Here is a 115,343-nt window from a genome sequence, read left to right on the forward strand (position 1 = left end):
AGCGTAGGTATTGCGGCTTCGATATCGGCCGGGCTCGGACGAGCCGGGATGAGACAAAGGTCGGCGCTGGCAATGGCGCGCGTCGCCAAGGCATTGTTCGTGGCGGCTGTGTCGATGATTGCGAGCCAAACCCCTTCGGCCTTGAGGCGGGATATCACCGGCTCAATTTCGGTGGGATCGGTAACGCGATCGACGCGAGGATAGGGCTTCTCACGGCGCCCCTTCCATCTCGAGATCGTACCTTGCGCGTCCGCCTCGACGAGAGCGACGCGCTCTCCGCGCTGCATCGCTGCCACCGCCAGTCCAACGGACAGCGTACTCTTGCCGCTTCCGCCTTTCTGCGTGACCAGAGCAAGGACGTGCATGTTCCGCGTTCTCCTCAGGACGGCAACAACGTGGAACTCAGACTTCGCTGGAAATAAATTTCTTGCACCGCAAAAATGCTACCCCAAGTCGCGATTCGTCTCAAGCGATCGCGAGCCTCTCCCGGTAATTTACGTAGCAAGATCAGGAATATTGCATCACGCCGTCGTCGATCCGGCCGAAGCGCAGGGAGACGATGTCGAGGGCGTAGTTCTGGTACAGCCGCCACGGCTGCTTCGAGCCCTGCTTGGGCATCTTCGCGACCGAGCGCTGCACGTAACCCGAGGTGAAATCGAGCGAGGGCTGCGCGGTGATTTCAGGATCGTCATTGTGCGGCATGCATTGGCGGAAATTGTGCCGGTCCATGTAGTTGATGAGCCGGCAGACATATTCGCAGGTGAGATCGCATTTCAGCGTCCAGGATGCGTTGGTGTAGCCGAAGGCCGACGCCATGTTCGGCACGTCGGCGTACATCATGCCCTTGTAAGTCAGCGTATTGGCGAAATCGACGGCGCGGCCGTCGACGCTGACCTCGAGCCCACCGACGACCTGAAGCACCAGCCCCGTCGCGGTGACGATGATATCGGCCGCAAGCTCTCGGCCGTCCTTCAGGCGAATGCCGTCGCGCGTGAAATTGTCGATCTCATTGGTGACGACGGAAGCCCGCTGCTCGCGGATCGCCTTGAACAGATCGCCATCAGGCACGAGGCACAGCCGCTGGTCCCAGGGATTGTAGCGCGGCGTGAAATGGGTCGCGACGTCATAGTCGGGCCCGAGCGCCATCTGCACGCCCTTGAGGATGAGGTCCTTCACCTTCGCCGGCCTGCGCCGGCTGAGCTGGAAGAAGAACATCCCCCACATCACGTTGCGCCAGCGGATCAGATGATAGGCAAGCCGCGCCGGCAGGTTGCGCCGCAATTTGCTGGCGAGGGGATCCTGCACCGGGCGCGACACCACATAGGTCGGCGAGCGCTGAAGCATGGTGACCTGCGCGGCCTTCTTGGCCAGCTCCGGCACCAGCGTCACTGCGGTTGCGCCCGAGCCGATCACGACGACGCGCTTTCCGGCGTAGTCGATGTCCTCGGTCCATTTCTGCGGATGCACGATGCGGCCGGCGAAATCCGCCGCACCCTTGAACTCCGGCGTATAGCCCGCCTCGTATTTGTAATAGCCCGAGCACATGAACAGGAAATTGCAGGTGAAGCGTACAAGCCCGGTTGCACCCTCGCCCGTGATGCGCTCGGCCTCGACGGTCCAGCGCGCGTCCGGCGTCGACCACGCCGCACGCTTGACGCGGTGGCGGAAACGGATGTGCGTCTCGATGCCGTTCTCGCTAGCTGCCTCGCGCACATAGTTCAGGATCTGCGGCCCGTCCGCGATCGCCTTCGGATCGGTCCACGGCTTGAACGAATAGCCGAGCGTGAACATGTCGCTGTCGGAGCGGATGCCGGGATAGCGAAACAGATCCCAGGTCCCACCGATGCAGTCGCGCCCCTCCAGGATGACGTAGCTCTTGCCCGGGCACTTCGTCTGAAGATGATAGCCCGCGCCGATGCCGGACAGGCCGGCACCGACGATGAGGACGTCGAAATGTTCTTTGGCTTCGATCATGGCGTTCTCCAGCCGCACAGGATGGGCGGCGCCGCGCCGAATTGCAACCGTCAGGGGATGGTCGCGCCGTAGACACAGGCGGTGTCGAAATACTCGTGGAATTCGACGGCCTTGCCGTCCTTGAAGCGCCAGAAATCCACCTTCGGCGTCTTCGCGACCTTTTTGGTCTTCTTGTTGGTCCACGCGCATTCGCCGCGCGCGACGACGGTATCGCCCTGCGCGACGTACTCATTCATCGTGTAGTACTGCATGCTCCAGTCGGCCAGCAGGCCGTCGAAATAGCCGCGCAGCTCGGTACGGTCGTCATAGCGCTTGGCAAAAGGCACCGGCTCGGCACCCCGCGGAATCGAATCGAACTTGATCTGCGGGCCGATGACCTTGTCGAACCAATAGTCGACGCTGGCTCCCTTGCTGTCGTTCCACTGGCGATAGGCTTCCTTCAACAGCTCAACGTTGGCTTCGCTGGACATCGCATTCCCTCCATATGCATTCTGAAAATGAACTGGGAAAAGCGGCCGCCCGCTTCGAAAGTGGCAGGCTTGTTTTGGCTCTACCTCCGAGCGTACCACAGGGAATGGCGACAAAAAAAGCCCCGGATCGCTCCGGGGCTTTCGTGTCGCAGTTGGATAAAATCTCAGTAGCGGTAGTGGTCGCTCTTGTACGGACCTTCCTGCTTCACGCCGATATAGTCGGCCTGGTCCTTGCGCAGCTCGGTGAGCTTGACGCCGATCTTGGCGAGGTGGAGGCGCGCGACCTTCTCGTCGAGGGTCTTCGGCAGCACGTAGACTTCCTTCTTGTACTTGCCGTCCTTGTTGTTGGCGAAGAGCTCGATCTGCGCCAGCGTCTGGTTGGTGAAGGACGCCGACATCACGAAGGACGGATGGCCCATCGCGTTGCCGAGGTTCACGAGGCGGCCTTCCGACAGCATGATGATGCGGTGCTTGTCGGGGAACTCGATCTCGTCGACCTGCGGCTTGATGTTGGTCCACTTCAGGTTACGCAGCGAGGCGATCTGGATCTCGTTGTCGAAGTGACCGATGTTGCAGACGATGGCGCGATCCTTCATCGCGCGCATGTGCTCGATGGTGATGATGTCCTTGTTGCCGGTCGCGGTGACGAAGATGTCGGCGCGGGGCGCCGCGTCTTCCATCGTCACGACCTCGTAGCCTTCCATCGCGGCCTGGAGCGCGCAGATCGGATCGACTTCCGACACCATCACGCGGCAGCCGGCCTGGCGCAGCGAGGCGGCCGAACCCTTGCCGACGTCGCCGAAGCCGGCGACCATCGCGACCTTGCCCGACAGCATCACGTCGGTGCCGCGACGAATGCCGTCGACCAGCGATTCACGGCAGCCATAGAGGTTGTCGAACTTCGACTTGGTGACGCTGTCGTTGACGTTGATCGCCGGCCACAGCAGCGTGCCCGCCTTCTGCATGTCATAGAGACGATGCACGCCCGTGGTGGTCTCTTCGGAAACGCCCTTGATGCTCTTGGCGATCTCGGCGAAGTAGCCCTTCGGCTTTTCCTTGAGCTGCTTCTTCAGAAGCGCGAAGAAGACTTCTTCTTCCTCGGAGCCGGGCTTGTCGAGGAAGGCGGTGTCGCCGTTCTCGGCGCGCAGACCGAGATGGACGTACATGGTGGCGTCGCCGCCGTCATCGAGGATCATGTTCGGGTGACCGCCGCCGTGCCAGTCGAACAGCTTTGCGGTGTAATCCCAGTACTCTTTCAGAGTCTCGCCCTTGACGGCGAAGACGGGAATGCCGGCGGCCGCGATCGCGGCGGCGGCGTGGTCCTGCGTCGAATAGATGTTGCAGGAGACCCAGCGGATGTCGGCGCCGAGTGCTGCCAGCGTCTCGATCAGCACGCCGGTCTGGATCGTCATGTGCAGCGAGCCGGCGATGCGCGCACCCTTCAGCGGCTGCTTCGGGCCATACTCCTCGCGCGTCGCCATCAGGCCGGGCATCTCGGTCTCGGCGAGCGAGAGTTCCTTGCGGCCGAAATCGGCGAGCGAAATGTCCTTGACGATGTAATCGGTGAAGCCGGGCTTCGCGTTCATAGGGGGTTCCTGTTTGTTTGGCTCGTCATTCCGGGGCGCTCGTGAAACGAGCGAACCCGGAATCCGGAGGTTCGAGATTCCGGGTTCGCCGCTGTTGCGGCGCCCCGGAACGACGCGAGAGAACTAGAGCGCGCGCTTGAGCTGCTCGACGAGATCGGTCTTCTCCCAGGAGAAGCCGCCCTCGTTGTCCGGCGTGCGGCCGAAATGGCCATAGGCCGAGGTGCGCGCGTAGATCGGGCGGTTGAGGTCCAGATGGCTGCGGATGCCGCGCGGCGTGAGATCCATCGCCTGCGCCGCCGCCTTCTCGAGCTGATCCTCCGGCACCTTGCCGGTGCCGTGGGTGTCGATGTAGATCGACAGCGGCCGCGCCACGCCGATGGCGTAGGCGAGCTGCAGCGTGCAGCGGTCGGCAAGACCGGCGGCAACGATGTTCTTGGCGACGTAGCGCGCGGCGTAGGCCGCGGAACGGTCGACCTTGGTCGGATCCTTGCCGGAGAAGGCACCGCCGCCATGCGGGGCCGCGCCGCCGTAGGTGTCGACGATGATCTTGCGGCCGGTCAGGCCGGAGTCGCCGTCGGGACCGCCGATGTAGAACTTGCCGGTCGGGTTGATGTGCCAGATGGTCTTCGACGTGATCCAGTCCTTCGGCAGCGCCTCGCGCACATAGGGCTCGACGATGTCGCGCACCTGGTTCGAGGTGAGGTCCGGCACCAGATGCTGGTGGGAGACCACGATCTCGCGCACGCCGACCGGCTTGCCGTTCTCGTACTGCACGGTGACCTGGCTCTTGGAATCCGGGCCCAGCACCTTCTCGCGGCCGGAGTGGCGCGCCTCGGAGATGAGGCGCAGGATCTTGTGGGCGTAGAAGATCGGCGCCGGCATCAAGTCAGCCGTCTCGTTGGTGGCGTAACCGAACATGATGCCCTGGTCGCCCGCGCCTTCTTCCTTGACCTCGCCCGGCTGAAGCGCATCGACGCCCTGGGCGATGTCGGCCGACTGCGGATGCAGCAGGATCTCGATGTCGCAGGTCTTCCAGTGGAAGCCTTCCTGCTCGTAGCCGATGTCCTTGATCGCGGCGCGCACGACGCCCTCGATCTGCTCGTTGGTGACCGACTTCGGACCGCGGGTCTCGCCGGCGATCACGACCTTGTTGGTGGTCGCGAGCGTTTCGCAGGCGGCGCGAATTTGCCACGGGTCGATGCCGGCTTTCGGCCCCTCGCGGTAGAACAGATCGACGATTTCATCGGAGATCCGGTCGCAGACCTTGTCCGGATGGCCTTCGGACACGGACTCGCTGGTGAAGAGATAGGACGCGCGCATCAAGAAACCCCTTGTTCCGCCACTGGATAGCGGTTCGTTTGCGATGTTTACCTTTGGATTATGTCAATCACGCCGGCGCGAGATGACGTAGGATTCGTCAAGAAACCAGAGCCCGTTGTATTTTCTCAGCACGTCCCTGGCGGCATCCAGAGTGCGGCCGTTTTGAGTCATTTCTGCCAACCGGTCGTCCTCGATCTGTGCGACATACACCGCCGCATTCCACGCTGCAAAGGCCGTCGAGGTTCCGATGGTACCCGTCACCTCGTTGGGCAGCGCTTCCATATCATACCTGAAGATCGAGCGGTTGTCCGCATAAGCATTAAAATTTAGGTCGCGGCCCAACGATCCGAGCTCATACTTGACCGCGCGCAATAGCTCATGACGGCTGACCGCGAAAGGATTTTCTCCGGGCCAGATTGCCTGGATCATTTCCATGCCGGGATCGTGACCATGAGAGTGAATACCGATCAGGCGCCCCCCCGGCCGCAATGCCCGCGCCAGAGGCGCAATGATCCGCTTTGCCCGGAAATTGACCGAGGACAGCGCACGGTATGGCTGGGATGCAATAACGAGGTCGAAATTGGCCTCGGTCTGGCCCGGCCGCGGAATGGTCGAATCCAGCAGGAACCGGTGGTCGTCGCGATAGAGCACCAGGACGACGGGCCGCTCGTAGAGCGGCATGGCCGTGCGTGGGCTGATCGCGGCGCGCCAGTTCTGCTCCAGGAACGGCCGCAGCTCAGCGATCTGCTGCTCGAACTCGCCCGACGAGGCGCCCCGTAGCGGAACCTCGTGCCAAACGGTGGCGGCCGCCGCGGCGGGCGATGCCGGCGTGAGCCAGGGCGCCTCCGAATAGAACATGTTGGTGAAGACGAAGACCGACGCAGGGTGCTCGAAAATGCGATCCGGCACCTTCTCCAGCGTCAGGCGCAAATCCTCGAGACTGAGCTCCTTGCCGGCGACATAGAACGGCATGTGCGGAAAGCGCTGGTGCGTTGCGCGCAGCACCCGCGCGAGCACCGTGCCGTCGCCGACACCGGCGTCGAACACACGCAGCGCCGGCGGACGCGGATGGATGGCGGCCAGCTCCAGCGCAACCCTGTCCGCGATCACCCGCTTTTCGCTACAGGTGTGGACGAACAGCAGATATTTCTGCCGGTTCTCGAAGAAACGGAAATTGCCGCGCGGATCGCGCTTTTCCGGGGGCACCTGAAGTCCCCGCGGCGGCGGCACGCCGCCGGCCATCGACGCCGCCATATAGGCCTGGATCCGCTCCAGCGTGTCGATGGTGATGCGCTTTCCCTCGCGCAGGCGGTGCACCAGCTTCCCATCGTTCACCGCGCGCCGGCCAAACGTCGATTCCGCCATGTCCGCCTTGCGGCAGAACTCGGTGATCTGGCTCAGGATTTCGTCGTTTTTCATAAGTGGGAAGCTGGTGGGCAGCGATGTTGGGTCCTGCCTATTAGCAAAGTCTGCCCACCGAGGGAATACCCTCGCCTGCTTTACCCCAGGTCCGATGACGGGAGCGTGAACCCCGGCGCACCGCCGGGCAACAAACAAGCGCCTCTCCTCTTACGGGACGACCGCCATGCGCCGCCTGCTCGTCGCGCTCTGCCTGCTCACCGCCGTGCTGTGGTCGACGTCCGCCCTGGCGCAGCCACGCAATCAGCTCGGGCCGCTCTGCACCACAGACACCACGCCGGCGGACCGGATGGTCGACGCCTGCACCAAGATCATCGCGCTGAAGGTCTTCAAGGGCGAGCAGCTTGCGACCGTCTATTTCTGGCGCGCGGTGGCCTGGAACAAGAAGGGCGACTACGCCAAGGTCATCACTGACACCACGGAGGCGATCCGGCTCCAGCCGAGTCAGGCGGTCTATAACCTCAGGGGATCGGCCTATTACGACAAGGGCGACTACGACATCGCGATCACCGATTTCGACGACGCGCTGAAGCTCGGCCCGCCCAGCGGCATCATCTTCCACAACCGCGGCAATGCCTGGCGGGGCAAGCACGACTATGCCAGGGCGATCGCCGACTACGACATGTCGATCAAATCAGATCCGAGATCGGCGTTCTCGTTCCAGAACCGCGGCATCTCGAAAGAAGCGCTCGGCGATCTCGACGGCGCGCTCGCCGACATCAACCAGGCAATCCGGCTCGACCCGACGCTGCCGCAGCCGCTGATCAACCGCACCTCGATCTGGCGCGCCAAGGGCGATCTCGATCGCGCCATCGCCGATGGCAGCGAAGCGATCCGGCTCGCCAGGGAAAAACCGCCGGCCAACATCATGACGCCGCCGAACAGCGTGCTGATCTCGGGCTACACCCATCGCGCGCTGGCCTATGAAGCGAAAGGCGACTACGCCCGCGCGCGCGACGACTACAAGGCGACGCTGGCGATCGTGGCCTCGGATGCCGGCAGCAAGGCCAATCAGGCGACTGCAAAAGTGCGGCTGTCGCTGGTAACGGATGCAGCCGTGCCGATCCCGCGCGATGCGCCCTCGCCCACGACGCAGCCGACAGCAGCCCCTGCCCCGCAGCAGACCGGCGCGGCACCCGCGCCCTCACCTGTGCCGGCCGTGCGCGGCACGCGCATGGCGCTGATCATCGGCAACGGCGCCTATGCGCATGTGAAGGCGCTGCCCAATCCACCCAACGACGCCCGCGCGGTCGCCAAGAGCCTGCGCGACATCGGCTTCACGGTGTCGGAGGGCGTCGACCTCGACCGCGCCGCGATGCAGAAGATGACGCGCGACTTCCTGCGCGATGCGGCGCGGGCGCAAGTTGCCGTGGTCTACTATGCCGGCCATGGCGTGCAGGTGGACGGCCGCAACTATCTCATTCCCGTCGACGTCGAGCTCAAGCCGGGCACGGGCATGACGGAGGCGATGATCGACATGGATACGATCATGGCCGGCCTCGACGACCAGGTCCGCACCAACATCTTGATCTTCGATGCCTGCCGCAACAATCCGATGGCGCAGCAGGTGGCTTCCGCAAGCAGCAGTCGCGGGATCGAGGGCGCCTCGGGCCTCGCAGCTCCAACTAGCCTCGGCGCCGGCGCGACGCTGGGCGCCGGCACGCTGATCGCCTTCGCCACCGCACCGGGCCAGGTCGCACTCGACGGCGAAGGCGCCAACTCGCCGTTTTCCGCCGCCCTCTCCCGCCACATCGGCACGCCCGGGCTGGAGGTGCAGCAGATGCTGACGCGGGTGCGGGCGGAAGTGGTGTCGACCACGAAGAGCAAGCAGGTGCCGTGGTCGAACTCGTCGCTGCTGGGTGAGGTTTACCTGGCGGAGAAATGACGATGCGCTTGCGCGTCGTCATCCCGGGATGGTGCGCAAGCACCAGACCCGGGATCTCGAGATCCCGGGTTCGCGCTACGCGCGCCCCGGGATGACGCTGCGCGTCAGTTGCCCCACACTTCCTTCGCGATCTCGACCGCGAGGCTCAGCTTGGCCCACTGCTCCTCTTCGGAGAGGATGTTGCCCTCTTCCGTCGAAGCAAACCCGCATTGCGGGGACAGCGCGAGCTGCTCCAGCGGCGCGAATTTGGCGGCTTCTTCCAGGCGGCGCTTGATGTCGTCCTTCTTCTCGAGCTCGCCGAACTTCGAGGTGATGACGCCGACCACGACGACCTTGTTGCCCTTGGGCAGGAAGCGCAGCGGCTCGAAGCCGCCGGCGCGGTCGCTGTCGTATTCGAGGAAGTAGCCGTCGTAATTGGTGCCGGCGAGCATGGTCTCGGCCACCGGCTCGTAGCCGCCCGAAGAGATCCAGGTCGAGCGGAAATTGCCGCGGCAGACATGCGTCGTCACCACCATGTCGGCGGGCTTCTCGGCCAGCGCGTAGTTGATGATGCGCGCATAGATCTGCTGGAGACCGTCCGGATTGTCGCCGCGCTCGCGCGCCTTCTGCAATTCGTCCTGCGAGCAGAGATAGGCCCACACGGTGTCGTCGAACTGGAGATAGCGGCAGCCGGCGTCGTAAAACGCCTTCACGGCCTTGCGATAGGTCTTGCCGAGGTCCTCGTAGAAGGCCTCGAGATCGGGATAGACGTCCTTGGAGATCGCCTTGCGGCCGCCGCGGAAGTGCAGCACCGCCGGCGAGGGGATCGTCATCTTGGCGGTGACGTGGGCCTGGTCGGCGCACTTCTTCAGGAAGCGGAAGTGATCCAGCATCGGATGGTTGTCGGGGAAGTCGAGCTTGTCGATCACCCTTATCGCGTCGTGCCGGGTCTCGACGCCCGCGAACTGGATGCCGGTGTCGGGGTGGAACAGCTCGCAGCCGGTGAGCTTGGCCAGGAAGTCGAAATGCCACCAGGAGCGGCGGAATTCGCCGTCGGTCGCGAGCTTCAGGCCGACCGAGGCCTGCTTGTGCACGACCTTCTCGATCTCCATGTCCTCGATCTTGCGCAGATCGTCGGCCGAGATCTCGCCCTTCTCGAGCCTGGCGCGGGCTTCCTTGATCTTGGCGGGACGCAGGAGGCTGCCGACCTCGTCGGCGCGGAAGGGGGCTTTGGTTCGCTGCATTTCTTGTCTCTCCCGAAATTTCAGTCGGCGCTCGTTGTACTCCCTCTCCCCGCCTGCGGGGAGAGGCGAAGATCAGTGGGCCACCGCCCCTGCGACGCCGAGGTGGCGCTCCAGGACCGAGGGGTCGGCCTTCAGCGCGGCGCTCGGGGCGTCGTGGACGATCGTTCCGCGTTCCAATATCACAACGCGGTCGGCGAGCCCCAGAATCTTTTGCGCATTCTGCTCGACGATGATCGAGCAGATGCCGCCGGCCCGGGTGATGGTGCCGATCGCCTTCAACAGCTCCTCGACGATGATGGGGGCAAGGCCCTCGGTCGGCTCGTCCAGCAGCAGGACCTTCGGGTTGAGGGTCAGCGCGCGACCGATAGCCAGCATCTGCTGCTCGCCGCCGGAGAGCTGGTTGCCAAAATTGCTCCGCCGCTCCTTCAGCCGCGGAAACATCTCGTAGACCCTCTCGACCGTCCAGGCACCGGGCTGGGCCACCGCGGTCATGTTCTCCTCGACCGTGAGCGAGCGGAAGATGTTGCGCTCCTGCGGCACCCAGCCGATGCCGGCGCGCGCCCGCTGGTCGGGTCGGAGCGTGGTGACATCCACGCCGGCGAGCGCGACTGTGCCGGAGAAGCGGCGGGTGACACCGACGATGGAGTTGATCAGCGTGGTCTTGCCGGTGCCGTTGCGCCCGAGCAGCGCCAGCACCTGCCCTTCGGCGAGGCGCAGGGACATCTTCGGCAGCACCACCGCCTCGCCATAGCCGGCGCGCAAGGCGTCGATCGCGAGCAGGTCAGACATTGACCGCCTCCTCGCCGAGATAGACCGCCTTCACCTGCGGATCGCGCGCGACCTGCTCGGGCGGCCCTTCGGTGAGCAGCGCGCCGGAGACCAGAACCGAAATCCGATCGGCAAAGGAGAAGACGAGATCCATGTCGTGCTCGATCAGCAGCACCGTGACGTCGCGCGGCAGCGCGCCGACGACGCCGAGAATGTCGTGGCGTTCACTCTCGGGCACGCCGGCGGCGGGCTCGTCGAGCAGCAGCACGCGCGGCTTGGCCGCGATCGCGACCGCGATCTCGAGCAGGCGCTGCTTGCCGTAGGGCAACGTCACGGTCTGTTCGTTCATGACGTCGAGCAGATGGAAGCGCGCGAGCAGATCGGCGATCTCGCCGTTGACGTCGCTGCGCGTGCCCATCCGCCGCCACCAGTCGCCGCCATGGCCGAGGCGCTCGGAGACGGCAAGGCCGATGGTTTCGAGCGGGGTCAGGTCGGGATAGAGCTGGTTGATCTGGAACGTGCGCGACAGGCCGCGCAGCACGCGCTTGTGCACGGGCAGGTCCGTGATGTCCTGGCCTTCCAGCAGGATGCGCCCGGAGTTCGGCTTCAGCACGCCGGTGAGCTGGTTGATGACAGTGGTCTTGCCGGCGCCGTTCGGGCCGATCAGCGCATGGCGGGCGCCCTGCTCGATCTTCAGGGACAGATCGCGGGTGACGCGCAGGCCGCCGAACTGCTTTTCGAGGTTCTGGGTTTCGAGCGCGATGGTCATGCGTCGCTCTCCGGCACGGCGACGACCGCCTTGCGACCGGCAATCTGCTTGATGATCAGGTTCGGCACGTACAGCACCCAGCGATGCAGGCGCTGGCGGCCGACCAGCACGATCACGACCAGCACGAGGCCGATCCAGAACTGCCAGTATTGCGGGGTGATGGTGGAGAAGAATTCCTGGAGCATGCGGAACACCACCGCGCCGATCAGCCCGCCATAGAGATATCCGGTGCCGCCGATGACGAGCACCAGCATCAGGTCGGCGGAGCGCTCGAAGGCGAACACGTCGAGCGAGGCGATCGCGGTGGTCTGGGTGAACAGCGCGCCGGCGATGCCGGCATAGAACGCCGATAGCGTATAGATCGCGATCAGGCGGCGGTTGACGGGGATGCCGATCGCGGCCGCCCGCAGCGGATTGTTCTTGATCGCACGCAGCGACAGGCCGAACGGCGAATGCACGACGCGGCGGGCGAACAGGAACAACACGAACAGCACGGCCAGCGAGTAGAAGAAGCCGGCCTTGCCGAACATGTCGAACGGGATCTCGCCGAAGATCGGCTGCATCTCGATGCCCTGCAGGCCGTCGGTGCCGCCGGTGATGTTGGAGAAGCGCTCGGCGAGCGCTTCCAGCAGCAGCGCGATTCCGAGCGTCACCATCAACCGGGTCAGGTCGACGCCGCGGATCACCAGGAAGCTGGTGGCGAAGCCGAGTACCATCGCGGCCAGGCCGGCCACGATCAGCGCGAGCACCGGCTCGTTGATGATGCCGTGAAGCGCAAGCAGTCCCGCGGCATAGGCCCCGACGCCGAAGAAGGCGGCGTGGCCGAGCGAGACTATGCCGGCATAGCCGAGGATGAGATCGAGCGACATCGCAAACAGCGCCAGCCGCAGGATGTCGGTCATGATCAGATAGCGCGTGGGAAATGCAAAGCCGCAGGCCAGCACGATCAGCCAGAAGGCGACTTCGCCATAATGCCAGCGCGCCTGGCGCTGGGCGTGATAACCGACGTCGGAAGAAGCGCTCATCGGCGAACTCAACGCGCGGCCGTGCGGCCGAACAGGCCGTTCGGGCGCCAGATCAGGATCACGATCATCATGGTGTAGATCACGAAGGGGCCCATCTTCGGCACGTAATACTTGCCGGCGACGTCGCCGATGCCGAGCAGGAGCGAGGCCAGGAACGGGCCGGTGATCGAGGACGAGCCGCCGACGGTGACCACGATCAGGAAGTAGATCATGAACTTCAGCGGGAAATACGGGTCGAGGCCGAGGATCTCGGCGCTGAGCGCGCCACCGAGGCCGGCAAGCCCGCAACCGAATGCGAACGTGAAAGCGAACACCTGCGGCACGTTGATGCCGAGGCCGCTGGCGGCGCGCGGATCGTCAACGGCGGCGCGCAGCCGGCTGCCGAAACGGGTCTTGGCCAGCACCATCTGGAGCGCGATGGTGAGCAGGCCGCAGATCACGATGATCATCAGCCGGTAGCGGCCGATGCCGACGCCGAACAGGTCGAACTGGCCCTGGAGCGCGGCCGGCAGGTTGATGAAGACCCGCGACGAGCCCTGGATGTAGTCGACGGCCGCAACCGACATGAAGGTCAGGCCGATCGTGAACAGCACCTGGTCGAGATGGCTGCGCGTATAGAGATGGCGGTACAGCGTACGCTCGAGCACAATGCCGATCGCCGCCGACGAGACGAAAGCGAGCGGCAGCGCGGCGAAGAACGGCCAGCCCATCCGGTTGACCAGCACCATGCAGACATAGCCGCCGGTCATGGCGAAAGCGCCGTGGGCGAGGTTGACGAAGTTCATCAGGCCAAGCGTGACCGCGAGCCCGCAAGCGAGCACGAACAGCAGCATGCCGTAGGCAACGCCATCGAACAGGTTGGTGAGGATAGAGGTCATCGTCTCAGCTTGGTGTTATCGTCATGGCCGGGCTTGTCCCGGCCATCCACGTTCTTGTTTCGGCTCTCGCGTGGATGCCCGGGTCAAGCCCGGGCATGACGAGAGCGGGGCGCGGGGATCCCGGGTTAGCGCTAATGCGCGCCCCGGGATGACGCGCTTTCGCGCGTCACTTCTTCGTCTTGCCGAGGTCCTTGACGGCTTCGAAGGTCGCGAACTCGACGTTGTAGAGCTCGCCGTCGACCTTCTCGACCTTGCGGATGTAGATGTTCTGCACGATGTCGCGGGTCTCGGGGTCGATCGAGATCGGGCCGCGCGGGCTCTCCCACTTCTGGCCCTTCATCGCCTCGACCAGCTTGGTGCCATCGGTGTCGCCGTTGGTCTTCTTCAGCGCCTCGTAGATGAGGTGGATGCCGTCATAGCCGCTCACCGCCATGAAGCCCGGACGATTGCCGAAGGCCTTCTTGTAGGCCGCGACGAAATCCTTGTTCATCGCGGACGGATGCGCCGCGGAATAGAGGTGCGCGGTGACCGTGCCGAGCACGGCATCACCCATGTTGTTGAGGAGGTCGTCGTCGGTGACGTCGCCCGGTCCGATCACCTTGATGCCGGACTTATCGAGGCCACGCTCGGCATACTGCTTCATGAAGTTGCCGCCCTGGCCGGCCGGCACGAACACGAAGATCGCGTCGGGCTTGGCGTCCTTCATGCGCTGGAGGAACGGCGCGAAATCGGGATTGGCGAGCGGCGTCTTGACTTCTTCGACCACCTCGCCGCCGCCAGCGGTGAAATTCTGCTTGAAGAAGTTCAGCGCGTCGTTGCCCGGCGCGTAGTCCGAGGTCAGCGTCGCCACCTTCTTGATGCCGTTCTTCACCGCCCAGTCGGCGATGATGGTCGAGGACTGCGCCAGCGTGAAGCTAGTGCGCACGATATAGGGCGAGCGCTCGGTGATGATGGAGGTGCCGGCCGCCATCACGACTTCCGGAATCTTGGCCTGCGTTGCCAGCGGCGCGGCGGCGAGGGCTGCCGGCGTCACGCCGAAGCCGGCGATGAAATTGACCTTGTCGTTGACGATCAGCTCCTGCGCGGCCGTCTTGGTCTTGTCCGGAATCGCGGCGTCGTCCTTGAGGATGATCTCGATCTTCTTGCCGGCGACGGTGTCGCCCTTCTGCTGCATGTAGAGCTTGATCGCGTTCTCGATCTGCTTGCCGGTCGAAGCCTGGCCGCCGGTCATCGGCAGGATCAGGCCGACCTTGACGCTCTCCTCGGCGCTGGCCGGTGCGACGGCCACCAGGCCTGCAACGGCTGCCACTGCGGCTGCCCAAGAAAGTTGTTTGCGTTCGAACATCAGAGTGTCCCTCCCCTTGATTCCTGACCTCTTGTGCGGCGAACCGAGTGCCCGGTCCTTGCCTCACCCTAGCTCACGCGCGAGCCTTATCGCGCGCCACATGGCGTCCTTGGCGCCCCCCTTGTCAATCGGACGTTTGGCGACCATTCGGCGCAAGCCGAGCGTCCCGATTTCCGACGGCGGGGAGTGATGTCGCGGTTACGCCGGGGTGACCCGAACGCCCCGACCTTGGCCGCCTTTATTTGTACGATTGTACAAATAAAATGGACCTGTCAACGAAAAAGCCCTCTGGTCGGCCAAGCCACTTTGTCGCGAGCCCCGCGCCACAGTCTAGAAACGCGACGGCCGCGTGGATGGAAGATTTCGTCTTCCTTTTGCAGAATTGGTACATCCGGGGCCTCGGGCCGACTCCAACTCGGTAACTTATTACCTACCTCGAATAAGTCTCTTTTACCTTGTTGAAGGCTACTCTCTCGGCGCCAGCCTGACCCGGCGTCCAACCAGACCGAACCCGCGCGCCCCCACAATGCCGAAGCCTTTCCGCTCTCTCCTGCCCCTCCTCGCTCTTGCCGCGGGACTGTCCGGCTGCGGCACGGTCAATGAGAAGCTGTCAGCCGGCATGGGCGATTACGTCCCGCAATGGGCCGGCGGCCTGCCGGCCGACGCCCCGCCGCGGGCAGGCACGCCGCAATACGACGCCTACATGAAGGAGCGCGAGCGCAAGCGGCTGCTGCCGGCGGCCGATCGCGAGAAGGAAGAGCAGGCGCAGAAGGGCGCGACGTCAGGCAACGCGGTGCGCTGAGGGATAGCCGTCATTCCGGGGCGATGCGTCAGCATCGAACTATGGTGCGCAATTGCGCACCTGAGAATCTCGAGATTCCGGGTTCGCCTCTTCGAGGCGCCCCGGAATGACCTCCGGATCAATCCATGAACACCACGGTCTTGCGGCCGTTGAGGATGACGCGGTCGTCGAGGTGATAGCGGATCGCGCGCGCCAGCACGCGGCGCTCGATATCGCGGCCCTTGCGGACGAGATCTTCCGGCGTGTCGCGATGGCTGATGCGCTCGACGTCCTGGTCGACGATCGGGCCCTCGTCGAGGTCGCGCGTGACGTAATGCGCGGTGGCGCCGATCAGCTTCACGCCGCGCTCATGGGCCTGGTGATAGGGTTTTGCGCCCTTGAAGCCCGGCAGGAACGAGTGGTGGATGTTGATGCAGCGGCCGGAGAGTTCGGCCGACAGATCATCCGACAGGATCTGCATGTAGCGCGCAAGCACGACGAGATCGGTCCCGGTCCTGGCGACGAGATCGAGGATCTGCGCCTCCTGCTCGCGCTTGGTTTCCTTGGTCACAGGCAGATGGTGGAACGGGATGCCGCCGAAATCGAGCCCGGCATAGACCTCGCGCGGGTGGTTGGAGACGATCGCAGTCGGGACCATCGGCAATTCGCCGGTGCGCCAGCGATAGAGGATGTCGACCAGGCAATGGTCGGACTTCGACACCAGCAGCATCACCTTGCGATGCGCGGCGCGGTCGCGCATCTGCCACTCCATGCCGAAGCGCTCCGCGATCGCGGCAAAGCCGGTCTGGAGCGCGGACAGCTCCACGGCGAGGTCGGCCGCGGTGAACACCACCCGCATGAAGAACTTCTTGGTCTCGACGTCGTCGAACTGCTGGGCGTCGAGAATGTTCTGTCCGTTGTGGGCCAGGAAGGTCGACACCGCCGAGACGATGCCGGGGCGATCCGGACAGGACAGGGTCAGGACATATTGATGATCGGGCATGGCTCTTGATGAAGGTTTGGGCAAATGATGCGGAACAACCCGCGATTTGCGCCCTGCTCTATCACCGACACCGCCCTTGCGCCAATCCCAAGACTTGCTTCCACATGAAGCGCAGAGTCAGGATGAACGGACAATTGCGATTTATACCGGAGCACGCCCATGGCCGACCGCTTGAACGGCTACCGCATCCTGATCCTGGAAACGCGCGAGGAGGCGCAGTTCTCAAAGCTCCTCGCCGAGCAAGGCGCCGACGTCGTGCAGTGCCCGATGTTCACCATCCACGATGCGCCGGACCCGGCCCCGATCGAGGCCTGGATCCGCCGCGCCATCGACAGGCCCTTTGACGATCTCGTGCTGATGACCGGCGAAGGCCTGCGGCGGATCATGAAGCTCGCGCGGACCCGTGGTCTCGACCAGGCTCTGGTCGCAGCCCTCGCCAAATCGCGAAAATTCACCCGCGGGCCGAAGCCCGGCAAGGCGCTGCGCGAGATCTCGCTCGAGGCGCAGCAGACCACGGAGAAGCCGACCACCGAGGGCGTGATCGAGATGCTGGGCAAGCTCGACCTGAAGGGGCATCGCCTCGGCCTCCAGCTTTATCCGGACAAGGACCACAGCGCACTGACCGGCGCACTCTCGGCGCAGGGCGCTAAGGTCGATACCGTGCTGCCCTATGTCTACGATCCCAAGGCGGCGGATGCCAACATCGTCGCCGCCATCGACGACATGGCGGAGGGACGGATCGATTCCATCGCGCTGACCAATCTCGGCCAGGTCCGCCGCCTTATCGAAGCCGCCAAGGCGCATGGCAGCGAGGCGAAGTTGCACGCAGGGTTGGAGCGGACGCTGATTGCGTCGGTCGGCCCTGCGGTGTCGGGGGAGCTCGCCGCGCATGGCCTGCGCACCGACATCTCGCCGGCCGATGAGGCCTATTTCATGCGCCCGCTGATCTCGGCGATGGCGGCAGCGCTCGCCGAGAAACGGCCGCAGGTGGCGGATTAATCACCAGGCGACGATGCCTAGCTTGCCACCTGCGAGGCGGCCGACATCAACTCCTGAGGGCTCGGAGCCCCGAACATGCGCTGGCCGCCTTCAGAGACCTCGGTAAAGGTCCAGCGCACGATCCCCTCACGATCGAGCAGGAACTGGCCGAACAGCTGGCCCTGGCCGGTTGCCGCCATGCGCTGATCGGCCTCCATCATCTCGTAGCCGTCCTTGTTGTTGAGGTACTCGGCAGCCGCCAACCGGTTCATCGGCCCCGACGTTTCGCCGGGCATATCAACCTGCATGCTCATGATGACGTCCATACCCACCTTGCGCGGCCACTCGGTCTCGTGGTCCGTAAACTCGAGAGTGGGCAGGCCGAACGCGCGGTGCGAGACCCGCTCGGGGTCGGACGCGGCGAGCAGATTGGGCAAGGGATGGTAGCGGAAGTAGAGCCGCGCGCGTTCGATGGGCGTATTCACGACCGTGAGACTTTCGACGCCCTTGTCGCGCAGGGCTGCGTCAAGTTGCGCCTGTGCCGCGATATGGCGCCGACAGAACGGGCAATGCAGCCCTCGATACAAGCCGATCAATATCGGACTATGCCCGCGAAAATCCTGGAGCGCGATCGTTCCATCGCGTGTGATGGCGTCCAGCACGATGTTCGGTGCGCGATCGCCCGGTTGAAGCGGTCCGTCGACATGAAGTTCTGACATGGTTGAACTCCTTCATATGACCTAGTCAAGAAATGGCAGTACGATCAGCCCGGCGGGATCAAGCCCGTGGCGGGCGCAGACATCTTGGGCCAGCGCGAAATACCGGTCGGCCTCGGGCATGTCGCCTCGATCAAGGCTCAGCGTGGCAAGACCATCATAGCATGGAAAAAGCTGCTGCGGTTCGCCGGTTTCGTTCGCCACCTCGATTGCCTCGTTGTAGCAGCGGGCGGCCAGATCGGGGCGGAAATGGCATTGGTGGATTTGCCCGAGCACGATCAAGGGCACGGAGAGATGCTCGCGCTGATCGAGCGCACGGTCGATTTCGATCGCCTTTTCGGCAGCCGGCACCCCTTCCTCGGTACATCTGTCCGTGAAGGTGCAACAGGCAACGGCAAAATTGGCAAGAAGACGCGCCTGGAAGCCGAGATCCCCGATCCGACGCGCGACATCGAGTCCACGCCGGCAGACCTCCACGGCTTTCGCCGGGTCGACAATCGTGTAGAGCACACCGAGGTTGGTGTAGCCGCGGCAGGCTACGTTAAGCAGGCCGGCTGTTTCGGCGGCTGCAACACTTTGCTCCACCTCGCGCACCGCCTCCTCGTGTCGTCCAAGCCGCGCCAGCGCAACTCCCTTGGTGTTGAGGGCCTCCGCAATGGCACGTGCCGCATCGAGCCCGCCCTGCTCGTCCGCGTCCGCCGGTACGGACCGTGCATAGCCGAGCGCCTCGTCTGCCCATCTTGCGGCGGCCACGTGATCGCCCGTCCGAAACGCGAGACGGCCGCGCTCCTGCAAGAGATGCGCCCACTCGATGGGCGCGTCGGTCCCTCCAAGCAGCTTGGCCGCCTCGGCGTAATGCGTCTCTGCCTTGATCCGCTTGCCGGCGTCCCACAGCAATCGGCCAAGCTTGCGAACAATTCGCGCTTCGCCGATCCGGTCCTGTATGGCGCGGTGCCCCTCCAACGCGCTCTGATAGTGCTCCTCGGCCGTGTTCCGGCGGCCAGCCGCGCCACAGAGGTCCGCAATCCGCTCGTACAGGACCAGCCGTTCCGGCTCCCGTTCGCCGCCGGTCAACAGCACCGCGAGGGCCTGTTGGTAGAGACGGATGGCATCGTCATTGGCATAGCTGGCGCGTGCGCGATCGCCGGCCACGCGCAGATAGTGCGCGCCTTTCGGCTTGCTCGCGCTCAGACTGAAGTGATGTCCGAGCAGTATGAGATCTTCGAGGCGCTCGGGCTCATGGCCATAGAGCCTCTCGAGCGCCCCACCGATCCGTCCATGAAGCTCGATCCGGCGCTGCAGAAGCAGGTTTTGATAGATCACGTCCTGAAGCATGGTTTGCGTGAAGCGGTAGGTCCGCAGCGAAATCGAGTTCGAGCCCGCGATCTCCTCGACGATTTCCGCGTCGCAAAGAAGTTCGAGCCCTCCTTCAACCCTTGCCGGCTCGGTTGCCGCCGCACCGAGAGCAGCCGCATCAAAACGCGGGCCGATCACCGCGGCCTCCTGTGCCAGGCGGCGCACCTGATGCGGCAACCGGTCGAGACGCGCCAGCAACAACGCCTGAATGCTTGCCGGAATATCGGCGGCGGCTTCATCCGACGTCATCCGCCACTGCGCGCCGTCGCGCTGCAGGGTGCCGGCTTCGATCAGGCCGCGTATGATCTCCTCGAGGAAAAGCGGATTGCCGCCGGCACGATCGAGGATTCGACTGAACAGACGTCCCGGTGGTTCACGCCAACCGTGACTGAAATAGGCCGCGAGCAGCTTTTGTCCGTCGGCATCGCCAAGCGGGGGCAGCCGGAGGGTTGCCTGACTGATCCTGCTCGAACCGAACTGGTCCAGTTCCAGCATCGGCCGATGCGTAAACAGCAGCATCAGCCGCGTCCGCTCCAGTCGGTCCATCAGGAAGCGCAACGCTTCAAGAGACACCGCATCGGCCCAATGCAGGTCCTCGACGATGATCAACAGTGGCGACAGTGCCAGGCGGCGTTCGAAGACGGTGCGAATCGCGAAGAATATCTGCCGGCGGAGCTGTTCGGGCTCGACATGCCTGAGCACGGCGTTGGGGTCGCCGAGGCCGAGTACGTGCAGATAGAGGGGCATCAGGCGGTCGGCCTCGTCGGTCGCGAGGCCAAGCTCCGACAGCGCTTCGGCGACCTTCGCCTCCGCCTCCGTGGCGCTCGCCTTCTGCGCGATGCCATAGGCGCTGCGCAGCACGGCGGCGAGTGTGCCGTAGGATTGTTCGCCGAGCGGCGAGCACGCCGCCTGCCGGATCGCCACGCCTGCGAATCGATCCTGATCGCGGATGTGGGCGACGAACTCCCTGACCAGGCGCGTCTTCCCGATGCCGGCTTCACCGACCAGCCGCACCAGTTGAGCCGCGCCGCCGCACGCGAGATCAAGGCTGCCAATCATGCGCGCAAGCTCGGCGTCGCGCCCGATCAACGGCGCATTGAGGCCCAGCGTGTCGAGACCTCGTGCCGCGCGGGGCGTGTCGAGCGGCTCCTTCAGACGGTGGACCAGTACGCTGCCCATCTTGCCCTTGAGCGAGACCTCGCCAAGCGAGTCATAGGAGAACGCATGCCGCGTCAGACGGTGGGTCAACGGCCCGACCAGCACCTCGCCCGGAGCCGCCATCGATTGGAGTCGCTGGGCGGTATTCACCGTGTCGCCGGTCACCGAATAGGATTTGGTAACGCCCGCACCGAGCCCGCCCGCGACGACGTGCCCGGTGTTGATGCCGACATGGAGCAGCAGCGGTGAACCTGCATACGCCTTCGCGCGCTCGCTGAGGCGCGCCGTCCGGTCGATCATGTCGAGGGCAGCACGCACCGCCCGCTCCGGGTCGTCCTCGTGCGCCGCCGGCGCGCCAAACAGGGCAAGCAGCGCATCGCCGATGAATTTGTCCACGAAGCCGCCAAAGCTTTGCACCGCGGCCGTCAACTCCTCGAACAACTCGTTTTGAAGCGTCTGCATGACCTCCGGGTCGAGCCGCTCGCTCATCGCAGTGAAGCCGCTGAGGTCGGCAAACAGCACGGTGATAGTGCGGCGGTTCGCCTCGCTGTCGATCTTGTCCGACTGAGGTCGAAATGCGGCTTGAGCTTCCTCCGTCGGCGCGAGCGGCGGAGAGGAGGACCGGATCGGGAGCGTCGTCGGGCTCGTCCGCGCCGATGCCTGCCCGCCGCCTGTGGGGACCTCAGAGACGAGGGCGCCGCATTTCGGGCAATAGGCGAAATCCGGCGCGCATGGAAAGCCGCAGCCAGGGCACGCGTTCGGCTGCTTCGTGCCGCACTTCGGGCAGAAGGCAAAGCCGCTCTGGACCTCTAAACCACAGCAAGAGCAGTTCATGGGTCAAGACCCGCAATCCACTGAACCCGCCGGATGGGCCCAGGAACCAGACAAGCATGGGCTCGTCGCACGGGAAGAGCAAGTGGTGGCCGGTCAACGGCCGCGCGCGCGGCTTCACTCCTCCCAGCAACCGGGCGGTCTGTCGGTGTTGAGGATAGACCCCGGCGATTGTCGCACGCGCTTTTCTCGGCCTCGCCGACGAGCTTTCGCGCAAGCCACACCGCCTCGCCATAGCGGGTCTCCTTCGCGAGCGACGTGATGCGCTGCATCAAGGCGAGCACGTTCTGCGGACCCGCCCGGGAGGGCGACACGACGACGCTCACGAGAAACAGCGGAGACGGCGCATTGGTCGTGGCGTTCAAGCATGTTGGTATGCGGCAGCGCTGATTGACACGAGCAGTGTCAGCGCTACGCTGTCCGACTAGAAAGAACAAGAACAAGGGCAGGGAATCGCCGTGACACCCGTCATCGCATCTTGAGCACATCCGCATTCGCACCATTCCGCATCCGCAACTATCGCTTCCAGTGGCCATCGGACCTGCTCACCTCCTGGGCGTTCGAGATCGAAACGCTGGTGCTCGGCTGGTACATCCTGGTCGAGACCGGATCGGTGCTGCTGCTGACCATTCTCGCGTCGCTGCAATATGTCGGAACGCTGATTGCACCGGCGCTCGGGATGATCGGCGACCGCATGGGTCATCGCGATCTCCTCGTCGTGCTGCGCCTTACCTATACGGCGCTCGCCTGCACCATCATGGTCCTGGCGCTCACCGGACACCTGGCGCCGCTCAACGTCATGACCATCGTGGCGATCATGGGCCTGATCCGCTCCTCGGATCTCGGCATTCGCAGCGCGCTGCTCGCCGACATCATGCCGGCCAAGCAGCTTGTCGGCGCGATCGGCTTGTCACGCACGACCCAGGATAGCGCGCGCATTGCCGGAGCGCTGACGGGAGCCGGACTGTTTGCGGTGCTTGGCATTGGGCTCGTCTACGCGGCGGTCGCCAGCCTCTACCTCGTGGCCGCGCTTCTCATGCTCTGCCTGACCCGGCCGGAAAGGACCGTTGCCACAACTCATCTCCGGGCGAATAGCCGCGCCGTTTCAAGATTGCTGGACGACCTGAAGGAAGGGATGGTCTACGCCTGGAACGGCCCGGGAATGCGCGCGGCGCTGTGCGTCGCCTTCCTGGCCAATCTCACCGCTTTTCCCCTCACCGGCGGATTGCTGCCCTATATCGCGCGGGAGATCTTTCATACCGACCAGACCGGCCTCGGTTATCTGTCGGCGAGCTTCGCCGTCGGCTCGCTGATCGGCTCTATCACGCTCAGCCTCGTCGGCGGACTGCGCATTGCCCGGCTGCTGATAGGCGCGACGCTAGCCTGGTACGCCATGCTGCTAATGTTCGTCGAGATCAGGACCATGCCGGTGGCCATGGCCTGCCTTGCCCTCGCCGGCATCGCCCAGAGCATGTCGATGATCTCGGCCGCCGTGATCCTGATGCGCACGGCGAGCGCGCATCTGCGCGGCCGCGTGATGGGCGTGCGCATGATGGTGATCTACGGCCTGCCGATCGGATTGCTCGCAGCCGGCAGCCTGATCGACGTCATCGGCTATTCCGCGACGGGTTCGCTCTATGCCGCATCGGGCTTCATCGCGATGACGGCGATCGCCGTGCGCTGGCGCGCCGACCTCTGGCCCGTGCACGCCCCCGCCAATACGCGCTAGTCCCCGTACCCGCGCAGCCGCTCGACATCGAGGATGGTAACGCCGCCATATTCGAGCCGCAGCAGGCCCTCCTTCTCCAGCCGGTTCAGCGCGCGATTGGCGTTCTGGCGGGACATGCCGGAGAGCGCCCCGATCTCCTCCTGGGTGATCTCCAGATGCGCGGTCGATTCCGGATAGAGGATCGGGTTGAACAGCGAGGCGATGCCGCGGGCGAGGCGCGCGGTGGCGTCCAACGTGCGGTTGACCTCGAGCATGCCGATGAACTGGCCGAGCCGCTCGTTGAGCTGGCGCACCAGGAAGCGGTTGAAGCCGACGCTGTTCTCGAACAGCCACATGAAGGCGCTGCGCTCCATCAGCGCGACACGGCTGTTGCGCAGCGCGACCACGTCGTAACGGCGCGGCTCGTTCTTGAGTACGCTGCCCTCGCCGAACCAGGCTCCCGCGGTCAGCCCGGCAAGGCTCGTCTCCTTGCCGTCGCGCGACACCCCGCCCATCCGGGCAAGGCCAAAGACCATGCCGGCCCAATAGTCGAACGTGTCGCCGCGCATGAACACGGCCTCGCCGGTGCCGTAGGACCGCTCCGTGATTCCCGCGCGCGCGACCTCGATCTCCGCTTGCGTGAGCTCGCGCGACCAGGCGGCGATGCGCTTCAGTTGATCCTCTGAAATCATGATCCCGAAGCCAGCCGCACCGTTTCGTCACTCCGCTCTTCTGTTGCACTGCAACACGACCGCTTCGGCCACCATCCGACGAAAGATGAAGACCGCCTCCGCCTGAAAAACTTTGTCGCAGAATTGTCAGGCCGGAGACATTTCAAAATAGCGCTTTCCCCTATTGAGAACCACCTCGGGCGATGCGGCTTTTGATCCCCTGGCGGGAACGAGAGCCTCACGGGTCCGGTCGAGACCAATAGCTGCATGGTCTGGCCGACACGACCGTACTAGGATCGCCCGACAGGAACCGACGAAGAGCGCCAATCAAGCGCCATCACCGGGAGGGATTTGTTTGGTGGCTACCAGTCTTGAAGTGCGCGGCGTGTCCCTGCGGTTCGGCGGCGTCCGTGCGCTGACCGACGTCGGTTTCGCCATCAGGGACGGCGAGCTGTTCTCGATCATCGGCCCCAACGGGGCCGGCAAGACCTCGATCGTGAACTGTATTTCCGGCCGCTACAAGCCGACCGAGGGCCAGCTGTTCTATCAGGGCCGCGACATCACCGGCCTGACGCCGAACGCCCGCGCCTCGCTCGGCATCGGCCGTACCTTCCAGAACCTCGCCCTGTTCCACCACATGAGCGTGCTCGACAACATCATGGTCGGCCGCCATCACCTGTTGAAGAACAATTTCCTCACGGGCTCGTTCTACTGGCTCACCGGCGCGCGCAAGGAAGAGCTCGCGCATCGCCGCAAGGTCGAGGAGATCATCGACTTCCTGGACCTCCAGTCGGTGCGAAAAGCACAAGCCGGCACGCTCTCCTATGGCCTGCGCAAGCGCGTCGAGCTTGCCCGCGCCATGGCGCTGGAGCCGCGCCTCATCCTCCTCGACGAGCCGATGGCCGGAATGAACTTCGAGGAGAAGGAGGACATGGCCCGCTACATCGTCGATCTCAACGAGGAATTCGGGATGACGGTGGTGATGATCGAGCACGACATGGGCGTGGTGATGGACATCTCTCACCGCGTCATGGTGCTGGATTTCGGCCGCAAGATCGCCGAGGGCGATCCGGGTGCGGTGCTCGCCGATCCCCACGTCAGGCGCGCCTATCTCGGCGAGGAGGACGAGGTGCTGGTCGATCCCGACGATGCGCCGCCGGCGCAGGAGAGCGCGGCATGATGGATTATGCAGGCCGCGTCGCACAGGCCGATACCTATCCCAAAATGCTCCGGCTCAACGCCAGGGAGCATGGCAACGAGATCGCGCTGCGCGAAAAGGATCTCGGGCTGTGGCGTGTCTTCACCTGGAACGATTACCAGACGCGCGTGCGCGATTTCGCGCTCGGCCTCGTCGAGCTCGGCCTTGGGCGCAACGACGTCGTCGGCATCATCGGCGACAACCGGCCGGACTGGGTCGCCGCGGAAATCGCCACCCACGCGATCGGCGGCCTGAGCCTCGGGCTCTACCGCGACGTGCTGGACGAAGAAGCCTCCTATCTCCTCAATTATGGCGAGGCGCAGCTCGTCTTCGCCGAGGATGAGGAGCAGGTCGACAAGCTGCTCACCCTCGCCGACCGCGTGCCAAGGCTGAAGCACATCATCTATTCCGACCCGCGCGGGATGCGGAAATACGACGATCCCAGGCTGCTGTCGGCGGAGAAATTCGCCGAGCTCGGCCGCGCCCGCGCTGCGCGCGAGCCGGGGCTTTACGACAAGCTCGTCGATGCGACCAAGGGCGAGGACGTCGCAATCCTCTGCACCACGTCAGGCACCACCTCGCATCCAAAACTCGCAATGCTCGCCGCCGGCCGCGTGCTCGGCCATTGCGCGACCTATCTTGCCTTCGACCCCAAGGGCCCGGACGACGAATACGTTTCGGTGCTGCCGCTGCCGTGGATCATGGAGCAAGTCTATGTGCTCGGCAAAGGCCTCCTGTGCCGGATGAAGATCAACTTCGTCGAAGAGCCGGATACGATGATGAACGATCTGCGCGAGATCGCGCCGACGTTCGTGCTGTTTGCCCCGCGCGTCTGGGAATCGATCGCCGCCGACGTGCGCGCCAAGGTGATGGACGCCACGCCCTTCAAGCAGCGCCTGTTCGATATCGGGATGAAAAGCGGCCTTGCCGCGCTCGAACAGGGCCAGCGCTCGGGTCTTGCCGACGCCATCCTGTTCCGCGCGCTGCGCGACCGGCTCGGCTTCACCCGCCTGCGCTCGGCCGCAACCGGCGGCGCGGCGCTCGGGCCTGACACCTTCAAGTTCTTCCAGGCGATGGGCGTGCCGCTGCGCACGCTTTACGGCCAGACCGAGCTTTTGGGCGCCTACACGCTGCATCCCGAGGGCAAGGTCGATCCCGACACCACGGGCGTGCCGATGGCCGACAGCATCGAGATCCGCATCGACAATGCCGACGTCCACGGCGTCGGCGAGATCGTGGTGCGGCATCCCAACATGTTCCTCGGCTATTACAAGAATCCCGAGGCCAGCGTTGCCGACATCAAGGATGGCTGGATGCTGTCGGGGGATGCCGGCTATTTCAACGCCAACCGCCAGCTCGTCGTCATCGACCGCATCAAGGATCTCGCCGAGACCTCGCGCGGCGAGCGCTTCTCGCCGCAGTTCATCGAGAACAAGCTGAAATTCTCGCCCTATATCGCCGAAGCCGTAGTGCTCGGCTCGGGGCGCGACGCGCTCGCGGCGATGATCTGCATCCGCTACTCCATCATCTCGAAATGGGCGGAGAAGAACCGCCTCTCCTTCACGACCTACAGCGACCTCGCCTCGCGGCCCGAGGTTTACACGCTGCTCCAGAAGGAGGTCGAGACCGTCAACGCCACGCTGCCGCCCGCGCAGCGCATCTCGCGCTTCCTGCTGCTCTACAAGGAGCTCGACGCCGACGACGGCGAGCTCACCCGCACGCGAAAGGTGCGCCGCAGCGTCATCAACGAGAAATACGCCGGCATCATCGACGCCATCTACCGCGGCGATGCCGACATCCCCGTCGACACCGTGATCCGCTTCCAGGACGGCACCACGCAGCGGGTGCGCACCACGCTGCGGGTGGTGGATCTGGGCGGGCCCGGGCATCTGGCGGAGGCGGCGGAGTGAACTTGAGCGCAGGCACTGCTGCCCTTCGCCTCTCCCCGCTTGCGGGGAGAGGCCGGAGCGCGTCAGCGATCCGGGTGAGGGGGAGCCTCCGCGAGGGCGGTGACAATCGTCTCGAGGACGCCGGACAAATTGCGGGACACGTCGTTGTTCCAGAAGCGCAGGACCCGATAGTTGCGGTCGGCAAACCATTTGTCACGAATGACGTCGCGCGGACTGTCCGCATGCTGCCCGCCGTCCACCTCGATGATCAAGCGAGCTTCGCGACAGATGAAGTCCACGGTGTATGGCCCGATGGGCTCCTGCCGAACGAATTTGTAGCCGTTCAGCCGGCGGGCGCGCAGGCGATACCAGAGCGCCCCTTCAGCATCCGTCAACGCAGCTCGCAGGCTTCTTGCGCGCCCGGTCTTGGACTCATCAGCACCGCGCATGCGGAGGCTCCCCCTCACCCGCCGCGCGTTCCGCGCGTCGGCCTCTCCCCGCAAGCGGGGAGAGGCGAAGGACAGCATATCACATGAACACCGCCTTCCTCATCCAGCTCCTGGTCAACGGCCTCGTGGTCGGCACGCTCTATGGCGTGGTCGCGATGTCGTTCGTGCTGATCTACAAGGCAACGCAGGTCGTCAACTTCGCGCAAGGCGAGCTGCTGCTGGTCGGCGCCTGGGTGTGCTGGGCGCTGCTGGCGAAATACCAGGTGCCGTTCTGGATCGGCATGCCGATGACGCTGGTGTTCATGTTCGTGTTCGGCATCGCCATCCAGGTCCTGATCCTGCGGCCGATGATCGGCGAGCCGATCATTTCGGTGATCATGGTGACGATCGGCCTCTCGACCGTGCTCCAGGCCACGCTGAAATGGATGTTCGGCGTCAACCCGCAGCCGTTCCCGCGCGTGTTCGAGAGCCAGTCGGTCAGCTTGTTCGGGCTTCAGATCCAGACCGTCTATGTCATGAGCCTGGTGGTCTCGGTCGCCATGATGATCGGCATGGCATGGTTCTTCCGCGCTTCCAAATACGGCCTTGCGATGCGCGCCACCGCGTTCAACCAGCAGGTCGCGCAGTCGCTCGGCATTTCCGTCAAGAGCGTCTTCGCGATGGCCTGGGCGATCTCGGCCACCGTCTCGGCGGTCGCGGGCGTCGTCGTCGCCGTCGTCAACGGCGTATCGTCAGGCCTCGCCGCCTACGGCATCAAGGTGTTTCCGGCGGCGATCCTCGGCGGGCTCGATTCCGTCGGCGGCGCCGTGCTCGGCGGCATCATCATCGGCTTGCTTGAGAACATCGCGCAATATGTCGACAGCGAGTATCTGCACTGGGGCAATCTCTACGAGATCGCACCGTTCTACGTCCTCATCATCGTGCTGATGATCAAGCCCTACGGCTTGTTCGGCACCCACGACATCGAGCGGATCTGACCCATGGCCGGCCCTGCCCTCATCCCCGCTGGTGATTTCCGCACCTCCTATGCGGCCGACACCACGATCTTCCCGACGGCGACCAGCCGCAACTTTGCGATCGTAGGCGTGCTGCTGCTCTGCCTCGTGCCGCAATTCCTCGGCGGCTACTGGCTCAGCATCCTGATCCAGATCGGCATCTTCTCGATCGCGGCGCTCGGGTTGAACATCCTGGTCGGCTTCACCGGCCAGATATCGATCGGGCATGCCGCCTTCTTCCTGCTCGGCGCCTTCACCTCGGCCTACATCTCCAACAATGCGCCGATCCCGGTGTTCTTCGCGATCCCGCTCGCGGGAGTCGTCACCGCGCTGGTCGGGCTGATCTTCGGCATTCCGGCGGCGCGGCTGAAGGGGCTCTACCTCGTCATCGCGACGCTCGCCGCGCAATACATCCTGCTCGACTTCTTCTCCCGCGCCGAATGGTTCACCGGCGGCTCGGTGCCGGCCAGCGCCAATCCGTTCTCGATCTTCGGCTTCACCTTGCGCGGCGACAAGCAGTATTTCTACGTCGTGCTGGCCTATGTGCTGGCGAGCTACATCCTGGTCACCAATCTGATGCGCACGCGCGACGGCCGCGCGCTGGTGGCGATCCGCGACCATTATCTCTCCGCGGAGATCATGGGCATCAACCTGACCAAATACCGCACGCTGTCGTTCGGCCTTGCCGCCTTCTTCGCCGGCATCGCCGGCGCGCTCTATGCCCACTACCAGCTCGTGGTCTCCCAGGAAGGTTTCGGCATCGAGCGCTCGATCCTGTTCCTCGCCATGATCATCATCGGCGGCACCGGCTCGATCATGGGCACGCTGATGGGCACCGCCTTCGTGGTGCTGCTGCCGGAATCGATGGAATTCATCAGCCTGTATCTGAAGGGCGGCGCGATCGACAAGGCGCTGTCGCTCAACACCAACATCACCTTCCTGCGCGAGATCGCGATCGGGGTGATCATCATCGCGTTCCTGATGTTTGAGCCGGACGGGCTCGCGCATCGCTGGCGGCAGATCAAGGCGTACTGGAAACTCTACCCGTTCTCGCATTGAAGGCGGGCAACTTCACTTGAACGATAACAGGAGGAACCAACCCATGAAGACAAAAGCCCTTTTGAGCTCCGCTTCGCTCGCGCTTGCGGTCGCGGCCTTCTCGGCGCCCGCGCAGGCGCAGATCGCGCTCGGCCATCTCGCCGACTATTCCGGCGCGACCTCGGATGTCGGAACGCCCTATGGCCAGGCCGTAGCCGACACGTTTGCCTGGATCAACAAGAACGGCGGCATCGGCGGCAAGCAGGTCAATCTCGACAGCAACGACTACGGTTATCAGGTGCCGCGCGCAATTGCGCTGTACAAGAAGTGGTCCGGCGGCGACAAGGTCGCGGCGATCATGGGCTGGGGCACCGCGGACACCGAGGCGCTGACCGGCTTCGTCGCGCAGGACAAGATCCCCTATGTTTCCGCCTCCTATGCGGCGGCGTTGACCGATCCGGAAGGCGTCAGCGGAAAGGCCAAGCCGGCGCCGTATAACTTCTTTTATGGCCCGAGCTACTCGGACGCGATGCGGGCGCTCGTGACCTGGGCCGCCGAAGACTGGAAGGCCAAGGGCAAGCCGGGCAAGCCCAAATTCGTCCACATGGGCGGCAATCATCCCTACCCGAACGCACCGAAGGCGGCCGGCGAGGCGATCGCCAACGAGCTCGGCTTCGAAGTGCTGCCGCCGATCGTGTTCGCGCTGACGCCGGGCGACTACTCGGCGCAGTGCCTGAGCCTGAAGAGCTCCGGCGCCAACTACGCCTATCTCGGCAACACCGCAGCCTCCAACATCTCCGTGCTGAAGGCCTGCAAGGCCGCCGGTGTCGACGTGCAATTCCTCGGCAACGTCTGGGGCATGGACGAGAACGCCGCCAAGACCGCGGCCGAAGCGGCCGAAGGTGTCGTGTTCCCGTTGCGCACGGCGGTGACCTGGGGCGGTAACGCGCCGGGCATGAAGACGGTGATGGAAATCTCCAAGATGTCTGATGCCGGCGGCAAGGCGTATCGCCCCGTGCACTATATCGCTGGCGTCTGCAGCGCGCTCTACACGAAGGAAGCGCTCGATTGGGCCGTCAAGAACGGCGGCGCCACCGGCGAGAACGTCGCCAAGGGCTTCTACCAGAAGAAGGACTGGGTGCCGGCCGGCATGGAGGGCGTCTGCAATCCCTCGACCTGGACCGACAAGGACCACCGCGGCACGCTGAAAGTCGACCTCTATCGCACCAAGATCGCGGGCGCGACCGACGGCGACCTCAACGACCTCATGACCAAGGGCACGATCAAGCTCGAAAAGGTCAAGACCGTGGAGCTGCCGCGCAAGCCGGAATGGCTGGGGTGGTGAGCTTAGCACTCACCTCACGCACAACGGTCATCCCCCGCGAAGGCGGGGGATCCAGTACGCCGCGGCTTCTCAATGGGTCTCGGGCGTCTCTGGAATACTGGGTCGCCCGGTCAAGCCGGGCGACGACAGCGGAGTTATAAAGAATGACCGAGACAGCCGAAGCCACTCGCCCCTCGCCCAGCATCGTGCCCGCACCGCCCCTTCTCGGCGTGCGCAACATCGAGGTCGTCTATGACGACGTCATCCTGGTGCTCCGCGGCCTCAGCCTCGACGTGCCCAAGGGCGCGATCGTGGCGCTGCTCGGGGCCAACGGCGCCGGCAAGTCGACGACGCTGAAGGCGATCTCGGGGCTGCTCAAGACCGAGGACGGCGAGGTCACGCGCGGCGAGATCCTGTTCGAGGGCGAACGGATCAACGGCATCGATCCCGACAAGATCGTCCGCCGCGGCATCTTCCAGGTGATGGAGGGCCGCCGCATCGTCGCCGACATGACGTCGCTGGAGAACCTCAAACTCGGCGCCTTCACCCGCAGGGACCGCGAGGTCGATGCCGACATCGACATGGTCTTCAACTATTTCCCGCGCCTGAAGGAGCGCACCGGCCTTGCCGGCTATCTCTCCGGCGGCGAGCAGCAGATGCTCGCGATCGGCCGTGCGCTGATGGCGCGCCCGAAGATGATCCTGATGGACGAGCCGTCGATGGGCCTGTCGCCGCTACTGGTGAAAGAGGTGTTTTCCATCATCCAGAAGATCAACCGCGATCTCGGCGTCACCATCCTGCTGGTCGAGCAGAACGCGCGCGCCGCGCTGTCGGTGGCGAGCCACGGCTACATCATGGAGCAGGGCAAGGTCGTGCTCGACGGGACCGCCGACGAATTGCGCGACAACGAGGACGTCAAGGAATTCTACCTCGGCGGCGCCGGCGACCAGCGCAAGAGCTTCAAGAACCTCAAGAGCTTCAAGCGGCGCAAGCGCTGGCTCTAACATCGCGTTTTCAAGCGAAGCGGGAACCGGTTCGCGTGAAGAAAACGCGTCAAGACAAGAGACTCTTACTCCAGCACCTGCTCCGCTTCCGTGACTGCGCAGAGAACATGATAGAACGACGACGCAGGAATGGTGTCGACCAGCGACTTGCCGTCGCGATCGAACTGGTCGTACCAGCCGCCCCGCACGGGATGGCTGAGATAATGCCGTTCGAGCCGCACCAGCGCCGCGCGCGCCTCATCCGCCGCGCCCGCCTCGCCGGACTCGGCTTGCGCAGTCCACGCCTTCGCGATCTCGGTCTGCGGCCACAGCCGGCGCGTGCTGCGGCGGATGTTGCCGGTGGCATCACCCTCGTCGGTCAGGCAGCCCGTCGCCTCGTCGCGATAGCGCAGCGCGCTCGCCAGCAACTCCGCACGCCGCTGCCCGGTCGGGCAGCCCGTGATGCGCTCGAATCCCTTCAGCAGCCAGACCCACTCCGCCTGATGGCCAGGCTCGACACTGACCGGCTCAATCTTCGACCAGTCCTCCTCGAAATACTCGGTGAGGATGTGCTTCTGCTTGTCGTAGAGATTGGCGAGGAACAGCGCGAAGAATTCGCCGGCGCGGTTCTGGAACGACAGATCGTGGGTCGCGTCGAAGCACGCGATCATCGCCTCGAACAGGTGCATGTGCGGGTTCTGCCGCCGCGGCAGCGAGACCGGCAGCCCCTCGTGGACGCCGCCATGCGGCGAGCGCAGATGGCCGTCGAGGAAGGCGAGCAGCGCGTCGATCTCGGCGCGAACCTGCGCGTCCTTGTCGAGCGCGTAGACGGTCGCAAGCGCAAACAGGATGAAGGCGTGGTCATAGGCGTCGCGCCGGCCGTCCAGCACCGCACCCTCCGGCGTCAGCCGGTGCACATAGCCCGGCCGGCCGTCGGGCGCCTTCGCGCGTGCCAGCAGGTGCTCCAGCCCCTTCAGCGCGATGGCGCGCCCCTCGGGATACCAGCCCATCTGCGCCGCCTTGGCGTAGCAGTAGATCTGGCGGGCCTGCACGAACACGCGCCGCGGCGCGGCGGCATCCGCCGTGCCGTCGCGATGCAGCCGGTCGATGAAGCCGCCCGCGACATGGTCCCAGCCGACGGTCGACCACAGCGGCATCGCATCGTCGATCATGCGGCGTTTCAGGCGCGCGACGACGCCGGCCGTCTCCTCCGCCGCCATGATCCGTTCGTCCGCCATCTCGCTCTCTCCACGTCCCGACAATGGCCGTCTGATACCCATGCCAGCGGCGGCGTGCAACGGATGCCAACCCGGAAAGATCAGCCATGACCGCCCATTACGACCCCCTCGAGACGCGCGAGCAAGCCGCGCGCGAGGCCGAGCTGCTTTCGCGCCTGCCGGGCGTGCTGCGCAGCGCGATGACGGCGCCCGCCTATGCCGACCGGCTCAAGGGTCTGGATCCGGCCACGGTGACCACCCGCGCCGCGCTGGCGCGCCTGCCGGTGCTGCGCAAGTCGGAACTGCCGGCCCTGCACAAGGCCTCCGCGCCCTTCGGCGGCTTCGTGGCGGCGGCACCGGGCTCGTTCGCACGGCTCTTCACCTCCCCGGGTCCGATCTTCGAGCCGGAGGGCCGGCAGGCCGATCCCTGGCGCGGCGCACGGGCGCTGTTCGCGGCCGGGTTCCGGCCCAACGACATCGTGCTCAACACCTTCAGCTACCACCTCACCCCCGGCGGCTTCATCTTCGACTCGTCCGCGCGCGCGCTCGGCTGTGCGGTGATCCCGGCCGGGCCCGGCAATACCGAGCAGCAATTCGAGCTGATCGAGGCCTACCGGCCGGTCGGCTATAGCGGCACGCCGGACTTCCTGAAGATCCTGCTCGATGCAGCGGCGACCGCGGGCCGCGACGTCTCCTCGATCAAGCGTGCGCTGGTCTCGGGTGCGGCCTTCCCGCCCTCGCTCCAGGCCGAGATCAAGGCGCGCGGCATCGACGCCTACCAGGCCTTCGGCACCGCCGATCTCGGTCTCATCGCCTTCGAGACGGAGGCGCGCGAGGGCATGGTCGTGAACGAGGGCCTGATCATGGAGATCGTCAAGCCCGGCACCGGCGATCCCGTTGCGGAAGGCGACGTTGGCGAGATCGTCGTCACCTCGCTCGACCCGCACCATCCCTGGATTCGCCTCGCCCTCGGCGACCTCACCGCGGCACTGCCGGGCCCGAGCAAATGCGGTCGCACCAACATGCGGATCAAGGGCTGGATGGGCCGCGCCGACCAGACCACCAAGGTCAAGGGCATGTTCGTCCGGCCCGAGCAGGTCGCCGAGATCGGCAAGCGGCATTCCGCACTCGGCCGCCTGCGTCTCGTCGTCACGCGCCAGGGCGAGACCGATGCGATGACGCTGAAAGCGGAAACGGCGGCGGCCAATGAGGCTCTGCGCGAGGAGATCGCGGGCACACTGCGGATGGTGACAAAGCTCGGCGGCGCGGTCGAGCTGGTCGGCCCCGGCACGCTGCCGAACGACGGCAAGGTGATCGCGGACGAGCGGTAGCCCTAGCCCGCCTTCGACAGCCGGTAATTGCCGAGATACAGCACGTCCAGCCCCGAGCAGAAGTAGGTGTGCAGCGCCTCCAGCGGGGCGTTCACCGTCGGCTGCTCGTTGATGTTGAGGCTGGTGTTGATCAGGACCGGCAGCGAGGTCGCCTTTGCGAACTCGCCGAGCAGGCGGCTATAGAGCGGATTGCTGTCCGCATGGACGCTCTGGATGCGCGCGGTGTTGTCGACATGGACCACCGCCGGCATGGTCTCGGCGACTTTCTCGTTGACCGGAAACGTCACCACCATGAACGGAGCGTCGAACGTGTCCTCGAAATACTCGGCCTGGCGCTCGTAGAGCACGGACGGACAGAACGGGCGGAATTCCTCGCGATATTTGATGGTGAGGTTAATGCGGTCCTTCATGCTGGCATGCCTGGGATCGGCGAGGATCGAGCGGTTGCCGAGCGCGCGCGGGCCGTACTCCATCCGCCCCTGGAACCAGCCCACCGTCTTCTGATCCGTCAGGTCAGTGACGCAGCGCGCCACCGGATCGTCGAGCAGCTCGAACCGCGCGCCGATCTTGTCCAGCGTCTCCCTGATGGTGTCGTTGGAATATTCCGGTCCCCAGTAGGCGTGGGTCAACGGCGCGATCGCATGGCCAGCCTCCGCGCATTTCATCATCGCAGCGCCCAGCGCCACGCCCGCATCGTGCGGCACCGGCGGAACGTAGAGACGCTTGACTGACGGCTCGGCGGCGATCTCCATGTTCATCTTGCAGTTCAGCCCGACGCCGCCGGCGATGCAGACGTCGCCGCAGCCGGTCTCCTTGATCGCGGAACGGATCACCTCGGTGGTGACGATCTCGAGCTGCTTCTGGCCGCTTGCCGCGATGTTGGTCAGCCGCTGGTCGAGCGGCTGGCCGCGCAGCCGCCGCGGTCCCAAGATCTCCTCCATCTTCTCGGTGAAGATGCGTTCCTGCCGCGTCGAGAAATCGCTGGTGAAGATGTCGGCGTCGCGCCTGCGTTTGTCGAGCTCGGGATCGAGCTCGTAGCTGATGCCGTTCGGACGGAGCAGCCTGGCGAACTTGTCGAGATAGTCCGGGCTGCCATAGGAGGACAGGCCCATGACCTTGTACTCGTCGTTGGTCATCTGATAGCCGAGATACTGGGTCAGCATCCCGTAGTAGAGACCGAGACTGTTGTGGCGGGCGAACCGCGTCAGCACGCGGAAGTCGTTGCCGCGCGCATGCGCGACGAGGCCGGCGCTGGAATCGCCCGAGAAGTCGAAGCAGGCAACCGTCGCTTCGGAAAAACCGGAGCCGTAGAACGAGCTCGCGGCGTGACAGAGATGATGGTCGTAGAGCTCGATCTTCGGGCTGTGGCCGAACTGGTACTTGAAGTATTCGGTGAGGCGCTGCGCATAGTTCGTGTAGGTCTTCAACGGCGAACAGATCCAGTCGACGTCGCGCATGGTGATGCCGGCCTGCTTGAGACAGAAGCCGATCGCGCCGCGCGGCAGCTCGCCGCGCGCGTGCTTGGCCAGCGTGAAACGCTCCTCCTCAGCCGCCGCAATCAACTCGCCGTCGCGCAACAGGACGGCCGCGCCATCGTGGTGGCCGTGCTTGATGCCGGAGCTGATCCCAATCACATACATTCGTACGTACCTCCGGGGTGGCCTTCTATAGGAACTGAGGGCAATGTAAATCGCACATCATTGGCGATTTTCCCCCGCAGGTGGGCATTCCGGGCCGGTCTGGATCGCCTTGGGGCGCGCCAGCGGAACCTTGCATCACCCCACCGGCTCCCGTATTACCGGACGGTGAGAAACCGGGCATGCGCCTTCATTGCGGCCGGGAGAATTCGGCCTTCCCTGGACCTAAAACGTGCTTGAGCGAACCCTCGTCACCATCGCCGAGACAGAGACGATTGAGGAAGCCTTCCGGCGCCTCAACGCCAACAGGCTCGGCATCCTCTTCGCGCAGGATCCGGGCGGACGCATCGTCGGCGCGGTGACCGATGGCGACATCCGCCGGCGGATGCTGGCGGGCATCACGATCCACGACCAGGTGGCAGCCTGCATCAACCACAACTTCGTCTGGGCGCAAGCCGGGGGGCCGCGGGAGCAGATTCTCAAGCTGCTCGACCAGCGCGTGCACGTCGTACCCATCCTCGATACCGAGGGCCGGCTGGTCGACGTGTTCAGCCGCGAGCTGTTCAACCTGTCGGAGGAGAGCGAGGTGTTCGCGCGCGCCCGCTCGCCGGTCCGCATCTCCTTCTCCGGCGGCGGCACCGATCTCACGCACTACTTCGTGGAAAATGACGGCGGCGCGGTGATCAACGCCACGATCAAGATGTATGCGCACGCGACGTTGCGGCGCCGGAGCGATCCCCAGATCCGGATCTATTCGCACGATTTCCGCCGCACCGTCGAGGCCGGCAGTCTCGCCGAGCTCGGCACGGGCGGCGATCTCGCCCTGATCAAATCGGTGGTGCGCCTGATCAAGCCGACTTACGGGTTCGAGCTCGAAGTCTCCGCCGACTTCCCGGTCGGCTCCGGCCTCGGCGGCTCGGCGGTGGTCTCCTCCGCCATCATCGGCTGCTTCAACGAATTCCGCGGCGACCAGTGGGATCGCCACGAGATCGCTGAAATGGCGTTCCAGGCCGAGCGGCTGATGCTCAACATTCCCGGCGGCTGGCAGGATCAATATGCCACCGTGTTCGGCGGCTTCAACCACATGGAGTTCTCTTCCGACCAGAACACCATCGTACCGCTGCGTCTCGACCCCAACATCATTGCCGAGCTCGAGGAGAGCCTGGTGCTCTGCTACAGCGGCGCAGGTCATGACTCAGGCGCGATCCATCGCGACCAGAAAGCGCAGCACGAGACGGCCGACGCGGTGACCGCCGCTGCCAAGCAGAAGGAGGTGACGCGCGAGATCCGCAAGCATCTGCTTCGCGGCCGGCTGCTGGATTGCGGACGCCTCATCGACGAAGCCTGGCACGCCAAGCGCAAGCTCAGCTCCAAGATCTCTTCAAGCGAGCTCGACGCCATCTACGATTTCGCCAAGTCGAACGGCGCCGTCGGCGGCAAGCTGCTGGGCGCCGGCGGCGGCGGCTACTTCATGTTCTTCGTGCGCCCGTTCGAGCGCTACCAGCTCATCGCGGCGCTGGAGCAGCAGGGACATAGCTGCTCGCGCGTCATGTTCGAGGAGAACGGGCTGCGGACGTGGAAATCGCGCTTTCCCGCGCGATCCATTTGACGCATGTGAAACGAGAATGTTGATGATACCGCCCAAACAGCCAGCTCCTGTGCGCATCGGCGACCGCCTTCTGGGAGACGGCAAGCCTTGCTACGTCATCGCCGAGGTCGGCAACAACCACAATGGCGACTTCGATCGTGCCATCGCGCTGGTCGATGCGGCGGTCGCCGCCGGCGCGGATTGCGCCAAATTCCAGATGCGCAAGCTCGACGAGGTCTATCGCGCCTCCTCGCTCTCCGGAAAGGACGACGACCTTGCGGTCGAATACACGCTCGATCTGCTCCGCCGTTTCGAGCTGACGACGGAGCAGCAGAAGAAGATCGCCGACTACTGCGCCTCGAAGGGCATTCAGTATCTCTGCACGCCCTGGGATGCGAAGAGCGTCGCGATGCTCGAAGGCTTCGGCGTGCGAGCCTACAAGGTCGCCTCCGCCGATCTGACCAACCTTCCCCTGCTCGCCAAACTCGTCGCGACCGGCAAGACATTGATCGTCTCGACCGGCATGAGCACGACCGAGGAGATCAAGACCGCCGCAAGATTCCTCGACGAGCGCAACGCAAGTTACGTGCTGCTACATTGCCAGAGCACCTATCCGGCTGCGCTTCACAACATCCATCTGCGCTTCATGGAAACGCTGCGCGAGATTCATCCGATGGTCGGCTATTCCGGACACGAGCGCGGCGTTGCCGTGTCAATGGCCGCGGTGGCGCTCGGCGCCGTCGTCATCGAACGCCACATCACCCTCGACCGCGAGATGGAAGGTCCCGACCACGCCGCGAGCCTGGAGCCGGAGGAATTCAAGACGCTGGTCTCGGGCATCCGCGAGATCGAGGCCGCGCGTGGCGAGAAACTGGCCGAACGCGTGTTGAGCCAGGGCGAGCTGATCAACCGCGAGAACCTCGCGAAAAGCCTGGTGGCTGCGCGCGACCTTGCGCCGGGCACCGTGATCTCCGAAAGCGATATCGCGGTGAAGAGCCCGGGACAGGGCCTGTCGCCGCTGAAGATGCCGGCCCTGATCGGCCGCAAGCTGACGCGGACGATGGCAGCCGACGACTATTTCTTCCAGAGCGACCTCGACGAGGGCGTCGCAAAGGCGCGGCGCTACCGCTTCGACCGTCCCTGGGGCGTGCCGGTGCGCTACTACGACATCGAGCGCTTCCTGGAGATCTGCAAGCCCGACATCATCGAATTCCATCTCAGCTACAGCGACATGGAGCGCGATCCGGCGGCATATCTTTCCGGTACCTACGATCTTGGCTTCGTCGTGCATGCGCCGGAGCTGTTTGCCGGCTCCAAGCTGATGGACCTCGCGACCCCCGACGAGGCGCTGCGGCGCTACTCGCTCGAGCAGACGCAGGCGGTGATCAACATCACCCGCAGGCTGAAGAAATTCTTCCCCAAAACCAAGCGGCCGCCGATCGTCGCCAATATCGGCGGCTTCACCATGGACGCGCCATTGTCGCCGGAGGAAAAGGCCGAGCGTTACCAGATCTTTGCGCAGAGCCTGAAGGAACTCGACATGGACGGCGTCGAGCTGACGCCGCAGACCATGGCGCCGTTCCCCTGGCATTTCGGCGGCCAGCGCCACCAGAACATCTTCATCCTCCCGGAGGAGTCGGCGGCGTTCTGCGCCAAGCATGGTTTGCGCATGTGCGTCGACATCTCGCACACAAAGCTCGCCGCCAATCATTTCGGCTTCGACTTCGCGCAAGGCCTCGCCCAGCTCGGCCCCCACACCGCGCACCTGCATTTCGGCGACGCCAAGGGGCTCGACGGCGAAGGCGTCCAGATCGGCGAAGGCGAGATCGATTTCGACGAGATCGGACAGGTGCTGCGCAAGCATGCGCCAACAGCATCGTTCATTCCGGAGATATGGCAGGGCCACAAGAACATGGGCGAAGGCTTCTGGACCGCGCTCGAGCGTCTCGAGGGACATATCTGATGGCGCGCAAGACGCTGGCCGTAATCGCCGCACGCGGGGGCTCGAAAGGCATCCCCCACAAGAACCTGCTCGATCTCTGCGGCAAGCCACTGATCGCCTGGACGGTCGAGCAGGCGCGCGCGGCGCGCGGCGTCGACGTAGTGGCGGTCTCTTCCGACAGCGACAAGATTCTGCAAGCGGCAGAAGCCGCCGGCGCGGTGGGCGTGCGGCGTCCCGACGACATTTCGGGCGACCTCGCCTCCTCGGAATCCGCCTGGCTGCATGCGCTCGACGCCATCGACGAGCGGATGGGCCGGTTCGAGCGCATCGTCGCGCTCCAGGCGACCTCACCGATCCGCGAGCCCGCGGACATCGAAAACGCGCTCGCGACCTTCGACCGCGAGCATCTCGACAGCCTGCTCTCGGTCTGCGAGGTCGAGGATTATTTCAACTGGCGGATCGGCGCGAGCGGACCGGAGCCGATCAACTACGACTTCCGCAATCGCCGCATGCGGCAGCAGATCGAGAAGCGCTACCTGGAGAACGGCTCGTTCTACGTGTTGATTCCTTCACTCCTGCGCGAACAGAACAATCGTCTCGGCGGCAAGATCGGCTTTCACGTGATGGAGCGCCACAAGATGTTCCAGATCGACCGCCCGGAAGACGTCAAGCTCTGTGGCGCCATCATGCGCAGTTACGGCTATGCCTGATCTCAGCGCCTTCTCTCTCGCAGGCAAGATCGCCGTCGTAACGGGCGCCTCGCGCGGCATCGGCGCTGCGATTGCGAGCGGCCTGAAGGATGCCGGTGCCACGGTATTCGGTCTCAGCCGTTCCGGGACTGCGCCGCAGGGCGTGATCGCGATTGCCTGCGATCTCTCCGATGATGCCGCGATCGGGCATGCTTTCAACGCCATCGCGGCGCAAGGCGGACGTATCGACGCGTTGGTCAACGCCGCCGGAATCAGCCTTTCCCCGCAGAGCGCCGAAAGCGAGCTGGCGCGCTTCCGCGCCACGGTCGCGACCGACCTCACCGGCGTCTACGCGACGATCCTTGCCGCCTATCCGCTTCTGAAGACGACGGGCTCGGCCGCGATCATCAACGTCACCAGCATCAACTCGATCCGCGGTTTCCCCGGCAATCCCGGCTATGTGGCGGCGAAAGCCGGACTCGCCGGGCTGACGCGCGCACTGGCCGCCGACTATGCGCCCGACGGCATCCGCGTCAACGCACTGGCGCCGGGCTATGTCGCAACCGAGATGACCGCGAAGAGTTACGCCGATCCCGCCATGCACGAAGATCGGCGCCGCCACACCATGCTCGGCCGCTGGGGACAGCCCGCCGACATGGTGGGCGCCGCGATCTTCCTGGCGTCGGACGCGTCGGCCTATGTGACGGGCCAGGAGATCTTCGTCGACGGCGGCTGGACCGCCAAGGGCCTCGCCATCAGCTCGGATAGCAAATCGTGACCGCAACGCTGCAACGCATCGGCTTCATGCAGGGACGCCTGTCGGCCCTGGTCGACGGCAAGATCCAGGCGTTCCCGTGGAACGAATGGCGCGAGGAATTTCCCCGCGCGAAGGCGCTCGGCCTGACGCGGATGGAATGGACCATCGATCAGGAACGGCTGCGGGAAAATCCGCTCACGACCGCAGCCGGCCAGGCGGAGATCGCCGCGCTGTCGCGCGAGAATGGCCTGCGCATTCCGAGCCTGACCGGCGATTGCTTCATGCAGGCGCCGTTCTGGAAGGTCGACGCCGTCGTGCGCGACGCGCTCGTCAACGATCTCGATCTGCTGATCGCCGCCTGCAGCCGGATCGGCATCGAATTCGTCGTGATCCCGCTGGTCGACAACGGCAAGATCGAACGCGAAAGCGAGAGCGATACGCTCAAGCGGGTGCTGATCGCCCGCCGCGAACAGCTTGCAAGACAGAACGTCAAGATCGTGTTCGAATCCGATCTGCCGCCGGGCGATCTCGCCCGCTTCATGGAAGCCTTTCCGGCCGACGTCTTCGGCATCAACTACGACAGCGGCAACAGCGCCTCGCTCGGCTATGACAGCACCGAGGAGATCGAAGCCTATGCACCGCGCATCCTCAATGTGCATGTGAAGGACCGCATGCGCGGCGGCACGACCGTGCCGCTCGGCACCGGCAACGCCGATCTTGCCAAGACGATCCGGCTGATCGAGCGCTCCGGCTACAGGGGGCAGTATATCCTGCAAACCGCACGCGCCGGGGACGGCGACCACGCGGGCGCGCTCGCCAGGTATCGCGACATGACGGTCGGCTGGATCGAGGACGCGATGCGATGAAGCTCGAACTCGACGATCGTGTCGCCCTCGTCACCGGCGCCAGCCGCGGCATCGGCCTTGCCATTGCCGCTGCGCTTGCCGCCGAGGGAGCGAAGGTCGCGCTGGCTGCACGCGGCACCGACGCGCTGAACGCAGCGCGCGCGACCGTCGGCGGAGACAGCTCGATCCATATTGCTGATGTCACCGATCCGGCCGCCGCCGCGGCGCTGGTGCAGGACGTCGACAAGCGGTGGGGCCGCCTCGACATCCTCGTCTGCAACGTCGGCAGCGGCGCGTCCGTGCCGCCGGGCAAGGAAACGGCGGCGGAATGGTCGCGGGTGATGGACCTCAACCTCTTCGCCACCACCAACACGATCGAAGCCGCACGCCCGCTGATGGCGCGCGGCGGCGGCGACCGGTCCATCATCTGCATCTCCTCGATCGCCGGCATGGCGGCGCTCGGCGCGCCCGTGACCTACTACGCGGCGAAAGCAGCACTGAACGCGACCGTGCGCGGACTGGCGCGGCCGCTGGCGCTCGACGGCATCCGCATCAATGCGGTCGCGCCGGGCAATGTCCTGGCCGCCGACGGGACCTGGGCGCGCAAGCTCGTCGAGAACAGGGCCGCGGTCGAGGACATGCTTGTGCGCGAGGTGGCGCTGCGCCGGCTCGGCAAGCCGGAAGAGATCGCCGACCTCGTCGCGTTCCTTGCCTCGCCTCGCGCGGCCTTCATCACCGGCAGCGTCGTGGTCGCCGACGGCGGCCAGTTGCGCAGCTGAACAGGAGCCTTCCAATGGCAAGCCCGTCCTCCCGCTACGACCTGACCGGACGCACCGCGCTCGTGACCGGCGCCGGCGGCCTGCTCGGGCGGCAGCACGTCGCCGCGCTTTCCGAGGCGGGGGCGCGCGTCGTCGTCACCGAAATCGGCCTCGCGCAGGCCGAGGCGGCCGTCACCGCGCTGAAGCAGAGCACGCCCTCCGCCGATCTGATCGCGCTGGCGCTCGATGTCACCTCGCAGGACTCGGTGCGCGCCGCGAACGAGCAGCTCGCAGGCCGCGGCGTCACCGTCGACATCCTCGTCAACAACGCCGCCATCGATCCGAAAGTGACCTCGAGCCCGGGCGTCATGCACTCATCGCGCTTCGAAGCGTTCCCGGTGCCGCAATGGCAGACCGAGATCGCAGTGGGCCTAACCGGGGCGATGCTGTGCGCGCAGGAATTCGGCGGCCAGATGGCCAGACACGGCCGCGGCGTGATCCTCAACATCGCCTCCGACCTCGGCGTGATCGCGCCGGACCAGCGGCTCTACCGCCAGCCGCATGTGACGCGCGAGGAGGAACAGCCGGTGAAGCCCGTGACCTACTCGGTGATCAAGCACGGACTGATCGGTTTGACGAAATATCTAGCGACCTACTGGGCCGACCATGGCGTGCGCGTCAACGCGATCTCGCCGGGCGGCGTCTTCAACAATCAGGATCCCGCCTTCGTGGAACGCCTCACCCGCCTGATCCCGATGGGGCGCATGGCAGATGTCGAGGAATACCGCGCCGCGGTTCAGTTCCTCTGCTCGGACGCGTCGAGCTACATGACCGGGCAGAACCTCGTCATGGATGGCGGCCGGAGCGTGTGGTAGCAGCCGCGCAGTGTTGACCAACTCCCGGTTGCCGAGCCAATATCGTGACCGTCCGGCCTCACACGGCGCCGGCCAATCTCCGTTACCGGATTCATCGACCGACGCCGGCCGGGCACGGCCCGACTGCGCAACATGGAACGACCGACGAAATGAGTGACGAGTCGATGACGGCCGAAGCGCAACTGCGCCGCCCGCAAACGCTTGGGGCAGCAGGCGTCGCCAATGCAATCCTGGCCGTGATGGCGATCGGAACCGTGGTCTGGCTCGGCCTGCTGCTCGCCACCATGCTGCGGCAACCGTTCGAGGCGACTGACGATCTGATCTGGCTCGCCAAGCTGCGCAGCGACAGCTTCCTCGACCTGCCGCTGTCGCCCGCCTGGATGGTCCAAAGCTCGTTCTACCGACCGGTCGCCGAGTTCCTGCTGAAGTGCCTGTATGCGCTGTTCGGCCTCAACCCGACGCCGTACCGCTACGTGCAGTTTGCGGTCTTCCTGCTGCTGATGGGATTGAGCCTTCAGGTGGTGCGGCGGTTGGGCTTGCGCGTGGAAAGCGTGTTGCTGATCACGGTGTTCGCGATCGGCTCGCCGTTCATTTCCGGATCGGTGGTATGGATCAGCGAATTGCCGCACGTCCTCGTGCTCGTCTGTTTCGCCGCCGCGCTACTCGTCGTTCTCTCCGACAGGACGGTCACGGCAAAGCTTGCGCTGTGCGGGCTGGCGTATGCGATCGCGCTGCTCTCGAAGGAGAACGGGATCGTTCTGATCGCGTTCTCCATCTACTTCCTGCGCACAGCGCCGTTCAGGGCGGCGATCGTGTTCGGCGGCATCACGCTGGCCTATTTCGCCATGCGCGCCGTCGTCCTCGGCCCTGCGATGGGAACCGCCGGGGTCGATGAGTCCGTTGGCTACTTCTTCCAGATGCTGTCGAACGAGGAACGCCGGAGGTTGTTCTCGGGCTATGCCGTCTACAAGCTCTATGCCTACAATGTGGTGGCCCAGCTGGGCGCACTCGCGTTCCGCATCACCCAATGGGGCATCATCTTCGATCGCCCGCACTACCAGACCATCGTGGAGACCCTCTCGACCGCACTCATCGTGGGGGGCTTCGTCGTGTTCAGGAATCGGCCACGGCCCCACTCGATGGTCCTCGTCGTCGTCACCGTCGTCGCGATCGGGGCTCCGCTCCTCTCCTATTCCTATGCGCGCGACCGGCATCTTGCCCTGCCCGCCTTCGCCTACGCCTTCCTGCTCGCGGTCGCGGTCAACGAGCTTGCGAGCCTCTTGCGCAGCCGGACACAGGCGACCGCACTGATCGCCTGCGTCTGGATCGCCTGGTCGCTGCAGGCTGGCCTGATGCTGCGCCAGATCAACTGGTCCTCGGCGGACGTCATCGAGCGCCTCTACCGGGCGAACGAGACGCCGCTCAATCCCAACTTGCCGCCGGACGTCTGGGCTACGGCCCGGGCGCACGCGCTGTCGCTGGCACCGCCCTCACGGCAATGACGCGGGGATCCGCCGTGACGCCTGCTCGATCCGCATCCACAGCGCGATGATGTCGCGCTGACGCTGCGCGTGGCCTGCGTCGGGCTCGCTGAGCGAGCGGCACAACTGCGCCAGCACGTCGACCCTGGGATCGCGAGCGACCCTGGGATCACTGGCGACCCTGGGATCGCGAACGTTGTCCGAGGCCGGCTTGGCCGACACGAAGGGATCGAGCTGATCCACGATCGCGCCGCGCGGGGCCGCGGTGATCTTGAAGCAGGTCTGCGGCGCGCGGCTATCAACGCGCAGCGCAAACGGCGGCAAGTCCTTTCCGGTCAGGGTCGCTTCCCAGCACGCGGTTTCGGACTCCGACGGACCACTGATCACGGATGATGCCACGTCATCGTAACCGAGCTCCGCGAGCAGCGCGACGAGGTGAATGCCGTAGAAGCGGAGCGCGCCGCCGCCACTGGCATCGAACCGTTTCCAGTTCGCGAGATCGGCGCGGTAGTGATGCGCCATGAAGCTCCAGTCCAGCGAGAGGCCATCGGTCCGCTCGCCGAGCACCGCGCGGAGCCGCTCCGTCCACGACATGAAGCGAAACGTGTAACCGACACGATAGCGCTTGCCGGTTTGCGCGAACGACTCGATAAGCTGCGCCGCAAGCTGGGGCGTCGGCGCGACGGGCTTCTCCAGGATGAAATCGGAAATCTCAGGCGTTGCTGCCAACCGCTTCATCCAGTCGGCCTGATCGGTGGGGCGAAGCGCAACCACCGCGCCGCTCGCCCGCGCCAGCGCCTCCTCGGTGCCGGCGCACCAGGTCACCTCCGGCACATACTGGACGAGTTCGCCCCGGCCGGCGACCACCGCTCGATAGCGCTCCGGCAGCGCCACCTTGATCCCGCACTCGATCAGCGCGGGCAGATATCCGTACATCCCGAAACCCGATCCGAGGATCGTGAAGACGGGCGCCTCAGGCATGGAAATCGTCGGCGCCGAGCACGTCGATCACCGGACCATTGTAACCGTTGTCGGACAGATACTGGCGGATCTCACGCGAGATGTGCCAGGCGAGATTGAGGAGCGGCTTGCCCTGGTCACCATGCGCGAACAGTTCATCGTCGGACACGATCGGAATCCGGGTGCCCGGCACGTAATGCCCGATCTTGATCGAACCGGGTTTCTCGTGAACGGCGGTGATCTCCTTCTCCGTCAGGCCGAGCAGCTTGACCAGAATGGCCGCACGGCCCGGAAACGCCTTGGCGCGAATCGGCCCGTACGCGGCGATGATTTTCTTCAGCTCTCCGCCCTTATGCGCCTTCCAGAGCTCGACGTCGCGCGCGAGCTGGGCGAACTCGGTCTGGAAATTGTTCTCGCGCGCCATGACGTCAGCCGCCACGATATCGCTCTTCGCCGCGCGTCCGAGGATGACGCGGATGTTGCCGCCATAGCGCGCGGGGAACTCGACATTGACGATGTCGAGGCCGAGCGATTTCGCGATGAAGCTGAACGATTTGTACGAATAGGTCCGCGGATGCTCGTGATAGAAGGTGTCGAACTGATGCCGGTCCAGCACCGCACCGAGATAGTGGTTCTCGATCACGATGACGGTGTCCGGCCCGAGCAATGCCTTCAGCGCCGCGAGCACGCCGTTCAGGTCCTCGATATGTGCGAACACGTTGGTGAACGTGATGATGTCGGGCGTGCCGACGCCGCGAAGAATCTCGGCGGCGGTCTCGGCGCTGAGATAGTTCTGCACCACGAAATGGCCCTTCGCCGCGGCGTCCTGGGCCGCGCCGGTCGGCTCGATGCCGGCTGTTTTCGCGCCGGCTTCGCGGAAGAAATCGAGCAGGCTGCCGTCGTTGCAGCCGATGTCGAGAACCACCTTGCCTGTCAGCGCCCCCATCCGCTCCGTGCAGGTCGCCACCAGGCTCTTCATCCCGGAGAGCACGTCAGCGGTGAAGCGCGAGCGGTAGTGATAATCCTTGGGGAACAGGTCCTCCTTCGGAACCTGGACGCGCTGGTGGCCGGTGGCGCAGGTCGGACAAAAATCGATCAGAATCGGATACTCGCGACACTGGCGCGAATCGCCGACCGCCACCAGGTCGTCGCACAGCGGATGCCGACCGAGATCGAGCACCGGCACGAGCTTGTCATTGCCGCAGACCTCGCAGCCCTTGATCTCGGTGAGCGGTCTGGTCGACGTGGTGGCCATCATATTGAATCCGGTTTGCGGCCCACCGGGCCGGAGTAAGCGAGCTAGTCGCGTTTTGTGTCCATGAAAGCGTCGATCTGGTCAACCATCACCGGCCTGACCGCGGCGCCCTGCTCGAACGCCTTGTACCATTCCACCACGGCGGAAGCGGCACGATCGAGGCCCCAGCGCGGCGCCCAGCCCAGATTGGCTCGCGCCTTGGAACTGTCCAGCGACAGAAGCCGCGCCTCGTGCGGATGCTGGCCGGGCTGCGGCATCTGCTGCGGCGGAACACCCCACAGCACCGCCAGGCGATCGACCAGCCAGCGCACCGTCCGCACGCTGTCCGCATCAGGACCGAAATTCCATTCGCTGGAGAAGGTGATCGGATCATGCCACAGTTGCTCGGCGAGCAGAATATAGCCGGACAGCGGCTCGAGCACGTGCTGCCAGGGCCGCACGGCATCGGGATTCCGGACCGGCACCGGCTGGCCGCTGCGGATCGCCGCGATCACATCGGGAATGAGACGATCCTGGGCCCAATCGCCGCCACCAATCACATTGCCGGCGCGGGCGCTGGCAAACCCGATCCGGCTGGCTCCGCTGAAAAACGACGAACGGTAGGCCGCCGTGACCAGCTCCGCGCAGGCCTTGCTGCTGGAATAGGGATCCTTGCCGCCGAGCGGATCCGCCTCGCGGTAGCCCCAGACCCATTCCCTGTTGTCGTAGCATTTGTCGCTGGTGACGTTGACCACCACGCGCACGTCCGAATTCCGCGCCGCCTCGAACACATGCACCGTGCCCATGACGTTGGTCGCGTAGGTGCCGACCGGGTCCTCGTAGGACGCGCGCACGATCGCCTGCGCCGCCATGTGAAACACGATCTCGGGCTGAAACCGGTCGAACGCTGCCTTGACCGCGGCGGGATCGCGGATGTCGGCGAAGACCGACAGTGTGTCCTGCGCGGTCTGCGCCAGATCGAACAGGTTGGGCGTCGTCGATGGCGGCAACGCGAGCCCCGCGACCTCGGCGCCGAGGTGGCGCAGCCACGCCACCAGCCAGCCGCCCTTGAAGCCGGTATGGCCAGTGACGAGAACGCGCTTGCCCGTCCAGAAGCCAGCGTTCATTGCCAGCGTTTCCAGGGCGCCCGCCCGCTGTCCCAGAGCTGCTCCAGATGAAGCTTGTCACGCAGCGTGTCCATCGCCTCCCAGAAGCCGGTGTGGCGGTAGGCCGCGAGCTGTCCGTCCTGCGACAGACGCTTCAGAGGCTCCTGCTCCCAAATCGTGGTGTCGTTGCCGAGATAGTCGAAGATCGCAGGCTCCAGCACGAAGAAGCCGCCGTTGATCCAGCGGCCGTCGCCCCGCGGCTTCTCCTCGAAATGCTGGACGACGTCGTGGTCGATATCGAGTGCGCCGAAGCGTGCCGGCGGCTGAATCGCGGTCACCGTCGCATGGCGCCCGTGAGCGCGATGAAACTCGCGCAACGCGCCAATGTCGACGTCCGCGAGCCCGTCGCCATAGGTCATGCAGAACGTCTCGTTGCCAACATAGTCCCTGATGCGCTTGAGACGGCCGCCGGTCATGGTGTTCAGGCCAGTGTCGACTAGCGTCACCTTCCAGTGCTCGGCGAACTTGTTGTGCACTTCCATCGAATTATTGGCGAGGTCGAACGTCACGTCCGCCATATGAAGGAAGTAGTTCGCGAAATATTCCTTGATGACATAGGACTTGTAGCCGCAGCAGATGATGAACTCGTCGATGCCATGGGACGAAAAGATCTTCATGATGTGCCACAGGATCGGCTTGCCGCCGATCTCGATCATGGGTTTCGGCTTGACGTGGCTCTCTTCGGTGATGCGAGTCCCGAACCCACCCGCCAGAATCACGGCCTTCATGCTCATACCCGTCCAGCCGAAAAGGTCACATCAGAACGATTAGCCCAGCCTTGTCAACAAGATCGGGCGCCCGCCACCCTTCGGGAGCGGTTGAACTTGTCCGCTTACCTGCTAAAGAAACGATTGAAAGATGGCAACCCCACCACCGGGCGCTGCCATCCGTCCGATTCCGCCCCACGGTAAGGACGTCCTGGAGGATGGATGCGGAAGAAGATCAGCCTTGTGACGCCCTGCTACAACGAGGAGGCGGGAATCCGCGAGTGCTACGCGGCGATCAAGGAGATCTTCGACCGCGAGCTTCCGGGCTACGAGCGTGAGCACATCTTCTGCGACAATGCCTCGAGCGACCGGACCGTGGAGATCCTCAAGGAGATCGCGGCCGAAGACCCCTCCGTCAAGGTCATCGTGAACGCCCGGAACTTCGGCGTGTTGAGGAACACCTATAACGGCGTGCTGGCCTCGACCGGCGACGCCACCGTGCTGTTCATGCCCGCCGATCTGCAGGATCCGCCGTCGCTGATCCCAACCTTCGTCAAGCATTGGGAAGACGGCTATGAGATCGTGTTCGGCATCAGAGCCCGGCGCGAGGAGCCGTTCCTGAGCCGTACGGCCCGACATCTGTACTACAAGATGATCAGCCGCATGTCCTATGTCGACTACCCTGCCGACGTCGGCGACTACCAGCTCGTCGACCGCAAGGTGCTCGACGCCATGAAGCAGTTCGAGGACGTCCAGCCCTTCATGCGGATGATGCCGTTCGAATGCGGCTTCCGCTCCATCGGCGTGCCCTACACCTGGCTGGCGCGGAAACACGGAATCTCGCGCAACCGGCTGTCGAGCCTGATCGACCAGGGTCTGCTGGGCGCCATCAGCTTCTCCACCGTGCCGCTGCGCACGGCGTTTTTCTGCGGGCTGATCATCTCGTCGCTGAGTTTCGCTTACGCCTTCATCGTATTCCTACTCAAGATTGCCGGCTTCGACATCGGCCCGCACGGCATTCCCACCATCATCATAGGCCTCTTCTTCTTCGGTGGCGTCCAGCTCTTCTTCCTTGGCGTGCTCGGCGAATATATCGTGGCGATCTTCAATCAGGTCCGGCGACGGCCGATCGTGGTCGAGCGCGAGCGGGTCAATTTCTGATCGTCCTTCCGTTCCACCGCGTCTTGGATGCGCAGCGACGCGGACCGGCGTGACGGCGAGCAGTCTTTTCCTGCCGCTATCCGACGGCGCGACTTTTGCCGAGGCAATCGCCATACATGGTCAGGAACGACCCTAAGTTCGCGTTCGGGTGCAACGAGTTCGGGACCGCAAGCGAAATGCCGACCGGGATGACGAAGACAATCCATTCCCGGCGATCAGGCCATCGCCTCTCGAACGGCGCGAGGCCCGTCCTAATGCTGGAGGATGCCAGCGAGGTTCATGTGTGCAGGGCGCGAATGCTCAATGCCCAGCAGCGTCCGCCGGTTATCGTTTGTACGCTGCAAATGCAGGCTCGCGAGCGTCATGCCGGTGCAGGTCGTGACCGTCGTGCCGCGCCCGCCGAACGGCGCGAGAAAGTCGAACACGCGGCTGCCGAATATGTCCACGACCGACATCTCCCGCGCACCGAGCGGCGCAATCTCGCCGAACTCGCCCTCGATCTGCTCGCCGTCCTGGCGGATCAGCTTCGACGTCGGCCGCGCCGCATGCGCGTATTCAGGATCGGAGGAATGATTGATCAGCATCAGGCTGCTGACGATGTCGCTGGTCGCGATGATCTTCGGATTGATGCCGGTGAACCCGACATGCGCCTTGAGCCTGCCCTCGTTCAGCGGCCGGGCGAACGCGCCGGTGCGGTAGATCGCGACATTGTCCTGATCGACATAAGTCATCGAATAGCTGGCGGGCGACGAACGAAAGCCGTCCATACGCCCGCGCGACATCACGGCGACGACCACATAGTCGTCCTGCGGCAGCTTGAGTGACGCGAACAGGCGCGACAGCTCGACCTCGACGGTGGCACCCGGCGCATAGTCTTCCGGGAACTCGTAGGTTGCCCGGTGCTCGCCCTGACGCGACAGGATGTGCAGCTTGAATCTGAGCTTCTTGCTCAAGCCCGAGGCGACCAGGCTGGCGAGCTCGGGAACGAGATCCTTGACCGTTTCGCGAAAGTTCTTCCGCAGGCTGCCGGCGACGAGGCTGCGGAGATATCTGATGTCGACCGGACGATACCAGGCAGGGATCGAGAAACCCATGCGCGACTCGACCCCCGCAAAGGTCGGGAACATGAACCTGGGCTCGTAAGGTTTCCAGGGACTGGACGAGAAGCGTGTCACGGTCGCGGCCTCTAGAAATGATGCAGGCTGAACTTGCCGTTGGCAAATTCATAATAGCTGAACGGGCTGGCGATGTTGGTGCCCTTGAACTCCAGGGCGAACCCCTCGCTCGCACCCACCAGTCTTTCGGCCTCGGGAAAAAGATCCAGCGTGCTGATGCGGGCCGCGCCCATCGGCGCGATTTCCGGGAGCACACGCTCGCCCAGGGCGGTACCGTCCAGAGCCATGAGTCGGGCTGTCCCCACCGAGACGCCTTCGGGCGCCATGCAGGAGTTCACCAGCACCACGCCTGACTCCTTCAGGAAGCGCGTGAGATAGGACTGCATCCAGGCGGAGGTCGGGAACGGCGCTGCCGCGACGGGCTCGCGCTCGTGCGACAATGTTATCGCGCCGTGCGGCGAGAAATATTGTGCGTAATAGCCGGTGGTCACCTTCCGTCCGGGACGAAGCCTGGTCTCGTGTTTCGGCACCAGCGTCATTGCCACCGTTCCCGAGACGCGCGGACACAGCTCCGATGTCAGCAATTGCAGTTGTCCGTCGACGCCGAGCTCCTTGTGGAAATATCCAGCCTGCTTGCCCGCCCCGTCGAAGAACCAGACATGGGCATCCACGTCCGGATTATCCTTCATGAAGATCGAGAAGTAGTTGAATGCGCAGACTTCCGTCGTGACGGTCTCGTCGTTGCGCAGGTAGAGCACGGCCGGCGGATAGCCCCTTGCGACGGCCTCGCTAATCTGCAATTCACCCGGCATGCGGCGAAACTCGGCGGGAAGCAACAATCAGGCCCGATCGGCCGGCGGATAGCGAAGATTGCGCCCGGATATTCTCGCCCGCCTGCTAAAAATCCTGCACAATTCGACGGATGTTTACGCTTAGCCGCATGTGGAATCAACCGTACATGGAGCTGCGCCGCACCTTGGGAAAATCCGGCATAACGCCCCCAACTGGCGCGAAGACCAGTGACGCGGTATGGACATTGGAATGACACCTGCTTTTCACCGACAGCTCGATCGATGTCGCAAAACACCCGCTCCATGTTGAGACAGGCCGTCATCCTCGTCGGCGGGCTGGGCACACGGCTGGGTGAGCGCACCAGGCTGGTGCCGAAGCCGATGCTCGAAATCGGCGGGCGGCCGTTTCTCGACACGCTGATCGACGAGCTCGTCCGCTATGACGTGTTCGATGAAATCCTCCTGCTTGCGGGCCACAAGGCGGAGATCGTCGAGACGCACTACGCTGCAGCCGCCAGGGGACAGGCGCGAATCGTGGTGTCGCGCGAGACCGAGCCGCTCGGCACCGGCGGTGCGCTTGTGCATGCGCGCGACCTGCTGCACGACCGCTTCCTGCTGCTCAACGGCGACTCGCTGTTCGACTTCAACCTGCTCGACCTGATCGCGCGCGCGCAAGGCGGGCGCGTTCACATGGCACTGCGCGACAGCGTCGTCGGGGATCGCTACGGGCGCGTCGCGCTCGACGGCGACATCGTACGCGACTTCATCGCCCCGGGTGCGGGCGCCACGGGACCGGTCAATGCCGGCATCTACGTCGTCGACAAGTCCATTATCGCCGATATCGCAAGGCTTCCCGCCTCGCTCGAACAGGACGTGTTCCCCGGCCTCGTCAAGTCCGGCGAGCTGCGCGGGACGGCCTATCGCGGCTATTTCATCGACATCGGCATCCCCGATGATTTCGCGCGGGCCGACCGCGAGCTGCGCGAGAAGCTGCGGCGTCCCGCCGTGTTCTTCGACCGCGACGGCGTGCTCAACCATGATTCAGGCTACACCTTCGAGACGCACAAGCTCGAATGGATCGATGGCGCGCGCGAGGCGGTGAAGGCGGTCAACGACGCCGGCTATTTCGCCTTCGTCATCACCAATCAATCCGGCGTCGCGCGCGGCTACTACGAGGAGCATCACGTCGTCGCCCTGCACCGCTGGATGGCGGACCAGATGGCGTTGATCGGTGCGCATATCGATGCATTCGAATATTGCCCCGATCATCCCGACGGAACCGTCGCCCGCTATTGCCGCATCAGCGACCGGCGCAAGCCGGCGCCGGGCATGATCACCGATCTCGCACAGCGCTTTCCGGTCGACCTGACGCGCAGCATGGTGATCGGAGACAAGGACAGCGACATGGCGGCGGCGCAGGCCGCGGGCCTTGCCGGCCACTTGTTTGAAGGCGGGAATCTGGAGGCGTTCGTGAAGCAGCGCCTCAACGCGGCCGGCAAGGCCTAGGCGCGCGTCACGAAAACTGCTGCATCCCCGGGCATTTGGCGGGTGCCGGGCGCTGCTCTGTTGCGCGCAACCGCCAGTGTGCTATAGCGCCATCTTGTTGCGAACACTGGCTTAATCGCCTTCTGGGGTCCGGCATGGCAGATCTGAGGGACGCCCGCGTCCTCGTTACCGGCAGCGACGGCTTCATCGGTTCGCATGTCGTCGAGGAGCTGGTGAAGGCCGGGGCCCGCGTCAAGGCGATCGTCTACTACAATTCCTTCAATTCCTGGGGCTGGCTGGACACGGTTCCAGCCGACATCATGAAGTCCGTGGAGGTGATGGCCGGCGACATCCGCGATCCGCATTTCATGATCGCGGCCGCCGGCGGTTGCACCGACGTGCTGCACCTGGCGGCGCTGATCGCAATTCCCTTCTCCTATGTTGCGCCCGATTCCTACGTCGAGACCAATGTGCGCGGCACGGTGAACGTGCTCCAGGCCGCGCGCCTGGCCGGCGTGCGGCGCTTCGTGCAGACTTCGACCAGCGAGGTCTACGGCACCGCGCAAATCGTGCCGATCAAGGAAAATCATCCGCTGGTCGGCCAGTCGCCCTACTCGGCCTCGAAGATCGCCTCCGACCAGATGGCGCTGTCGTTCCAGGCCTCGTTCGACATGCCGGTCGTCGTCATCAGGCCGTTCAACACCTACGGACCGCGTCAGTCGGCGCGCGCGGTCATCCCGACCATCATCAGCCAGATCGCGACCGGCAAGCGCAAGATCCGTCTCGGCGCCGTCAGCCCGACGCGCGATTTTTCCTTCGTCACCGACACCGCGCGCGGCCTGATCGCGGGCCTCACCGCGCCGGCCGAACAGAGCGTCGGCCAGACCATCAATCTCGGCAGCGGCTTCGAGATATCGGTCGGCGCAACCGTCGAGATGATCGCCGACGTGATGGGCGTCGACATCGAGATCGAAACCGACGAGGCGCGCTTGCGCCCGGCCAACAGCGAGGTCGAGCGGCTCTGGGCCGACAATTCCAAGGCGCGCCAGCAGCTCGGCTGGGCGCCGGAATTCGGCGGGCTCGACGGCATGCGCCGCGGCATCGAGAAGACTGTCAGCTGGTTCACCAATCCTGCCAATCTCAGCCGTTACAAGGCGGATGTCTACAATGTCTGAGGCAACGGTGGGCACTGCTGTAACCGGATCCGACGCGCGCGCGTTCGATCCCAAGGCCGTGGTCGACGCCGTCCGGCGCGCCGCGGGTACGCCCAACGGCGTCCTCGGCCTGCACGAGCCTGTGTTCGCGGGCAACGAGGTCGCCTATCTCGAAGAGTGCATCAAGAGCACCTTCGTCTCCTCGGTCGGCCCGTTCGTCGACCGTTTCGAGCGCATGCTGGAGGAAGTGACGGGCGCCAGGCGCGCCGTCGCCGTCGTCAACGGCACCGCGGCGCTGCACGCCTGCTTCAGGCTGGCCGGCGTCGAGCCCGGCGAGGAAGTCATGTCGCCCGCGCTGACCTTCATCGCGACCACGAACGCGATCGCCTATTGCGGCGCGAGCCCGCATTTCATCGACAGCTCGCTCGTCACGCTCGGCATGGACCCGCGCGCCCTCGCCACCCGGCTCGCGGCGATCGCCGAGCGGACCCCCAGGGGCGCGATCAATCGCGAGACCGGACGCCGCATCGCCGCGATCTCGCCGATGCACACGTTCGGACATCCCGTCGAGCTCGACGAGATCGCCGCGATCGCGCAAGAGTGGGGCATTGCGCTGGTGGAAGATGCCGCGGAATCGCTGGGCTCGACCTACAAGGGCCACGCCGTCGGATCGCAGGCCCGGCTCGCGGCGCTGAGCTTCAACGGCAACAAGATCGTCACCACCGGCGGCGGTGGCGCCATCCTCACCAATGACGAGGAATTGGGGCGCCGCGCCAAGCATCTCACCACCACCGCGAAGCTGCCGCACAAATGGGCCTTCGTGCACGACGAGATCGGCTTCAACTACCGCCTGCCCAACCTGAACGCCGCACTCGGCTGCGCGCAGCTCGAGCAGCTCGACGGATTTTTGGCGAGCAAGCGCCGGCTGGCCGCAGCCTACGAGCGCGTCTTTGCGAACGTGTCCGGCGTGCGCTTCTCGCGCGAGCCCGAGGGCACCACGAGCAATTATTGGCTGAACGCCATCCTGCTCGACGAGGCGTATGCGCAGCGGCGCGACGATGTGCTCACGGCGCTGAACGAGGCCGGCTTCGGCGCGCGTCCCGCCTGGACCCTGATGCACCGCCTGCCGATGTTCGCGCAAAGCCCGCGCGGCGATCTCGCCACGGCCGAATCGATCGAGCGGCGGCTGATCAACCTGCCCTCGAGCGCCAGCATCCGGGCCCGCGATGAATAGCATCGCGCGAAAGATCTGCTTCGTGACCGGCAGCCGGGCCGATTTCGGACTGCTGGTCTGGCCGATGCGCGCGATCCGCGAGACATCAGGCCTGACGCTCCAGCTCATCGCCACCGGCATGCATCTCGCGCCGGAGTTCGGCTACACCTTCAACGCCATCCGCGACGAGGGATTCGAAGCCGACGAGCGCGTCGAGACGCTGCTCGCCAGCGACACCGGTGCCGGCGTCGCGAAATCGGTCGGGCTCGGCGTGATCGGCTTTGCCGATGCCTTCACGCGGCTGCAGCCGGATCTCGTCGTCGTGCTCGGCGACCGCTTCGAGATGTTCGCGGCGGCGCAGGCCGCGATGTTCATGCGGCTGCCGATGGCGCATCTGTTCGGCGGCGACGTCACCGAAGGCGCGGTCGACGAGTCCATTCGTCACGCCATCAGCAAGATGTCGCACCTGCATTTCACCAGCAACCGGGGCTCGACGCAGCGGCTCATGCAGCTCGGCGAGGATCCGTCCCGCATTCACACCATCGGCTCGGTCGGCATCGACGCCATCAAGCATCTCGACCTGATGGACCGCGACGGCATCGGCCGTGCGGTTGGCATGCCGCTCGGCGAGCACAATGCGCTCGTGACGTTCCATCCGGTCACGGTCGAGGCCGGACGCTCGATGGCCGAGCTGGACGAGCTGTTCGCGGCGCTGTCGACGCTCGATCCCGCCTTCCGTCTCATCTTCACGCTCGCCAATGCCGATGCCGAGGGACGCGCGCTGAACGACCGGACCAAGGCCTTCGCGGCGGGCCGGCCGAACACCATCGCGGTCGCCTCGCTCGGACAGCTCCGTTATCTCAGCCTGATGAGCCAGGTGGACGTGGTGATCGGCAATTCGTCGAGCGGCATCCTCGAAGCGCCGTCATTCGGCGTTCCCACGGTCGACGTCGGCGACCGTCAGAAGGGGCGCGAGCGCGCAGCTTCGGTGTTTCACGCGGCATCCGAACGCGGCGCGATCGGCGCCGCCATCTCGCAAGCGCTCGGGCGCGGCCGTCAGGCCACCGTCAACCCCTACGGCGACGGCGACTCCAGCCGGCGCTTTGCCGACATCATTGCCGGCATCCCCGATTTCGGACAGCTGCTGAAAAAGGGCTTTTACGAACTTCCCGCAAGCGGAGCGCGGCCATGACGACGCACACGCTGATCATCGCGGAAGCCGGCGTCAATCACGACGGCAGCCCGGAGAAGGCACTGGCCCTGGTCGATGCGGCAGCCGACGCCGGCGCCGACATCGTCAAGTTCCAGACCTTCAACGCGAAGGCGCTGACGAGCGGCGCGGCGAAGAAGGCCGACTATCAGCAGCGCACGACGGACGCCGCCGAGAGCCAGCTCGCCATGCTGGAGCGGCTCGAACTGCCGCAGGCCGCACATCACACGCTGATCGCGCGCGCCGCCGAACGCGGCATCGAATTCCTGTCGACGCCGTTCGATGATGCTTCGCTCGGCTTCCTGCTGTCGCTGAAGCTGCCGCGCATCAAGATCGGATCGGGCGATCTCACCAATGCACCGCTGCTGCATGCGGCGGCGAGGGCCGGCGCGACACTGATCCTGTCGACGGGCATGGCGACACTCGGTGAGATCGAGGAAGCGCTGGGCGTATTGGCACATGGCTACGCGCAGCGCAGCGATCCTGCCGGCGTCGCCTCGTTCCGCGCGGCATGGCGCGATCCTGCGGCGCGCACCGCGCTCGCGCGGCACGTGAGCCTGCTGCATTGCACGACCGAATATCCCTGCCCCATCGCGGATGTGAACCTTGCCGCGATGGCGACGATGCGATCCGCGTTCCAGCTTCCGGTCGGCTATTCCGATCACACCGACGGTTTCGAGATTTCGGTGGCCGCGGTTGCGCTCGGTGCCACCATCATCGAGAAGCACCTGACGCTGGATCGCAATGCGCCCGGTCCTGACCACGCAGCCTCACTCGAGCCGGACGATTTCGGGCGGATGGTGCGCGCCATTCGCAACGTCGAAGCCGCGCTCGGCGACGGCGTGAAGACGCCGAAAGAGTCAGAGATCAGGAATGTGCCGGTGGCGCGCAAGAGCATCGTGGCGACACGCGCACTGCGGGCCGGCGAGATCATCGGCCCGGCCGACATCACCGCCAAGCGGCCGGGCGCAGGCCGGCCGCCGATCGACTATTGGTCCTTGATCGGAACGGCGGCGCCGCGGGCGCTCGAGCCGGACGATCCAGTTTAGCGACGCGGCTTGGCAGGCCCCCGCGCCTGCTCGCCGCCGCCTGCGTGCGTCGATCGCAGCGGCCGGCGGCGGGTCTTCAAACCACTGATTCGGCCCACGAAACGCCGGGGTTGACGGCGCCTCTCGCAGCCGCGATATAGCAGGCTCAGCCGTGGGCCGCCCCCCGATATCTGGCGTATACGAGGCAGATTGCCATGAAATCCTGGCGTAAAGCCGTCGTCGGAACGCAGGCGACCGTGGGCGAGGCCATCGCCGCGATCGAGAGCGGCAGCATCCAGATTGCGCTGGTGCTCGACGACCAGAACCGCCTGCTCGGCGTGGTCACCGACGGCGATGTCAGGCGCGGGCTGCTGCGCGGCATTCCGCTGACGGGGCTTGCGACCGACATCATGAACCGCGCGCCGGTGTCGGCACCTGCGACGCTGCCGCGCGACGACCGCCTGCATCTGATGCGGCAAAAGTCGATCAAGCAGCTCCCGCTCGTCGACGAAGGCGGCCATCTGGTCGTGGTCGAGACGCTCGATGAGCTGCTCGAGCCGCGCCATAACGCAAATCCGGTGTTGATCATGGCGGGCGGCCTCGGCGAGCGCCTGGGCGCGCTGACGCGCGACGTCCCGAAGCCCATGCTCAACGTCGGCGGCCGGCCGCTGCTCGAGACGATCGTCCGCAACGTGGTGCAGCAGGGTTTTCGCAACATCTACATCTCGGTCAACTACAAGGCCGAGACGATCAAGGACTACTTCGCCGACGGCGCCGCCTTCGGCGCCAATATCCAGTACGTGCACGAGACCGAGCGCCTGGGCACCGCCGGCGCGCTCGGGCTCTTTGCGACGCCGCCGGATCTGCCGATGATCGTCACCAACGGCGACATCCTCACCACGATCAACTATGGGGCGCTGCTCGACTTCCACAACGGAACGCCGGCGGACGCGACGATGGCCGTTCGTGAGCACAAGGTGCACGTCCCGTATGGTGTGGTTTCGACCTCGGACGGCTTTCTCCAGGCCATTCGCGAGAAGCCGACCGAAAGCTGGTTCGTCAGCGCCGGCATCTATGTGATTGGAAGCTCCGTCTTCAACCATGTCGCGCCCGGCGTCAGCATCGACATGCCGACCGTGCTGGAGCGCGTGATCGCCGGCAAGGGACGCGTCGCGGTCTATCCGATCCGCGAATACTGGCTCGACATCGGCCGCCTGGAGGATTTCGAGCAGGCGCATGCGGAGTTTCACGAGGTCTTCCCGTGACCTCGACAACCGCCGTCGTGATCGGCCTCGGCTCGATCGGCACGAGGCATGCGCGGATCCTGCGTGAGCTTGGCCTTCGGGTCGCGACCGTGAGCCGCCGTGATGGCGGCGACTATGGGTCGATCGCGCAGGCTGTCGCCGGCGCGCATCCGGATTACGCAGTGATTGCCACCGAGACCGCACGCCATGCCGACGACCTGCAAGAGCTCGGGCAGGCCGGCTTCCGCGGCGCGGTTCTGGTCGAGAAGCCGCTGTTCGCAACAGCGGCGGCTCCGCCGAAATATCCGTTCGCCCATGTCAGCGTCGGATATAATCTTCGCTTCCATCCGGTCATGACGGCTCTCGTCGAAAGATTGCGCGGGCGCGAGGTGATCACGGTCGCCGCCTATGTCGGCCAGGACATCAGGGACTGGCGGCCCGGCCGCGACCATCGCACGACCGCATCCGCAACGGTTGACGCCGGCGGCGGCGTCCTGAGGGATCTCAGCCACGAGCTGGATTATCTCCTGTGGCTGTTCGGGCCGTGGCATCGTGTCGCCGCCCTCGGCGGCGCGTCCGGCGCACGCGACATCGACGTCGATGATCACCTCGACCTGCTGCTCGATATGCAGCGGGCGCCATCGGTCCACGTGCACATGGACTATCTCGACCGCCAGGGCATCCGCCGCATTCGCGTCAATGTCGACGACGACACCATCGAGGCCGACCTCGTCGGCAGCCGCCTCGTCGTCAACGGCAAGGCGACGGACTTTGCCAGCGAGCGCGACCAGAGCTATCGCGACATGCATGTCGCGGCGATGCGGGGCGCACGCCCGGTCTGCTCCCTGCCCGAGGCACTCGGCGTCGTGCACCTGATCGACGCCAGCGAGCGCGCGCTGCGCACCAAGACCTGGATATCGCCATGAGCCTGCTCTGCACGATCTGCGCGCGGGGCGGCTCGAAAGGGGTCGTCGGCAAGAATGCGCGCGATCTCCTCGGCAAGCCGGTGCTCGCGTGGAGCATCGCGCAGGCGCGCGAGACCGGCCTGTTCGATGCAATCGCCTTCAGCAGCGATTCAGACGCGTTGCTCGAGGCGGCGCTGAAGGCCGGCGCCGACATTGCGGTCAAGCGTCCGGACGAGATGGCGACCGATACCGCGCCGAAGCTGCCGGCGATCCGCCATTGTCTCGAACAGGCCATCGCGCAAACGGGCAGGACGCCGGAGATCTTCGTCGATCTCGACGTCACCTCGCCGCTCAGGCTTGCCTCCGACATCGCCGGCGCGGTGGATCTGCTACGTCAGTCCGGCGCACCCAACGTCATCACCGGCGCGCCGGCCCGCCGCTCGCCCTATTTCAACCTGGTCGAGCAGCGCACCGACGGCAGCGTTGGTCTCTCCAAATCTGCCGATCCTCCGATCACGCGCCGGCAGGATGCGCCGCGCTGCTTCGACATGAACGCGTCGATCTACGTCTGGCGCGTCGCGTCATTCCTGGAGAGGCCGGCAGTCTTCTATCCGGACACGCGTCTGTTCGAGATGCCGGAAGAACGCTCGATCGACATCGATTCCGATCTCGATTTTGCGCTGGTTGAATTGTTGCTGCGCCAACGAATGCCGGCCTGAGGAGGCCAAGCGATGACCACGAGCTTCAAGGCTCTGTTCGATCTGACCGGCCGCACGGCCGTCATCACCGGCGGATGCGGCATCCTCGGACGCCGCTTTGCCGAAGGCCTCGCCGAGTTCGGCGCCAATGTGGCGATCGTCGATCTCGATCAGGCCGCGACCGATGCGGCGGCAGCCGACCTCACCTCACGCCACTCCGTCCGCGCCAGAGGCTATGGCTGCGACATCACCGAGCCCAGCTCCGTGCGCGACACCGCCGATGCGATCGAAGCCGACCTCGGACCGGTCTCGATCCTGCTCAACAACGCCGCGAGCAAGACCCGCGATGTCGACGCCTTCTTCGCGCCCGTCGAAGAATATTCGCAGGATATCTGGCGGGAGATCATGGCGGTCAATCTCGACGGCATGTTCAACGTCGCGCAGGTGTTCGGCGGCCGAATGGCCGAGCACGGCTATGGCGCCATCGTGCAGACCGCCTCGATCTACGGCCTGATGGCCCCCGACCAGCGCATCTACGAAGGCTCCGAATATCTCGGCCGCGCCATCAATACGCCGGCGGTCTACACCGCGTCCAAGGCCGGCGTCATCGGCCTGACCAAGCACCTTGCGACCTACTGGGCAGCCAAAGGCGTCCGCGTCAACACGCTCACCCCGGGCGGGGTCGAGAGCGGACAGAACGAGACCTTCAAGCAGCGTTACGGTGCCCGCATTCCGCTCGGCCGCATGGCCCGTGCGGACGAGATGGTGGGGACGATGCTGTTCCTGGTGTCGGATGCTGCGTCCTACGTGACCGGCCAGAACATCGCGGTCGATGGCGGACTGAGCGCGTGGTAAGCAGCAGCGCATGCTCAAACAGCTGATCCGCAATACGGTGATCTCCAGCGCGGCCTTCGGGGTCGCGGCCGTGCTCGGGCTGATTGTCATTCCCGTCATCATCCGGACCTGGGGCGTGACCGAGTTCGGCCTCATCGTGCTGGCGCGCATCCTGCTGCCGAGCGGCATGATGGGCCTGCTCGATCTCGGCCTGTCCGAGGTCACGACGCAGGCGGTGGCGCGCGCACGCGAGCACCGCAATTGGCACCGCGCTGGCCAGCAGCTTGCGCTGTTGACCGCGATGGCCGCCGGCCTCGGCGCGCTTCTTGCCGTCGCGATCTGGATCAGCGCGCCCTATCTCAGCATCGCGCTCCGCGTCGATCCCGTCCATGTCGATCGGTTCTCGCAGATCCTGCGCTACACCGCGCTGGCCAATCTGGTGCTGATCCCGGCGCTGGTCTGGGAAGGCATCGTCAAGGGCTTTGAGCGCTACAACGTGCTGCGGCTGGCGGAGGTGGGCTCCACCATCATCTATGTCGCCGGCACGATCTGGGCCTCCAATGCCGCGGCTTCGTTCGAAGTCGTGGCCTATATTTATCTCGCCAGCACCCTGACGCGTGCATGTCTGGTGTTCATCGCGGCCTTCGTCGCCGTCGTGCGCAAGGTCCGGCTCGCGATGTGGGACGCGCCGATCCGGCGCGAGTTGTTCCACCGCTGCGCGCTGTTCGCGCAGGGCAAGCTGACCGGCGGCCTCGCGCTGCCGGTCCAACCCTTCCTCGTCGGCCTGTTGTTCGGACCCAAGGGCGTCGGCGTGTACGACACCGTGGTCCGGCTATCGCGGGTCTCCAAGGTCGTCGTCGGCCTGCTGACGTCGGCGCTGCTGCCGGTGGCGAGCCGTCTGGACGAGCGCGGCAACGCCGACGCCTTCCAGCGGCTCGGCGAGTTCGGCCTCGTCATCCTGCCGATGTTCACGGTGCCGCCGCTGATGGCGGCCGCCGTGCTGTCGCCCGAGATCATGCAGGCATGGATCGGGCCGCAGATGGCTCCTTACGCGGTCTGGATGGGCCTGAGCTTCGTGGTGCCGATCTGCGCTCAGTACCTCGCGTTTGGCAACGTCATGTTCCTGACACGCACTGACGTGCAATCGCGCCTGAACCGGCTGATGATCTATCAACTGGCGGTCTGGGCCGTGGTGGCGGTTGCGACGCTGCACATGTTCGATGAGCGCGCGCTGATCCTCGGGCAGGTGGTCGGCAACGCCGCGATTCTACCGTTGCAGATCGGCGCCGTGAGCCGCGGGTTGCAGCTTGACTCCCACCGCCTCCTCAGAGCACTTCTCGCCCAAGCCGTCATTCTCGCGGTCGTCAGCCTGCTGCTGCTCAAGCTTGCCGACTACGTCGCCATCGACGGCTTCTGGGGACTTGGGCTTGCGATCGCCGCATTTTGCGTCGTGAGCTGGTCCCTGCAATATTTCCTCGTTCTGGAAGAGCGCCAACGGGCGATCTTCGCGGAACTGGGCCATCGCTTCGGCTGGGCCTCGACCTAGCTCTCTATTTCGCCCAGCATGTTCGGGAGACCTATGACCGCCTTGGTTGAGTCCACGAGGAGACGCGAACGGTGCGCATAGGCCTGGTGGTCGATCACCCCAAGCGTGACCTGCCGGGGGCGGTCATGCTCGGTTATCAGCTCGCGCGGCGTGGCGTCTCTGTCATGCTGGTGCCGATGTATGAGCAGGCAGTCGATGTCCCGCGGCTCGGGCTCGATGCGCTGGTCGTCAACTACGCGCGGCCGGTCAATCTCGACCTGATGCGCAGCTTCGCCAAGGCCGGCCTCGCGCTGTACGTGCTCGACACCGAAGGCGGCGTGCTTGCGGAGACGGGTGGCAACTCGCCGCCGGCGATGGCCGCACACATCAGGCAAAGTGGCTACGCCGCCATCCTGGCCGGCTATTTCTTCTGGGGCAGCCGGCTCCACGATGCCTTCCTGGCGGCGGAAACCATGAAGCCGGAGCAGCTGCACCTCACCGGATGCCCGCGCTTCGACTTTGCGGCCCCGCGCTGGCGCGCGCTTCTCGACGGCGAGCCGCGCGGCTATCTGCTCGTCAACGCCAACTTCCCGCTGATCAATTCACGCTTTACGGGTAAGCCGGGCGGTGAGCGCGAGGCCATGGTGCGGGCCGGCTGGGACGGTGCCTATGTCGATCGCTTCATCGCGGACCTGAAGCAGGTCTTCAGCAACTATCTCGCCGAGATCGACCGGCTCGCCGCGGCGCGGCCCGACCGCAACATCCTCGTGCGTCCGCATCCTTTCGAGAGCGAGGACGTCTATCGCAACGCGCTCTCGCGCCACGCCAACGTCCTGGTCGACGGCACCGGCAGCGTGCTCGACCGCATCCGCAATGCGGCCGCAGTCGTTCACCTCAACTGTGGCACGGCCGTCGAATCGGTCCTGCTCGGAAAGCTTCCGCTCCAGCTCGACTACCTGAACACACCGACGACCGCCGGACACGCCGCGCTGCCCGCGCGCGTGAGCCGGTCGGTCGCCTCGTTCGAGGAATTGCTCGGCGCGATCGATCACATCGAGCGCGAGACCGAGACCTTCGATTTCGCACGCGTTCACGCTGCCGATATCGAGGCTTTCTTCCATCTCAACGATGGACTGGCCGCCGAACGCGTCGCCGATGTCCTGACCCGCACCGCAGGCTCGCGCCGGCCCTACGTCTCGTTGCTGGCGACCGTGAAGGGCACGCGCGACAAGCCGAGCATCGGCCAGATCGTCAAGGGCGCCGCCAGCGCCGTGCTCGGATCGGCCGTCACGGAGCGGCTGCGCAGCTGGTTCAATCCAGCCCGGCGCGACAAGCGGATCGAGCCGATCTTCGTCAACACCCTGCTTCAGCGTATCGGGACCCATGATCGCGCGAGCCCGGCGCAATTCACGGCAAGACGTGCGCACTGCGCGACGACGGGCCTGCCGCTCGCGAGCATAGCCATCGAACCCGCCCGATAGACTCATGGCCACATCTGCAAAAACCATTCTCATCACCACCCTTGCCGAATACCAGACCCGGTTCTGGATTCCGGTCGCACAGCGGCTGCGCGCGGCGGGCCAGGACGTCGAGTTGCTCGCCTTCGACGACCGCAGCGCCGAGATGTCGGCGGCCGAGGGCGTGCCCGTCACGAACATGTACCGCGAGGGCCTCAAGGCCGGCCCCTCGCCCGACGATCGCCGGGCGTTCGACGCGCGCGTCGCCGCTTACGGCCTCGACGGGACCAATTTCCTGTTCAGCCATGAGCGTTTTGCTTTCGGTATCAGGGATACTGCCGCTTTGCGCCGGCGCTTCATGATCTATGCCAACGCCATGGAGGCGTTGCTCGACCGCCTGGAGGCGCAGGGCAGGTCCGTCGAGCTGGTCCAGGAGCTGGGCGGCTTTCTCTCCGTCATCGCGAGCTTCTACGCCGCGAGGCGTCGCAACATCCGCAACTGGTTCATCGAACCGTCGTTCTTTCGCGGCCGGATGTATTTTACGCCCGACAGCCTCGCCGCGCCCGACGTGATGCCGGCGCCGGCGGATACGACGTCCCCCGAGGTGCGGGCCTATCTGGACGATACGCTGACACAGCGCGCGATCGTCATCCCCAAGAAGGATCAGCACCATTACTCGGCGGCCTTCAAGAAGGTCGTGAACCTGCGCAACGCCCGCCGCCTCACCGAAAAGCTGTGGGACCAGTTCGCGCTCGGCAAGCATCAGGAGTTCGGGCACAATCTACGCCACGCCCGCGTGCACGCTGCGATGGCGCTCAACGCGACGCGGCTGCGCAAGCTCTACAAGCCGATCCCGGACGTGCCCTTCGTCTACTATCCGTTCCACGTTCCGGCCGACATGGCGCTGACGCTGCGCTCGCCCGACTATCTCGACCAGGTCGCGACCGTCGACTTCCTGCTGCGGACGATCCCGGACTCGCATGTGCTGGTGGTCAAGGAACATCCCGCCCAGATCGGCGCGATCTCGGCCGACCGCCTGTTCGAGCTGGCGCGCCGGTTCGACAATTTCGTGCTGCTGCCGCCGCAGACCAACAATTACACCGTGCTGAGCCGCGCCGATGCGGTCATCTCCGTCAACAGCAAGTCGGGCGCTGAAGCATTGCTGCTCGGCAAGCCGGTCGTGGTGATGGGCGATGCGTTCTACCGCTCCTGCCCGCTGGTCTACGCGATCGATCGGCTGGCGGACGTGCCCGCGCGGCTGCGCGAGGCGCTGCGCGTGGGGCCGTTCGATCCGGCCAGGGGCGCGCCCTATTTCGAATCGGCGTGGCGCAAGTCGTTCCCGGGCGAGCTCTATATCAGCGATCCCAAACTGCTCGATACGTTCGCGGCCTCCTTGCGCGCCGCGATCGCCGAGCCCGCCCGCGTGAATTGAACGGACCCGCCATGCCGCTCGTCTCGATCATCACACCATCCTGGAACGTCGAAGGCCTGATCGAGGAGACGATCCGCTCGGTGCAGAGCCAGACCTTTGCCGATTGGGAGCTCCTGATCGCCGACGACTGCTCGACTGACCGGACACCGGAGATCATCGCGGCGATTGGCGAGCGCGATCCTCGCGTCAAGCTGATCCGGCAGGCCAGGAACGGCGGCCCGGCGCTGGCGCGACAGGCCGCGATCGACCGGGCGCAGGGCCGCTACCTCGCCTTCCTCGACAGTGACGATCTGTGGCTGCCCGAAAAGCTCGAGCGGCAGCTCGCCTTCGCTCGGGAGAAGCAGGCCGCCCTCAGCTACACCGCCTTCCGCCGCATCAACGAGGCCAACACGCTCACCGGACGCCTGATCTCCGTGCCGGCCTCACTCACCTATGGTCAGCTCCTGAAAAACACCGCGATCGCGACGCTGACCGCGATGGTCGACCGCGAGATCGCGGGTCCCATCGCGATGAAGAACGAGGGTTATGACGATTTCTGCCTATGGCTCTCGATCCTCAAGCGCGGCCACACCGCGTACGGCCTCGACGAGGACCTTGCCCGCTACCGCGTCAGGGGCTCCTCGGTCTCCAGCCGCCCGGCGCGCTCGGCCAAATGGGTCTGGCAGATCTACCGCAATGTCGAGCACCTCTCCCTGATCAGGTCGGCCTGGTGTTTTGCCCATTGGGGCGCGCGGGCCTGGCTGAAGCGGCGGGAATTCTAGCCTCGGCGCCGGGCGCCCTGCCCACCCGTCTGAAAAATGGCGAAAACAACCCCATGCACAGTAGAGGTAGTTAAATACCTCGGCCCAAGGCCACTTGGCTATTGGCGAGTCCGGCCGTTGCCGATACCACTCAGCCCGCGCCCGCCGCGGACAATCTGGAACCGATCATGCCGTTTGAAAGCTACAAGAACAGCCGCATCCTCGTGACCGGAGGCGCCGGCTTCATCGGATCGCACATCTGCGAGCGGCTGCTCGATGCCGGGGCCGAGGTGGTGTCCGCGGACAATTATTTCACCGGCAGCCGGCGCAACATCGCCCATCTGATCGCAAATCCGCTGTTCGAGGCGGTCAGGCACGACGTCACCTTCCCGCTCTACATCGAGGTGGACGCGATCTTCAACCTGGCCTGCCCGGCTTCGCCGATCCACTACCAGCGCGACCCCGTGCAGACCACCAAGACCTCGGTGCACGGCGCCATCAACATGCTGGGCCTTGCCAAGCGGCTGAAGGCGCGCATCTTCCAGGCCTCGACCAGCGAGGTCTATGGCGATCCACTGATCCATCCCCAGACCGAGGATTATTGGGGCAACGTCAACCCGATCGGCATCCGCTCCTGCTACGACGAGGGCAAGCGCTGCGCCGAGACGCTGTTCTTCGACTACTGGCGTCAGCACGGCCTGCCGATCAAGGTTGCGCGCATCTTCAACACCTACGGCCCGCGCATGCAGCCCAATGACGGCCGCGTGGTGTCGTCCTTCATCGTCCAGGCGCTCAAGGGCGAGCCGATCAGCGTGTTCGGCGACGGCGGGCAGACCCGCTCGTTCTGCTATGTCGACGATCTCGTCGAAGCCATCATGCGGCTGATGGTGACGAAGGAAGACATCACCGGCCCCATCAACATCGGCAACAATCACGAGTTCACCATCCGCGAGCTCGCCGAGAAAGTCATCGAGCTCACGGGATCGCGCTCCAAGCTGGTGTTCAAGCCGCTGCCGCAGGACGACCCGCGCCAGCGCCAGCCCGACCTTACCAAGGCGAAGGCGGCGCTGAACTGGGAGCCGAAGGTCGCGCTCGAGGACGGCTTGAAGGAGACCATCGCCTATTTCAAGCACTCGCTCGAAATCGCCTGATCCGCTCGCAACTCCCCTCGTCCGCAGCGAGCCTATCCGCCATGAGCGAACCGTCCGGCATCATCAGGGACCTGCGGTCGCGGCTGGACTCGAAGGCTGCGCTGACGCTCCTGGTGCTGCTGCACAGCGCCGTCGCCTGCCTGTCGCTGATCAAGGTCGCGACCTTCCAGTACTATATCAGCTTCAGCGCGGAGCGGGTCTGGATCGCGGTCATCGTTGCGCTCGGCTTCTCCGTCGTTTCGCTGCTGTTCGTCGTCGCCCGCTTCAGCTTCGGCTATTTCGCCGGGTTCTATTTCTACACGATGATCCTCGGCTTCCTGTGGATCGACGTGTTCTCGTACTACAGCTACCCGCAATTGCTCGCGGGCATCTCGGCGGCGTTGGCGCTGGTGCTCTTCCTGCTGCCCGTGCTGTTCGTCAGGGCGCCGCTGCGGCAGCTCATCACATTGTCGAATGCCGGCTTCGAGCATCTGCTCACGGCTATCCTGGTGATCTCCATCGGCACCATTGCCGTCGCCTCGACCTACAATTTCCGCCTGGTCGCGATCGCGAACATCTACGACTACCGTAGCGCGCTCGATTTTCCCGGCCCGGTGCGATATCTCATCGGCTGGGTCTCCAGCACGCTGCTGCCGTTCGCCTTCGCCTGCTACTGGCTGCTCGGCCATCGCTGGCGCGCCGGCCTGGTGCTGATCCTGCTCCTGTTGTTTTACCCGATCACGCTGACGAAGTTCGCTTTCTTCACACCCGCCTGGCTGATCGTACTGGCCGTGCTCTCGCGCCTCCTGGAGGCGAGGACTTCAGCCATCGCTTCGATCTTCGTCCCGATGCTCCTTGGCCTCATCCTGATCGTTCTGACGGGCGCCTCCATCAACAGCATTCCCGGCAAGTATTTCGACCTCGTCAACATCCGGATGATGGCGACCGCATCCAGCGCCCTCGACATCTACAACAATTTCTTCTCGAGCCACCCGCTGACCTGGTTCTGCCAGATATCCGTCCTCAAGCCGCTGACGCATTGTCCCTACCAGGCGCCGCTGGCGGTCGTGATGCAGGAGGCCTACGACCTCGGCAACCTGAATGCGTCGCTGTTTGCGACCGAAGGGGTCGCATCGGTCGGCCTCTATCTCGCGCCTTTGACGGCGCTCGCATCGGGCTTCATCCTGGCGCTCGGCAACCGTGCCTCCGCAGGACTTCCGGCCCGCTTCGTCCTGATGTCATCAGGCGTGCTGCCGCACGTCCTGCTCAACGTGCCGCTCTCGGTTGCCATGCTCACCCACGGCATCGCGATCCTGTTCCTGCTCTGGTACGTGATGCCCCGCAGCCTGTTCGAACCGAAGTCGTGACGCCGTGCGCATCCTGATCCTCAACGCCGACTATCCTCGCTTCCTCTCCTGGCTCTACCGGCGCCGGCCGGGTCTCGAGAACGAGCCCTATGCGGCGCAGATGGCGGCGCGGAACGCCAGCCTGTTCGGCGTCGCCGATTTCTACTCGCGCAATTTCGCCGGCCTCGGGCACGTCGCCGCCGACATCCATGTCAACAATCCCTGGATGCGGGCAGCCTGGGCACGTGAGCATGGCCTTGCCGTCACCGAGCCGCCGCCGCCCGGCGCGCCGGCCGCGCGCGATGCCGTTCCCGGCTGGCTGCAACGCGCGGTCGCGCCGTTCAAGCCGGTGCTGAGACCGCTCGCGCGCAAGGTCGGCCTCAGCCCGCGTCTCGACGCGGAAGCCGAAACTATCCTGCTGGCGCAGGTCGAGGACTTCAAACCCGATCTCGTCCTCAACCAGGATCTGTTTCACGTCGACACGCGCCTTGCACGCCGGATCAAGCAGATCGGCCGCCCGATCCTGATCGGCCAGGTCGGCATCTCGCCCTCGCGCGGCGAGGACTGGTCGGTCTACGACCTCATGATCTCGCAGATGGCGGCGGTGGTGGACTTCTTCCGCCAGCACGGTGCACGCGCCGAGGTCGTCCATCTCGCCTTCGAGCCCACGATCCTCGACACCCTGCCTCCGTCGCCCTCGCAGAATTTCGACGTCACCTTCGTCGGCGCGGTCTCGGCGGATCACCAGCTCCGCGTCGCGCAGCTCGAGGCTGTGGCACGGCGCTACGATCTCAAACTGTTCGGCAGCGGCCTGCACACCCTTCCGGCCTCCTCGCCGCTGCACCGCTGCTACCAGGGCGAGGTCTGGGGCGTGGAGATGTACCAGGCGCTGCGCGCCTCGCGCGTTACGCTCAACTCGCACATCGACATGGCCGGCCGCGAGGCCGGCAATGCGCGGCTGTTCGAAGCGACCGGCGTCGGCGCCTTCCTGCTCACCGACTTCAAGGACAACCTGGATACGCTGTTCGCGCCCGAACGCGAGGTCGCGGCATGGCGCACGGTCGAGGACTGCCTTGCGCAGATCGAACGCTATCTCGCCGACGACGCGGCGCGCCTGTACATCGCGAAGGCGGGACAGGCCAGGACCTTTGCGGCCCATACCTTCCGCCGGCGCGTCGAGGAGATCCTGGCCTTCGTCGGTTAAATCCCGGCCGGCCGGCATGACGATTGCCATCGTCCGTCCGCCCTTGACGGTCCCGGCCAAAATGGCCAAAGTGCGCAGCGAGACCGTTATGTCACTCTAATTACAGCGTTTTTTTCGAGGCTCAGGATGGAACACGTCGAACATGTTCGATTCGGCGACCAGCTCTACGCGATCATCGTGCGCGCCTCGTTCCGCGAGCCGGGTATCCATTTCTTCTCGTCGCCGGAACTGTCGCAGCAGCTCGCCTATATGAGCCATCCGAAGGGCAAGAGCATCGAGCCGCATCGCCACAACAAGGTGACGCGTGAGGTGCACTACACCCAGGAAGCGCTCCTGATCCAGAAGGGCAAGCTCCAGGTCGATTTCTACACCGTGGAGGAGAACTATCTCGAAAGCCGCGTGCTCGGTGCCGGCGACATCATCCTGCTCTGCAGCGGCGCCCACGGCTTCCATGTGCTCGAACCGCTCGAGATGTTCGAGATCAAGCAGGGTCCCTATTCCGGCGAAGACGACAAGACGCGGTTTGCCGAAGTCTCCCGGTCCGAAATCCGGATCAAGGGCCCGGGCCAGTGACTGCGCCGTTCATTCCCGTCAACACGCCGCTGCTCGACGGCAACGAGGCCGACTATCTCGCCGAATGTATCCGGACCGGATGGATCTCGTCGGAAGGACCGTTCATCAAGCGCTTCGAGCAGGCGATGGCCGAGGTTGCAGGCCGGCGCCACGGCATCGCGGTGACCAACGGCTCGGTCGCGCTCGACATCGCCGTGCATGCGCTCGGCCTCGAGCAAGGCTCCGAGGTCATCATCCCGACTTTCACGATCATCAGCTGCGCTGCCGCGATCGTCCGCGCCGGCCTCGTGCCTGTCGGTGTCGACTGCGACGCCGCGACCTGGAACATGACGGCCGAGGGCGTCGAAGCCGCAATCACGCCGCGCACGCGCGCGATCATGCTGGTTCACATCTACGGCCTGCCGGTCGATCTCGATCCGATCCTGGCGCTCGCACGCAAGCACGGCCTGAAGGTGATCGAGGACGCTGCCGAGATGCACGGCCAGACCTATCGCGGCGCGCCATGCGGCGGCTTCGGCGACGTCTCGACCTTCAGCTTCTATCCCAACAAGCACGTCACGACCGGTGAAGGCGGCATGATCCTCACCGACGACGACGCGCTCGCCGACCGCCTGCAAGGCCTGCGCAATCTCTGCTTCCAGCCGCAGCAGCGTTTCGTCCACGAGGAGCTCGGCTGGAACGCGCGCATGACCAACCTCCAGGCCGCGCTCGGCGTCGCCCAGGTCGAGCGCCTGCCGCGCACGGTCGAGATCAAGCGCCGGATCGGCCGGCTCTATGACGAGCATCTTGCGGGCCTCAACCGCATCCGCCGCCCGGTTGCCCGCACCGGCTATGCCGACAACATCTACTGGGTCTACGGCATCGTGCTGAACGACGACGTGCCGTTCGACGCCAAGGAAGCGATGCGCCGCCTCGGCGAAAAAGGCATCGGAACGCGGCCGTTCTTCTGGTGCATGCACGAGCAGCCGGTGCTGCGCCGGATGGGACTGATGCGCGACGAATCCCATCCGAACGCGGAATACATCGCCCGCCGCGGTTTTTACCTGCCGAGCGGCCTTGCCTTGACCGACGACGAGATCGCGCGGTCCGCGCAGGCGCTGAAGGAGATTTTGGCGTGACGGTGTTCGCCGAATACGCGCCCTGGTACGATCTCCTCTACCGGGACAAGGACTACGCGGCGGAGACGGCATTCGTCGAAGCGCGACTGCGCGACCACGGCGTCGCCTCGGGCAGGCTGCTCGATCTCGGCTGCGGCACCGGCCTGCATGCGCTCGCCTTCGCGCGCGAGGGCTGGACCGTTGCCGGCATCGATCTCAGCCACGAAATGATCGCGAGTGCCAAGGCCCGCGCCGAGCAGGCCGGCCTTTCGATTCCGTTCCGGCAGGGCGATGCCCGTGAAGCTGGTCCCGAGCGCGACTACGACGCGGTGGTGTCGCTGTTCCACGTCGCGAGCTACCAGACCAGCCGCGATGCGCTGGCGGCCATGTTTCGCACCGCGCACGCCGCATTGAAGCCCGGCGGCGTGTTCTTCTTCGACTATTGGTACGGCGGCGCCGTGCTGGCGCAGGGCGTCGAGACCAGGGTCAAGGTGATCGAGCAGAAGCCGCTGCGCCTCACCCGCATCGCGCAATCCGACCACGACGAGCAGGCCGCGACCGTCACCGTGAACTACACGTTGTTCTGCGAGGACACGGATCGTGCCACGATCCGGCGTGTCGAGGAAGCGCACCACCTGCGCTACTGGTTTCCGTTCGAGATCGATGCGGCGCTCGAGGCGAGCGGCTTTCGGCCCGCCGTCCACGCCGCCTGGCTGACACAGGACGCACCGCACACGAAGAGCTGGGCCGCCTACGCGGTCGCCAGAAAGAGCGGCACGCCGTGAGACCCCTGCGGCTCGCCGTCATGCTGGAGCAGGCGCTCGAGGTCGGTGGCGGCTTTCAGCAGCCGCTCAACGATTTGCTCTGGCTGCGCGACTGGGCGGCCGCCTCCGGCAACGAGATCGTGGTGTACTCGCCCTATCCGAAGACGCTGGACATCCTGAAGGAATTCGGCGTCGCGGCCCGCCTGCTCAAGTTCGGCGTGCTCGATTATGCCTTCCTGTTCCTGAAATATTGCGGGCCGTTCGATCTCGTCCAGATCGCGCTGAAGCTGAGATCGCCGTTCGAACGCGCGTTGATCCGCGACGGCATCGACGTCGTGCACTTCACCTCGACCTCGAAGCGGCACCTCTTGCTCTACCAGTTGCCCTTCATCATCACGATCTTCGACGGTTGCCATCGCGACGCGCCCGAGTTTCCGGAGGTCCGGACCTTCGGCGAGTTCGAGCGCCGCGAGATCCTGTTCGGCCTCGCGAGCACCAAGGCGGCGGTCGTGATCGTCAATGCGCCCGAGCTGATCGACGATCTCTGCCGTCGCTACGCCATGGAACGGGAGCGCGCGGTCTGCATCCCGTTCTCGCCTTCGGCCTATGTCAGCCAGTCTGCACCTGACGCACCCGATGATGCGGCGGTGCTGGCGAAGTACGGGCTCGAGCCGGGCTATCTGTTCTATCCAGCGCAGTTCTGGCCGCACAAGAACCACATGACGCTGCTCGCCGCGCTCGCGCTGCTGCGCGAGCGCGGCATCACCGAACGGCTGGTGCTGTGCGGCTCGGACCGCGGCGGCCGCGACAAAGTCAACGCCGCGATCCGCACTTACGGATTGTCGGATCAGATCGCCATCATCGGCTTCGTCGAGTCCGCAGAGCTCGGCGCGCTCTACCGCGGCGCCGCGGCGCTGGCGATGCCGAGCTATTTCGGCCCGACCAACCTGCCGCCGATGGAGGCCTGGGCGGTCGGCACGCCCGTGATCTATCCCGAGGCCTTCAAGGCGCAGGCCGGCGATGCCGCGCTGCTGTTCGACTATGACGATCCGCGCTCGCTGGCGGACGCGATCGTCGCCCTTCGCACCGACGGCACGCGCGAGCGGCTGCGCACGGCCGGGCAACTGCGGCTCGCGCAGTTTGCCGGGGAGACCGAGGCCGGGCATCGGCAATTCGCCCGCCATCTCGAACGGCTGAAGCACCGGCTGGCGCTGACCGCGCGTTGAATACGACCGGCTAGGCCGGAACCAGCGCCCGCAAACGCGCGCGCACGGCCGCGTTCAGAAGCGGACTTGCGAGCAGGCCCACCACGAACAGCCAGATCGCGCACTCTACGATAAAATGCACGAGCCCGCTCCCCGGCACGAGCGCGGTGATCGCGAGCCCGATCAGCCAGCCCGACGCCACGACGCCAACGGCCAGCAGCATCAGGAAGGCGATGTGCCTGAACGGATGATGCAGGGTCTGCTGCATGACCATCAATGCGAGCAGACCGAACTGGACCAGCATGTCGCTCGCGACCACGGCGAGCGCGGCGCCGAGCGGTCCGAGCCGCGGGATCAGGACGAAGGACAGCACCAGGAAGACGACGAGCTGAAGTCCCTTGGTCCGGATCAAGAGCTCGCCGCGATTGCTGTGGTTGGCAAAGCCGAGCGCCAGCAGCGAGGGCGCGACCGCAGCCGAACCGAGCAGCAGCGTCACCGTGAGCGGCGCGTCATAGGGGATGCTGCCATGGGTCCACAGCGCGAAGAAATCGGACCAGAACGGCAGCAGGCCCGCGACGATCAAGCACGCAAGGGCGGTCACGAACACCGAGCCATGGGCGTAGAGCCGGCGCAGCCGCTCCTTGTCGCCGATCGCATGGTCGTGGCCGAGCTCGGCGGCAAGCGGCAGCGTGACCTGGAGGCAGAGGCCGCGGACCAGGCTCGCGATCACGCGCGTCAGGCCCCATTGCGCCACCGCGACGCGGTTGGTGACCAGCGCGGACACGAGCAGCACCGGAACGTTGACCAGCGCGAGCTCGGTGATATTGGCGACCGCGAAAGGCAGCGCGCGGCCGAACTGCCCGATGCTCCAGCGCAGGGACGGCGACACGAATGGCCGCCTGCCGGCACGGCGCAGGAACGGAAACAATCGCGGCGCGTCGAACGCAGCGAGGAAGACCGCGAACAGGAGCTGCATCGACACGAAGGCGATCGCGACCGCGAGCAGGCTGCCGAACGTCGCCAGTGCAGCGAGCTGCGCGATTTGTCCGAGCAGCAGGGCAGCGTTTTGCAGCCAGACCGTCCGGCCATACCGCCCGCGCACGCGATAGAGGCCGGAGACGAGGTTGGCGGGCAAGGTCAGGAGCATGCCCACAATCATCACCAGCATCGCGGCATCGAATGTCGGCGTCGCGTGAAAGCCGAGCACCACCGATGGCGGCGCCAGGACAACGGCCGCGCACAAGAGGACACCGAGCCCCGCAATGATCGCGAGATAGATCCGCAGCAGGGCTGAATAGAAATACGCCGTGCGCCCGTCGCAATCGGCGCAGGACTTGAAGGCGAGAAAGCGGTTGATCGCGCGAAGCTGCAATCCTGCGTCCGCGACGACGACGAGGCTGCCGGCCGCGTAGATCGTCAACCACGCCGCCAGCATGTCGCCGCTCCAGACGTGGAGGAACGCGGGGATCAGCAACAGCTGCTGGGTCAGCCCCAGCACCATCTGGACGAGGTTGGCGGACCAGCCCTGCACCAGCCGGCGGGCGCGGCCGACGCCGCTCGCACCGTCGGACTTGCCGGGCACGTCAGTTTGCGTGTCGGTCAAGCCGCATCCTTCCCGGCAAGCAAACGCGCGACAATCGTCATATCCGAGGCCGATCTCACAAAAAGTGCGAAAACAACCCCATGCAAAGTAGACGGATACAGCTTTGTCAATGACTTAGCCGCCGGCCGCGGGCGCTTTGCGGATTTTACGAAGCGATTTTGACACATCGGGCAAAACAGGGGCATTATGTCACCATGGCGATAGTGCCCGACTTCGCCCCGTCACACTGACCACCCAGCTATCTCAGGCAGTACACTCGTCAATCCGCGAAGCGCCCCCATGTCGGAGCTCGCGGCACGCTGAGGGCATACCGGTTCCGGGCGACGAGACGCGCATCGTCAGGCGAGCAGGAAGCCCAGGCTCAGCACATTGTGGAGAAGGTCATGCGCCGTGGCATCGTGATTCGTCGGCGTCTCGACGGATGCCGACACCGAGGGCGTGGCCTGCGCGCCAGCCCAATCGGGCATGGGGTCGGGCACATCCGGCGAGCTGGAGAATGACGATCCCCCCTGAACGGAATTGAACGCGAATCCGTCGGTCCAAGGCGCTGCGCCGACGGCGCCGTCGCCGTTGAGATCCTGATGGAGCGTCGGCTCCAGTGCCTTCAGCGCTGCATCGCTCCCCAGCATCTCGGGAGCGGAGCCGAGAGTTGCGAGGAAGTTGCCGGTGCTGTCCGTGCTCCAGACCGAATAGTGGCCGGTGCCCGAATGCTTCCAGACCACGTCGTAGCCACCGCCCGTCACCTGCTCGGCGGCAATGACCGTCCACGCTCCCCAATCCGCTGCGATCACCGGAGAGCCCGCATATTTCAGGATGGGGCCGGTGCCGGTTGCGATGCTGTTCAGGTGGTAATTGCCGCCGGACAGAACCAGGCTGGTCGATCCGAGCGCTTCGATCGTCGTGCTGCTGGTGACGGGGCCGCTGATCGTGCCGTCGCCGTTGAGGTCCTGATGAAGCGTCAGCTCCAGCGCTTTCAGCGCTGGATCGCTCCCCGCCATCTCGGGAGCCGAGCCGAGAGTCGTGAGGAAGTTGCCGTTGCTGTCGGTGCTCCAAACCGAATAATGGCCGCTCGCCGAATCCCTCCAGACGGCATCGTAGCCGCCGCCCGTCACCTGCTCGGCGCCGATGACCGACCACGATCCCCAATTCGCGGCGATCACCGCATTGCCCGCATATTTCAGGATGGGGCCGGTGTCCGTGGCGATGCTGTTCAGGTGATAATTGCCGCCGGATAGAACCAGGCTGGTCGATCCGAACGCTTCGATCGTCGTGCCGCTGGTGACGGGGACAACAACGGGCACATCGATCGTGCCGTCGCCGTTGAGATCCTGATGAAGCGTCGGCTCCAGCGCTTTCAGCGCCGGATCGCTCCCCAGCATCTCGGGAGCCGAGCCGAGAGTCGTGAGGAAGTTGCCGTTGCTGTCCGTGCTCCAGACCGAATAGTGGGCGGTGGCCGAATGCTTCCAGACGACATCGTAGCCGCCGCCCGTCACCTGCTCGGCGGCAATGACGGTCCACGATCCCCAATTCGCGGCGATCACCGCAGAGCCCGCATATTTCAGGGTAGGTCCGGTGCCGCTAGCGATGCTGTTCAGGTGGTAATTGCCGCCGGACAAAACCAGGCTGGTCGATCCGAGCGCTTCGATCGTCGTGCTGCTGGTGACGGGGACAACGGGGACATCGATCGTGCCGTCGCCGTTCAGATCCTGATGCAGTACCGACTCCAGCGCTTTCAGGGACGGATCGGTCCCCAGCATGTCGGGAGCAGAGCCGAGAGTCGTGACGAAGTTGCCGCCGCTGTCCGTGCTCCAAACCGAATAATGGCCGCTCGCCGAATCCCTCCAGACGACATCGTAGCCGCCGCCCGTCACCTGCTCCGCGGCAATGACGGTCCACGATCCCCAATTCGCGGCGATCACCGCATTGCCCGCATATTTCACGATGGGGCCGGTGTCGGTTGCGATGCTGTTCAGGTGATAATTGCCGCCGGACAGCACCAGGCTGGTCGATCCGAGCGCTTCGATCACGATTGCCATCAGACTGGTGCTGGCGACCGTGCCATCGGCAAACTGGAAATTTTCGACGCCGGTGACGGTGTCGGTGCCATCGGGCGCGCCACTGCGCTGGTCGGTCACCGTGAACGTCTGGGTCGTCGCGTTGTACGAGATCAGATAGTTGGCCCGGCTGCCCGAATACACCGCGGTGTCGGTGCCCGCGCCGCCATTGATGGCGTCGTTGCCCGCGCCCCCCGTGATCGTGTCGTTGCCGCCGCCGCCGTTCAGCGCGTTGGCGATCGCGTTGCCCACCAGCGTGTCGTTGCCGGACCCGCCGATGGCGTTGTCGATGTAGGAGCGCGCGTCGCCATTATAGAGATAGGCGTTGTAGACGTTGCCCGATGCGTAATGGCCATTGCCGAGATTGGCCAGCTGCACGGAGGAGAACACCGACGCCGCACCCGGATTGAGGTTGATGCTCAGGTTCGTCGTGTAGTTCGACAGGTCATAGGTATCGACGCCGCCGCCGTCCCAGACCGTCTCATAAATGCGATTGGCCGAGCCTCCGACGCCGCCGCCCGGCGCGAGCTGCCCCACGCCGTTGATGAATTCCTGTCCCGTGGTCGGATTCCAGGTGTAGACCGTGTTGCTGCTCTGGGTCGTGTAGTCCGCGCCGTACATCGTCTGGAGCGCGAGGATATCGTTGGCCATATAGGTCTGCGAAAATCCGTACGCCTCGTTGGTGTAGCCGGACGTGGTCGAGCCGCCGACATAGCTGCGATAGCTCATGACGGTGTATTCGCTGTCGTCGTGCGCGCTCGGCACAGCGACGTTGGCGACGCCGCCCGTTTCCTGGCTGTGCTTGAGGCCGAGGGCGTGGCCGAGCTCGTGCAGCGCGGTGGTGAAATAGTAATTGCCGAGCGCGGCAAGCGAGTAATTGTACTGAGTCCCGAACCAGACATCGCCGCCGGACGCGTAGTTGCCGGGGTAATAGGCGTAGGAGGTCGGATTGGCCGAAGGTGACTGCGCGACCATGATGTCGGCGCCGTTCGTCCCTGCGTACTGGATAGTGGCGTTGGTGTAGCCGAGGATTAGTCCGATCGCGTAGTTGATCGCCGACTGCATCTGGCTCGGCGCCGAGGCAAAGCCCGACGTGGTCGGCTCACTGTAGCCGCCGCTGTAGGGATTGGCGTAGTCGCTGGGCGAGTCCGGAAAGCTGTAGGTGATCGTGCCGGACCATTTGGCGCCCGACAGCAGGCCGTCGATCTCGGCGTTATTGGTGGCACTGACGGTGACAGCGGTGGCCAATGGATTCTCCGGAGCTACCCGCGCGATTCGGGCGAAGGCGTGTGATTCTAGCTTCAGAGGTAAACGTTTGGCTTAAATTTGGCGCCTGCGTGCGGGCCCCTTCCATAAAATTGTGCTAGCCATCAAATCCCGTAATCATACGGGCCAGGCCATTCCGTAGTCAAACGGGACCGAGCACGGGATGCGAGCTTCCGCATGCTTGATGATCTCCAGAGGAGAATCATGAAACTTGGCTCCTTCTCGGCCGGTCTCGTCGGCGTCCTCGCGGTGGTCGCCGGGCCGGATCGTCTGTCCATTGGAGAACAGCCTGTCATGGTCGTGAAGGCCAACGCGGATGAAAACGGCAAGGACGGCGGCAAGGACCGCGGCAAGGCGGGCCGCGCCCCCTCCATGCCAATGGCTCGCGATCCTTCCGCCGCGGTCGCCGAGGAGTACGAAGCCGCCCGCCGGACGGGAACGCGGGAGGCGCTCGAGCTCTTCATTGCGCGCCACGGCGATGCCCCGCTGGCCGAGCAGGCGCGCGCCGAGCTGAAGCGCCTGCCGCGCTGATCCCTTTCACGCGGCGCGGCAAGCCGCGCCAGCCCAGACCCCGTCAGGCACTGCATTTCGACAGGCGGCATCCGCGTCGGCCCAGACTTGTCGCATGAGCGTTGGGCACTATGGTAGGCCCGCAATTTGTCCCGGAGCCCTTCAAGATGCCCTTTCCGCATGCCTCGGAAGCCCTCTCGCGCTTCACCGTGCTCGATCTGACCCGTGTCCGATCCGGGCCCACCTGCGTGCGGCAGCTCGCGGACTGGGGCGCCAACGTGGTCAAGATCGACGCGCTGACCGAGGATACCGGCGGCGAGCAGCCGGGCGGGCCGCGGCGGGGCTCCGATTTCCAGAATTTGCACCGCAACAAGCGGGCGATGACGCTGAACCTGAAGGACGAGCGCGGTCTCGCCGTGTTCAAGCGGCTCGCCGCCAAGGCCGATGTCGTGGTCGAGAATTTCCGTCCCGACGTGAAGAAGAAGCTCGGCATCGACTATGACAGCCTCGCCGCGATCAATCCGCGTATCGTCTATGGCAGCATCTCCGGCTTCGGCCAGGACGGCCCCTATCACAAGCGGCCGGGCTTCGATCAGATCGCGCAGGGCATGGGCGGGCTGATGTCGATCACCGGCGCGCCGGGCGAAGGCCCGATGCGGGTCGGCATTCCCGTCGCCGACCTCACCGCGGGCCTGTTCTGCGCCATGGGCATCCTCACGGCGCTGCTCGAGCGCGAGGTCTCGGGCAAGGGCCAGTGGGTGCAGACCTCGCTGCTCCAGGCCCAGATCTTCATGCTCGACTTCCAGGCCGCGCGCTGGCTGATGGAGAAGGAGGTCGCCAGGCAGGCCGGCAACAACCACCCGACCAGCATCCCGACCGGCGTGTTCAGGACCTCGGACGGCTACATCAACATCGCTACGACCGGCGGACGGATCTGGGAGCGCTGCGCCCAGGCGATCGGCGCGCCGGAGCTCTTTAGCCATCCCGACTATGCGACGGCCCCTGCCCGCTCCAAGAACCGCGACGCGCTCAACGCCGAGATCGAGAAGCGCACCGTGACGAAGTCGACCGAGACCTGGGTCCGCGAGCTCAACGATGCCGGCGTGCCCTGCGGGCCGATCTACGCCATCGACCAGATGTTCGAGGACGCCCAGGTCAGGCATCTCGGCATCGCGCAGGACGTGCCGAACGACGAGGACCGCCATATCCGCCTGATCGGCCAGCCCGTGACGCTGTCGCGCACGCCGAGCAAGATGGTAGCGCGGCCGCCGGAATTCGGCGAGCAGACCGACGAGGTGCTGAAGGAGTTCGGCTTCGGCGCCGACGAGATCGCGGAGCTGCGTCAGCGCAAGGTGGTCTGAAAGCGGCGGACGCAGTCGTCAGATCTTGCGCAAGCCGTCGAAGCGCGTGTCGACATAGTGGCCGCCGGCATCGACAACCCGACAAAGCTCTCCGCCATCATGGTAGAGCAGAACGACCTTGGCTCGCGCCTCGAATTGTCCGGTCGGTGGTCCGCTCGGCGTGCCGCGCGAGGCATAGAATGGCTGCGATCTCGCCACCTCGTGGGTGAACTGGTTGGGCGGAGGCGAGATCAGACAGTCGGACGGGATCAATGACGAATCTGGAAGCACAATCGCTTCCGGTCGCTTCATACCCTCCATGATCCGGTTTCCCTGAATTCCAAGAGAAGCCTTGCTCGGCAGAGCCTTGTTCGGCGGTACCTTGGCCTAAGGTTCGAGACTCTCGTCGGGCAACGTGATCGGAATCCGCGGGAGCACGACGCCTCTTGGCTTTTCATCATGCGCGGCCGCAAGTCCCGCCTCAGCCATATGGAGATGATTGGGCAGGTGATACGGCTGGGCAACGTCCATGTTCACCTGATAGCCCAGATCCTGCAAGCTGGCGATCGTCAACCGGCTCATCGGATTGCCGCCGTCATTGACGAAGCCGGTCATCAATTCTGCGCCGAAAACAGTGTCGCGCCAATGCGAATCCACCGTCCCTTCGCCACCTTTGTTTTCGACGGGAACGGGGAGAGGCGTCGCGGAGCCGCGGAGCTTGCCGTATTCGCGCATGGCGTTGGCACCGTGGAATGTCGGATTGTGCGTGCGGACGCCCTTCAACAATCTCTTGTTCGTCCAGATCGTTCCGATGCCGATCACATGCCCCATCTCGTGCGTGATGACGTCGTTCAGGGTGCCGTCGGCTTCCATGGCGGCGAGATCGGCAATGTCGAATTGCATGTCGCCTGTCGCCGGCAGGAACGCAGCGGCCCCCGCACTCTTCGGGCGCAAGCGGTCCGGCCCCGCCTGGCCGAGAACATTTCCGGGGCCGTCAATGTCAGTGCCTTGCGCTGTGATACGAAGATTGTTGATCCTTTCGCCGCCAACCGTGACGTCAGGCAAGTCGCCCACGATGGCGTGGGTCCACCGGTTTGCCGCAAGCTTGAAAGCGGTCTTTTGTTTAGCGGTCAGTCCGCCCAGGAAATGAACTTCGATCGTGTAACCTCGGGCGGCTGCGGCTGCGACCGCGTGCGAAATCTCGGCGCCCTTCTGGGCGCGATAACGTTCAATGGCCATGACATCCTCCAAAAAACAGATCAAATAAATTTCTATCTATGCTTGCATAGTGATCCCGATTAACGCCGCTGACAAGGGAGAGAAAGCGTCACGGGGCCTGACTGTTTTCACTCCGGACACGCGAAAGCCCGGCGCGACCACCGGGCTTTCGACTCGCAACCACGCCCTGCGAAGCAGTCGCTCAGGTCCCGCTGAAGCGATAGTTCACACCGAAGCGCAGGATGTTGTCGGTGACGTGCGCGCGATAGCCCACGACCAGCGGCGCGCCGCTGAGCGCGATCACGGGAGTCGCGAGCGTGCCCGACACCGTTCCGAGATCGACATAGAGATATTCGAGCCTGGCGCTCCAATTGTCGGCGAAGGCGCCTTCGATGCCGGCGCCCGCGGTCCAGCCGACCTTCGTCGTGCTGCTGCTGAAGCTCGCCGCAACAGGCGTGAACGTTCCTCCGTCGGCGCCCGGGAAGCCGCCGACATTGATCGCGCTCACGCTGCCCGCGGTGGAGACGCGGCCATAGGCGAGACCGCCGGTGCCGTAGACCAGCACGCGCGGCGTCACGGCGACACCGAGACGGCCGCGGACGGTGCCGAACCAGTCGAGCTTCTGGGTGAGATTGAACGTAACAGGCAGCGCGGGATCGAACGTGTTGTCGCCGCGATGGCCCGGCGTGCAGACGCCGTCCTGCAAACCGGCCGGTGCGCCGGCGCACAGCGCGTCGAAACGGCCCTTCTGGCTGCTGCCCTGGAAATCGGCCTCGAAGCCCGCCACGAACATCTCGCGCTGCCAGTTGTAGCCGATCTGTCCGCCGCCGGTGACGCCGTTGAGATCGAACGTGGCGGCGCTCGAGCTCAGCAGCGCGCCGCCCCCGCTGTCGATGAAGTCGGCCGTGGTGGCCGAGCGGCCCCAGCCATAGCCGACATTGATGCCGGCATAGAAGCCGCTCCAATTGTAGCCGGGATCGACGGCCACCGGCGGCGCCTTGGTGTAGATGTGCGGCACCGCCAGATCGGCGGCGAAGGCACGCGGTGCAAGCAGCATGGCGATCGCCGCCGCGACCAGCGAAATTCGTGTCATCAATCTTCCCTCGAGAAATGGCGTTGCCTGCTCGCCTGCTCGAAAGATGCGCGGGCGATTCAGTGCGGCGACACTAGGAAAGAGCGCATCGCTTCGCGTCCTGCGTTCGAACGTCGGTCGTTCAGAGGACGCGGGTGGCCGATCGCGCGCGTGAGGCGTGCGCGCACCATCCGGACGATCGCGAAATCGCTGCTATTTCAGCGCGGTTTGGCGGCGGGGATGAATCTTGGGGACGGGCGCGAGGGCGTCGAAAGAGGCCCGGTACGCGCAGCTTCGACAATCCAATCAGAGCCGATCAGGCTGCGGATGTGGCACGACCGCAACAAACGGACCGCACTGTCCGATCGTCGGCCCGGCGCCATTTCCAAAAATCAGGACAGAAACGACAAAGCCCGGCGCGAGCCGGGCTTTGCTTCTTGTTGACGCCTTTGTTGATCTTAGTACTTGGCAACCACCGGGCCAGCGAACTGATAGTTGATGCCGGCGCGCAGGATGTGGTCGGTGAAGTGCGACGAGACACTGGCGCTGATCGGCAATGCGGGCGACAAGCTGAACGGGCCGGACGAGAAGCGGCCGAGATCCATGTAGAGATATTCGAGCTTGGCGCTCCAGTTCTGCGTGATCTTGCCTTCGACGCCTGCGCCGGCGGTCCAGCCGACGCGCGTCGTGGAGCTCGAGCCGACCGCCGCAATCGGACCGAAGGGCGCGACGGTGCTGAAGCTGGAGATGGTGCCCGTGGTCTTGATCTCGCCGAAGGCCACACCGCCGGTGCCGTAGAACAGCACCTTCGGGGTAGCCAGGATGCCGACGCGACCACGAACCGTGCCGAACCACTCGAGCTTCTGGTCGACCGTCAAGGTCGTACCGGCCAGACCGCCAGGCGGAAGGAATGTAAAGGTGGGAAGACAGGGCCCGGCGACCGGTGCGGCGGCGGTACCCACGCAGCTATAGCCGGCGCGGCCCTTCTCATCCGACCATTGCAGGTCGCCCTCGATGCCGAACACCCAGTTGGAGCTCTGCCAGTTGTAGCCGGCCTGGCCGCCTGCGATGGCGCCGTTCATGTCGAACGCCGCGCTGGTGATGGATCCGGCCGGAGGCGCGATCACCGCACCAGTCGCCGTGTTGTTGTAGGTGACGTCGGTGTTCGAACGGCCCCAGCTGTAGCCGGCATTGGCGCCGACGTAGAAGCCGGTCCAGCTCCAGACCGGATCGACCATGACCGGTGCCTTGACGTAAGGCCTCGCCGCGAGATCAGCCGCCAGTGCCCCCGTCGCGAACAGCGACATCGCCGCAGCCATTCCAATCACAATCCGCTTCATGGCAATTCCTCTTCCCGCACAATTTTGTGATCAAAATATACCCCGCTCCCTGCCTGAGGGCTGTGCCGCGCCAGCAACATCTGGAAATAATCGGGCTTAAGGTTGTGCCGGTACCGGAACGCCACCGCCTCCCCTAAGCCATTGATTTGGAACAAAGTTGTTCCACAGGCCTATCGCGATGTCGCCCTGGTCCGCTGCGTCAGTCCGACGCGGGCCAACAACCCGTCGATCACCGGCCAAAACAGCAGCACGATCGCCAGCGTCGTGATCGAGCCGACCAGCCCGTTCGACCAGAACACCTTGAGGTCGCCGCCGGCGCCGATCATCGACAGGCGGAAGGCATCCTCGGCGCGGTTGCCGAGCACGAGCGCCAGCGTAAACGGCGCGAGCGGAATGCCGACCTTCTTGAAGACGTAGCCGACGACGCCGAAGCCGAGCATCAGCCAGATGTCGAACATCGCGTTCTGGATCGCATAGGCGCCGATCGCGCAGGACACCACGATCATCGGCGCCACCGCCGCGAACGGCACGCGCAGGATCGAGGCGAAGATCGGTACCGTCGTCAGCACCAGCACGAGGCCGACGACGTTACCGAGATACATCGAGGCGATCAGCCCCCAGACGAAGTCCTTGTGCTCGACGAACAGCAACGGGCCCGGATTGAGCCCCCACACCATCAGGCCGCCGAGCAGGATCGCGGCGGTGCCGGAGCCGGGAATGCCGAGCGCCAGCATCGGCAGCAGCGCCGAGGTGCCGGAGGCATGCGCCGCCGTTTCCGGCGCGAACACGCCCTCGATGCGGCCCTTGCCAAAACTCTCGGGATCCTTGGAAAAGCGCTTGGCGAGATTGTAACCCATGAAGGACGCGGCGATCGCCCCGCCCGGGGTGATGCCGAGCCAACAGCCGATGAAGGAGGAGCGCAGCAGCGTCACCCAGTATTTCGGCAGGTCCTTCCAGACGCTAAGCACGACGCGCAGCGAGATGCTCGCCGCATGTCCCCGCAATGCCAGACGCTCCTCCATGGTCAACAGGATCTCGCTGATGCCGAACAGGCCGATGACGGCGACGAGGAAGTTGATGCCGCGCAAGAGCTCGGCCGAGCCGAAGGTCATGCGCAGATTGCCCGACACCGTGTCCATGCCGATGCCGGCGAGCAGCAGCCCGAGCGACATCGAGATGACCGTCTTGTGCTTGGCCTCGCGCCCGAGGCCGACGAAGGAGCAGAAGGTCAACAGATACACCGCGAAGAACTCGGGCGGGCCGAACTTCAACGCAAAGGACGAGATCATCGGCGCGAGAAAGGTGATCAGGAGCACCGCGACCAGCGAGCCGATGAAGGAGGACGTGAACGCCGCGGTCAGCGCCTCCGCCGCCCTGCCCTGTTGCGCCATCGGATAGCCGTCGAAGGTGGTCGCGACCGACCAGGCCTCGCCCGGGATGTTGAACAGGATCGAGGTGATGGCGCCGCCGAACAGCGCACCCCAATAGATGCAGGACAGCATCACGATGGCGGAGGTCGGGTCCATCGTGAAGGTGAGCGGCAACAGGATCGCAACGCCGTTGGGGCCGCCGAGCCCCGGCAGCACGCCGACGAAGATGCCGAGCACCAGCCCGACCATCATCAGCACGAGCGTCTTCCACGTCAGCAGGACCGCGAAGCCGTGAAACAGGAGACCGAGAGCTTCCATCGCGGGGGCGCCTTAGTGGCCGAAGGCCGCTTCGAGCGGCCCCTTCGGCATGATGACGTCGAAGGCGATGTCGAAGGTGACGAACATGATCGCCGTAAACACGAGCGCGGTGAGCAGCGACTTCCACAGCGCGATCTTGCCGACGAGGCGCATGAAGCTCGCGATCAGCAGGAAGCTCGCGACATAGAGGCCGAGGAATTGGGTCACCAGACAGAACAGCAGCGTCGGCACGAACACCGCCATCACGCGGCGGGCCTGCGCGCGCGTGATGAAGCTTCCGGACGTCGCCCGCCGCGCGACGAGCGCCGTGATCAGGCCGTAGAGGCTGCCGCCGGCGAGGATGAGGGAGAGATAGAACGGGAAATAGCCGGGCTCCGGCCCGGTTGCGTCCCAGGACGCCCCGGTGCGCCAATTGTCGTAGCCGAGCGTGATCGCCAGCGCGAGCAGCAGGAGGCAGACAAGGATTTCGATCGTGCCGGAGCTGACGACGGAGGGCGAGTCCTCTTCAGGCGCGGTCGGATCGTCGACGACGATTTCGATATCGGTTTGAGACATGCTTGTTAGGGACGGAGTCCGTTCAATTCCCCCTCTCCCCGCTTGCGGGGAGAGGGTTGGGGTGAGGGGGAGTCTCCGCAGGGACGGTGAGAGTCGGACTCGCGGAGAGAGCCCCTCACCCCAACCCTCTCCCCGCAAGAGCGGGGAGAGGGAGAAAAGAGAAAGTTACTTCGCGACGAATCCGGCTTCCGTCATCAGCGCCTTGTTGGTGGCATCGTCCTCCTCGAGGAATTGCACCATGTCCTTGCCGGTGAGGAAGATCGGCTTCAACGCCTGCTTCTCCATGTAGTCCTTGTACTCGGTGGTCTGCGTCACCTTGTGGAACAGCTCGACATAGAACGCCTGCTGCTCGGCAGTCACCTTGCCGGGCAGGAACATCGCGCGCAGCATCAGATACTGGACGTCAACGCCCTCCTCCTTGCAGGTCGGGATGTCGGCCCAGGACTGCGTGTCCGTCACCTTGCTGGTGTAGGAGATGCGCTCCTTGTCGAACACGCAGAGCGGACGCACCTGGCCGGCGCGCCAGACTTCGAGGTTTTCGCTGGGGTTGTTGACGTTGGATTCGGTGTGATTGCCGACGAGCTGGGTCGCGGCCTCGCCGCCGGACTTGTAGGGCAGATAAGAGAATTTCGCGCCGGTCTTCTGCTCCAGGAACACGGTCAGCACGTGATCCTCGCGCTTGGAGCCGGTGCCGCCCATCTTGAACGGCGAGCTCGCCGCCTTCGCGGCCGCGACGAACTCCTTCACCGTCTTGGGACCCGCGCTGTTGTCCCACAGCACGAACTGGTCGAGCGCAATCACCGAGACCGGGGTCAGCTCACGCCAGTTGAACGGAATCTTCGCCGACAGCGGCAGCATGTAGATCAGGGAATAGGCGATCAGCACCTTGTTCGGGTCGCCCTCGCTCGACTTCATGTACATCAGCGCTTCCGCGCCCGAGGCGCCGCCCTTGAGCGAGACGACCATCGGCTGCTTCATCAGATTGTTCTTCTGGATCGCGGCCTGCATCATCCGCGCCATCTGATCGGAAGCACCGCCCGCACCGGCCGCCACCACGATCTCGACCGGTTTGGTCGGTTCCCAGCCGGCAAAAGCCGGCGTGCTCAACAACAGCGCTGTTGCAGCGCTGACGGCTTTCACTGAAATTCGCACGAGTTTCGTCCCCTGATTCTTATTGGCTTTGTGATGCCGGGAAGACTATCGTTGCATTGTGCGGACTATTGCTGACGAGTTCAAGCAGGCGGTCGTGTCGCCGCATATGACTTTCGGCTGACGGAAAGCGCTCGACGGCGCGCTCGTTACTTGCCCTTCCAGACGGGCGTGCGCTTGTTGAGGAAGGCGTCCATGCCCTCGCGGAAATCTTCGCTCATATAGGCCTTGAGGATCAGGTCCTCGCCCTCTTCGCGCGACAGCGTGCGGCGGATGCGGCGGACCGCTTCCTTGGTCGCCTCGAGCGTGAGCGGGGCGTGGCTGGCGACGAGCTTTGCGGTCTCGTCGGCACGGCGCTGAAGCGTCTCGACGTCGGGCACGATTTCGTTGAGCAGGCCGAGGGCTAGTGCTTCCGGCGCCTCGACCAGGCGCGCCTTGAAGATCAGATCCTTGGTGCGGGCAGGTCCCACCAGCGAGACGACGCGGCTGATGTTGGACATCGACAGGCAGTTGCCGAGCGTGCGCGCGATCGGAAAGCCGATGCGCGCCGTCTCGGTCCCGATGCGGAGATCGCAGCAGGCCGCAATGCCGGCGCCGCCGCCGGTGCAGGCCCCGGCGATCGCCGCGATCACGGGCACGCGGCACTGCTCGAGCGTGCCGAGCACGCGGTCGATGCGGGCCTCGTAATCGAGCGCGTCCTGCGCAGTCTTGAAGGCGCGGAATTGCGAGATATCGGTGCCGGAGGCGAACGCCTTATCGCCGGCGCCGGTCAGGATCAGCGCCTTGATCGAGCGGTCGGCGTTGATCTCGGTGCATATCTCCGCCATGCGGTCATACATGGCGAAGGTCATTGCGTTGCGCGCCTGGGGGCGGTTGAAGGTGATCCGCGCGATGCCGTCCTGGACGGAGTAGAGCAGGTCTTCGTTAGTCGTCGTCGGTGCGTTCATCGCGCGCTCACTTTCTAGGTTAATTCAGGCCACCTGCGCCTTGGCCATCGGCACCACGTCGCGTCCCTTCAGGACGTCCATGGCCGCCAACACGCCGCCGCTCCGGTGCGGAATCTTTGCAAGATCCAGGCCCATCTCGACGCCGGCGAGCGTGCCCATCAGCATCAGATCGTTGAAATGGCCGATATGACCGATGCGGAACACCTTGCCCTTGACCTTGTTCAGGCCGGTGCCGAGCGACATGTCGAAGTTTTCCAGCACCACCTTGCGGAAGGCGTCGGCGTCGTGTCCATCCGGCACGCGCACGCCGGTCAGCGCAGGCGAATGCGCGGCAGGATCGGCGCACTGCGTCTCCAGGCCCCAGACCTTGACCGCGGCGCGCGTCGCCGCGCTGTGGCGCTTGTGGCGGGTCCAGACGTTCTCCAGCCCTTCCTCTTCCAGCATCTTGACCGCTTCGCGCAGGCCGTAGAGCAGGTTGGTCGCGGGCGTATAGGGGAAGGTGCCGAGCTTGTTGAAGCTGATGACCTCCTGCCAGTCCCAGTAGGAGCGCATGCCGGGGTTGGCCTTGGCGACCGCGAGCGCCTTCTCCGAGACGGCGTTGAAGCCGAGGCCGGGCGGCAGCATCAGGCCCTTCTGGGAGCCCGCGACCGAGACGTCGATGCCCCAGGCGTCGTGCTCGTATTCCATCGAGCCGAGGCCGGAGATGGTGTCGACCATCAGCAGCGCCGGATGCTTGACGCGGTCGAGCAGCTTGCGCACCTCCAGCGGCGGCGTCACGCAGCCGGTCGAAGTCTCGTTGTGCACGACGCAGACCGCCTTGATCGTGTGCTGCTTGTCGGCCACGAGCCGCTTCTCGATCTCGGCGAGATCGGCGCCATGGCGCCAGTCGCTCGGGATGAAGTCGACGTCGAGCTTGAACCTGTCGGCGATGCCGCGCCACAGCACGGCGAACTGGCCGGTCTCGCACATCAGGACCTTGTCGCCGGGCGAAAACACGTTGACCATCGCCGCTTCCCAGGCGCCGGTGCCGGACGAGGGGAAGATGATCACGGGCTGCTTGGTGCGGAACACGCGCTGCATCGCGGCAAGCACGGCGAAGCCGAGCTCGGCGAACTCCGGACCGCGATGGTCCAGCGTCGGCATGTCCATCGCCCGCAGCACGCGGTCGGGCACGTTGGTCGGTCCTGGAATCTGTAGGAAATGCCTTCCAGTATGCACGGTCATCGGCGTCCTTCCCGGTCTTGCCTTGATTTTGATGGCCGCCGAATAGCACCATTTGACCGGCTTGTCCCCTCTCCTTAAGGCTCCTCCCATGCACGGACGGCGGGCCTCCGCCGCCCCCTACTCCGCGGGCACCACCTTTCCGGACGGCAGCCTGCCCTCGGCCTCCGCGAACGGACGCTCCGGATGCATCAGGAAGGCGGAAAAGCCGCCGAGCAGCAGCAGCCCCATCGACATCAGGAACGGCAGGTACCAGTTGCCGGTCGCGTCGATCACGAAACCCGCGACCAGCGGGGAGACGATGGCCGCGAAGGCCGAGCCGGTGTTCATGATTCCCGAGGCCGTCCCGGAATATTTCGGGGCGATGTCCATCGGGATCGACCACATCGGGCCGATCACGAGCTCCGCGCAGAAGAAGCCGGCCGACAGGCACAGCGCGACGATGGTGATGTCGTGGACGAACAGGATCGGAAACAGCGAGAGCAGCGCCCCCGTAAATCCCGCAACGGTGACGCTGAGCCGCGCCAGGCGGACATTGCCGGTGCGGTCGAGGATCTTGTCCGACAGCACGCCGCCGACGCTGTCGCCGACCACGCCGGCGAAGAACACGCCGGAGGCGAACAGCGCCGAGTTCTTGATGTCGAGGCCGTAGTTGTTCTTGAAGAACAGCGGCAGCCAGTTGAGGTAGAGCCACAGGCACCAGCCGTAGCAGAAATAGGTCAGCGTCACCGGCCACATCCGCCCGAGCAACGGTCCCCACGGCACGCGCGGCCGCTCGCCGGTCGGGCGCGGCGGCAACGCCGCAAGCTCGGCTTCGGTGATGGAGGCATGCTCCTTCGGCTCGTTGCGGAAGTACCAGACCCAGATCACGCCCCAGATGAGGCTGACGAAGCCGAGCACGACGAAGGCACCGCGCCAGGTCAGCCAGAGGATCAGCAGCGCCACCACGGGTGGCGTGACGGCATTGCCGAGCCGGGCGAAGGAATGCGTCAGGCCTTGTGCAAAGCCGCGGCGGTTCGCCGGCGTCCAATATTGCATCGCGCGCGTTGCGGTCGGGAACGTCGCGCCCTCGCCGAAGCCGAGCGCGAAGCGCGCGACGAACAGCGCGGCCAGACCGTGGACGAAGCCGGTCATGATGGTGGCGACCGCCCAGATCATGCCGCACCAGAACAGCGTCTTGCGCGGCCCGAAGCGATCGCCAACCCAGCCGCCGATCACCTGGAACAACAGATAAGGATAGGCGAAGGCCGAGAAGACGAGGCCGAGCTGGGAGTTCGACAGGCCCAGCTCCTTCTGGATCTCGCTCGCCGCCGTGCCGATGTTCACCCGGTCGACATAGGTGATGAAATACATCGCGCAGAGCATCGCCAGCACGACATGCGTGGCCTTGAACCGAACTCCCATCTCACCCCTCCCGACTTGCTGTTGTTTTGATTGCCGCTCGCGTGTCCCGCGCGACTTACGTGCCGACCACTTTCAGATGCGGCGACGCATTGCCCGGCGGGCGCTGCTCCAAAAGCTTCATCGCGACATCGACGCCGCCGGAGCGATGCGGCACGCCCGCAACCGACAGGCCCATCTCCACGCCGGTGAGCGCGCCGAGCAGCGTCAGCGCGTTGCATTCGCCGAGATGGCCGATGCGGAAGACCTTCCCGGCAACCTTCGACAGGCCCGAGCCGAGCGACATGTTGTAATTGTCGAGCACCACTTTCCGGAACTGATCGGCGTCATGTCCCGGCGGCATCAGCACCGCCGTGAGCACCGGCGAGAACTCGGCCGGCTCCTGGCAGAGCACTTCGAGGCCCCAATGATTGACGGCGGCGCGGGTTGCGGCCGCTAACCGCTGATGCCTGGCGAAGACGTTGTCGAGCCCCTCTTCGAGCAGCATCGCGATCGCCTCGCGCAGGCCGTAGAGCAGATTGGTCGCCGGCGTGTAGGGGAAGAAGCCTTTCGCGTTCGGCTTCAGCATCTCCTCCCAGTCGAAATAGGAGCGCGGCATCTTGTTGGTCTTGGACGCAGCGCGCGCCTTCTCCGAGATCGCGTTGAAGCCGAGGCCGGGCGGCAGCATGAAGCCCTTCTGCGAGCAGCTCACGCTGACATCGACCTTCCATTCGTCGTGGCGGTAGTCGACCGAGCCGAGCGAGGAGATGGTGTCCACCATCAGCAGCGCGGGATGCGAGGTGCGGTCGATCGCGGCGCGGATCTCGGCGATGCGGCTGGTCGCGCCGGTCGAGGTCTCGTTGTGCACGACCATGACGGCCTTGATCGCGCGTGCCTTGTCCTCGGTGAGCTTCGCCTCGATCACGGCGGGATCGGCGCCGCGGCGCCAGTCGCCGGGAACGAAATCGACCTCGATGCCGAAGCGGCCCGCCATCTGGCGCCACAGGGTGGCGAAATGGCCGGTCTCGACCATCAGCACCCGGTCGCCCGGCGACAGCGTGTTGACGATCGCAGCCTCCCAGGCGCCGGTCCCCGACGAGGGAAAGATCACCACCGGCCCCGCGGTCTGGAAAATCTTCTGGCTGCCTTCGAGCACGGTGCGGCCGAGCTCGCCGAATTCGGCGCTGCGGTGGTCAATGACCGGCATGTCCATGGCGCGCAGGACGCGCTCGGGGACCGGGCTTGGGCCCGGAATCTGAAGGAAATGGCGTCCCTGGTGCATAAAAACCTCCCTGTCGGCGGGTTCTGGCCGGCGTTGCTGACTATTTTGCATTCATTTTTTGTCCTTTCAATCGAAATTTGGTATTCGATTGTGGACGTCGACGTGACCAAACGGGCAAACTATTGTGCTGCAAATGAAATCCACGATTCCCGACACCGGGGTTCCAATCGCCCCGCCCGCCGGAAACGGCGGTGACCGCCAGGAGGCCTCGCTCCACGGCGAGATCCTGCTGCGGCTGCGCGACTACGTGGTCGAAGGCAACATTCCCGACGGCGCGCGCGTTCCCGAGCGCCAGCTCTGCGAGATGCTCGGCATCTCCCGCACGCCCCTGCGTGAGGCGCTCAAAGTGCTCGCCGCCGAGGGCCTGATCGAGCTGCTGCCGAACCGCGGCGCGCGGGTGCGCCAGCTCAGCCAGCGCGACCTCGAGGAGCTGTTCGACGTCATGGCGGGCCTGGAAAGCCTTGCCGGGCGCCTCGCCTGCGAGGCCATTACCGATGCGGAAATCACCGCGATCGAGCAGCTGCATTACGAGATGTACGGCCACTATCTGCACCGCGACATGCACGGCTATTTCCAGACCAACCAGCGCATCCACGAGAGCATCGTGGCGGCCGCGCGCAACGAGACCCTGAAGACGGCCTACGCCAACTTCGCAGGAAGGATCCGCCGCGTCCGCTACTCCGCCAATTTCGCCCGCAAGCGGCAGCGCTGGGCGGAGGCCATGCGCGAGCACGAGGCCATCCTCGATGCGCTGCGCCGCCGCGCCGGCAGCGAGCTCAGCGACATCCTGTTCCAGCACCTGCGCAACAAGCGGACGGCCGCGATCGAGCACCTGACCGAGCCCCAAGAGGACGCGCCGGCCTCGCCCTGATGGCGGCTGGCTTGCTCATTTTGAATTCATAATATAATCGATCATGAACAATAATGAATAACTCAGCAAGGCTGAGCCTCGCTGGGTCAGTCCGGGATCAGGGATGACAAACGCCTCCTCGCTCGAACGGCGCCTGCGGTCGGAATTGACCGGCGACGTCCTGTTCGACCCCTTCAGCCGCGGCCGCTACGCCACCGACGCCTCGTTCTACCAGATCGTGCCGGCGGGCGTGGTCGTGCCCAAGACCATGGACGAGGCACTGAAGGCCCTGGCGATCGCCCGTGACGAGGGCCGCAAGGTCACCCCGCGCGGCGGCGGCACCTCGCAATGCGGCCAGACCGTCAATGACGGCCTCGTCGTTGATCTCTCGAAGCACCTCAACCGCATCCTGTCGCTCGACGTCGCGAACCGCACCTGCGTGGTCGAGCCCGGCATCGTGCTCGACGACCTCAACCGCCAGCTCAAGAAGCACGGCCTGTGGTTTCCGGTCGACGTCTCCACGGCCTCGCGCGCCACCATCGGCGGCATGGCCGGCAACAATTCGTGCGGCGGCCGCAGCTTGCGCTACGGCACCATGCGCGACAACACGCTGTCGATGGAGGCCGCCCTTGCGGACGGCACGCTGAGCCGCTTCGGCGAGGTCTCGCGCGATCTCTCCGATATTGATGCGGGCGACAATGCCCGGGCGCTATTTCGCGACATGCTCGATCTCGGCACCCGCGAGGCCGACGAAATCGCGGCACGCTTCCCAAAGGTCCAGCGCCGCGTCGGCGGCTACAATCTCGATGCGTTGGTGCCGCGCAACGCGCCGAACAACATGGCGCATCTGCTGGTCGGCTCGGAAGGTACCCTGGCCTTCACCACCAAGGTCGAGCTGAAGCTCTGGCCCGTCATCCGCAACAAGGCGCTCGGTGTCTGCCATTTCGGCAGCTTCTACGAGGCGATGGATGCGGCCCAGCATCTCGTCAAACTCAAGCCGATCGCGGTCGAGCTGGTCGACCGCACCATGATCGCGCTCGGCCGCGACATCGCGATGTTCAAGCCGATCATCTCGGCCACGATCAAGGGCGATCCGGACGCCGTGCTGGTGGTCGAATTCGCCGAAGAGGACCAGGCCGACAATCTCCTGCGCCTGAAGCAGCTCACCCAGCTGATGGGCGATCTCGGCTTCGGCTGGAACAACGACAAGCGCAAATGGGGCGGCGTGGTCGAGATCACCGAGCCCGCGCTCCAGAGCGGCATCGCCGATTTCCGCGCCGCCGGCCTCAACGTCATGATGTCGATGAAGCAGGAGGGCAAGCCGGTCTCCTTCGTCGAAGACTGCGCCGTGCCGCTGCCGCATCTGGCCGACTACACCGCGCGGCTGAACGAGGTTTTTGCCAGGCACGGCACCAGCGGCACGATGTATGCACACGCCTCCGAGGGCTGCCTGCATGTGCGCCCGGTGCTGAACTTGAAGCTGGAGAAGGACGTCAAGGCGATGCGCGCCATCGCCGAGGAAGCCTTCGCCATGGTGCGCGAATACAAGGGCTCGCATTCCGGCGAGCATGGCGACGGCCTGGTGCGCTCGGAATTCCACGAAGCGATGTTCGGCGAACGCCTCGTTGCCGACTTCAGGGAGGTGAAGCAGCGCTTCGATCCCGATGGCACCCTCAATTCCGGCAAGATCGTCGATGCACCCAGGATGGACGACCGCTCGCTGTTCCGCTACCGGCCGGACTATCGCGTCACGGAGCTGAAGACCAAGCTCGACTGGTCCGCTTATCCCGGCGCCGGCGGCGGTTTCCAGGGCGCGGTCGAGATGTGCAACAACAACGGCGCCTGCCGCAAGCTCGAGGGCGGCGTGATGTGCCCGTCCTACCGCGCGACGCGCAACGAGAAGGACGTCACGCGGGGGCGCGCCAACACTTTGCGCCTTGCGATCTCCGGCCAGCTCGGCCCCGATGCGCTCTCCTCCGACGAGATGATGGAGACGCTCAAGCTCTGCGTCTCCTGCAAGGCCTGCCGCCACGAATGCCCGACCGGTGTCGACATGGCCAAGATGAAGATCGAGGTGCTCGCCGCACGCGCCGCCACCCACGGCCTGACGCTGCGCGACCGCCTGGTCGGCTATCTCCCGCGCTATGCCGGACTCGCCTCGCGCTTCGCGCCGCTGGCGAATTTGCGCAATCACAGCCCGCTGCTGCGAAACCTGTTCGAGCGCTTTGCCGGCATCAGCGCGCGCCGGGCGCTGCCCGCCTTCCGCAGCGACGTGTTTGCGCCGCCGGCTGATTGCGTCGGCCCGGAAAACGGCCGCGAGGTCGTGCTTTTCGCCGACACGTTCAACCGCATCTATGAGCGCGAAAACCTCGACGCCGCGCTACGCGTGCTCGCGGCCGGCGGTTATCGCGTGCATCTGCCCAAGCCCGCGAGCGGCAGCCGCCCGCTGTGCTGCGGGCGCACCTTCCTCTCGGCCGGTCTCGTCGACGAGGCCAGGGCCGAGCTCGATCGGCTGGTGGCCGCCTTCGCGCCCTTCGCCGCGCGCGGCGTGCCGATCGTCGGCCTCGAGCCAAGCTGCCTGCTGACGCTGCGCGACGAGCTTGCTTCGCTGCGCAAGGACGATGACGCCAAGGCCATCAGTGCCCACGCGCTGACCTTCGAGGAATTCCTGGTGCGCGAGGCCCAGGCCGGCCGGCTGCAATTGCCGCTCGGCACCGTCGCCGACAAGGCCGTGGTGCACGGCCATTGCCACCAGAAATCCTTCGGCGCCTTCAAGCCGGTCGAGCAGGTGCTGCGGCTCGTTCCCGGCCTCGAGGTCGAGACCATCGAGTCCAGCTGCTGCGGCATGGCGGGCGCCTTCGGCTATGGCACTGAGACCTACGACGCCTCGATCGAGATGGCCGAGCTGTCGCTGCTGCCCGCCGTGCGGCGCGCAGACGAGGCGACGCTGGTCGTCGCCGACGGCACCTCCTGCCGGCACCAGATCCACGACGGCACGAAGCGCGAAGCGCTTCACGTCGCGCGCGTGCTGGCGATGAGCCTCGATCGCGCCAAGACCAATTCCCCTTCTCCAGCTGCAAAGGAACCCAGCCATGGCTGAACTGACGCTCGAAGTTGCCCGCAAGATCCTCGACGCCGCCTTCGCGAAGGCCACCGAACTCAAGCTCAAGCCGCTCGTCGTCACCATCCTGGACGCGCGCGGCGTGCTCAAGATCGCGGCCGCCCAGGACGGCACCAGCCTGATGCGCGCCGAGATCGCGCACGGCAAAGCCTATGGCGCGCTCGCGATGGGCATGGGATCGCGCGCGCTGTACCAGCGCGCGCAGGAGCAGGCCTATTTCATCGACGCCGTGAATACGATTGCCAAGGGCGCGCTGGTGCCGGTCCCCGGCGGCGTGCTGATCATGGACGGCACGACGCTGCTCGGCGCCGTCGGCGTGTCCGGCGACACCTCCGACAATGACGAGGCCAGCGCAGTGGCGGGCATCCAGGCGGCGGGGCTGAGGGCCAACGCGGGGTAAGCCTCCTCCCGTAGCCCGGATGAAGCGAAGCAATCCCTCGTCTTTCCGCGGAGATAGTCTGGATTGCTTCGCTACGCTCGCAATGACGAGTCTGTAGCGCGCATACCGCCTCCCCAATGTCGTCCTGGCGAAAGCCAGGACCCATTACCACCGGCGGGGGTTATGGCGAAGATTGGTGGTTAAGAGCGCGCGCGATAACTGACTCCTGGGGTAATGGGTCCTGGCTTTCGCCAGGACGACACCGACCAACCCTCACCTTCCCGTCCAAACCGGCTTGCGCTTCTCGCTGAACGCCTTCAGGCCCTCTTTCGCATCCTCGGTCATCGCCAGCAGCGCGATCTGGCTTTCGGTGTAGGCGATGCTCTCGTCGAACGACATCGAGGCGATGGCGCGCATGGCGTATTTGCCGCGGCGGATCGCGGTCGGGGATTTGTCGACGATGCGGCCGATCAGCCAGTCGACCTTGGCGTCCAGCTCGGCCGTCGGGACGACGTAGTTGAGCAGGCCCGCTGCCTGCGCCGCCTTCGCGTCGAACGGCTCGCCGGTCAGCGCCCATTCGTTGACGAGGCGCGGCGGGGCGATGCTCTGCAACAGGCTCAGGACCTGCATCGGGAACACGCCGACCTTCACCTCGGGCAGGCCGAAGATGACGTGATCGGCCGCAACCGCCATGTCGGTCATGCACAACAGGCCCATGCCGCCGGCCATGCAGACGCCGCCGACCCGCGCAATCGCCGGTTTGGTGGCGTTCTGTGACAAACGTAACAGATCGGCATAGTCGACATTTGGTTTGGAATGATCCATCGCGAAAGCCGCGCCGGAGTTCTGCAGATCGGCGCCCGCGCAGAACGCCTTGTCGCCCGCGCCCGTCAGCACGATGACGCGGACGTCCTTGTCGTCATGCGCGTCGCGATAGCCTTTGGTGATGCCGGCGATGACGTCGCCGTTCAGCGCGTTGCGTTTCTCCGGCCGGTTGATGGTGATCCAGAACGCCTGCCCGCGCTTCTCGGTGATGACGGCTGTGGTGTCGGTCATGGCACGCTCGCTTCCTTGCTCCCGTTTTGCTGCCATTTGCGGCAGGTCGGGCGGCGGGCGCAAGGGCATTCTGCAACGCCGTGTCACCATAGCGTGTGAGCGCAACTTCGCTTGCCGATTGAATTACCGGCCACGACCTCTATCCTGACCAGAGATTTTGATGACCGATGAGCCATTTCATGCGCACCACCATTGCATTGCTGCTGGCTGGCCTCATCGCGGTGTGCGCCGGCACCACAAGCCGCGCGGCCGATGCGGCGAAGCTCGCACTGGTGATCGGCAACGCGAAATATCCCGACAACGAATTCGTGCTCAACGACGCCGCCAACGACGCGCAAGCCGTCGCCGATGAGTTGAAGCGCGACGGCTTCGTGGTGGACCAGCAGACGAACCTCACGGGCGACGCCATGCGGCAGGCGCTGGATCGCTTCTATGCCCGCATCGAACGCGGCGCGGTCGCGCTGATCTTCTTCGACGGCTTTGGCATCCAGTCCAACCGGCAAACCTACCTGCTTCCCGTCGATGCGCAGATCTGGGCCGAACCCGACGTGTCGCGCGACGGCTTCAGCCTCGACACCATTCTCGCCGAGATGAACACGCGTGGCGCCGCGATCAAGATCGCCCTGATCGACGCCTCCCGCCGCAACCCGTTCGAGCGGCGCTTCCGCCGCTATTCGGCCGGCCTTGCGCCGGCGATCGCGCCGAGCAATTCGCTGGTGCTCTATTCGAGCGCGCTCGGCGCAGTCGCGCCGACCGGCAAGACCGATCGCAGCCTGTTCGTCGCCGAGCTGCTGCGCGAGATGCGCGCGCCGGGCATCAGCGCCGAACAGGCGTTGACCAACACCAAGAACGGCGTGATCACCGCCACCAAGCGGGAGCAGGTGCCGTGGCTGTCGTCCTCGCTGACGACGGAATTCTCGTTTGCGGGCCTCGTGGCGCGACCGCCGGACAACACGGCCGCCGACCCGGCTCCGACGACGCCGGCGCCGCAGAAGCCGGTCTGCGAGGTGCCGCAAGCAGAGCCCACCCCGAGTGCGGACGACCTCGCAAGAGACCCTGTCATCGCCGATCTCAGCCGCAAGATCGCAGCCAACGCCAACGATGCCATCTCGCGCTACAAGCGCGGCCAGGTCTACGCGATCAAGCGCGCCCACGCGCTCGCCATGCAGGATTTTGACGCGGTGATCCGCCGTGCCCCCCGGGATGCGCAAGCGCTGAACAATCGCTGCTGGACGCGGGCTGCAACCGGCGACCTGCAAGGCGCGCTCGCCGACTGCAATCTGGCGCTTCAGCTCGATCCCGGCTTGAGCGATGCGTTCGACAGCCGCGGGCTCGTCAACCTCAAGCTCGGCCGAACCGCCGAGGCGATCAAGGACTATACCGACGCGATCCAGCGCAATCCGCGCTCCTCGTCCTCGCTGTTCGGCCGCGGCGTCGCCACCCGCAGGAGCGGCGGCGACGGCGCCAGCGACATCGCGCTGGCGAAATCCATGGATCCGAACATCGCGAAGGAGTTTGCGGGCTACGGTGTGACCGAGTGCGTGCCTTAAGCAGCGGTCGCCTTTTTGATCCAGACCTTGTTGTCGTGGAATGCGGCGCCGCCGATCGGCGCCACCGCTTCGGCGCCCGTCAGCATGTTGATGCCGCGGCCGCCGACATGATTCTTGTTCGGATGAACGGACTCCGCGATCAGGACGCCGCGCCGCACGCCCTCGAACAGCGTCGCAATCAGCGTGGTCTCGCCGCGGGTGTTGCCGAGCGTCACGGCGTCGCCGTCGGCGATGTCGAGGGAGGCCGCGTCCAGCGGGTGGATCATCACGCTCGCCTTGCCTTCGCGCGCCTGCGAGGACGGCGTCTCGTTGAAGGTGGTGTTGAGGAAGCTGCGCGAGGGACTGGTCGCAAGCCGGAACGGATGAGCCTGGTCGGCGTGCTCGATCACCGCCCAATGGTCGGGCAGTGACGGCATCCGGTCGACATCGCCCATCGTCTGGCCGAACTGCGGATGCGCCCAGTCCGCCTTAAAATGGAATTTCCCGTCGGCATGGGCAAAGCCGTCGAGGAAGTGCGCGGTGCGGAAGTCCGGTTGCAGGTCACGCCAGATGTCGGCTTCGAGGCCGGCGATGTCGCCGTGGTTGCTGAGCTTCAGCGTCGCGTCGATCAGTTCGCGCGACGTCATCTCGAAGCCCTGATGCCCGGCGCCAAGCCGCGGCGCCAGCGCCTGCAGCAGCTGGTGGTTGGAGCGGCATTCGCCGGGCGGATCGATCAGCTTGGGTCCAACCGAGATGTGCTGATGGCCGCCGCCGTAATAGAGGTCGTCGTGCTCCATGAACATGGTCGCCGGCAGCACGATGTCGGCCATCTCAGCCGTCTCGGTCATGAACTGCTCGTGCACCGCGACGAACAGATCCGCGCGCGCAAAGCCCTGCCGAACGAGCGCCTGCTCCGGCGCCACCGTCATCGGATTGGTGTTCTGGATCAGCATCGCCTTGACCGGCCCCTTGCCGAGCAAGGCCTCGGCGTCGCCGGTGAGGATGCGGCCGATCTTCGACTGGTCGAGTGCGCGCGTGGTCCGGTCGATCGTGTCGTGGCCCTCGATGATGGATTCGTTGAAATGCCACAGCGCGTAATTGTTGAAGAAGGCGCCGCCGCCTTCATATTGCCAGGCACCGGTCACCGCGGGAATGCACAGCGCCGCATGCATCTGTGTCGCGCCGTTGCGCGAGCGGGTAAAGCCGTAGCCGAGGCGGAGAAAGGTTCGCTGGGTCTCGCCGACCAGCTTCGCAAACGCCTCGATCTCGGACACCGGCACGCCGCAGATGGCAGAGGCCCATTCCGGTGTGCGCGTCTTCAGATGCGCCTCGAGCTCGGCAGGGCAATCGGTGTACTTGTCCATGTAGGCGCGGTCGGCATAGCCGTCGCGGAACAGGACGTGCATGACACCGCAGGCAAAGGCGCCGTCGGTGCCGGGACGCAGGATGATCTTGATGTCAGCCTGCTTCATGGTCTCGTTGTCGTAGATGTCGACGGCCGCGATCTTGGCGCCGCGCTCCTTGCGCGCCCGCGCGGCGTGCGTCATCACGTTGACCTGGGTGTTGACGGGATTGGTGCCCCAGATCACCACGAGGTCGGAGAGCGCCATCTCGCGCGGATCGACGCCGGCGATCTTGCCGGTGCCGATCGCATATCCGATCCGCGCGACATTGGCGCAGATCGTCTGATAGAAGCGCGAATATTTCTTCACATGCGTGAGACGGTTGAGACCGTCGCGCATCACCAGCCCCATCGTGCCGGCGTAGTAATAAGGCCAGACCGATTCCGCGCCGAACTCGCGTTCGGCCTGGTTGAAGCGGTCCCCAATCTCGTCCAGCGCCTCATCCCAGGAGATACGGGCGAATTGCCCGGAGCCCTTCGGCCCGGTGCGGCGCATCGGATACATCAGCCGTTCGGGGTGATGGATGCGCTCGGCATAGCGGGCGACCTTGGCGCAGACGACGCCGGCCGTATAGGTCTGCTTCTTCGAACCGCGGACGCGGCCGATGCTGCGTCCTTCGACCACCTCGACATCGAGGGCGCAGGCCGAGGGGCAATCGTGCGGACAGGTCGAGTGGCGAATTTCGATCTTGGCGTGCTGGTTCATGTCCCAGTTCGTAACACCAAAATACCGGCCGGCCGAGAGCATTTATCCGGCAACGCCCATGCGATTTGCTCAAACCGCACGCGCGGCCGGCTCCTGCCGCAAACGCGAAATCCGGCACGGCCACACCGAAAACCGCCCGATATTCCCGGCACGATCGACTTTGTGAGGCGTCGACAGTCCGCGTTCCCTGCCGCTACAGTGCGGCCAACAAGAACGATATCAGGGAGGTGGGCGTGACGGCCCGACAATTCATGCTGGCGCTGGCCGCCGGCCTGCTCGGCGTAGTCGCCGCAGCCCCCTCATTGGCGCAAGATTATCCCACGCACGCGGTCCGAATCGTCGTGCCCTTCGGCGCCGGCGGGCCGGCCGACGTCGCGGCCCGGCTGATCGGCAACGCGCTCCAGGAGAGTTTTGGCCAGCCCTTCGTGGTCGAGAACCGCACCGGCGCGGGCGGTGTCATCGGCACCGTCGAAGCGGCGAAGTCGCCGGCCGACGGCTACACGCTGTTGATGATGTCCAATACCCAGACCGCAAATGAATCGCTGCTGACGCCGGAGCAACGCAAATACGAACTGATGCGCGACCTCGCACCGATCGCGCCGGTGAACTATTCCGATCTCGTCATCGTGGTGAACCCGCAGGTTCCAGCCAGGACGCTGCAAGAGTTCATCGCGCTCGCCAGATCGCAACCGGGGAAGCTGAACTACGCCTCCTCCGGCCAGGGAACGCCCTATCACATGGCCGGCGAGCTGTTCAAAGCGATGGCCGGCATCAACGTCGTCCACGTGCCCTACCGCAACAGCGGCGAGGCGCGCAGCGGCGTGATCGGCGGACAGGTGCAGATGATGATCGACGCGGTGCCGGCAATGGCGCCGAATATCGCCGAGAACCAGGTCCGCGCCCTCGCCACCACCGGCAAGCAGCGCTCGGCGGTGCTGCCGAACGTGCCGACCGCCGGCGAGGCCGGCGCAGCAGGCTATGAGGCGACGATCTGGCTCGGCCTGATGGCGCCGGCAGGCACGCCAAAGCCTGTCATCGACAAACTCAATGCCGCAGTAAACGCAATGGTGAAGCGACCCGACATCATAAAACTCTGGACCGCGCAGGGTGCCATGCCCATGTCGATGACGCCGGGGGAATTCGACAAGTTCCTGCGCGGCGACATCGAGAAATGGGCCGATGTCGTCAAGAAGTTCGACAAGTCCTGAGGCCGTAGAACGACCATGCCGACCATTCAATTCCAGCTCAACGGCGCGGCCACGGCTGTGGATGCGGATCCGGATCAGACGCTGCTCGAGGTGCTGCGCGGCCGGCTCGGCGTCACCGGTCCGCATTTCGGCTGCGGCGCCGGAGAGTGCGGAGCCTGTCATGTCTTGGTCGGCGATCGCGCGATGGCCTCCTGCGACATGCCAATGTGGTCGGTCGCAGGCAAAGACGTCGTCACGATCGAGGGCCTCGGCACGGCGGAGCGGCCACACGCGTTGCAGCGCGCCTTCATCTCCGAGCAGGCGATGCAATGCGGCTATTGTGTTGCGGGAATCCTGATCAGCGCGGCGGCGCTGCTGAAGCGCAATCCGTCGCCGACAGAGGCCGAGGTCAGAACGGCTCTCGACCGCAACCTGTGCCGTTGCGGATCGCATAACCGCATGGTCCGCGCCGTGCTGCGCGCGGCCTCGGAGATGGCCACCACATGACGCCCCCTGCCCCGAAACTGCCGGTCAGCCTCCTCGCCAATCCAAGACTGTCGTCCTGGGTGCGGTTCACCGGCGAAGGCCGCGTGGCGATCTTGCCCGGCAAGGTCGAGATCGGTCAGGGCATCGTCACGGCGCTGGCCCAGATCGCGGCGGACGAGCTCGACGTCGATATCTCCAGGGTCGACATGATCCGCGCCTCGACCGCCACCAGCCCGAACGAAGGCGTCACCTCGGGCAGCCTTTCGATCCAGCAATCCGGCCGCGCGCTGCGACACGTTTGCGCCGAAGTGCGCCAGCGCCTCCTCGTCGCAGCGTCGGAACGCCTCGGCGTCGATGCCTCGCTGCTCGATGTCGATGACGGCACGATCTCGGGTCCCGGCAACGTCAGGACCAGCTATTGGGAGCTGGCGGGTGACGTCTCGCTCGACCACGACGCCAGCGTGGGCGTGGCGGCGAAGACCGCCGCCAAGCGCGCCATCGCCGGACATTCCATCCAGCGCGTGGACATTCCCGACAAGGTGTTCGCACGGCCGCGTTTCCTCCACGATCGTGCGCTGCCGGACCTGTTGCACGGCCGCGTGCTGCGGCCGGACATCTCGGGCGCCAAATTGACCGCGCTCGACGAAACGGCCGCGCGCACCGTTCCGGGTCTCGTCGCGATCGCTCGCGACGGTGGTTTCGCCGGCGTGGTCGCCGACAGCGAGGTGGCGGCGGAAGCCGCGCTGAATGCCCTGCGCAAGGGCGCGACATGGTCGGCCGGCGAGCCGCTGCCCGACGAAAACGACATGGCGGGCTTCCTGAAGAGCCAACCGGTCGAGACGACCACCATCGACACCAGAACAGCGGCATCGACGAATAAAGCCGCGCGCACTCTGCGCCGGCAATACACCCGCCCCTACATCGCGCATGCCTCGATCGCGCCGTCCTGTGCGATGGCGCAATGGGACGGCGATTGCGTCCAGGTCTGGACCCACAGCCAGGGCGTCTATCTGCTGCGCGCCGATCTCGCGATCGTGCTCAGGCTGCCGGCAGAAAACATCGTCGTCGAGCATATGGAGGGCGCCGGCTGCTACGGGCACAATGCGGCCGACGACGTCGCGCTCGATGCCGTGCTGCTGGCGAAGGCGGCCGACGGCCGTCCGGTCCGGGTGCAGTGGTCGCGCCACGACGAGATGTCCCATGCTCCGTTCGGCGCGGCCATGGCCATCGAGATCGAGGCCGATCTCGATGCGGACAACGAAATCGTCGGCTGGCGCCATGCGATCTGGAGCAACGGCCACGCGGCGCGGCCGGGGCGCGCGGCGCAGCCGGCGCTGCTCGCGGCAACCGAGATCGCAAACCCCTACCCGCGCATGATCTCGACCAATCCACCGGCGGCCAATGGCGGCGGCGGTGACCGCAACTCGGTCCCGCTCTATGACCTTCCGGTCTGGACGATCACCAGCCACCGCCTGCTGACGATGCCGGTGCGCACCTCGGCGCTCCGCACCCTGGGCGCGCAAGGCAACGTGTTCGCCATCGAATCCCTGCTCGACGAGATAGCCGTTTTGCGCGACGAAGATCCGGTCGCGTTTCGCCTGCGCCATCTGCGTGACGAGCGTGCAAAGGACGTCATTCGCGCCGCGGCCCGACGCGCGCAGTGGAAGCCGGAGAAGCGAACCGGCATCGGCTACGGCGTCGGCTTTGCGCGCTACAAGAACACGGGCGCCTATTGCGCTGCGATAGCGGAGATCGAAGGCTCCGACAACATCCGCGTGAAACGGCTGACGCTCGCAGTCGATGTCGGCGAGGCCATCAACCCTGACGGCGTCGTCAACCAGATCGAGGGCGGCGCGATCCAGGCGACGAGCTGGGTGCTGAAAGAGCGCGTCCGCTTCGACCGGACACGCATTGCCTCCACCTCCTGGACGGACTATCCGATCCTGACGTTCAGCGAGGTGCCGGCGGTGGATGTCGAGATCATCCAGCGGCCGGAGATCGAGCCGGTCGGCGCCGGCGAGGCCGCGCACGGCCCGGTGACGGCGGCAATCGCAAACGCGGTCTACGATTGCCTCGGCGTCCGCGTGCGCGACCTGCCGATCACGCGCGACAAGATCATCGCAGCCATGGAGCTTGCATCGTGACGACAGTGAACATCTTGAGCGGAGGCGCGGCGCAAGGCCTGGTGCGCGGCCTTGCCGAGGCCTACAAGGCGCAGACCGGGCTCGGCATCGACGGCGAGTTCGGCGCCGTCGGCATCATGGCCGACAAGCTGCGTGCAAGTACGCCGGCCGATCTCGTGATCCTGACGCAGTCACTCCTCGCAAAGCTCGCCGAGGAGAAGCTCGTCGTCTCCTCCTCGATCGCAGATGTCGGCAGAGTTGGAACCGCGCTTGCGGTCCGAAACCGCGATCCCAGGGTGACCGTGAAGACTGAAGCCGATCTGCGCGAGGTCCTGCGTGCCGCAGACGCCATCTATGTTCCGGACACCAAGGCTTCGACCGCGGGCCAGCACGTCGCAAAGGTGCTGGATCAGCTCGGCATCGCCTACGAGGTCGCATCGCGTCTCAAGATATTCCCGAACGGCGCGACGGCGATGCGGGAGCTTGCGGCGTCCGCCGCGACGCGGCCGATCGGCTGCACCCAGGCGACCGAGATCATCGCGACCGACGGCATTGCGTTGTCGGGATCGCTGCCGCCGGGCTGCGAACTGGTGACGATGTACACGGCCGGCGTGACCACGCGGGCCGCACATCCGAAAGAAGCCGCCGCGCTGATCGCTTTGCTGACCGGCGCAGACCGACAGGAGCTGCGCCGGCGCGCGGGCTTTGCCGGCTAGGCGCCGATAATCGTCCTATTTGTGCAATTGGGTGAGCCCGGTCGGCGGACCGTCGACCGCCGTCCAGCCGCCATCGACGAACAGCGTGCTGCCGCTGACGTAGCTCGCGGCGTCCGAGGCGAGATAGGCCACCGCCGTTGCGACCTCGTCGGCGCTGCTCCAGCGGTTGAACACGGTGTGGCCGGCATAGAGATTGTAGATGTCGGGGCGCTGCTTGAACGGGCCGGTGAGCGCGGTCTCGGCGATGCTCGGCGCGATGGCGTTGACGCGCACGCCGGCATGACCGACCTCGGAGGCAAAGCCCTTCACCAGCAGGCCGATCGCCGCCTTGGTCGAGCCGTAGACGCCAAGGCCCGGTTCGATGGTCACCGCGCGCACCGAGGAGCAGGCGATGATGCTGCCGCCCTTCTGCTCGACCATGATGCGGCCAAAGGCCTGGAAGAACCAGACCGTGCCCTTGACGTTGAGGTTAAGGACACGGTCGAGATCCTCCTCGGTGTAGTCGAGGATCGTCTTGCGGATGTTGAGCCCGGGCGTCGTCACGGCGATGTCAAGCTGCGGGAACTTCTGCATCACGGTTTTGGCCAGCGCATTGACGTCCGCAGCATTCGCGGCGTCACATGCGGCCGCCTCGGCCCAGCCGCCCTTGCCGCGAATGCCGGCGGCGGTCGCTTCCGCTGCATCAATCGCACGATCGGCACAGACGACTCGGGCGCCGAGCCCGGCCAGCGCCTCGGCCGATGATTTGCCGATGCCCGAGGCGGCGCCGAGCACGACTGCCGTCTTGCCGGTGAGATCGAAGAGCTTGCGATAGTCGGTCACGGACAGTTTCTCCCTGTTGCTGTGACGCAAACTACGCAAGCTCGGTGCGCCGGCCAAGTGCCGGCGCGCGCACGGCAGCTATCCCTTGTATCCCATCAGCAGACGCGGCAGCCACAGCGAGAAGGCGGGGACGTAAGTGACGAACATCAGCGCTGCGATCAGCGCGGCATAGAACGGCAGAATGGTGCGCATCACCGCGCCCACCGAGATGCCGCCGATGGCACAGCCCACGAACTGCGTCGTTCCGACCGGCGGGGTGTTCAGTCCCAGGGCACAGTTGATCAGCATCAGCATGCCGAACTGCACGGGATCCATGCCCGCCTTCATCGCGATCGGCAGGAAGATCGGGGTGCAGATTAGGATGGTCGCCGCCATGTCCATGAAGGTGCCGAGCACGAACAGGATGACGTTGATGAGCAGGAAAATCATCCAGGGCTGCGTGGAGACCCGGCTCATCAGGTCGCCGGCGAAATCGGCCACCTCGTAGAGCCCCATCAGATACTGGAACATGGTGGAGACGCCGATCAGCAGCAGCACCACGCCCGTCGTCTTCACCGCCTTGGCGGCGGCCCGCAGGAAGTTCGGCAAGGTCATGGTGCGGTAGATGAAGAACGTCAGCACGATCGTGTAGGTGACCGCGACGGCTGCGGATTCAGTTGCGGTGAAAACGCCGGACAGGATGCCCGCCAGGATGATACCGACGATCAGAAGACCGGGCAGCGCGGCCGCGAACGAGCGGAAAACCTCGGTCCAGCCCGGGAACTTCCCAGCCGGATAGCCGCGCTTCACCGCGACCGCGTAAGCGGCGACCAGCATGCACACCATCAGCACGAGCGCCGGCAGCAGGCCGGCGGCGATCAACGCGCCGATCGACACCTTACCGCCGGCGGCCAGGGCATAGATGATCATGTTGTGGCTGGTCGGCATCAAGGCTCCGACCAGCGAGGCGTGGGTGGTGACGTTGACGGCGTAGTCGGTGTCGAAACCTTCCTTCTTCATCATCGGGATCATCACCGCGCCCATCGCCGACACGTCGGCCACGGGCGAACCGGAGACGCCGCCGAACAGCGTGCAGGCGACAACGTTCGACATGCCGAGCCCGCCGCGGATGTGTCCGACGAGATTCTTGGCGAGCTGCACGATCTTGTCGGCGACGCCGCCATGCAGCATCAGCTCACCGCTGAAGACGAAGAACGGAATGGCCAGGAACGAGAAGATGTTCATCCCCGACATCATCTGCTGGAAGATGACGGCAACCGGCAGGCCTTCGTAGAGGATGGTGCAGATCGCCGACAGGCCGATCGCGAAGGCGACCGGGACGCCGAGGATCAGGAAGCCGAAAAAGGAGGCGCCGAGGATGATCAATTCCATGAGGGGACGACCTCTTCGCCGCGCAGGAGAGCAATGATGTGCTCGATTGAAAAGGAGACGATCAGGACGCCGGAGGCGATCAGCGGCACGTAGCGGATCACCTCGGGCAGGCCGAGATTGGGAATCTTCACGGTGCCGACCGACGCTCCGAGGATCCAGCCGTTGTAGGCCATCGCAATGCCGAACACGGCGACCAGTACGTGGATCACAAGCTCGATCTTCTCGCGCACATGATCCGGAAGCATGACCAAGAGACTGTCCATGCCGATGTGTCCGGCATCGCGCACGCCGACGGCGGCGCCGATCAGCGTGACGTACAGGATCAGGACCAGCGCAAGGTTCTCCGTCCAGGTCGGGCTGGAATTGAGCACGTAACGTCCGAACACCTGATAGAACACGATGGTGACGATGACGAGCAGGCCGGTCACGGACAGATACATGCCCGCGCGCGCAACGGGGGCATTGATCCGCGACAGCAAGCCGGTCGACGGGCGTCCGGCGACGTCCTGCTCGTGGCTTGCGACGTGTGGGTCTGTCATTCCCGCCTCTCCTTGCGAGTGTCCGGTGTCACCTCGAGGCGACGCCGGACCCGACGCCATGGCCTTACTTCGTGTCCTGGATGCGCTTGACGAGGCTCTGCAGCTTCTCGTCACCGGCGAACTTGGCGTAGACCGGCTTCATCGCGTCGACGAATTCCGCCTTGTTGGCGATCGTGACGACCTGGACGCCGGCAGCCTCGACGGTCTTGCGGGACGCCTGCTCGCGCTCGTCCCAGAGCTTGCGCATGACGGGCACCGATTCCTTGGCCGCCTTGCGGATCATCGCCTGATCCTCCTTGCTCAGCGTGTCCCAGACCTTCTTGGACATCACGAGAACTTCGGGCGCCAGGGAGTGCTCGGTGACGTTGTAGAACTTGGCTGCCTCGAAATGGCGCGAGGACTCGTAGGAGGGCCAGTTGTTCTCGGCCGCATCCACCAGACCGGTCTTGAGCGCGGTATAGACCTCGCCATACGGCATCGGCGTCGGGTTGGCCCCGAGGCTCTGGATCATGCCGACCCACAGGTCGGATTGCTGGACGCGAATTTTCAGGCCCTTGAGGTCGGCAAGCGACTTGACCGGGGCCTTGACGGTGTAAATGGAGCGGGCGCCGCTATCATAGTAGGCAAGGCCGACCAGGCCCGCGGGCTCCATGGCCGCCAGGATCTCATCACCGATCGGCCCGTCAAGGACCGTGCGCATGTGCTGCGTGTCCCGGAAGATGAAGGGCAGGCACAACGCGATGGTCTCAGGCACGAAGTTGTTCAGCGGCGATGCGTTGATTCGCATCATGTCGAGCGCGCCGATCTTGAGCTGCTCGATGGTGTCCTTCTCGGAGCCCAGGGCACCGTTGGGAAACACCTTCACGCCGAGCTTGCCGCCGCTCGCCGTCGCGAGCTGCTTGCCCATGAACTTGACGGCCTCGACGGTCGGATAATCGGCGGGATGGATGTCGGCGGAGCGGAAATCGCGTGCGGTCGCCAAGGGCGCTGAGACCGCCAGCACAGCGGCTGCGATGATACCGGTGAGTGTCTTCATCTGGGCTTCCTCCTGAGTTGATTATGTCGTTGTCGGGCAAATGCTGCGCGCCGCCTTGGGTCGCTCCACTTCAGGTGTAAAGTCAAGCGTGACAAACGCACCACCTTGGTAGGATTGCGCGGCGGAGTCGAGCGGATTCGGCTGTTTCAAGATCGCCGGCGCGGAAGATGCGGCCGTCATCGCGCTCCCCCCGGGCGGGGCCTGCGCGGCAAGTGCTCCCTGCCATCGCGCCTCGCCATCGGCCGATGCCGGATGCGAGCGAACGATGCTCGTCGTGTCCATGGATGTTCCTCTCGGTTTGTGCTCGACCGCTATTGATTGCGGCTTGGAGGTTCGGACGAGACGGTCGCCCTTCCCGGTGAACGCGCAGCGTCGGCGCGATGTCGCCAACATCGTCCCTAGGGCGGGCGGCATTCTGAGTCCAAGCCAAATCCGGCATCGATCGATGCAGGACTTGCATCGATCGATGCCGCGCCGCCCCGGGGAGGTAACCGGCAGAAACTTCCGATTTCCGGAATAGTTGGACCGTCCTCCGGCGTGAGGCGGCTCTCCGGCGCGTTACTTGACGCCACCTGTGCGGCCCCGACAAAATGCGCCGAAACAGGACCGGACCATCTCGAGGGAATGCCCATGCCGCGGACGCTGATCGATATCTCCGTGCCGCTCAGAAACGACGTGACGTCCGACCCGCCGGGCAATCACCCGACGATCCAATACATCGATCACCAGCAGGGCCTGCCGCGCATGCTGCAGTTCTTCGACGGCCTTAGGGCGCAGGACCTGCCGGACGGCCAGGGCTGGGCCGTCGAACAGGTCTCGTTGTCGACCCACAACGGGACGCATCTCGATGCGCCCTGGCACTTCCACCCGACCATGAATCGCGGCGAGCGGTCATGGACGATCGACGAGGTGCCGCTGGAATGGTGTCTTCAGCCCGGCGTGAAGCTCGACTTCCGGCACCTGCAGGATGGTTATGTCGTGACCGCCGACGACGTCGAAAAGGAGCTCAAGCGCATCGGCCACACGCTCTCGCCGCTGGAGATCGTCGTCGTCAACACCAGCGCGGGCGCCAAATTCGGCCAGGCCGACTACGTCAATTCCGGTTGCGGCATGGGTTACGAGGCCACCATGTATCTGCTCGAGCGCGGCGTGCGGCTGACCGGCACCGACGGCTGGAGCTGGGACGCGCCATTCGTCTACACCGCGAAGAAATATGCCGAGACAAAAGATGCCGGCCTGATCTGGGAAGGCCACAAGGCGGGACGGCACATCGGCTATTGCCATCTCGAGAAGCTGCACAATCTCGATCAATTGCCCTCGGCCGGGTTCACGGTCTCATGCTTTCCGGTGAAGATCGAACGCGCCTCCGCGGGCTGGACCCGCGCGGTCGCCATCATCGACGGTTAGGCGAACGCAATCAATCGCCGCCGAGGCCGCTTTCGGCGAGCTCGCGCAGCGCATCGATATCGAGCACGACGATGGCGCCATGCTCGAGGCGGACCCAGTTGCGTCCGGCCCAGGCGCGCAATTGCTTGTTGATGCTCTCGCGCGTCATCCCCACCATCTCGCTGATCTCCTGCTGGGTGATGGCGAGCGTGCCGCTGCCGGAGTCGAACTTGCGCTCCTCGGTGAGACCAAGCAGCGCGCTTGCGAGCCGGCCCGGCAGATTCTGGAGGATGACCTGCTCGACCTGCTGGCTGGTCCAGCGCAGGCGCGCGCAAAGCAACTCGATGAACTTCATCGCCAGCGCCGGCTGACTCTTCACAAACGGAAGGAAGTCCCGGCGGTCGATGATGTAGAGCTCGCAATTGGTGTTGGCGGTCGCATCCGCCGAACGCGGTGCACCGTCGAGAACCGCGATCTCGCCAAAGATTTCTCCGGGACCGATGAGATTGAGAATGGCGTTCCGTCCGTCGGGCGAAGAGGAGGATATCTTTACCGTCCCCGTGATCACCGCGAACAAATTGTTGCCGGGATCGCCCTTGGCGGCGATCGTCGCACCGCGCTTCACGGTGGTGTGCTTGGCGTAGCGGCAGAGCTGATCGAGCGCATCCGGCTCCAGATCCGCGAAGATCGGGTGCTTGCGCAGGACCGATAATTTGTTGCCCGCCGCTTGTCGGGGATCGCCGGTCTTGTCCTGAGGCACGCCGCTGGGCTCCTAAGACTGCGAGGCACTGGAGTTCCTGCGTAGTCAGTGTTGCCCGGCATTTCAACCGGAAAGCATGCGCGCGGTTTGAAGCAAATGCGGCGAAAATGCTGCCGCCCGGCTCGAAGCCGGCATCCGAAGGATGCGCCAATGCGTCCCGGTGGATGCAGAGTTGCAGGCACCGCACGCCGCGATTGCGTTAAGACGCTGCCGAACGGCCAAGGGCCGGCCGCGCGAACTCGGCGGTTAGCCGCGTCAGACGAGACTTACGATCAGGAGCTTCAGCGCTTGGAATCGGGGTCCAGCCGGCCTGCGCTGGTTTGTCGGTCCGCCCACGCCAGAGCTGCGGCGAAAATGACGAAGATCGCCACGACGACAATGGTCATCAGCAACGCGTCAGTAGGCATCATGCTCCTCCCGGGTTGTTTGAGGGGCATTATTTGCGGCAGGTGCCCGGCGTCATTGATCGGGATCAAAAATCCGAGAGCTATGTGGAAAGCCGGTCAGGCCGCGGCCAAGGCCTCGACGCGTGCCGGGTCGAGCAGGCTGATACCGCCATGAATGATGGCGATCGCTCCGTGGCGTTCAAGCTTGGTGAAGGTGCGACTGACGGTCTCGATGGTCAGGCCGAGATAATCGGCGATGTCCTGGCGGCTCATCGGAAGTGGAACCGTGTCGGACGCCTCCTTGAGCGCGAGCAGCCGCTCGCGCCAGCCAAGCAGAAAAGCCGCAACCTTCTCGTCCGCCGAGCGGCGGCCGAGCAACACCATATGGTCGCGTGCCTGGCTCAACTCGCGAATGGCCAGCTCGTTGATCCGCCTGAGCAGTTGCGGCCGCTCCTCGATGAAACGCCCGAAGGGCGCCTTCGCGAACTGGCACACGGTCACCGCGCCGATTGCATCGGCAGAGAAATTGTGGCGGCCGGACAGATTCATCCCCAGGAAATCGCCGGGCAAGGCGAAGCCGACGATTTGCCGCCGGCCGTCGGGGAGCAGCTTGTACAGCCGCATGACACCTTCGAGAACGTTGTAGAACGAGGTCGTGATGTCCTCCTCGGAGAACACAGTCTCGCCTGAGGAGAAATGGACACGGCGTCCGAGATGCTCGAATTCCCTGAGCTCGGCCGCATCCAGCGACGAACAAACCGCCGATGCGCGGATGGCACAATCGCTACAGTAATGCCCGTTCGGCTCAATAGTGACCACGGAAGGCTTCATCCACCGCTCCTAGCGTCGATCCAGCTCCGCCCCCCCGGCCGAGTCCGCCACGCGCATTTGCATTTTACTGCGCTGTCAAAAACGCGATTGACCCAGATCAATCCTGGCGGGCCTCCTCTCTCTATTCTGCCCCGAGAGTTCGACGGGATCCCGCCTTCCATGCTTCAGCACGCGCTCCGCCAGGGCCTGGTTGGCCTTTTTCTGATCACGCCTGCGCTGGCGGCGCCGACCGCCGAACAACGCGGAAAGGCCTTCGCCCGGGCCAATTGCGCGCGCTGTCATGCGATCGACCGCGTCTCCGAGAGCCCGCTCAAGGTCGCCCCGCCGCTGCGCACGCTGCACCGGCGTTATCCGATCGCGACCCTTGGCGAGGCGCTGGCCGAAGGCATCTACACGGGCCACGCCGACATGCCCGCCTTCGAGCTCAGTCCGGACCAGATCCACGACCTGCTGTCCTACCTGAAGACGCTGGAATAGGCGGCCTCACACCGCCTGCACGGTCCAGCCGATCAACTCCTTGGCGATACGGGCGAAAGCGGCGTCGAACGCCGCAACCGCGGCCGCCGGCTCGACCTTGTCGAGCTTCTCGCTGGTCTCGACGAGGCGTGATGCGACCACCTTGCCGTTCTTGTCGACGATCCGCGCCGACAGACCGATCTCGACCCTTGTCTCGCCGTCCGTGGCAATCCGGAAACGTCTGATGTCGATCAGCAGCTGGTAGTCCGCCTGCCCGAGGTCGCTCGTGCGCAACGGCGCATGGGCGATGTCGTAGTTCTCGAAACTGTCGATCAGCCGCGCCTGCACCAGCTTTGGAATGCTGTCGGCCCAGAGGAATTCGGCAAAGCCCGGATTATCGCCGCTAGGCGCAAACAGCATGCGCTGGGTCTGGAGCATCGCGACCGCGGTCGGCTCGGGAATGGCCAGCGAGGCAGAAAGCGTCTTGCCGGCCGGTCCGAGGTTCTGCGGCGTGCGCAGGTCATAGGTGACCTTTTGCGCGGGCGCGCCGCCTCCGGTCATCTTCTCGAGGCCCGCCAGAATGCCATCGACCTTGCCGGTGTTGCGTGCGAGCCCGTCCGAGAACGCCTTGAAATTCGCGATGGTGTCCTTCAGCGGGCCGGAATTGTCCTCCAGCACCGAATCCACCCGTCGCAGCGCATCGCGCGCCGCCTGCGTCATGCTCTGGCCGGCGCCGGCCTCTGCGATCAAGGTCAGGGGCTCGCCGGGCTTGGCGACGATCATGCCGCCCTCCAGCGTCACCACCGGCACGCCGGTCAACCCCTGGAAATCGAGCCCGACCTTGGTGTCGGTGCGCACCGGCGTGGCCGAAGCAACGGAGATCGTCGCATTGACGAAGCGTGGATTGTCAGGCGCGAGCCCGAGCTGGGTCACCTCGCCGACGCGGATGCCGTTAAACAGCACGCCGGCGCCGACCAGGAGCCCCGGTACCGGTCCCTGGAATTGCACATGGTAGTTCGTGCGCGGCCCGATGCCGCCGGTGTTGTTCAGCCAATAGATGAAGCCGAACACCGCGAGGATCGCGGCCAGCACGAAGGTGCCGATCAGCACGTAGGGAGCGCGGGTTTCCATGTCTCATCTCATCTCGTGTTGCAGCATCTGCGAGCGCTTGCCGTGGAAATAGGCGCGCACCCAGGGATGCTCTGATTGCAGCAGGTCGCGCATCGGGCCAATCGCAACGATCTTGCCGTCGGCGAGTGCGGCGACGCGGTCGCAGACCGTGGTGAGGCTCGCGAGGTCATGGGTGACCATGAACACGGTCAGCCCCAGGGTCTTTTG

Annotated in this window: 101 protein-coding genes (2 of these 101 cut by a window edge); 52 read left to right on the forward strand and 49 right to left on the reverse strand. The window is 65.1% G+C overall.

What is annotated here, in order from left to right:
- From BM118_RS32035 to BM118_RS32060, 6 genes are all read right to left on the reverse strand, one after another.
- On the reverse strand, positions 1-365 hold the 5' portion of the coding sequence (locus tag BM118_RS32035; RefSeq protein ID WP_092190802.1) for a ParA family protein. The gene continues 298 nt to the left of window position 1, outside the view; 365 of the gene's 663 nt are visible here — the first part of the coding sequence; the start codon lies at positions 363-365; its stop codon lies off the left edge, out of view.
- Positions 366-507: 142 nt separating this feature from the next.
- The gene (locus BM118_RS32040; protein WP_092191140.1) at positions 508-1,974 is read right to left on the reverse strand and encodes a flavin-containing monooxygenase; all 1,467 of its coding nucleotides are present in this window, start codon (positions 1,972-1,974) and stop codon (positions 508-510) included.
- 50 nt (positions 1,975-2,024) lie between these two features.
- A complete protein-coding gene (locus BM118_RS32045) occupies positions 2,025-2,444 on the reverse strand; it encodes a nuclear transport factor 2 family protein (protein ID WP_092190803.1) in 420 nt (139 codons plus the stop codon).
- A 164-nt stretch (positions 2,445-2,608) separates the two neighbouring features.
- A complete protein-coding gene (ahcY, locus tag BM118_RS32050) occupies positions 2,609-4,030 on the reverse strand; it encodes an adenosylhomocysteinase (protein WP_092190805.1) in 1,422 nt (473 codons plus the stop codon).
- Positions 4,031-4,153: 123 nt separating this feature from the next.
- Positions 4,154-5,350 carry a methionine adenosyltransferase gene (gene metK, locus BM118_RS32055; protein ID WP_092190807.1) on the reverse strand — a complete coding sequence of 399 codons (1,197 nt, stop codon included), beginning with the start codon at positions 5,348-5,350 and terminating at the stop codon, positions 4,154-4,156.
- Positions 5,351-5,413: 63 nt separating this feature from the next.
- Positions 5,414-6,769 carry a hypothetical protein gene (locus BM118_RS32060; protein ID WP_092190809.1) on the reverse strand — a complete coding sequence of 452 codons (1,356 nt, stop codon included), beginning with the start codon at positions 6,767-6,769 and terminating at the stop codon, positions 5,414-5,416.
- Positions 6,770-6,935: 166 nt separating this feature from the next.
- On the opposite strand from BM118_RS32060, the gene BM118_RS32065 reads away from it, so the two are divergent.
- On the forward strand, positions 6,936-8,654 hold the full coding sequence (locus tag BM118_RS32065; RefSeq protein WP_092190811.1) for a caspase family protein: 1,719 nt from the start codon (positions 6,936-6,938) through the stop codon (positions 8,652-8,654).
- A 104-nt stretch (positions 8,655-8,758) separates the two neighbouring features.
- On the opposite strand, the gene BM118_RS32070 is transcribed toward BM118_RS32065, so the two are convergent.
- The 6 genes from BM118_RS32070 to BM118_RS32095 form a co-directional block, all read right to left on the reverse strand.
- The gene (locus BM118_RS32070; RefSeq protein WP_092190813.1) at positions 8,759-9,877 is read right to left on the reverse strand and encodes a cobalamin-independent methionine synthase II family protein; all 1,119 of its coding nucleotides are present in this window, start codon (positions 9,875-9,877) and stop codon (positions 8,759-8,761) included.
- 72 nt (positions 9,878-9,949) lie between these two features.
- Positions 9,950-10,666: an ABC transporter ATP-binding protein gene (locus BM118_RS32075; RefSeq protein WP_092190815.1), complete on the reverse strand. Its 717-nt coding sequence runs from the start codon at positions 10,664-10,666 to the stop codon at positions 9,950-9,952.
- On the reverse strand, positions 10,659-11,414 hold the full coding sequence (locus BM118_RS32080) for an ABC transporter ATP-binding protein (RefSeq protein ID WP_092190817.1): 756 nt from the start codon (positions 11,412-11,414) through the stop codon (positions 10,659-10,661). The genes BM118_RS32075 and BM118_RS32080 overlap by 8 nt, the downstream gene beginning before the upstream one ends.
- Positions 11,411-12,439 (reverse strand): branched-chain amino acid ABC transporter permease, encoded by a 1,029-nt coding sequence (locus BM118_RS32085; RefSeq protein WP_092190819.1) that lies wholly within the window; start codon positions 12,437-12,439, stop codon positions 11,411-11,413. Before BM118_RS32085 ends, BM118_RS32080 begins: the two co-directional genes overlap by 4 nt.
- An 8-nt stretch (positions 12,440-12,447) precedes the next feature.
- Positions 12,448-13,317, reverse strand: a complete 870-nt coding sequence (locus BM118_RS32090; RefSeq protein WP_011088693.1) for a branched-chain amino acid ABC transporter permease — start codon at positions 13,315-13,317, stop codon at positions 12,448-12,450.
- Positions 13,318-13,483: 166 nt separating this feature from the next.
- Complete coding sequence (locus tag BM118_RS32095) at positions 13,484-14,662, reverse strand: ABC transporter substrate-binding protein (protein WP_092190821.1); 1,179 nt, start codon at positions 14,660-14,662, stop codon at positions 13,484-13,486.
- A gap of 526 nt (positions 14,663-15,188) precedes the next feature.
- Between BM118_RS32095 and BM118_RS32100 the strand changes: the two genes are divergently transcribed.
- Positions 15,189-15,464 (forward strand): hypothetical protein, encoded by a 276-nt coding sequence (locus BM118_RS32100; RefSeq protein ID WP_092190823.1) that lies wholly within the window; start codon positions 15,189-15,191, stop codon positions 15,462-15,464.
- Between the two features lie 118 nt (positions 15,465-15,582).
- Here the strand turns inward: BM118_RS32100 and purU are convergent, their stop codons facing one another.
- Complete coding sequence (gene purU / locus BM118_RS32105) at positions 15,583-16,446, reverse strand: formyltetrahydrofolate deformylase (protein ID WP_092190825.1); 864 nt, start codon at positions 16,444-16,446, stop codon at positions 15,583-15,585.
- Between the two features lie 159 nt (positions 16,447-16,605).
- On the opposite strand from purU, the gene BM118_RS32110 reads away from it, so the two are divergent.
- Positions 16,606-17,445 (forward strand): uroporphyrinogen-III synthase, encoded by an 840-nt coding sequence (locus BM118_RS32110; RefSeq protein ID WP_092190827.1) that lies wholly within the window; start codon positions 16,606-16,608, stop codon positions 17,443-17,445.
- Positions 17,446-17,462: 17 nt separating this feature from the next.
- Here BM118_RS32110 and BM118_RS32115 read toward each other — a convergent pair whose 3' ends face one another.
- Both BM118_RS32115 and BM118_RS32120 read right to left on the reverse strand, forming a co-directional pair.
- The gene (locus tag BM118_RS32115; RefSeq protein WP_092190829.1) at positions 17,463-18,143 is read right to left on the reverse strand and encodes a redoxin domain-containing protein; all 681 of its coding nucleotides are present in this window, start codon (positions 18,141-18,143) and stop codon (positions 17,463-17,465) included.
- Between the two features lie 21 nt (positions 18,144-18,164).
- The gene (locus BM118_RS32120) at positions 18,165-21,488 is read right to left on the reverse strand and encodes an adenylate/guanylate cyclase domain-containing protein (protein ID WP_092190831.1); all 3,324 of its coding nucleotides are present in this window, start codon (positions 21,486-21,488) and stop codon (positions 18,165-18,167) included.
- A 475-nt stretch (positions 21,489-21,963) separates the two neighbouring features.
- Between BM118_RS32120 and BM118_RS32130 the strand changes: the two genes are divergently transcribed.
- On the forward strand, positions 21,964-23,214 hold the full coding sequence (locus tag BM118_RS32130; protein ID WP_092190835.1) for an MFS transporter: 1,251 nt from the start codon (positions 21,964-21,966) through the stop codon (positions 23,212-23,214).
- On the opposite strand, the gene BM118_RS32135 is transcribed toward BM118_RS32130, so the two are convergent.
- Entirely contained in the window at positions 23,211-23,885 is a 675-nt protein-coding gene (locus tag BM118_RS32135; protein ID WP_027545089.1) for a Crp/Fnr family transcriptional regulator, read from the reverse strand. The two genes, BM118_RS32130 and BM118_RS32135, sit on opposite strands and share 4 nt — an antisense overlap.
- Before the next feature lie 337 nt (positions 23,886-24,222).
- Here BM118_RS32135 and BM118_RS32140 point away from each other — a divergent pair, with 337 nt between their 5' ends.
- Positions 24,223-25,044 carry an ABC transporter ATP-binding protein gene (locus BM118_RS32140; protein WP_092191144.1) on the forward strand — a complete coding sequence of 274 codons (822 nt, stop codon included), beginning with the start codon at positions 24,223-24,225 and terminating at the stop codon, positions 25,042-25,044.
- Positions 25,041-26,972: a long-chain fatty acid--CoA ligase gene (locus tag BM118_RS32145; protein ID WP_092190837.1), complete on the forward strand. Its 1,932-nt coding sequence runs from the start codon at positions 25,041-25,043 to the stop codon at positions 26,970-26,972. Before BM118_RS32140 ends, BM118_RS32145 begins: the two co-directional genes overlap by 4 nt.
- A 62-nt stretch (positions 26,973-27,034) precedes the next feature.
- Here the strand turns inward: BM118_RS32145 and BM118_RS32150 are convergent, their stop codons facing one another.
- On the reverse strand, positions 27,035-27,400 hold the full coding sequence (locus BM118_RS32150; RefSeq protein ID WP_092191146.1) for an endonuclease domain-containing protein: 366 nt from the start codon (positions 27,398-27,400) through the stop codon (positions 27,035-27,037).
- Positions 27,401-27,483: 83 nt separating this feature from the next.
- On the opposite strand from BM118_RS32150, the gene BM118_RS32155 reads away from it, so the two are divergent.
- The 4 genes from BM118_RS32155 to BM118_RS32170 all read left to right on the forward strand — a co-directional run bounded on the left by BM118_RS32155 (position 27,484) and on the right by BM118_RS32170 (position 31,761).
- On the forward strand, positions 27,484-28,377 hold the full coding sequence (locus BM118_RS32155; RefSeq protein ID WP_027545085.1) for a branched-chain amino acid ABC transporter permease: 894 nt from the start codon (positions 27,484-27,486) through the stop codon (positions 28,375-28,377).
- A gap of 3 nt (positions 28,378-28,380) precedes the next feature.
- Positions 28,381-29,454, forward strand: coding sequence for a branched-chain amino acid ABC transporter permease (locus BM118_RS32160; protein ID WP_092190839.1), 1,074 nt, complete (start codon positions 28,381-28,383; stop codon positions 29,452-29,454).
- A gap of 43 nt (positions 29,455-29,497) precedes the next feature.
- Positions 29,498-30,778, forward strand: coding sequence for an ABC transporter substrate-binding protein (locus BM118_RS32165; protein ID WP_092190840.1), 1,281 nt, complete (start codon positions 29,498-29,500; stop codon positions 30,776-30,778).
- 143 nt (positions 30,779-30,921) lie between these two features.
- Entirely contained in the window at positions 30,922-31,761 is an 840-nt protein-coding gene (locus BM118_RS32170; RefSeq protein ID WP_092190842.1) for an ABC transporter ATP-binding protein, read from the forward strand.
- A 65-nt stretch (positions 31,762-31,826) separates the two neighbouring features.
- Here BM118_RS32170 and BM118_RS32175 read toward each other — a convergent pair whose 3' ends face one another.
- Positions 31,827-32,978, reverse strand: coding sequence for an AGE family epimerase/isomerase (locus BM118_RS32175; protein WP_177234885.1), 1,152 nt, complete (start codon positions 32,976-32,978; stop codon positions 31,827-31,829).
- An 86-nt stretch (positions 32,979-33,064) separates the two neighbouring features.
- Between BM118_RS32175 and BM118_RS32180 the strand changes: the two genes are divergently transcribed.
- Complete coding sequence (locus tag BM118_RS32180) at positions 33,065-34,288, forward strand: phenylacetate--CoA ligase family protein (RefSeq protein WP_143099561.1); 1,224 nt, start codon at positions 33,065-33,067, stop codon at positions 34,286-34,288.
- Between the two features lie 2 nt (positions 34,289-34,290).
- Here BM118_RS32180 and BM118_RS32185 read toward each other — a convergent pair whose 3' ends face one another.
- Entirely contained in the window at positions 34,291-35,928 is a 1,638-nt protein-coding gene (locus BM118_RS32185) for a carbamoyltransferase family protein (RefSeq protein WP_092190846.1), read from the reverse strand.
- 229 nt (positions 35,929-36,157) lie between these two features.
- Here BM118_RS32185 and BM118_RS32190 point away from each other — a divergent pair, with 229 nt between their 5' ends.
- The 8 genes from BM118_RS32190 (at position 36,158) to BM118_RS32225 (ending at position 44,881) form a co-directional block, all read left to right on the forward strand.
- Positions 36,158-37,534 (forward strand): GHMP family kinase ATP-binding protein, encoded by a 1,377-nt coding sequence (locus BM118_RS32190; RefSeq protein ID WP_092190848.1) that lies wholly within the window; start codon positions 36,158-36,160, stop codon positions 37,532-37,534.
- A 22-nt stretch (positions 37,535-37,556) separates the two neighbouring features.
- A complete protein-coding gene (locus BM118_RS32195) occupies positions 37,557-39,476 on the forward strand; it encodes an N-acetylneuraminate synthase family protein (RefSeq protein WP_244550286.1) in 1,920 nt (639 codons plus the stop codon).
- On the forward strand, positions 39,476-40,165 hold the full coding sequence (locus BM118_RS32200) for an acylneuraminate cytidylyltransferase family protein (RefSeq protein ID WP_092190852.1): 690 nt from the start codon (positions 39,476-39,478) through the stop codon (positions 40,163-40,165). The genes BM118_RS32195 and BM118_RS32200 overlap by 1 nt, the downstream gene beginning before the upstream one ends.
- Positions 40,158-40,922, forward strand: a complete 765-nt coding sequence (locus BM118_RS32205; RefSeq protein ID WP_177234886.1) for an SDR family oxidoreductase — start codon at positions 40,158-40,160, stop codon at positions 40,920-40,922. Before BM118_RS32200 ends, BM118_RS32205 begins: the two co-directional genes overlap by 8 nt.
- Positions 40,919-41,767 (forward strand): sugar phosphate isomerase/epimerase family protein, encoded by an 849-nt coding sequence (locus tag BM118_RS32210; RefSeq protein ID WP_092190856.1) that lies wholly within the window; start codon positions 40,919-40,921, stop codon positions 41,765-41,767. The genes BM118_RS32205 and BM118_RS32210 overlap by 4 nt, the downstream gene beginning before the upstream one ends.
- Positions 41,764-42,525: an SDR family NAD(P)-dependent oxidoreductase gene (locus BM118_RS32215; RefSeq protein WP_092190858.1), complete on the forward strand. Its 762-nt coding sequence runs from the start codon at positions 41,764-41,766 to the stop codon at positions 42,523-42,525. The genes BM118_RS32210 and BM118_RS32215 overlap by 4 nt, the downstream gene beginning before the upstream one ends.
- A 14-nt stretch (positions 42,526-42,539) precedes the next feature.
- Positions 42,540-43,379 (forward strand): SDR family oxidoreductase, encoded by an 840-nt coding sequence (locus BM118_RS32220; RefSeq protein ID WP_092190861.1) that lies wholly within the window; start codon positions 42,540-42,542, stop codon positions 43,377-43,379.
- Positions 43,380-43,528: 149 nt separating this feature from the next.
- Positions 43,529-44,881 carry a hypothetical protein gene (locus BM118_RS32225; RefSeq protein WP_092190863.1) on the forward strand — a complete coding sequence of 451 codons (1,353 nt, stop codon included), beginning with the start codon at positions 43,529-43,531 and terminating at the stop codon, positions 44,879-44,881.
- On the opposite strand, the gene BM118_RS32230 is transcribed toward BM118_RS32225, so the two are convergent.
- Genes BM118_RS32230 through rfbF form a run of 4 tightly spaced genes read right to left on the reverse strand, consistent with a single transcriptional unit; the run spans position 44,870 to position 48,948 of the window.
- On the reverse strand, positions 44,870-45,841 hold the full coding sequence (locus tag BM118_RS32230) for a Gfo/Idh/MocA family oxidoreductase (RefSeq protein WP_092190865.1): 972 nt from the start codon (positions 45,839-45,841) through the stop codon (positions 44,870-44,872). The two genes, BM118_RS32225 and BM118_RS32230, sit on opposite strands and share 12 nt — an antisense overlap.
- Entirely contained in the window at positions 45,834-47,078 is a 1,245-nt protein-coding gene (locus BM118_RS32235) for a class I SAM-dependent methyltransferase (RefSeq protein ID WP_092190867.1), read from the reverse strand. Before BM118_RS32235 ends, BM118_RS32230 begins: the two co-directional genes overlap by 8 nt.
- Before the next feature lie 41 nt (positions 47,079-47,119).
- Entirely contained in the window at positions 47,120-48,181 is a 1,062-nt protein-coding gene (gene rfbG, locus BM118_RS32240; RefSeq protein ID WP_177234887.1) for a CDP-glucose 4,6-dehydratase, read from the reverse strand.
- Positions 48,178-48,948, reverse strand: a complete 771-nt coding sequence (rfbF, locus tag BM118_RS32245) for a glucose-1-phosphate cytidylyltransferase (RefSeq protein ID WP_092191148.1) — start codon at positions 48,946-48,948, stop codon at positions 48,178-48,180. The genes rfbG and rfbF overlap by 4 nt, the downstream gene beginning before the upstream one ends.
- Before the next feature lie 201 nt (positions 48,949-49,149).
- On the opposite strand from rfbF, the gene BM118_RS32250 reads away from it, so the two are divergent.
- Positions 49,150-50,088 carry a glycosyltransferase family 2 protein gene (locus BM118_RS32250; protein WP_092190871.1) on the forward strand — a complete coding sequence of 313 codons (939 nt, stop codon included), beginning with the start codon at positions 49,150-49,152 and terminating at the stop codon, positions 50,086-50,088.
- 251 nt (positions 50,089-50,339) lie between these two features.
- Here BM118_RS32250 and BM118_RS32255 read toward each other — a convergent pair whose 3' ends face one another.
- Positions 50,340-51,182, reverse strand: a complete 843-nt coding sequence (locus BM118_RS32255) for a hypothetical protein (RefSeq protein WP_244550287.1) — start codon at positions 51,180-51,182, stop codon at positions 50,340-50,342.
- A gap of 92 nt (positions 51,183-51,274) precedes the next feature.
- Positions 51,275-52,015 carry a hypothetical protein gene (locus tag BM118_RS32260; RefSeq protein WP_092191150.1) on the reverse strand — a complete coding sequence of 247 codons (741 nt, stop codon included), beginning with the start codon at positions 52,013-52,015 and terminating at the stop codon, positions 51,275-51,277.
- Positions 52,016-52,297: 282 nt separating this feature from the next.
- Here BM118_RS32260 and BM118_RS32265 point away from each other — a divergent pair, with 282 nt between their 5' ends.
- From BM118_RS32265 to BM118_RS32360, 20 genes are all read left to right on the forward strand, one after another.
- Positions 52,298-53,500: an HAD-IIIA family hydrolase gene (locus tag BM118_RS32265; protein WP_177234889.1), complete on the forward strand. Its 1,203-nt coding sequence runs from the start codon at positions 52,298-52,300 to the stop codon at positions 53,498-53,500.
- Positions 53,501-53,634: 134 nt separating this feature from the next.
- The gene (locus BM118_RS32270) at positions 53,635-54,654 is read left to right on the forward strand and encodes an NAD-dependent 4,6-dehydratase LegB (RefSeq protein ID WP_092190877.1); all 1,020 of its coding nucleotides are present in this window, start codon (positions 53,635-53,637) and stop codon (positions 54,652-54,654) included.
- Entirely contained in the window at positions 54,647-55,867 is a 1,221-nt protein-coding gene (locus BM118_RS32275; protein ID WP_092190879.1) for a LegC family aminotransferase, read from the forward strand. Before BM118_RS32270 ends, BM118_RS32275 begins: the two co-directional genes overlap by 8 nt.
- On the forward strand, positions 55,860-57,038 hold the full coding sequence (gene neuC / locus BM118_RS32280) for a UDP-N-acetylglucosamine 2-epimerase (RefSeq protein WP_092190881.1): 1,179 nt from the start codon (positions 55,860-55,862) through the stop codon (positions 57,036-57,038). The genes BM118_RS32275 and neuC overlap by 8 nt, the downstream gene beginning before the upstream one ends.
- Positions 57,035-58,105, forward strand: coding sequence for an N-acetylneuraminate synthase (gene neuB / locus BM118_RS32285; RefSeq protein WP_092190883.1), 1,071 nt, complete (start codon positions 57,035-57,037; stop codon positions 58,103-58,105). The genes neuC and neuB overlap by 4 nt, the downstream gene beginning before the upstream one ends.
- A gap of 194 nt (positions 58,106-58,299) precedes the next feature.
- A complete protein-coding gene (locus BM118_RS32290; RefSeq protein ID WP_092190885.1) occupies positions 58,300-59,349 on the forward strand; it encodes a nucleotidyltransferase family protein in 1,050 nt (349 codons plus the stop codon).
- Entirely contained in the window at positions 59,346-60,254 is a 909-nt protein-coding gene (locus BM118_RS32295) for a Gfo/Idh/MocA family protein (RefSeq protein WP_092190887.1), read from the forward strand. The genes BM118_RS32290 and BM118_RS32295 overlap by 4 nt, the downstream gene beginning before the upstream one ends.
- Entirely contained in the window at positions 60,251-60,952 is a 702-nt protein-coding gene (locus BM118_RS32300; RefSeq protein WP_092190889.1) for an acylneuraminate cytidylyltransferase family protein, read from the forward strand. The genes BM118_RS32295 and BM118_RS32300 overlap by 4 nt, the downstream gene beginning before the upstream one ends.
- 12 nt (positions 60,953-60,964) lie before the next feature.
- Positions 60,965-61,786, forward strand: coding sequence for an SDR family oxidoreductase (locus tag BM118_RS32305; RefSeq protein WP_092190891.1), 822 nt, complete (start codon positions 60,965-60,967; stop codon positions 61,784-61,786).
- Between the two features lie 10 nt (positions 61,787-61,796).
- Complete coding sequence (locus BM118_RS32310; RefSeq protein ID WP_092190893.1) at positions 61,797-63,311, forward strand: MATE family efflux transporter; 1,515 nt, start codon at positions 61,797-61,799, stop codon at positions 63,309-63,311.
- Between the two features lie 71 nt (positions 63,312-63,382).
- Complete coding sequence (locus tag BM118_RS32315) at positions 63,383-64,771, forward strand: surface carbohydrate biosynthesis protein (RefSeq protein ID WP_177234890.1); 1,389 nt, start codon at positions 63,383-63,385, stop codon at positions 64,769-64,771.
- Between the two features lie 4 nt (positions 64,772-64,775).
- On the forward strand, positions 64,776-66,179 hold the full coding sequence (locus BM118_RS32320) for a capsular polysaccharide export protein, LipB/KpsS family (protein ID WP_092190897.1): 1,404 nt from the start codon (positions 64,776-64,778) through the stop codon (positions 66,177-66,179).
- An 11-nt stretch (positions 66,180-66,190) separates the two neighbouring features.
- Entirely contained in the window at positions 66,191-66,940 is a 750-nt protein-coding gene (locus tag BM118_RS32325) for a glycosyltransferase family 2 protein (protein WP_092191152.1), read from the forward strand.
- Positions 66,941-67,107: 167 nt separating this feature from the next.
- Entirely contained in the window at positions 67,108-68,070 is a 963-nt protein-coding gene (locus BM118_RS32330; protein WP_092191154.1) for a UDP-glucuronic acid decarboxylase family protein, read from the forward strand.
- 41 nt (positions 68,071-68,111) lie between these two features.
- Positions 68,112-69,416 carry a hypothetical protein gene (locus tag BM118_RS32335; protein ID WP_092190899.1) on the forward strand — a complete coding sequence of 435 codons (1,305 nt, stop codon included), beginning with the start codon at positions 68,112-68,114 and terminating at the stop codon, positions 69,414-69,416.
- Positions 69,417-69,420: 4 nt separating this feature from the next.
- The gene (locus tag BM118_RS32340) at positions 69,421-70,599 is read left to right on the forward strand and encodes a CgeB family protein (protein WP_092190901.1); all 1,179 of its coding nucleotides are present in this window, start codon (positions 69,421-69,423) and stop codon (positions 70,597-70,599) included.
- Between the two features lie 126 nt (positions 70,600-70,725).
- Positions 70,726-71,172 (forward strand): cupin domain-containing protein, encoded by a 447-nt coding sequence (locus BM118_RS32345; RefSeq protein WP_027545045.1) that lies wholly within the window; start codon positions 70,726-70,728, stop codon positions 71,170-71,172.
- Complete coding sequence (locus BM118_RS32350; RefSeq protein ID WP_092190903.1) at positions 71,169-72,290, forward strand: DegT/DnrJ/EryC1/StrS family aminotransferase; 1,122 nt, start codon at positions 71,169-71,171, stop codon at positions 72,288-72,290. The genes BM118_RS32345 and BM118_RS32350 overlap by 4 nt, the downstream gene beginning before the upstream one ends.
- A complete protein-coding gene (locus BM118_RS32355) occupies positions 72,287-73,054 on the forward strand; it encodes a class I SAM-dependent DNA methyltransferase (protein WP_092190905.1) in 768 nt (255 codons plus the stop codon). Before BM118_RS32350 ends, BM118_RS32355 begins: the two co-directional genes overlap by 4 nt.
- Positions 73,051-74,259: a glycosyltransferase gene (locus BM118_RS32360; protein WP_092190907.1), complete on the forward strand. Its 1,209-nt coding sequence runs from the start codon at positions 73,051-73,053 to the stop codon at positions 74,257-74,259. The genes BM118_RS32355 and BM118_RS32360 overlap by 4 nt, the downstream gene beginning before the upstream one ends.
- 10 nt (positions 74,260-74,269) lie before the next feature.
- On the opposite strand, the gene BM118_RS32365 is transcribed toward BM118_RS32360, so the two are convergent.
- Together BM118_RS32365 and BM118_RS32370 are read right to left on the reverse strand one after the other, a co-directional pair.
- Complete coding sequence (locus BM118_RS32365) at positions 74,270-75,841, reverse strand: MATE family efflux transporter (protein ID WP_092190909.1); 1,572 nt, start codon at positions 75,839-75,841, stop codon at positions 74,270-74,272.
- A 338-nt stretch (positions 75,842-76,179) separates the two neighbouring features.
- The gene (locus BM118_RS32370) at positions 76,180-79,143 is read right to left on the reverse strand and encodes a M10 family metallopeptidase C-terminal domain-containing protein (RefSeq protein WP_092190911.1); all 2,964 of its coding nucleotides are present in this window, start codon (positions 79,141-79,143) and stop codon (positions 76,180-76,182) included.
- 222 nt (positions 79,144-79,365) lie between these two features.
- On the opposite strand from BM118_RS32370, the gene BM118_RS32375 reads away from it, so the two are divergent.
- Together BM118_RS32375 and BM118_RS32380 are read left to right on the forward strand one after the other, a co-directional pair.
- Positions 79,366-79,692, forward strand: coding sequence for a hypothetical protein (locus tag BM118_RS32375; protein WP_092190913.1), 327 nt, complete (start codon positions 79,366-79,368; stop codon positions 79,690-79,692).
- Between the two features lie 146 nt (positions 79,693-79,838).
- Complete coding sequence (locus BM118_RS32380; RefSeq protein WP_177234891.1) at positions 79,839-81,032, forward strand: CaiB/BaiF CoA transferase family protein; 1,194 nt, start codon at positions 79,839-79,841, stop codon at positions 81,030-81,032.
- Between the two features lie 18 nt (positions 81,033-81,050).
- Here BM118_RS32380 and BM118_RS32385 read toward each other — a convergent pair whose 3' ends face one another.
- The 11 genes from BM118_RS32385 to BM118_RS32435 all read right to left on the reverse strand — a co-directional run bounded on the left by BM118_RS32385 (position 81,051) and on the right by BM118_RS32435 (position 92,863).
- Positions 81,051-81,284 (reverse strand): hypothetical protein, encoded by a 234-nt coding sequence (locus BM118_RS32385; RefSeq protein WP_244550288.1) that lies wholly within the window; start codon positions 81,282-81,284, stop codon positions 81,051-81,053.
- A 114-nt stretch (positions 81,285-81,398) separates the two neighbouring features.
- Entirely contained in the window at positions 81,399-82,250 is an 852-nt protein-coding gene (locus tag BM118_RS32390) for a leishmanolysin-related zinc metalloendopeptidase (protein ID WP_092190917.1), read from the reverse strand.
- A gap of 181 nt (positions 82,251-82,431) precedes the next feature.
- Positions 82,432-83,322, reverse strand: a complete 891-nt coding sequence (locus BM118_RS32395) for an outer membrane protein (protein WP_092190919.1) — start codon at positions 83,320-83,322, stop codon at positions 82,432-82,434.
- A gap of 437 nt (positions 83,323-83,759) precedes the next feature.
- Positions 83,760-84,641 carry an outer membrane protein gene (locus BM118_RS32400; RefSeq protein ID WP_092190921.1) on the reverse strand — a complete coding sequence of 294 codons (882 nt, stop codon included), beginning with the start codon at positions 84,639-84,641 and terminating at the stop codon, positions 83,760-83,762.
- A gap of 170 nt (positions 84,642-84,811) precedes the next feature.
- Positions 84,812-86,329, reverse strand: a complete 1,518-nt coding sequence (locus BM118_RS32405; RefSeq protein WP_092190923.1) for a tripartite tricarboxylate transporter permease — start codon at positions 86,327-86,329, stop codon at positions 84,812-84,814.
- Positions 86,330-86,341: 12 nt separating this feature from the next.
- Entirely contained in the window at positions 86,342-86,884 is a 543-nt protein-coding gene (locus tag BM118_RS32410) for a tripartite tricarboxylate transporter TctB family protein (protein ID WP_092190925.1), read from the reverse strand.
- A 165-nt stretch (positions 86,885-87,049) separates the two neighbouring features.
- Entirely contained in the window at positions 87,050-88,024 is a 975-nt protein-coding gene (locus BM118_RS32415; RefSeq protein ID WP_441299770.1) for a Bug family tripartite tricarboxylate transporter substrate binding protein, read from the reverse strand.
- A 158-nt stretch (positions 88,025-88,182) separates the two neighbouring features.
- A complete protein-coding gene (locus tag BM118_RS32420; RefSeq protein ID WP_092190929.1) occupies positions 88,183-88,980 on the reverse strand; it encodes an enoyl-CoA hydratase/isomerase family protein in 798 nt (265 codons plus the stop codon).
- 24 nt (positions 88,981-89,004) lie between these two features.
- Positions 89,005-90,204 (reverse strand): pyridoxal-phosphate-dependent aminotransferase family protein, encoded by a 1,200-nt coding sequence (locus BM118_RS32425; RefSeq protein ID WP_177234892.1) that lies wholly within the window; start codon positions 90,202-90,204, stop codon positions 89,005-89,007.
- Positions 90,205-90,321: 117 nt separating this feature from the next.
- Entirely contained in the window at positions 90,322-91,605 is a 1,284-nt protein-coding gene (locus BM118_RS32430; protein ID WP_092190933.1) for an MFS transporter, read from the reverse strand.
- Between the two features lie 55 nt (positions 91,606-91,660).
- Positions 91,661-92,863, reverse strand: coding sequence for a pyridoxal-phosphate-dependent aminotransferase family protein (locus BM118_RS32435; RefSeq protein WP_441299771.1), 1,203 nt, complete (start codon positions 92,861-92,863; stop codon positions 91,661-91,663).
- Between the two features lie 133 nt (positions 92,864-92,996).
- Between BM118_RS32435 and BM118_RS32440 the strand changes: the two genes are divergently transcribed.
- The 3 genes from BM118_RS32440 to BM118_RS32450 all read left to right on the forward strand — a co-directional run bounded on the left by BM118_RS32440 (position 92,997) and on the right by BM118_RS32450 (position 97,234).
- Positions 92,997-93,734 (forward strand): GntR family transcriptional regulator, encoded by a 738-nt coding sequence (locus BM118_RS32440; RefSeq protein WP_177234893.1) that lies wholly within the window; start codon positions 92,997-92,999, stop codon positions 93,732-93,734.
- 103 nt (positions 93,735-93,837) lie between these two features.
- Entirely contained in the window at positions 93,838-96,813 is a 2,976-nt protein-coding gene (locus BM118_RS32445) for an FAD-binding and (Fe-S)-binding domain-containing protein (protein WP_092190938.1), read from the forward strand.
- On the forward strand, positions 96,806-97,234 hold the full coding sequence (locus BM118_RS32450; RefSeq protein ID WP_092190940.1) for a GlcG/HbpS family heme-binding protein: 429 nt from the start codon (positions 96,806-96,808) through the stop codon (positions 97,232-97,234). Before BM118_RS32445 ends, BM118_RS32450 begins: the two co-directional genes overlap by 8 nt.
- Positions 97,235-97,486: 252 nt before the next feature.
- On the opposite strand, the gene BM118_RS32455 is transcribed toward BM118_RS32450, so the two are convergent.
- Positions 97,487-98,269: an enoyl-CoA hydratase/isomerase family protein gene (locus tag BM118_RS32455; protein WP_092190942.1), complete on the reverse strand. Its 783-nt coding sequence runs from the start codon at positions 98,267-98,269 to the stop codon at positions 97,487-97,489.
- 179 nt (positions 98,270-98,448) lie between these two features.
- Between BM118_RS32455 and BM118_RS32460 the strand changes: the two genes are divergently transcribed.
- Positions 98,449-99,819 carry a caspase family protein gene (locus BM118_RS32460; protein WP_092191156.1) on the forward strand — a complete coding sequence of 457 codons (1,371 nt, stop codon included), beginning with the start codon at positions 98,449-98,451 and terminating at the stop codon, positions 99,817-99,819.
- Here BM118_RS32460 and BM118_RS32465 read toward each other — a convergent pair.
- Positions 99,816-101,906 (reverse strand): molybdopterin oxidoreductase family protein, encoded by a 2,091-nt coding sequence (locus tag BM118_RS32465; RefSeq protein ID WP_092191158.1) that lies wholly within the window; start codon positions 101,904-101,906, stop codon positions 99,816-99,818. The genes BM118_RS32460 and BM118_RS32465 overlap by 4 nt on opposite strands.
- Positions 101,907-102,157: 251 nt before the next feature.
- Between BM118_RS32465 and BM118_RS32470 the strand changes: the two genes are divergently transcribed.
- From BM118_RS32470 to BM118_RS32485, 4 genes are read left to right on the forward strand one after another with little or no spacing between them, the layout of a single operon-like run.
- Positions 102,158-103,114 carry a Bug family tripartite tricarboxylate transporter substrate binding protein gene (locus BM118_RS32470; RefSeq protein ID WP_177234909.1) on the forward strand — a complete coding sequence of 319 codons (957 nt, stop codon included), beginning with the start codon at positions 102,158-102,160 and terminating at the stop codon, positions 103,112-103,114.
- Positions 103,115-103,129: 15 nt separating this feature from the next.
- Positions 103,130-103,600: a (2Fe-2S)-binding protein gene (locus BM118_RS32475; protein ID WP_092190946.1), complete on the forward strand. Its 471-nt coding sequence runs from the start codon at positions 103,130-103,132 to the stop codon at positions 103,598-103,600.
- Positions 103,597-105,723: a xanthine dehydrogenase family protein molybdopterin-binding subunit gene (locus tag BM118_RS32480; RefSeq protein WP_092190948.1), complete on the forward strand. Its 2,127-nt coding sequence runs from the start codon at positions 103,597-103,599 to the stop codon at positions 105,721-105,723. Before BM118_RS32475 ends, BM118_RS32480 begins: the two co-directional genes overlap by 4 nt.
- Positions 105,720-106,418, forward strand: a complete 699-nt coding sequence (locus BM118_RS32485) for a molybdate ABC transporter substrate-binding protein (RefSeq protein ID WP_092190950.1) — start codon at positions 105,720-105,722, stop codon at positions 106,416-106,418. Before BM118_RS32480 ends, BM118_RS32485 begins: the two co-directional genes overlap by 4 nt.
- 15 nt (positions 106,419-106,433) lie before the next feature.
- On the opposite strand, the gene BM118_RS32490 is transcribed toward BM118_RS32485, so the two are convergent.
- From BM118_RS32490 to BM118_RS32510, 5 genes are all read right to left on the reverse strand, one after another.
- Positions 106,434-107,240 (reverse strand): SDR family NAD(P)-dependent oxidoreductase, encoded by an 807-nt coding sequence (locus BM118_RS32490; RefSeq protein ID WP_092190952.1) that lies wholly within the window; start codon positions 107,238-107,240, stop codon positions 106,434-106,436.
- A gap of 78 nt (positions 107,241-107,318) precedes the next feature.
- A complete protein-coding gene (locus BM118_RS32495) occupies positions 107,319-108,611 on the reverse strand; it encodes a TRAP transporter large permease (RefSeq protein ID WP_092190954.1) in 1,293 nt (430 codons plus the stop codon).
- Positions 108,602-109,150: a TRAP transporter small permease gene (locus BM118_RS32500; protein ID WP_092190956.1), complete on the reverse strand. Its 549-nt coding sequence runs from the start codon at positions 109,148-109,150 to the stop codon at positions 108,602-108,604. Before BM118_RS32500 ends, BM118_RS32495 begins: the two co-directional genes overlap by 10 nt.
- A gap of 64 nt (positions 109,151-109,214) precedes the next feature.
- Entirely contained in the window at positions 109,215-110,186 is a 972-nt protein-coding gene (locus tag BM118_RS32505) for a TRAP transporter substrate-binding protein (protein ID WP_092190958.1), read from the reverse strand.
- 21 nt (positions 110,187-110,207) lie between these two features.
- The gene (locus tag BM118_RS32510) at positions 110,208-110,468 is read right to left on the reverse strand and encodes a hypothetical protein (RefSeq protein ID WP_092190960.1); all 261 of its coding nucleotides are present in this window, start codon (positions 110,466-110,468) and stop codon (positions 110,208-110,210) included.
- 348 nt (positions 110,469-110,816) lie between these two features.
- Between BM118_RS32510 and BM118_RS32515 the strand changes: the two genes are divergently transcribed.
- Complete coding sequence (locus tag BM118_RS32515) at positions 110,817-111,593, forward strand: cyclase family protein (RefSeq protein WP_092190962.1); 777 nt, start codon at positions 110,817-110,819, stop codon at positions 111,591-111,593.
- Positions 111,594-111,603: 10 nt separating this feature from the next.
- Here BM118_RS32515 and BM118_RS32520 read toward each other — a convergent pair whose 3' ends face one another.
- Both BM118_RS32520 and BM118_RS32530 read right to left on the reverse strand, forming a co-directional pair.
- Positions 111,604-112,332, reverse strand: coding sequence for a Crp/Fnr family transcriptional regulator (locus BM118_RS32520; protein WP_092190964.1), 729 nt, complete (start codon positions 112,330-112,332; stop codon positions 111,604-111,606).
- Between the two features lie 503 nt (positions 112,333-112,835).
- Positions 112,836-113,549, reverse strand: a complete 714-nt coding sequence (locus tag BM118_RS32530; RefSeq protein WP_092190968.1) for a helix-turn-helix domain-containing protein — start codon at positions 113,547-113,549, stop codon at positions 112,836-112,838.
- Positions 113,550-113,708: 159 nt separating this feature from the next.
- Between BM118_RS32530 and BM118_RS32535 the strand changes: the two genes are divergently transcribed.
- A complete protein-coding gene (locus BM118_RS32535) occupies positions 113,709-114,026 on the forward strand; it encodes a c-type cytochrome (protein WP_092190970.1) in 318 nt (105 codons plus the stop codon).
- A gap of 6 nt (positions 114,027-114,032) precedes the next feature.
- Here the strand turns inward: BM118_RS32535 and BM118_RS32540 are convergent, their stop codons facing one another.
- Both BM118_RS32540 and BM118_RS32545 read right to left on the reverse strand, forming a co-directional pair.
- Positions 114,033-115,136, reverse strand: a complete 1,104-nt coding sequence (locus tag BM118_RS32540; protein ID WP_092190972.1) for an ABC-type transport auxiliary lipoprotein family protein — start codon at positions 115,134-115,136, stop codon at positions 114,033-114,035.
- A gap of 3 nt (positions 115,137-115,139) precedes the next feature.
- Positions 115,140-115,343: the final stretch of an ABC transporter ATP-binding protein gene (locus BM118_RS32545; protein ID WP_027545941.1), read on the reverse strand. 576 nt of this gene lie beyond the right edge of the window; only the last 204 of its 780 coding nucleotides appear in the window; its start codon lies beyond the right edge, outside the window — the gene reads right to left on this strand; its stop codon occupies positions 115,140-115,142.

Origin of the sequence: Bradyrhizobium sp. cf659 (assembly GCF_900113725.1) — a bacterium.
Taxonomy (GTDB): Bacteria; Pseudomonadota; Alphaproteobacteria; order Rhizobiales; family Xanthobacteraceae; genus Bradyrhizobium.

Coding starts and splice junctions, on each gene's coding strand:
- BM118_RS32040 (WP_092191140.1), bottom strand. CDS start 1,974: ATGATCGAAGCCAAAGAACATTTCGACGTCCTCATCGTCGGTGCCGGC.
- BM118_RS32045 (WP_092190803.1), bottom strand. CDS start 2,444: ATGTCCAGCGAAGCCAACGTTGAGCTGTTGAAGGAAGCCTATCGCCAG.
- ahcY (WP_092190805.1), bottom strand. CDS start 4,030: ATGAACGCGAAGCCCGGCTTCACCGATTACATCGTCAAGGACATTTCG.
- metK (WP_092190807.1), bottom strand. CDS start 5,350: ATGCGCGCGTCCTATCTCTTCACCAGCGAGTCCGTGTCCGAAGGCCAT.
- BM118_RS32060 (WP_092190809.1), bottom strand. CDS start 6,769: ATGAAAAACGACGAAATCCTGAGCCAGATCACCGAGTTCTGCCGCAAG.
- BM118_RS32065 (WP_092190811.1), top strand. CDS start 6,936: ATGCGCCGCCTGCTCGTCGCGCTCTGCCTGCTCACCGCCGTGCTGTGG.
- BM118_RS32070 (WP_092190813.1), bottom strand. CDS start 9,877: ATGCAGCGAACCAAAGCCCCCTTCCGCGCCGACGAGGTCGGCAGCCTC.
- BM118_RS32075 (WP_092190815.1), bottom strand. CDS start 10,666: ATGTCTGACCTGCTCGCGATCGACGCCTTGCGCGCCGGCTATGGCGAG.
- BM118_RS32080 (WP_092190817.1), bottom strand. CDS start 11,414: ATGACCATCGCGCTCGAAACCCAGAACCTCGAAAAGCAGTTCGGCGGC.
- BM118_RS32085 (WP_092190819.1), bottom strand. CDS start 12,439: ATGAGCGCTTCTTCCGACGTCGGTTATCACGCCCAGCGCCAGGCGCGC.
- BM118_RS32090 (WP_011088693.1), bottom strand. CDS start 13,317: ATGACCTCTATCCTCACCAACCTGTTCGATGGCGTTGCCTACGGCATG.
- BM118_RS32095 (WP_092190821.1), bottom strand. CDS start 14,662: ATGTTCGAACGCAAACAACTTTCTTGGGCAGCCGCAGTGGCAGCCGTT.
- BM118_RS32100 (WP_092190823.1), top strand. CDS start 15,189: ATGCCGAAGCCTTTCCGCTCTCTCCTGCCCCTCCTCGCTCTTGCCGCG.
- purU (WP_092190825.1), bottom strand. CDS start 16,446: ATGCCCGATCATCAATATGTCCTGACCCTGTCCTGTCCGGATCGCCCC.
- BM118_RS32110 (WP_092190827.1), top strand. CDS start 16,606: ATGGCCGACCGCTTGAACGGCTACCGCATCCTGATCCTGGAAACGCGC.
- BM118_RS32115 (WP_092190829.1), bottom strand. CDS start 18,143: ATGTCAGAACTTCATGTCGACGGACCGCTTCAACCGGGCGATCGCGCA.
- BM118_RS32120 (WP_092190831.1), bottom strand. CDS start 21,488: ATGAACTGCTCTTGCTGTGGTTTAGAGGTCCAGAGCGGCTTTGCCTTC.
- BM118_RS32135 (WP_027545089.1), bottom strand. CDS start 23,885: ATGATTTCAGAGGATCAACTGAAGCGCATCGCCGCCTGGTCGCGCGAG.
- BM118_RS32145 (WP_092190837.1), top strand. CDS start 25,041: ATGATGGATTATGCAGGCCGCGTCGCACAGGCCGATACCTATCCCAAA.
- BM118_RS32150 (WP_092191146.1), bottom strand. CDS start 27,400: ATGCGCGGTGCTGATGAGTCCAAGACCGGGCGCGCAAGAAGCCTGCGA.
- BM118_RS32155 (WP_027545085.1), top strand. CDS start 27,484: ATGAACACCGCCTTCCTCATCCAGCTCCTGGTCAACGGCCTCGTGGTC.
- BM118_RS32160 (WP_092190839.1), top strand. CDS start 28,381: ATGGCCGGCCCTGCCCTCATCCCCGCTGGTGATTTCCGCACCTCCTAT.
- BM118_RS32165 (WP_092190840.1), top strand. CDS start 29,498: ATGAAGACAAAAGCCCTTTTGAGCTCCGCTTCGCTCGCGCTTGCGGTC.
- BM118_RS32170 (WP_092190842.1), top strand. CDS start 30,922: ATGACCGAGACAGCCGAAGCCACTCGCCCCTCGCCCAGCATCGTGCCC.
- BM118_RS32175 (WP_177234885.1), bottom strand. CDS start 32,978: ATGGCGGACGAACGGATCATGGCGGCGGAGGAGACGGCCGGCGTCGTC.
- BM118_RS32180 (WP_143099561.1), top strand. CDS start 33,065: ATGACCGCCCATTACGACCCCCTCGAGACGCGCGAGCAAGCCGCGCGC.
- BM118_RS32185 (WP_092190846.1), bottom strand. CDS start 35,928: ATGTATGTGATTGGGATCAGCTCCGGCATCAAGCACGGCCACCACGAT.
- BM118_RS32195 (WP_244550286.1), top strand. CDS start 37,557: ATGATACCGCCCAAACAGCCAGCTCCTGTGCGCATCGGCGACCGCCTT.
- BM118_RS32200 (WP_092190852.1), top strand. CDS start 39,476: ATGGCGCGCAAGACGCTGGCCGTAATCGCCGCACGCGGGGGCTCGAAA.
- BM118_RS32205 (WP_177234886.1), top strand. CDS start 40,158: ATGCCTGATCTCAGCGCCTTCTCTCTCGCAGGCAAGATCGCCGTCGTA.
- BM118_RS32215 (WP_092190858.1), top strand. CDS start 41,764: ATGAAGCTCGAACTCGACGATCGTGTCGCCCTCGTCACCGGCGCCAGC.
- BM118_RS32220 (WP_092190861.1), top strand. CDS start 42,540: ATGGCAAGCCCGTCCTCCCGCTACGACCTGACCGGACGCACCGCGCTC.
- BM118_RS32225 (WP_092190863.1), top strand. CDS start 43,529: ATGAGTGACGAGTCGATGACGGCCGAAGCGCAACTGCGCCGCCCGCAA.
- BM118_RS32230 (WP_092190865.1), bottom strand. CDS start 45,841: ATGCCTGAGGCGCCCGTCTTCACGATCCTCGGATCGGGTTTCGGGATG.
- BM118_RS32235 (WP_092190867.1), bottom strand. CDS start 47,078: ATGATGGCCACCACGTCGACCAGACCGCTCACCGAGATCAAGGGCTGC.
- rfbG (WP_177234887.1), bottom strand. CDS start 48,181: ATGAACGCTGGCTTCTGGACGGGCAAGCGCGTTCTCGTCACTGGCCAT.
- rfbF (WP_092191148.1), bottom strand. CDS start 48,948: ATGAAGGCCGTGATTCTGGCGGGTGGGTTCGGGACTCGCATCACCGAA.
- BM118_RS32250 (WP_092190871.1), top strand. CDS start 49,150: ATGCGGAAGAAGATCAGCCTTGTGACGCCCTGCTACAACGAGGAGGCG.
- BM118_RS32255 (WP_244550287.1), bottom strand. CDS start 51,182: ATGGGTTTCTCGATCCCTGCCTGGTATCGTCCGGTCGACATCAGATAT.
- BM118_RS32260 (WP_092191150.1), bottom strand. CDS start 52,015: ATGCCGGGTGAATTGCAGATTAGCGAGGCCGTCGCAAGGGGCTATCCG.
- BM118_RS32265 (WP_177234889.1), top strand. CDS start 52,298: ATGTTGAGACAGGCCGTCATCCTCGTCGGCGGGCTGGGCACACGGCTG.
- BM118_RS32270 (WP_092190877.1), top strand. CDS start 53,635: ATGGCAGATCTGAGGGACGCCCGCGTCCTCGTTACCGGCAGCGACGGC.
- BM118_RS32275 (WP_092190879.1), top strand. CDS start 54,647: ATGTCTGAGGCAACGGTGGGCACTGCTGTAACCGGATCCGACGCGCGC.
- neuC (WP_092190881.1), top strand. CDS start 55,860: ATGAATAGCATCGCGCGAAAGATCTGCTTCGTGACCGGCAGCCGGGCC.
- neuB (WP_092190883.1), top strand. CDS start 57,035: ATGACGACGCACACGCTGATCATCGCGGAAGCCGGCGTCAATCACGAC.
- BM118_RS32290 (WP_092190885.1), top strand. CDS start 58,300: ATGAAATCCTGGCGTAAAGCCGTCGTCGGAACGCAGGCGACCGTGGGC.
- BM118_RS32300 (WP_092190889.1), top strand. CDS start 60,251: ATGAGCCTGCTCTGCACGATCTGCGCGCGGGGCGGCTCGAAAGGGGTC.
- BM118_RS32305 (WP_092190891.1), top strand. CDS start 60,965: ATGACCACGAGCTTCAAGGCTCTGTTCGATCTGACCGGCCGCACGGCC.
- BM118_RS32310 (WP_092190893.1), top strand. CDS start 61,797: ATGCTCAAACAGCTGATCCGCAATACGGTGATCTCCAGCGCGGCCTTC.
- BM118_RS32320 (WP_092190897.1), top strand. CDS start 64,776: ATGGCCACATCTGCAAAAACCATTCTCATCACCACCCTTGCCGAATAC.
- BM118_RS32325 (WP_092191152.1), top strand. CDS start 66,191: ATGCCGCTCGTCTCGATCATCACACCATCCTGGAACGTCGAAGGCCTG.
- BM118_RS32330 (WP_092191154.1), top strand. CDS start 67,108: ATGCCGTTTGAAAGCTACAAGAACAGCCGCATCCTCGTGACCGGAGGC.
- BM118_RS32335 (WP_092190899.1), top strand. CDS start 68,112: ATGAGCGAACCGTCCGGCATCATCAGGGACCTGCGGTCGCGGCTGGAC.
- BM118_RS32345 (WP_027545045.1), top strand. CDS start 70,726: ATGGAACACGTCGAACATGTTCGATTCGGCGACCAGCTCTACGCGATC.
- BM118_RS32375 (WP_092190913.1), top strand. CDS start 79,366: ATGAAACTTGGCTCCTTCTCGGCCGGTCTCGTCGGCGTCCTCGCGGTG.
- BM118_RS32380 (WP_177234891.1), top strand. CDS start 79,839: ATGCCCTTTCCGCATGCCTCGGAAGCCCTCTCGCGCTTCACCGTGCTC.
- BM118_RS32390 (WP_092190917.1), bottom strand. CDS start 82,250: ATGGCCATTGAACGTTATCGCGCCCAGAAGGGCGCCGAGATTTCGCAC.
- BM118_RS32395 (WP_092190919.1), bottom strand. CDS start 83,322: ATGACACGAATTTCGCTGGTCGCGGCGGCGATCGCCATGCTGCTTGCA.
- BM118_RS32400 (WP_092190921.1), bottom strand. CDS start 84,641: ATGAAGCGGATTGTGATTGGAATGGCTGCGGCGATGTCGCTGTTCGCG.
- BM118_RS32405 (WP_092190923.1), bottom strand. CDS start 86,329: ATGGAAGCTCTCGGTCTCCTGTTTCACGGCTTCGCGGTCCTGCTGACG.
- BM118_RS32410 (WP_092190925.1), bottom strand. CDS start 86,884: ATGTCTCAAACCGATATCGAAATCGTCGTCGACGATCCGACCGCGCCT.
- BM118_RS32420 (WP_092190929.1), bottom strand. CDS start 88,980: ATGAACGCACCGACGACGACTAACGAAGACCTGCTCTACTCCGTCCAG.
- BM118_RS32425 (WP_177234892.1), bottom strand. CDS start 90,204: ATGACCGTGCATACTGGAAGGCATTTCCTACAGATTCCAGGACCGACC.
- BM118_RS32430 (WP_092190933.1), bottom strand. CDS start 91,605: ATGGGAGTTCGGTTCAAGGCCACGCATGTCGTGCTGGCGATGCTCTGC.
- BM118_RS32435 (WP_441299771.1), bottom strand. CDS start 92,863: ATGCACCAGGGACGCCATTTCCTTCAGATTCCGGGCCCAAGCCCGGTC.
- BM118_RS32440 (WP_177234893.1), top strand. CDS start 92,997: ATGAAATCCACGATTCCCGACACCGGGGTTCCAATCGCCCCGCCCGCC.
- BM118_RS32445 (WP_092190938.1), top strand. CDS start 93,838: ATGACAAACGCCTCCTCGCTCGAACGGCGCCTGCGGTCGGAATTGACC.
- BM118_RS32450 (WP_092190940.1), top strand. CDS start 96,806: ATGGCTGAACTGACGCTCGAAGTTGCCCGCAAGATCCTCGACGCCGCC.
- BM118_RS32455 (WP_092190942.1), bottom strand. CDS start 98,269: ATGACCGACACCACAGCCGTCATCACCGAGAAGCGCGGGCAGGCGTTC.
- BM118_RS32460 (WP_092191156.1), top strand. CDS start 98,449: ATGCGCACCACCATTGCATTGCTGCTGGCTGGCCTCATCGCGGTGTGC.
- BM118_RS32465 (WP_092191158.1), bottom strand. CDS start 101,906: ATGAACCAGCACGCCAAGATCGAAATTCGCCACTCGACCTGTCCGCAC.
- BM118_RS32470 (WP_177234909.1), top strand. CDS start 102,158: ATGCTGGCGCTGGCCGCCGGCCTGCTCGGCGTAGTCGCCGCAGCCCCC.
- BM118_RS32475 (WP_092190946.1), top strand. CDS start 103,130: ATGCCGACCATTCAATTCCAGCTCAACGGCGCGGCCACGGCTGTGGAT.
- BM118_RS32480 (WP_092190948.1), top strand. CDS start 103,597: ATGACGCCCCCTGCCCCGAAACTGCCGGTCAGCCTCCTCGCCAATCCA.
- BM118_RS32495 (WP_092190954.1), bottom strand. CDS start 108,611: ATGGAATTGATCATCCTCGGCGCCTCCTTTTTCGGCTTCCTGATCCTC.
- BM118_RS32500 (WP_092190956.1), bottom strand. CDS start 109,150: ATGACAGACCCACACGTCGCAAGCCACGAGCAGGACGTCGCCGGACGC.
- BM118_RS32505 (WP_092190958.1), bottom strand. CDS start 110,186: ATGAAGACACTCACCGGTATCATCGCAGCCGCTGTGCTGGCGGTCTCA.
- BM118_RS32510 (WP_092190960.1), bottom strand. CDS start 110,468: ATGGACACGACGAGCATCGTTCGCTCGCATCCGGCATCGGCCGATGGC.
- BM118_RS32515 (WP_092190962.1), top strand. CDS start 110,817: ATGCCGCGGACGCTGATCGATATCTCCGTGCCGCTCAGAAACGACGTG.
- BM118_RS32530 (WP_092190968.1), bottom strand. CDS start 113,549: ATGAAGCCTTCCGTGGTCACTATTGAGCCGAACGGGCATTACTGTAGC.
- BM118_RS32535 (WP_092190970.1), top strand. CDS start 113,709: ATGCTTCAGCACGCGCTCCGCCAGGGCCTGGTTGGCCTTTTTCTGATC.
- BM118_RS32540 (WP_092190972.1), bottom strand. CDS start 115,136: ATGGAAACCCGCGCTCCCTACGTGCTGATCGGCACCTTCGTGCTGGCC.